General features: G+C 70.3%; 99 protein-coding genes, 2 tRNA genes and 4 pseudogenes (1 of these 105 running past the window's edge). 51 read left to right on the top strand and 54 right to left on the bottom strand.

Annotated features, from left to right (window positions below; all coding sequences use genetic code 11):
- Positions 1–686 carry the final stretch of a VWA domain-containing protein gene (locus CcI156_RS07330; protein WP_011438280.1) on the top strand. The gene continues 1,309 nt to the left of window position 1, outside the view, so 686 of the gene's 1,995 nt are visible here — the last part of the coding sequence; its start codon lies off the left edge, out of view; it ends in the stop codon at positions 684–686.
- Here the strand turns inward: CcI156_RS07330 and CcI156_RS07335 are convergent.
- Positions 606–1,229: a PadR family transcriptional regulator gene (locus CcI156_RS07335; protein WP_011438281.1), complete on the bottom strand. Its 624-nt coding sequence runs from the start codon at positions 1,227–1,229 to the stop codon at positions 606–608. The genes CcI156_RS07330 and CcI156_RS07335 overlap by 81 nt on opposite strands.
- 224 nt (positions 1,230–1,453) lie before the next feature.
- On the opposite strand from CcI156_RS07335, the gene CcI156_RS07340 reads away from it, so the two are divergent.
- Together CcI156_RS07340 and CcI156_RS07345 are read left to right on the top strand one after the other, a co-directional pair.
- On the top strand, positions 1,454–2,605 hold the full coding sequence (locus CcI156_RS07340; protein ID WP_076804953.1) for a serine protease: 1,152 nt from the start codon (positions 1,454–1,456) through the stop codon (positions 2,603–2,605).
- A 55-nt stretch (positions 2,606–2,660) separates the two neighbouring features.
- Positions 2,661–3,122 carry a membrane protein gene (locus CcI156_RS07345; RefSeq protein ID WP_011438283.1) on the top strand — a complete coding sequence of 154 codons (462 nt, stop codon included), beginning with the start codon at positions 2,661–2,663 and terminating at the stop codon, positions 3,120–3,122.
- Positions 3,123–3,165: 43 nt separating this feature from the next.
- Here the strand turns inward: CcI156_RS07345 and CcI156_RS07350 are convergent, their stop codons facing one another.
- Positions 3,166–4,068 (bottom strand): alpha/beta fold hydrolase, encoded by a 903-nt coding sequence (locus tag CcI156_RS07350; RefSeq protein WP_011438284.1) that lies wholly within the window; start codon positions 4,066–4,068, stop codon positions 3,166–3,168.
- A gap of 196 nt (positions 4,069–4,264) precedes the next feature.
- Between CcI156_RS07350 and CcI156_RS07355 the strand changes: the two genes are divergently transcribed.
- Positions 4,265–5,959: an MBOAT family protein gene (locus CcI156_RS07355; RefSeq protein WP_076804956.1), complete on the top strand. Its 1,695-nt coding sequence runs from the start codon at positions 4,265–4,267 to the stop codon at positions 5,957–5,959.
- A gap of 187 nt (positions 5,960–6,146) precedes the next feature.
- The gene (locus CcI156_RS07360; protein ID WP_076804958.1) at positions 6,147–7,196 is read left to right on the top strand and encodes a DUF459 domain-containing protein; all 1,050 of its coding nucleotides are present in this window, start codon (positions 6,147–6,149) and stop codon (positions 7,194–7,196) included.
- A gap of 50 nt (positions 7,197–7,246) precedes the next feature.
- Here CcI156_RS07360 and CcI156_RS07365 read toward each other — a convergent pair whose 3' ends face one another.
- A complete protein-coding gene (locus CcI156_RS07365) occupies positions 7,247–7,537 on the bottom strand; it encodes a hypothetical protein (RefSeq protein WP_235462825.1) in 291 nt (96 codons plus the stop codon).
- A 199-nt stretch (positions 7,538–7,736) separates the two neighbouring features.
- Here CcI156_RS07365 and CcI156_RS07370 point away from each other — a divergent pair, with 199 nt between their 5' ends.
- Positions 7,737–7,964: a DUF4287 domain-containing protein gene (locus CcI156_RS07370; RefSeq protein WP_011438288.1), complete on the top strand. Its 228-nt coding sequence runs from the start codon at positions 7,737–7,739 to the stop codon at positions 7,962–7,964.
- A gap of 173 nt (positions 7,965–8,137) precedes the next feature.
- Positions 8,138–8,548, top strand: coding sequence for a PPOX class F420-dependent oxidoreductase (locus CcI156_RS07375; protein ID WP_076804960.1), 411 nt, complete (start codon positions 8,138–8,140; stop codon positions 8,546–8,548).
- Positions 8,549–8,659: 111 nt separating this feature from the next.
- Here CcI156_RS07375 and CcI156_RS07380 read toward each other — a convergent pair whose 3' ends face one another.
- From CcI156_RS07380 to CcI156_RS07425, 10 genes are all read right to left on the bottom strand, one after another.
- Positions 8,660–9,418, bottom strand: a complete 759-nt coding sequence (locus tag CcI156_RS07380; RefSeq protein ID WP_076804962.1) for a Bax inhibitor-1/YccA family protein — start codon at positions 9,416–9,418, stop codon at positions 8,660–8,662.
- Positions 9,419–9,660: 242 nt separating this feature from the next.
- Positions 9,661–9,735 (bottom strand) — tRNA-Leu (locus CcI156_RS07385).
- A 351-nt stretch (positions 9,736–10,086) separates the two neighbouring features.
- Positions 10,087–11,634, bottom strand: a complete 1,548-nt coding sequence (locus CcI156_RS07390) for an NAD(P)/FAD-dependent oxidoreductase (RefSeq protein WP_076804965.1) — start codon at positions 11,632–11,634, stop codon at positions 10,087–10,089.
- A gap of 168 nt (positions 11,635–11,802) precedes the next feature.
- Positions 11,803–12,600, bottom strand: coding sequence for a uracil-DNA glycosylase (locus tag CcI156_RS07395; RefSeq protein WP_023840076.1), 798 nt, complete (start codon positions 12,598–12,600; stop codon positions 11,803–11,805).
- 91 nt (positions 12,601–12,691) lie between these two features.
- Positions 12,692–13,753: a Ppx/GppA phosphatase family protein gene (locus CcI156_RS07400; RefSeq protein ID WP_076804967.1), complete on the bottom strand. Its 1,062-nt coding sequence runs from the start codon at positions 13,751–13,753 to the stop codon at positions 12,692–12,694.
- A gap of 25 nt (positions 13,754–13,778) precedes the next feature.
- Positions 13,779–14,405 carry a DUF501 domain-containing protein gene (locus tag CcI156_RS07405; protein ID WP_076804970.1) on the bottom strand — a complete coding sequence of 209 codons (627 nt, stop codon included), beginning with the start codon at positions 14,403–14,405 and terminating at the stop codon, positions 13,779–13,781.
- 89 nt (positions 14,406–14,494) lie between these two features.
- Positions 14,495–14,869: a septum formation initiator family protein gene (locus tag CcI156_RS07410; RefSeq protein ID WP_011438296.1), complete on the bottom strand. Its 375-nt coding sequence runs from the start codon at positions 14,867–14,869 to the stop codon at positions 14,495–14,497.
- A 4-nt stretch (positions 14,870–14,873) separates the two neighbouring features.
- Positions 14,874–16,157: a phosphopyruvate hydratase gene (eno, locus tag CcI156_RS07415; protein WP_076805069.1), complete on the bottom strand. Its 1,284-nt coding sequence runs from the start codon at positions 16,155–16,157 to the stop codon at positions 14,874–14,876.
- Between the two features lie 391 nt (positions 16,158–16,548).
- Positions 16,549–18,573, bottom strand: a complete 2,025-nt coding sequence (gene sppA, locus CcI156_RS07420; RefSeq protein ID WP_076804972.1) for a signal peptide peptidase SppA — start codon at positions 18,571–18,573, stop codon at positions 16,549–16,551.
- Positions 18,574–18,984: 411 nt separating this feature from the next.
- Positions 18,985–19,428 carry a MerR family transcriptional regulator gene (locus CcI156_RS07425; protein WP_011438299.1) on the bottom strand — a complete coding sequence of 148 codons (444 nt, stop codon included), beginning with the start codon at positions 19,426–19,428 and terminating at the stop codon, positions 18,985–18,987.
- A 658-nt stretch (positions 19,429–20,086) separates the two neighbouring features.
- Between CcI156_RS07425 and mfd the strand changes: the two genes are divergently transcribed.
- Genes mfd through mazG form a run of 3 tightly spaced genes read left to right on the top strand, consistent with a single transcriptional unit; the run spans position 20,087 to position 25,725 of the window.
- Complete coding sequence (mfd, locus tag CcI156_RS07430; protein ID WP_076804975.1) at positions 20,087–23,713, top strand: transcription-repair coupling factor; 3,627 nt, start codon at positions 20,087–20,089, stop codon at positions 23,711–23,713.
- Positions 23,714–23,769: 56 nt separating this feature from the next.
- The gene (locus tag CcI156_RS07435; protein ID WP_076804977.1) at positions 23,770–24,528 is read left to right on the top strand and encodes a SurA N-terminal domain-containing protein; all 759 of its coding nucleotides are present in this window, start codon (positions 23,770–23,772) and stop codon (positions 24,526–24,528) included.
- 12 nt (positions 24,529–24,540) lie between these two features.
- A complete protein-coding gene (mazG, locus tag CcI156_RS07440) occupies positions 24,541–25,725 on the top strand; it encodes a nucleoside triphosphate pyrophosphohydrolase (protein ID WP_076804978.1) in 1,185 nt (394 codons plus the stop codon).
- Positions 25,726–26,020: 295 nt separating this feature from the next.
- Here mazG and CcI156_RS07445 read toward each other — a convergent pair whose 3' ends face one another.
- Positions 26,021–27,604, bottom strand: a complete 1,584-nt coding sequence (locus tag CcI156_RS07445) for a glycoside hydrolase family 26 protein (RefSeq protein WP_254847306.1) — start codon at positions 27,602–27,604, stop codon at positions 26,021–26,023.
- Positions 27,605–28,413: 809 nt separating this feature from the next.
- Here CcI156_RS07445 and CcI156_RS07450 point away from each other — a divergent pair.
- The 6 genes from CcI156_RS07450 to CcI156_RS07475 all read left to right on the top strand — a co-directional run bounded on the left by CcI156_RS07450 (position 28,414) and on the right by CcI156_RS07475 (position 35,110).
- A complete protein-coding gene (locus tag CcI156_RS07450; protein WP_076805071.1) occupies positions 28,414–29,268 on the top strand; it encodes a sugar phosphate nucleotidyltransferase in 855 nt (284 codons plus the stop codon).
- A gap of 20 nt (positions 29,269–29,288) precedes the next feature.
- Complete coding sequence (locus CcI156_RS07455) at positions 29,289–30,737, top strand: DUF4910 domain-containing protein (protein WP_139341440.1); 1,449 nt, start codon at positions 29,289–29,291, stop codon at positions 30,735–30,737.
- Entirely contained in the window at positions 30,734–31,516 is a 783-nt protein-coding gene (locus CcI156_RS07460; protein WP_076804982.1) for an IspD/TarI family cytidylyltransferase, read from the top strand. Before CcI156_RS07455 ends, CcI156_RS07460 begins: the two co-directional genes overlap by 4 nt.
- On the top strand, positions 31,479–32,402 hold the full coding sequence (locus tag CcI156_RS07465) for a hypothetical protein (protein WP_023840069.1): 924 nt from the start codon (positions 31,479–31,481) through the stop codon (positions 32,400–32,402). Before CcI156_RS07460 ends, CcI156_RS07465 begins: the two co-directional genes overlap by 38 nt.
- Positions 32,399–33,184 (top strand): SDR family oxidoreductase, encoded by a 786-nt coding sequence (locus CcI156_RS07470; RefSeq protein WP_011438308.1) that lies wholly within the window; start codon positions 32,399–32,401, stop codon positions 33,182–33,184. The genes CcI156_RS07465 and CcI156_RS07470 overlap by 4 nt, the downstream gene beginning before the upstream one ends.
- A 369-nt stretch (positions 33,185–33,553) precedes the next feature.
- Positions 33,554–35,110, top strand: a complete 1,557-nt coding sequence (locus CcI156_RS07475) for a hypothetical protein (protein ID WP_139341441.1) — start codon at positions 33,554–33,556, stop codon at positions 35,108–35,110.
- Between the two features lie 335 nt (positions 35,111–35,445).
- Here CcI156_RS07475 and CcI156_RS07480 read toward each other — a convergent pair whose 3' ends face one another.
- The 9 genes from CcI156_RS07480 to CcI156_RS27380 form a co-directional block, all read right to left on the bottom strand.
- Complete coding sequence (locus CcI156_RS07480; protein WP_011438310.1) at positions 35,446–37,020, bottom strand: Wzz/FepE/Etk N-terminal domain-containing protein; 1,575 nt, start codon at positions 37,018–37,020, stop codon at positions 35,446–35,448.
- Between the two features lie 236 nt (positions 37,021–37,256).
- Entirely contained in the window at positions 37,257–39,668 is a 2,412-nt protein-coding gene (locus CcI156_RS27470) for a hypothetical protein (RefSeq protein ID WP_076804987.1), read from the bottom strand.
- 102 nt (positions 39,669–39,770) lie between these two features.
- Complete coding sequence (locus CcI156_RS07490; protein WP_011438312.1) at positions 39,771–41,105, bottom strand: class I SAM-dependent methyltransferase; 1,335 nt, start codon at positions 41,103–41,105, stop codon at positions 39,771–39,773.
- Between the two features lie 771 nt (positions 41,106–41,876).
- Positions 41,877–42,506, bottom strand: coding sequence for a dTDP-4-dehydrorhamnose 3,5-epimerase family protein (locus CcI156_RS07495; RefSeq protein WP_011438314.1), 630 nt, complete (start codon positions 42,504–42,506; stop codon positions 41,877–41,879).
- Positions 42,503–43,531: an NAD(P)-dependent oxidoreductase gene (locus tag CcI156_RS07500; RefSeq protein WP_011438315.1), complete on the bottom strand. Its 1,029-nt coding sequence runs from the start codon at positions 43,529–43,531 to the stop codon at positions 42,503–42,505. The genes CcI156_RS07495 and CcI156_RS07500 overlap by 4 nt, the downstream gene beginning before the upstream one ends.
- A gap of 164 nt (positions 43,532–43,695) precedes the next feature.
- Positions 43,696–44,409: a serine O-acetyltransferase gene (locus CcI156_RS07505; protein ID WP_254847307.1), complete on the bottom strand. Its 714-nt coding sequence runs from the start codon at positions 44,407–44,409 to the stop codon at positions 43,696–43,698.
- The gene (locus CcI156_RS07510) at positions 44,399–44,635 is read right to left on the bottom strand and encodes an acyl carrier protein (RefSeq protein ID WP_011438317.1); all 237 of its coding nucleotides are present in this window, start codon (positions 44,633–44,635) and stop codon (positions 44,399–44,401) included. Before CcI156_RS07510 ends, CcI156_RS07505 begins: the two co-directional genes overlap by 11 nt.
- A complete protein-coding gene (locus CcI156_RS07515) occupies positions 44,635–46,698 on the bottom strand; it encodes an HAD family hydrolase (RefSeq protein WP_023840066.1) in 2,064 nt (687 codons plus the stop codon). The genes CcI156_RS07510 and CcI156_RS07515 overlap by 1 nt, the downstream gene beginning before the upstream one ends.
- Positions 46,699–46,795: 97 nt before the next feature.
- Positions 46,796–46,921, bottom strand: coding sequence for a hypothetical protein (locus CcI156_RS27380; RefSeq protein WP_023840065.1), 126 nt, complete (start codon positions 46,919–46,921; stop codon positions 46,796–46,798).
- Positions 46,922–47,112: 191 nt separating this feature from the next.
- On the opposite strand from CcI156_RS27380, the gene CcI156_RS07520 reads away from it, so the two are divergent.
- Positions 47,113–48,456, top strand: a complete 1,344-nt coding sequence (locus CcI156_RS07520; protein WP_023840064.1) for a S8 family serine peptidase — start codon at positions 47,113–47,115, stop codon at positions 48,454–48,456.
- Positions 48,457–48,503: 47 nt separating this feature from the next.
- On the top strand, positions 48,504–49,790 hold the full coding sequence (tyrS, locus tag CcI156_RS07525; protein WP_076804993.1) for a tyrosine--tRNA ligase: 1,287 nt from the start codon (positions 48,504–48,506) through the stop codon (positions 49,788–49,790).
- 143 nt (positions 49,791–49,933) lie between these two features.
- On the opposite strand, the gene CcI156_RS07530 is transcribed toward tyrS, so the two are convergent.
- Together CcI156_RS07530 and CcI156_RS07535 are read right to left on the bottom strand one after the other, a co-directional pair.
- Positions 49,934–50,845 (bottom strand): glycosyltransferase, encoded by a 912-nt coding sequence (locus CcI156_RS07530; protein WP_076805075.1) that lies wholly within the window; start codon positions 50,843–50,845, stop codon positions 49,934–49,936.
- A 220-nt stretch (positions 50,846–51,065) separates the two neighbouring features.
- Positions 51,066–52,298 carry a glycosyltransferase family 2 protein gene (locus CcI156_RS07535; protein WP_076804994.1) on the bottom strand — a complete coding sequence of 411 codons (1,233 nt, stop codon included), beginning with the start codon at positions 52,296–52,298 and terminating at the stop codon, positions 51,066–51,068.
- 294 nt (positions 52,299–52,592) lie between these two features.
- Between CcI156_RS07535 and CcI156_RS07540 the strand changes: the two genes are divergently transcribed.
- Positions 52,593–53,825, top strand: a complete 1,233-nt coding sequence (locus tag CcI156_RS07540; RefSeq protein WP_023840062.1) for a glycosyltransferase — start codon at positions 52,593–52,595, stop codon at positions 53,823–53,825.
- A 73-nt stretch (positions 53,826–53,898) separates the two neighbouring features.
- On the opposite strand, the gene CcI156_RS07545 is transcribed toward CcI156_RS07540, so the two are convergent.
- The 10 genes from CcI156_RS07545 to CcI156_RS07590 all read right to left on the bottom strand — a co-directional run bounded on the left by CcI156_RS07545 (position 53,899) and on the right by CcI156_RS07590 (position 59,593).
- Positions 53,899–54,552 (bottom strand): PIG-L deacetylase family protein, encoded by a 654-nt coding sequence (locus tag CcI156_RS07545; protein ID WP_076804995.1) that lies wholly within the window; start codon positions 54,550–54,552, stop codon positions 53,899–53,901.
- A gap of 186 nt (positions 54,553–54,738) precedes the next feature.
- Positions 54,739–55,332: an aminoacyl-tRNA hydrolase gene (pth, locus tag CcI156_RS07550; protein WP_011438325.1), complete on the bottom strand. Its 594-nt coding sequence runs from the start codon at positions 55,330–55,332 to the stop codon at positions 54,739–54,741.
- 33 nt (positions 55,333–55,365) lie between these two features.
- A complete protein-coding gene (locus tag CcI156_RS07555; protein WP_076805077.1) occupies positions 55,366–55,986 on the bottom strand; it encodes a 50S ribosomal protein L25/general stress protein Ctc in 621 nt (206 codons plus the stop codon).
- Positions 55,987–56,163: 177 nt separating this feature from the next.
- Positions 56,164–56,832: a hypothetical protein gene (locus CcI156_RS07560; RefSeq protein WP_083718361.1), complete on the bottom strand. Its 669-nt coding sequence runs from the start codon at positions 56,830–56,832 to the stop codon at positions 56,164–56,166.
- Positions 56,829–57,398 carry a DUF6286 domain-containing protein gene (locus CcI156_RS07565; RefSeq protein ID WP_051623744.1) on the bottom strand — a complete coding sequence of 190 codons (570 nt, stop codon included), beginning with the start codon at positions 57,396–57,398 and terminating at the stop codon, positions 56,829–56,831. The genes CcI156_RS07560 and CcI156_RS07565 overlap by 4 nt, the downstream gene beginning before the upstream one ends.
- 140 nt (positions 57,399–57,538) lie before the next feature.
- Positions 57,539–57,922 carry an Asp23/Gls24 family envelope stress response protein gene (locus CcI156_RS07570; RefSeq protein WP_076804998.1) on the bottom strand — a complete coding sequence of 128 codons (384 nt, stop codon included), beginning with the start codon at positions 57,920–57,922 and terminating at the stop codon, positions 57,539–57,541.
- A complete protein-coding gene (locus tag CcI156_RS07575; protein ID WP_035732549.1) occupies positions 57,919–58,107 on the bottom strand; it encodes a DUF2273 domain-containing protein in 189 nt (62 codons plus the stop codon). Before CcI156_RS07575 ends, CcI156_RS07570 begins: the two co-directional genes overlap by 4 nt.
- 171 nt (positions 58,108–58,278) lie before the next feature.
- On the bottom strand, positions 58,279–58,617 hold the full coding sequence (locus CcI156_RS26680; protein WP_049760994.1) for a hypothetical protein: 339 nt from the start codon (positions 58,615–58,617) through the stop codon (positions 58,279–58,281).
- The gene (locus tag CcI156_RS07585) at positions 58,614–59,111 is read right to left on the bottom strand and encodes a hypothetical protein (RefSeq protein ID WP_076805000.1); all 498 of its coding nucleotides are present in this window, start codon (positions 59,109–59,111) and stop codon (positions 58,614–58,616) included. The genes CcI156_RS26680 and CcI156_RS07585 overlap by 4 nt, the downstream gene beginning before the upstream one ends.
- Positions 59,108–59,593, bottom strand: coding sequence for an Asp23/Gls24 family envelope stress response protein (locus tag CcI156_RS07590; protein WP_076805001.1), 486 nt, complete (start codon positions 59,591–59,593; stop codon positions 59,108–59,110). Before CcI156_RS07590 ends, CcI156_RS07585 begins: the two co-directional genes overlap by 4 nt.
- Positions 59,594–60,018: 425 nt before the next feature.
- Between CcI156_RS07590 and CcI156_RS07595 the strand changes: the two genes are divergently transcribed.
- Both CcI156_RS07595 and CcI156_RS07600 read left to right on the top strand, forming a co-directional pair.
- Complete coding sequence (locus CcI156_RS07595) at positions 60,019–61,068, top strand: 4-(cytidine 5'-diphospho)-2-C-methyl-D-erythritol kinase (protein WP_023840058.1); 1,050 nt, start codon at positions 60,019–60,021, stop codon at positions 61,066–61,068.
- Positions 61,065–62,903 carry an ABC-F family ATP-binding cassette domain-containing protein gene (locus tag CcI156_RS07600; protein ID WP_076805003.1) on the top strand — a complete coding sequence of 613 codons (1,839 nt, stop codon included), beginning with the start codon at positions 61,065–61,067 and terminating at the stop codon, positions 62,901–62,903. The genes CcI156_RS07595 and CcI156_RS07600 overlap by 4 nt, the downstream gene beginning before the upstream one ends.
- Before the next feature lie 25 nt (positions 62,904–62,928).
- On the opposite strand, the gene CcI156_RS07605 is transcribed toward CcI156_RS07600, so the two are convergent.
- The gene (locus tag CcI156_RS07605) at positions 62,929–63,948 is read right to left on the bottom strand and encodes an acyl-CoA desaturase (protein ID WP_023840057.1); all 1,020 of its coding nucleotides are present in this window, start codon (positions 63,946–63,948) and stop codon (positions 62,929–62,931) included.
- A gap of 702 nt (positions 63,949–64,650) precedes the next feature.
- Here CcI156_RS07605 and glmU point away from each other — a divergent pair.
- From glmU to CcI156_RS07625, 3 genes are all read left to right on the top strand, one after another.
- Complete coding sequence (glmU, locus tag CcI156_RS07615; RefSeq protein WP_023840056.1) at positions 64,651–66,261, top strand: bifunctional UDP-N-acetylglucosamine diphosphorylase/glucosamine-1-phosphate N-acetyltransferase GlmU; 1,611 nt, start codon at positions 64,651–64,653, stop codon at positions 66,259–66,261.
- A 269-nt stretch (positions 66,262–66,530) separates the two neighbouring features.
- Positions 66,531–67,505 (top strand): ribose-phosphate diphosphokinase, encoded by a 975-nt coding sequence (locus CcI156_RS07620; RefSeq protein WP_076805005.1) that lies wholly within the window; start codon positions 66,531–66,533, stop codon positions 67,503–67,505.
- A gap of 111 nt (positions 67,506–67,616) precedes the next feature.
- Positions 67,617–68,642: a tryptophan--tRNA ligase gene (locus CcI156_RS07625; RefSeq protein WP_076805007.1), complete on the top strand. Its 1,026-nt coding sequence runs from the start codon at positions 67,617–67,619 to the stop codon at positions 68,640–68,642.
- Between the two features lie 62 nt (positions 68,643–68,704).
- Here the strand turns inward: CcI156_RS07625 and rsmA are convergent, their stop codons facing one another.
- Both rsmA and CcI156_RS07635 read right to left on the bottom strand, forming a co-directional pair.
- Positions 68,705–69,460, bottom strand: a complete 756-nt coding sequence (gene rsmA, locus CcI156_RS07630) for a 16S rRNA (adenine(1518)-N(6)/adenine(1519)-N(6))-dimethyltransferase RsmA (protein ID WP_305775222.1) — start codon at positions 69,458–69,460, stop codon at positions 68,705–68,707.
- A gap of 116 nt (positions 69,461–69,576) precedes the next feature.
- Complete coding sequence (locus CcI156_RS07635) at positions 69,577–70,401, bottom strand: TatD family hydrolase (protein ID WP_076805009.1); 825 nt, start codon at positions 70,399–70,401, stop codon at positions 69,577–69,579.
- Positions 70,402–70,525: 124 nt separating this feature from the next.
- On the opposite strand from CcI156_RS07635, the gene CcI156_RS07640 reads away from it, so the two are divergent.
- Complete coding sequence (locus CcI156_RS07640) at positions 70,526–71,686, top strand: ABC transporter substrate-binding protein (protein ID WP_011438340.1); 1,161 nt, start codon at positions 70,526–70,528, stop codon at positions 71,684–71,686.
- Between the two features lie 169 nt (positions 71,687–71,855).
- Positions 71,856–72,407, top strand: coding sequence for a YdcF family protein (locus CcI156_RS07645; protein ID WP_023840053.1), 552 nt, complete (start codon positions 71,856–71,858; stop codon positions 72,405–72,407).
- Positions 72,408–72,420: 13 nt separating this feature from the next.
- Here CcI156_RS07645 and rsmI read toward each other — a convergent pair whose 3' ends face one another.
- On the bottom strand, positions 72,421–73,335 hold the full coding sequence (gene rsmI / locus CcI156_RS07650; protein WP_076805012.1) for a 16S rRNA (cytidine(1402)-2'-O)-methyltransferase: 915 nt from the start codon (positions 73,333–73,335) through the stop codon (positions 72,421–72,423).
- Between the two features lie 40 nt (positions 73,336–73,375).
- Here rsmI and CcI156_RS07655 point away from each other — a divergent pair, with 40 nt between their 5' ends.
- Together CcI156_RS07655 and CcI156_RS07660 are read left to right on the top strand one after the other, a co-directional pair.
- Positions 73,376–75,085: a dolichyl-phosphate-mannose--protein mannosyltransferase gene (locus CcI156_RS07655; protein WP_076805014.1), complete on the top strand. Its 1,710-nt coding sequence runs from the start codon at positions 73,376–73,378 to the stop codon at positions 75,083–75,085.
- Between the two features lie 401 nt (positions 75,086–75,486).
- Positions 75,487–75,684: a hypothetical protein gene (locus CcI156_RS07660; protein WP_006541195.1), complete on the top strand. Its 198-nt coding sequence runs from the start codon at positions 75,487–75,489 to the stop codon at positions 75,682–75,684.
- Positions 75,685–75,725: 41 nt separating this feature from the next.
- Here the strand turns inward: CcI156_RS07660 and CcI156_RS07665 are convergent, their stop codons facing one another.
- A complete protein-coding gene (locus CcI156_RS07665; RefSeq protein ID WP_035909299.1) occupies positions 75,726–76,274 on the bottom strand; it encodes a hypothetical protein in 549 nt (182 codons plus the stop codon).
- A 390-nt stretch (positions 76,275–76,664) separates the two neighbouring features.
- Between CcI156_RS07665 and CcI156_RS07670 the strand changes: the two genes are divergently transcribed.
- From CcI156_RS07670 to CcI156_RS07700, 7 genes are all read left to right on the top strand, one after another.
- Complete coding sequence (locus CcI156_RS07670) at positions 76,665–78,449, top strand: glycoside hydrolase family 15 protein (protein ID WP_011438346.1); 1,785 nt, start codon at positions 76,665–76,667, stop codon at positions 78,447–78,449.
- 230 nt (positions 78,450–78,679) lie between these two features.
- Positions 78,680–80,170 carry an FHA domain-containing protein gene (locus CcI156_RS07675; protein ID WP_076805016.1) on the top strand — a complete coding sequence of 497 codons (1,491 nt, stop codon included), beginning with the start codon at positions 78,680–78,682 and terminating at the stop codon, positions 80,168–80,170.
- A gap of 40 nt (positions 80,171–80,210) precedes the next feature.
- The gene (locus tag CcI156_RS07680; protein WP_076805018.1) at positions 80,211–81,026 is read left to right on the top strand and encodes a DUF305 domain-containing protein; all 816 of its coding nucleotides are present in this window, start codon (positions 80,211–80,213) and stop codon (positions 81,024–81,026) included.
- Between the two features lie 110 nt (positions 81,027–81,136).
- Positions 81,137–82,717, top strand: a complete 1,581-nt coding sequence (locus CcI156_RS07685) for a SulP family inorganic anion transporter (RefSeq protein WP_076805020.1) — start codon at positions 81,137–81,139, stop codon at positions 82,715–82,717.
- A gap of 72 nt (positions 82,718–82,789) precedes the next feature.
- Positions 82,790–83,920: a family 43 glycosylhydrolase gene (locus tag CcI156_RS07690; RefSeq protein WP_076805023.1), complete on the top strand. Its 1,131-nt coding sequence runs from the start codon at positions 82,790–82,792 to the stop codon at positions 83,918–83,920.
- Positions 83,921–84,082: 162 nt separating this feature from the next.
- Positions 84,083–84,487 (top strand): VOC family protein, encoded by a 405-nt coding sequence (locus tag CcI156_RS07695; RefSeq protein ID WP_076805025.1) that lies wholly within the window; start codon positions 84,083–84,085, stop codon positions 84,485–84,487.
- Between the two features lie 447 nt (positions 84,488–84,934).
- A complete protein-coding gene (locus tag CcI156_RS07700) occupies positions 84,935–85,654 on the top strand; it encodes an acyl-CoA thioesterase domain-containing protein (RefSeq protein ID WP_254847309.1) in 720 nt (239 codons plus the stop codon).
- Positions 85,655–85,679: 25 nt separating this feature from the next.
- Here CcI156_RS07700 and CcI156_RS07705 read toward each other — a convergent pair whose 3' ends face one another.
- The gene (locus tag CcI156_RS07705) at positions 85,680–87,263 is read right to left on the bottom strand and encodes an MFS transporter (protein WP_011438353.1); all 1,584 of its coding nucleotides are present in this window, start codon (positions 87,261–87,263) and stop codon (positions 85,680–85,682) included.
- 198 nt (positions 87,264–87,461) lie between these two features.
- On the opposite strand from CcI156_RS07705, the gene CcI156_RS07710 reads away from it, so the two are divergent.
- Positions 87,462–88,220, top strand: a complete 759-nt coding sequence (locus tag CcI156_RS07710; RefSeq protein ID WP_254847310.1) for a TetR/AcrR family transcriptional regulator — start codon at positions 87,462–87,464, stop codon at positions 88,218–88,220.
- A gap of 236 nt (positions 88,221–88,456) precedes the next feature.
- Positions 88,457–90,691, top strand: a complete 2,235-nt coding sequence (locus CcI156_RS07715) for a hypothetical protein (RefSeq protein ID WP_076805032.1) — start codon at positions 88,457–88,459, stop codon at positions 90,689–90,691.
- A gap of 27 nt (positions 90,692–90,718) precedes the next feature.
- On the opposite strand, the gene CcI156_RS07720 is transcribed toward CcI156_RS07715, so the two are convergent.
- Complete coding sequence (locus CcI156_RS07720; protein WP_011438356.1) at positions 90,719–91,237, bottom strand: hypothetical protein; 519 nt, start codon at positions 91,235–91,237, stop codon at positions 90,719–90,721.
- Positions 91,238–91,553: 316 nt separating this feature from the next.
- A complete protein-coding gene (locus tag CcI156_RS07725; RefSeq protein WP_011438357.1) occupies positions 91,554–92,039 on the bottom strand; it encodes an NUDIX hydrolase in 486 nt (161 codons plus the stop codon).
- 254 nt (positions 92,040–92,293) lie between these two features.
- On the opposite strand from CcI156_RS07725, the gene CcI156_RS07730 reads away from it, so the two are divergent.
- Genes CcI156_RS07730 through CcI156_RS07740 form a run of 3 tightly spaced genes read left to right on the top strand, consistent with a single transcriptional unit; the run spans position 92,294 to position 94,487 of the window.
- Positions 92,294–92,701, top strand: a complete 408-nt coding sequence (locus tag CcI156_RS07730) for a molybdopterin-binding protein (protein ID WP_011438358.1) — start codon at positions 92,294–92,296, stop codon at positions 92,699–92,701.
- A gap of 29 nt (positions 92,702–92,730) precedes the next feature.
- Complete coding sequence (locus tag CcI156_RS07735) at positions 92,731–93,747, top strand: ABC transporter permease (protein WP_035941006.1); 1,017 nt, start codon at positions 92,731–92,733, stop codon at positions 93,745–93,747.
- A complete protein-coding gene (locus tag CcI156_RS07740) occupies positions 93,744–94,487 on the top strand; it encodes an ABC transporter ATP-binding protein (RefSeq protein ID WP_023840045.1) in 744 nt (247 codons plus the stop codon). Before CcI156_RS07735 ends, CcI156_RS07740 begins: the two co-directional genes overlap by 4 nt.
- A gap of 10 nt (positions 94,488–94,497) precedes the next feature.
- Here CcI156_RS07740 and CcI156_RS07745 read toward each other — a convergent pair whose 3' ends face one another.
- Both CcI156_RS07745 and CcI156_RS07750 read right to left on the bottom strand, forming a co-directional pair.
- The gene (locus CcI156_RS07745) at positions 94,498–94,710 is read right to left on the bottom strand and encodes a DUF1918 domain-containing protein (RefSeq protein WP_023840044.1); all 213 of its coding nucleotides are present in this window, start codon (positions 94,708–94,710) and stop codon (positions 94,498–94,500) included.
- Between the two features lie 36 nt (positions 94,711–94,746).
- Positions 94,747–96,075 carry a phosphoribosyltransferase family protein gene (locus CcI156_RS07750; RefSeq protein WP_023840043.1) on the bottom strand — a complete coding sequence of 443 codons (1,329 nt, stop codon included), beginning with the start codon at positions 96,073–96,075 and terminating at the stop codon, positions 94,747–94,749.
- Positions 96,076–97,008: 933 nt separating this feature from the next.
- Between CcI156_RS07750 and CcI156_RS25520 the strand changes: the two genes are divergently transcribed.
- The 6 genes and pseudogenes from CcI156_RS25520 to CcI156_RS07780 all read left to right on the top strand — a co-directional run bounded on the left by CcI156_RS25520 (position 97,009) and on the right by CcI156_RS07780 (position 99,724).
- Positions 97,009–97,554: a hypothetical protein gene (locus tag CcI156_RS25520; protein ID WP_051623746.1), complete on the top strand. Its 546-nt coding sequence runs from the start codon at positions 97,009–97,011 to the stop codon at positions 97,552–97,554.
- A gap of 82 nt (positions 97,555–97,636) precedes the next feature.
- Positions 97,637–97,713: transfer RNA gene (locus CcI156_RS07760), tRNA-Ala, on the top strand.
- A 136-nt stretch (positions 97,714–97,849) separates the two neighbouring features.
- Positions 97,850–98,305, top strand: a complete 456-nt coding sequence (locus tag CcI156_RS07765) for a hypothetical protein (protein ID WP_139341443.1) — start codon at positions 97,850–97,852, stop codon at positions 98,303–98,305.
- 224 nt (positions 98,306–98,529) lie between these two features.
- Positions 98,530–98,655 (top strand): annotated as a pseudogene (locus CcI156_RS27630) (hypothetical protein); the annotation flags it as partial.
- A gap of 107 nt (positions 98,656–98,762) precedes the next feature.
- Positions 98,763–98,963 (top strand): annotated as a pseudogene (locus CcI156_RS27635) (IS66 family transposase); the annotation flags it as partial.
- 134 nt (positions 98,964–99,097) lie between these two features.
- The gene (locus CcI156_RS07780; protein WP_023840039.1) at positions 99,098–99,724 is read left to right on the top strand and encodes a transposase; all 627 of its coding nucleotides are present in this window, start codon (positions 99,098–99,100) and stop codon (positions 99,722–99,724) included.
- Between the two features lie 248 nt (positions 99,725–99,972).
- Here the strand turns inward: CcI156_RS07780 and CcI156_RS07785 are convergent, their stop codons facing one another.
- On the bottom strand, positions 99,973–100,836 hold the full coding sequence (locus CcI156_RS07785) for a LuxR C-terminal-related transcriptional regulator (protein ID WP_023840038.1): 864 nt from the start codon (positions 100,834–100,836) through the stop codon (positions 99,973–99,975).
- 217 nt (positions 100,837–101,053) lie between these two features.
- On the opposite strand from CcI156_RS07785, the gene CcI156_RS07790 reads away from it, so the two are divergent.
- Entirely contained in the window at positions 101,054–102,763 is a 1,710-nt protein-coding gene (locus CcI156_RS07790) for an AMP-binding protein (RefSeq protein ID WP_076805041.1), read from the top strand.
- 171 nt (positions 102,764–102,934) lie between these two features.
- On the opposite strand, the gene CcI156_RS07795 is transcribed toward CcI156_RS07790, so the two are convergent.
- The gene (locus tag CcI156_RS07795; RefSeq protein WP_139341444.1) at positions 102,935–103,810 is read right to left on the bottom strand and encodes a helix-turn-helix transcriptional regulator; all 876 of its coding nucleotides are present in this window, start codon (positions 103,808–103,810) and stop codon (positions 102,935–102,937) included.
- Between the two features lie 76 nt (positions 103,811–103,886).
- Here CcI156_RS07795 and CcI156_RS07800 point away from each other — a divergent pair, with 76 nt between their 5' ends.
- Complete coding sequence (locus CcI156_RS07800) at positions 103,887–104,729, top strand: alpha/beta fold hydrolase (RefSeq protein WP_076805044.1); 843 nt, start codon at positions 103,887–103,889, stop codon at positions 104,727–104,729.
- A gap of 280 nt (positions 104,730–105,009) precedes the next feature.
- Complete coding sequence (locus CcI156_RS07805) at positions 105,010–105,519, top strand: ester cyclase (protein WP_083718363.1); 510 nt, start codon at positions 105,010–105,012, stop codon at positions 105,517–105,519.
- A gap of 177 nt (positions 105,520–105,696) precedes the next feature.
- Here the strand turns inward: CcI156_RS07805 and CcI156_RS07810 are convergent, their stop codons facing one another.
- From CcI156_RS07810 to CcI156_RS24620, 5 genes and pseudogenes are all read right to left on the bottom strand, one after another.
- Positions 105,697–106,218, bottom strand: a complete 522-nt coding sequence (locus tag CcI156_RS07810) for an SAM-dependent methyltransferase (protein WP_076805046.1) — start codon at positions 106,216–106,218, stop codon at positions 105,697–105,699.
- 58 nt (positions 106,219–106,276) lie between these two features.
- Positions 106,277–106,705, bottom strand: a complete 429-nt coding sequence (locus CcI156_RS07815) for a type II toxin-antitoxin system VapC family toxin (protein WP_011438401.1) — start codon at positions 106,703–106,705, stop codon at positions 106,277–106,279.
- On the bottom strand, positions 106,702–106,959 hold the full coding sequence (locus CcI156_RS07820) for a hypothetical protein (protein WP_131728916.1): 258 nt from the start codon (positions 106,957–106,959) through the stop codon (positions 106,702–106,704). Before CcI156_RS07820 ends, CcI156_RS07815 begins: the two co-directional genes overlap by 4 nt.
- Positions 106,960–108,145: 1,186 nt before the next feature.
- Positions 108,146–108,994: a hypothetical protein gene (locus tag CcI156_RS07825; protein WP_023840030.1), complete on the bottom strand. Its 849-nt coding sequence runs from the start codon at positions 108,992–108,994 to the stop codon at positions 108,146–108,148.
- 178 nt (positions 108,995–109,172) lie between these two features.
- A pseudogene (locus CcI156_RS24620) lies at positions 109,173–109,274 on the bottom strand (IS6 family transposase); the annotation flags it as partial.
- A 750-nt stretch (positions 109,275–110,024) separates the two neighbouring features.
- On the opposite strand from CcI156_RS24620, the gene CcI156_RS07835 reads away from it, so the two are divergent.
- The gene (locus CcI156_RS07835; protein WP_371681778.1) at positions 110,025–111,761 is read left to right on the top strand and encodes a reverse transcriptase domain-containing protein; all 1,737 of its coding nucleotides are present in this window, start codon (positions 110,025–110,027) and stop codon (positions 111,759–111,761) included.
- A 117-nt stretch (positions 111,762–111,878) separates the two neighbouring features.
- On the opposite strand, the pseudogene CcI156_RS07840 reads toward CcI156_RS07835, so the two are convergent.
- Positions 111,879–112,487 (bottom strand): annotated as a pseudogene (locus CcI156_RS07840) (IS6 family transposase); the annotation flags it as partial.
- Between the two features lie 542 nt (positions 112,488–113,029).
- Here CcI156_RS07840 and CcI156_RS07845 point away from each other — a divergent pair.
- Positions 113,030–113,515 (top strand): polyprenyl synthetase family protein, encoded by a 486-nt coding sequence (locus CcI156_RS07845; protein ID WP_023840027.1) that lies wholly within the window; start codon positions 113,030–113,032, stop codon positions 113,513–113,515.
- Positions 113,516–113,572: 57 nt separating this feature from the next.
- Here the strand turns inward: CcI156_RS07845 and CcI156_RS07850 are convergent.
- Positions 113,573–113,899: transposase (locus tag CcI156_RS07850; protein ID WP_139341446.1), on the bottom strand; the 327-nt coding region annotated here is incomplete at its 5' end.

Genomic DNA, 113,899 nt, shown 5'->3' on the forward strand with positions numbered 1-113,899 from the left:
GCACGGTCCGCAACGCGGTGCTGCGCGGCGGTCCGCCCGGCCGGGGCCACCCGATCCGCCTGGCGGTGGCCGACTTCGAGGTCGCCGAGACGGAGCGCCGCGCCACGGCGGCGGTGTGCCTGCTCGTCGACCTGTCCTACTCGATGGCGCTGCGGGGCACCTGGGGCATCGCGAAGTCGACGGCACTCGCGCTGCACACGCTCGTCAGCACGTCGTTCCCGCAAGACAAGATCCACATTGTCGGCTTCTCGGACTACGCCCGGGAGCTGCGGCCGGTCGAGCTCGCCGGGCTCGACTCCGAGATGGTGCAGGGCACGAACCTGCAGCACGCCCTGCTCATCGCTGGCCGGTTGCTGAGCCGCTACCCGCAGTCGGAGCCGGTCATCATGGTGGTCACCGACGGTGAGCCCACCGCGCACCTGCTGCGCGACGGTACTCCCTCGTTCTCCTGGCCGCCGATGCCCGAGACCCTGGAGCTGACCCTGGCCGAGGTCGACCGGCTCACCCGGCGCGGYGTGACCGTCAACGTGTTCATGCTCGACGACGAGCCACGGCTGGTGCAGTTCGTCGAGGAGATAGCCAGACGCAACGGCGGGCGGGTTCTCTCACCCGATCCCGCCGCCCTCGGCAACTACGTCATCCGGGACTACCTGCGGGCCCGGGGCAGGCACCGCACCGCCCGCTGACCGCCGCGCCACCCCGCCCGGCTCGGCGGCGAGGCGTTCCCAGAACTCGACCGCGAGCTCCTCGTAGCCGAGCCCGAGATCGAGGGTCCGGCGCAGCGACCAGGCCAGGGCGCCCGCGGGCAGCGCGATCAGGGAGCGGTACACCTCCAGGTGAGCGCGATGCGCCGCCGCCTGGGCCCGCGCGAGCCGGCTGACATCACCCGGCCGGCCCAGATCGGCGAATGCCAGCTTGAGCAGGCCGGGATCGCGCAGCTCGGTGCGCCCGGCCTCCGGGACGGTGAGCCACGCGGCCAACCTGCTCCGGCCGGCGTCGGTCAGGCGAAAGATCCGCCGCCTGCGGCCGGACTCCTCCCGTTCCTCCGAGAGGAGTCCGGCCGCGGCAAGGCGGGGCGGCTCCTTGTAGAGCTGGGCGTGCGGAAACGACCAGAAGTTACCGATCGAGCCGGCAACCGCGACCTTGAGCTCGTACGGAGTGGCGCTGCCACGCCGCGCCACCTCCCCCAGGACCAGATACGACACCGGCGTCAGCGCGATTCCAGCCATGGTCTCGATGATATGGCTTGAATGATACGGGTTGAATGATACGGGTTTATAGGTACCGTCTCTTCCGGACTATCTAGCACCTAGCCGTCTTACCCCTACAGCCCTCYCCAACCGGCCCATGGAGAGGGGTCGACAAGGGCGGGAGGCGCGGCCCGCCGACCCACCCGTCCCACAACGCCCGCGAGCCGCCACAGAAGGCGACAGTACTGCTACTCTGCGCTGTCGTGACGTCACGGAGTGCAGACCAGGAGTCCGAGCGACGGGCGGACGCGGCACGCCTCCGCCCACTCCCGCCGGCGGATGTACCCGGCGCCACCCGGGCCCGCCCACRCCCGCCGGCGCGATCGAGGCTCACCGTCGCGATCCTGCTGACGGCGGGCGTCGCGCTGGCACCCGCGGCCCTTCCGGCCAGCCCCGCCCAGGCGGCGTCGGACACCGGGCGAGGGGGCGCGCCGATCGCCGCCACGTACCCGGGATCCACCGCGGGACAGCTCCTCTCGGCGCCGGGGGCGGTGACCCTCGCCGAGCAGCGCGAGGTCGAACGGTACTGGAGCGCGCAGCGGCGGGCCCGAGCCTTCGGGGCCCGCACGAACGACCATGCCGATGCCGCCCCCCTCAGTCCCGGGCCGGCCCCGCCTGCCGCCGGCGACTCCGAAACGGCCGCGAGCGACGCTCCCCCGCCCCCGAGCGCCGGAACGCCCTACACCCGGGGCGGGCTGGTGACCACGACCACCGGCCGGTTGTTCGCCACCATCGGCGGCAGTGACTACGCCTRCTCCGCGAGCGTCGTGTCCAGCCCCAGCCGTGACCTCGTGGTCACCGCGGGGCACTGCGTGCACGGCGGTAGCGGGGAACAGTTCGCGCGGAACGTCATCTTCATCCCCGGGTTCGACAACGGCGCGATGCCCTACGGCATCTGGACCGCCCGCCGGCTTACCGTGACGTCCGGGTGGGCCCGCCAGGACGACTTCGACGTCGACACCGGCTTCGCCCTGTTCAACCCGTCCCCGTCCCGCGGCCGTCATCTCGAGGACACGGTCGGATCCCAGGGCATAGCCTTCGATCTTCCGGGGACGTATCCGCAGTACACCTTCGGCTACCCGCGGCTGCCCCCCTACGACGGCAGCCAACTCGTCTACTGCGCCGGCCCCGGCTTCGGCGACCCCTACGGCAGCCCGTCGATCGGCGTCGCCTGCCGCATGACGGCCGGCGCCAGCGGCGGGCCACTACTCACCGGCCTCGGCCGGCTCGGTTCCGGGCACGGCTGGGTCGACGGGGTGGTCAGCTACGCCTATGCCGGAGTCAACGACAAGCTGTACGGAACTCACTTCGGCGACGTGGTGAAGTCGCTCTACTACCAGTCCTACCGGCTCTAGCGGATCGCCGTCCCCCGGGATACGGCCGACGGACGACGATCGATACCTTCTGCGCATGCCGCATTCGGGCAGCTTCGGGCTCCTCCTGACCGTGCACGTCGTTCTCGGGGTCTTCGTCATCGGTCCGCTGACGCTGATCACCGTGGTCACCCCGCGCCTGCTGCGGTTGGGGGCCGGTGCCCTGCCGATCCTGCGCCTGTGCGTGCGGATGATCCGGGCTCTCGCGCTCGCCTCACTGCTCATCGTCGTGACGGGCCTCGGGCTGGTGCATCAGGGATCATTCGGCAGCGTGCGGTCGCTGGGCGACCCCTGGCTGTCGGGTGCCCTCGTGCTGTGGGTGGTGGCCACCGGGATCTCGCTGGGCATGATCGCGCCCGGGCTCGCCCACGCCGTCAAGGAGATCGACGCGGGCGGTGACACGCGTCGGCGTACCCTTCCAATCATGGGGGGTGTCGCCGTGAGCACCGCCTGCTGGATACTGATCATCGCTTTCATGGTCATCAAGCCCGGGACCTGACGCGGCCGGGCCACCGCGACGATCCGGGCAGGCGGGTCGTCGCTCAGCTCGCCTGCGCGAGCGTCCCGCGACGATCGACTTCCCCGCGATGCACGACATCGTCAAGCTTGTCCAGGATGCGACCCCAGACCTGGCGGGGGAGCTCATGCCCCATCCCGTCGATCTCCAGCAGCTCCGCGAGCGGGATCGCCGCGGCCGTCAACCGACCACCGAGGACCGGGACGAGCGGGTCCGCGTCACCGTGGACGACGAGGGTGGGGACCGGGAGCCGCGCGAGCCCGGGGGTGCGGTCGGGCGCCGCGAGCACGGCGGCGATCTGGCGCATGACCCCGACCGGGTTCGGGCGACGGCCCCATTGGATCTCGGCCCGCCGCCGCAGCCACGCCACGTCCGGCGCGAACAACGGCGAGCCCAGGACCTCCTGCGCCTCGTGCCCGGCGAGGACGAACTCCTCCAGGTCGGCCGGCGCCGGCCGCAGGAACAGCGCGATCGCCTCGGCGGTCGGCTGCACCCGGTGGTCACCCGGATGGGACATCATCGAGGTGAGGCTGCGCACCCGCTCGGGGTTCCCGAGGGCCACGATCTGGGCGATCATGCCACCCATCGAGCTGCCCATCAGGTGYGCCGACTCGATCCCGAGGGCGGTCAGCAGGCCGACCGCGTCCGCGGCCAGGTCCTCGAGCCGGTAGGGAGCGAGGTCGAAGCGACCGCTCAGGATCGCCGCCAGGTCGGGCCGACCGAGCTGGTCGAGATGAGTGGACAGTCCCACGTCCCGGTTGTCGAAGATGATCGTTCGATAACCGCGACGACCGAGCGCGGCCAGCAGGTCCGGGTGCCAGCCGACGAGCTGCTGCCCGAGGCCGCCGATCAGGAGCAGCGGCAACCCGTCCTCGTCGCCGTGGATCTCGTAGGCGAGGTCGATGCCGTTGACTGAGACGATGCCCATGGTCGGAAGGTAGCCATCCCATGGCGCCGGCGCACGAGTTCCACCGGCAATCGGCCGGAGGCTACCCGAAAGGGCCAGGCGGATGCCGGCAGCGCGGCCGTCGAGCGGCGAACACCCCACCCATCAACTACTTTAGGTAGTCGCTCGACTTCCTAAAGCGATTATCCTGCTGGGCGACCCCACCGGACGGGCACACATGATCTTTCCGACGATCGAGTTTGCGGCGTTCCTTGTCGTGGTGCTGGCGATCTCCTGGCTGCTGATGCCCCGGCCGAGGCTGTGGAAGCCGTTCATCCTCGGGGCGTCGTATTTCTTCTACGGCTTCGCGGACGCACGCTTCGTGCTGCTGATCGTGGCCTCCACCTTGATCAACCAGGGTGCCGCCGTCGCGATCCACYGCTGGCGCGACCRCCGCGTCCTCATCGCCGCGATCGTCTGCGACCTCGGCCTGCTCGGCTGGTTCAAGTACTACAGCTTCTTCGCCCTGTCGGTGGACCGCGCGCTGGCCGAGATCGGTCTCCCCACGGCGCTGCCCCTGCTCCAGGTGGCGCTGCCGATCGGGATCTCGTTCTTCACCTTCCAGGCGCTGTCCTACGTCATCGACGTCCATCGCGGCACCAGCACACCCGCGTCGCTGCTGGACTTCGCCGTGTACGAGGCGTTCTTCCCGCATCTGGTCGCCGGTCCCATCGTGCGTGCGCGCGAGTTCATCCCCCAGCTCGCCACGCCACGGGACCCGAACCAGGTCCAGGCCACCCGGGCCGTGTTCCTGATCGTGGGCGGCCTGGTCAAGAAGGTGGTGCTCGCCGATCTGATCGCCTCACGCCTCGTCGACCCCGTCTTCGACGCACCCGGCCAGCACTCGTCGCTGGAGATCGCCACGGCCGGCTACGGCTACGCCGTGCAGATCTACTGTGACTTCTCGGCGTACTCCGACATCGCGATCGGGATCGCCCTCCTGCTCGGCTTCCGCTTCCCGGACAACTTCGACCGTCCCTACGCGGCCGTCACCCTGCAGGACTTCTGGCGCCGCTGGCACATGACCCTGTCCCGATGGCTACGGGACTACGTCTACCTACCGCTCGGAGGGAACCGGAAGGGGCAGCGGCGCACCTACCTCAACATCATGATCACCATGACTCTGGGTGGTCTCTGGCACGGCGCCGCCTGGACGTTCGTCCTGTGGGGAGCGCTGCACGGCGGTGGGCTGGTGACCGAACGCCGGATCCGGGCCCGACGGGCGGACCGGATCCGGGCGACGGAACGGGCCCGAGCCACGGGACAGGAGCAGATCCCGGGACGGGCCCGAGCCACGGGACAGGAACAGATCCCGGGACAGGCCGAATCGGCGGGGCTCTCCGCGATGCCGCTACCCCGGCCGGGATCGGAGAGCCCCGCACCGCTCCTTTCCGCTGGCGGATCCGGCGCCGTTATTGGTCCCGGTCCCGCTGCCGGCTTCGGCATCGCCGGCAGTTCCGCGGGGACGCCAACCACGGCGAGCCGCCGGACGATCATCGCCGCACAGGCCGCGCTTCCCGAAGCGGTCCCCAACCCGGTCCGCGCCTGGGCCGGCCGGCTGGCCGTCTTCCACTTCGTGTGTGCCACCTGGGTCCTGTTCCGAGCGCCCGACCTGGCAACGGCACGCGAGCTCGTCGTCCGRCTGTTCACCGCGAGCGGACCGGCGCCGCTGGTCACTCCGACGGTCCTCGCCGCCATMGGGGTGGGACTGGCCACCGCAGCCGTCCCGCGCGTCTGGTGGATCCACGCGCAGGCCGCCTTCACCCGACTGCGCCTTGGCGCCCAGATCGCGCTGCTCACCCCGAGCATCATGATCATTTATGCGATCGTCGGCCCACAGGACGTCGCGCCGTTCATCTACTTCCGCTTCTGAGTCACGCTCGCCTGCTCTCCCCAGCCCAACCCCGGTCCCGGAGCCTGAGTGTTACCCCGGCCGGGGTAACACTCAGGCCGGACGATACGAGCAACGGCGAGAGGGACTTTAACTTAGAGTAATCTAATAGCAACGCCCGATCACATTCCGGGACATCTGTGACCTGCGTCAACGAAGCCGAGGGGCGATGACTGAGCGTGAAGATTCGGCGCCACCGGGACCCCCGGCGACCGCACCCGCGGCGACCACCGGCGTCGTCCGGGTTCGGCAGGCCTTCCTGCTGGTAGCCGTCACCCTGGGTCTGCTGGCGGTGCTCCGCGCCTCGGCGATGGTGCACGCGGGCGAGGGCATGCGCCCAGGACTCACCCGCACGCTCGTGCTGGGCGTGGCCCGGCCGACCGAACGGATCACCCGGACCGTCCATCTCGACGAACCGGACCGGTGGTTGTCGCGCGCGTTTGGTCACGACGCCAAGTCCGGCGGCACCTTCTCCGAGCTGGCATCGGCGGCCAGCCGAGCTGAAGCCGAGCCCGATCGCCCCGGCGCCCTCGGGCCGGGCGCCGCCGGYTCCCACCGCTCCCCGCTGCCACCGCGCCACCCGACCGCGGCCGATCCGCTGCGCGTCCTGGTCACCGGGGACTCGCTGACGGAATCACTCGGTCCGAGCATCATGAACAGTGCGCCCGCCACGATCCGGGCACAGACCGAGACGCGGTTCGGCACGGGCCTGGTGCGGCCCGACTTCTTCGACTGGGCCACCCATGCCCGGGCGCAGATCACGCAGCGCAACCCAGAGCTGGTGATCGTCGCAATGGGCGGGAACGACGGCCAGGGCATCACGCTTGCGGACGGAACCGTCCTGCCGGCCGGATCGGACGCGTGGACCGCCGAGTACCAAYGGCGTGCCATCGTCGTGATGCGGATCTGGAGCGGCGACGGAGCCCGCCGAGTGCTGTGGCTCAGCCTCCCGCCGGCCCGGTCGGACCAGCTTAACGGCTACTTCCGCCGGCTGAACGAGGCGACCCTCGACGCCACGACCAGGGTGGTCGGAGCCCGATATCTCGATCTCACCCCGTGGTTGTCGAAGAACGGCGCATACAGCGACTACCTCACCGGCACGGACGGTAACACCGTCCTGGCCCGAGCCCGTGACGGCGTGCACCTGAGTCTCGACGGCGCGCGGATCGCCGCGGGACACGTTCTGGAAACCGTGCGCAGCACGTGGAACCTGCGGTGAACGACGATCGGACCGACCGACCGAACTGGACGATCAGACCGACCGAACGCTCAACGGGGGCGGAACCCGAAGCCCGCGCCGTCCAGATCCCGGCGGGCCTCCAGGACGGCGGCCCGGGCGGCGGCCAGGACGTCGCGACCGGACGGCGCCGCCGCACCGGACACCGAGATCGCGGCGACGAGCTCGTCGGCGAGGACCGCGAGCTGGTCGGTCAGGGCATGCGGCGCCAGCCGCGGCGGACGAGCGCCGGCCGGCGCTCCCGTGCCGGCCCGCTCGCCGAGCGACGCCAGTTCGTCGAGCAGCCGAACGGCCCGCTCCGCCCTGGTACCACCGGATTCCACCGGAACATCCCATGATGACCCGGACCAACACTGAAGGCGGTGAATCAGCAGGCCGACCTCACGGGTGAGATCACGGACCTCGTCGGACATCCGAGCAGGTTACCTGACGATGACGGGAACGGGTCTTGCTCTCTACTGTGGTATAGGGCACCCTCCAGACATGGTCCGTTGACGTCGGGTTTCACCTCAGGAGGCGCGCATGTCGCTGAACCGCTCCGCCCAGACCCACCAGATCCTCATCGAGCGGATACCGAAGGCAACCGGCCACGACGTGAACCACTGGCTCGATCGRCTCGACGACGGACCCGGCCTGCTCCGCTTCGCAGAGCGCGTCAACTGGCTGCGGGCCGAGCACGACCTGCCGCACTGCTATGCGGCGGCCCTGGTCCATGAGGCCGATCTGCGGCGGCGGGCGATCCGCGCGTAGACACTCGGCGGCCCGGCCGCGCAGGCCCGGCCGCTCGGTGGGGCGTCGAGGTACGGCCCGGCTTCCCGCAGCTGTCCCCCGCCCCATGGCGCCGGGTACCCGGCGCCATGGGGCGGATATGGTCCGCATCGTTGACGCGCCCGGTCGGCCACCGGACACATCACAATGACTGCATGAACCTCGACGCAGCCACTGAGTTCGTACGCGATCACCACCGGGCGGTGCTCAGCACCACCCGCCGGGATGGCACGCCCCAGATGTCACCGGTCACCGTCGGGGTGGACACCGACGGCCGTCTGCAGATCAGCAGCCGGCTCACCGCCTACAAGGTCCGCCACATCGAGCGGGATCCGACCGTACGGATCTGTGTGTTCCCCGATGAGTTCTTCGGGCCCTKGGTGCAGATCAACGGAACCGCCGAGATCGTCCGGCTACCGGCGGCGATGGACCTCCTGATCTCCTATTACCGAGACATCGCGGGTGAGCATCCCGACTGGGACGACTACCGGGCGGCGATGATCCGCGATCAGCGATGCATCATCCAGATCACTGCGCGGTCGGCGGGGCCGGACGTCTCGGGCTGAGGACCAGGCTTGAGGACACCCGCTATGCGCGCGCCCTGACCACGCGCGCCCTGACCCTGCCCRCCCTGACATGATCATCGGCAGGACCCGGCCCCACGACGGACCCGCGCGCTACTGCCGCAGCTTGGAGAGCAGGCGCAGYGTCTCCAGGTAGACCCAGACGAAGCCGATCAGCAGGCCGAATCCCGCCCGCCACGCCTCGGAACGCGGCGCATGGGACGCGATCGCCCGCTCGATGTAGTCGAAGTMGAGGATGAACTGCAGGCTCGCGACGCCGAGCACAAGCAGGCTGAACAGGATGCCGAGCGGCGTCGCATCGTTGATCACCGGCAGGTGGCTTCCGCTGGTGGCCCTGATCACGAGGTCGGTCAGGCCGAGGAGCACGACCCCGAGGAGCACGCCGAACACGATACGGGCCATCCGGGGGGTGGCCCGTAGCCGACCACTACGGTAGGCGACCAGCATCGCGACGAAGATCAGACCGGTCCCGAGCAGGGCCTGCGGGATGATGCCGTTGAAGGCGTTCTCGTAGTAGCGCGAGACCGCCCCGACCGCCACCCCTTCGATCAGGGCGAAGGCGATGATGAGCGGCGGACTGATCAGGTTGCGAAACGAGACGAACAGGCTGATCGCCAGGGCGACGAGGCCGGCCCCCAGCGCGATGCCGGGCGAGTCCGGCGCGAGGGCCCAGCCGACCGCGCCACCGACCGCCAGCAGCGCGAACAGCCCCAGCGTGTGCACGACGACGTCGTCGATCGTGAGGGTGGTGGGCTGGCGGTAGTGGCTCGCCAGCTCCTCGGGGGTCGGCGTGGGAGGAGACGCGAACMCACCGCGACGGAACGCGGGGTTCGAGGAACGAAGGTCGGCCATGGAGCCGGCTCCTCTCGGTCGCCTCCGGGGAGGCATCACCCTCGGTGACTACAGCCTACGTCACCGTCTGGAACGTTCCTTGGGATACGGGAGTTCCCGGCGCACCGGGACACGGTGGATGGCGACAAGGCATCGCGGCGCACGTCCACGCGCGCATCCTCACAGCATCCCACAGCGACGAAGCCTTCCCCTCCTCGGCCGCGGTTCATCGGTCAGATGCCCGGATGACCGAGAAAGGATTGTGCCGGTGGTCGGAGTCGAACCGRCACTCGAGCTGTTTTTAGGACAGCCTCCTCTACCAGTTGGGATACACCGGCTCGTCTACATCGCTGATGTTTCTACCACGCTACGTAGGGTCTGGGAATAACACATGCGGAAAAAGTGGTCCGGAGATGGCGGCACGACCGAAAGCGTGACTCATCGTGACGAGGATGCCAACTGTTCGCCATCCCCTTCGATCGGTGGACAGCTCAGATCGCTAAAAGGCGGGTCCACCGTCGGGTTTGGTCCTGACGGCCAGAGCGGAGACGCGGGAAAACACCCCCACCTAAGTGCCGTGAAGCCACGAGGGCCGGTGAACCATCGCAACCGGGCGACGATTCACCGGCCCGCAGGCTCCCGGCGTCCCTACCGTCACACGCCGGCCATGGTGCCGCCGGGCGCTCAGTTCACGTGCCGCGCGGACCGGGCGTCCGGCTCCGGCCGCGGGAGATCCTGCCGGTCGGTGCGGCCCGGACGACATCCTCACCCGGGGACGCGGCCTCACCACCCTCGGCCTCACCGCCCTCGGCATCGCCGGGCGAGTCGGCTGCGACGGCGGACGCGGGGGCGCGAGTGGTCCCGTTCCGCCCGGTCGTCGTGACCGGAGTGCCGGGCGTGCCTGGGGAGATGGCCGCGGCGAACGCGGACGGCATCGCCGCCCGGCGGAACTCGGCCCGGGGATCGGCGAAGGATCCGAGCGAGACGATCTCGCGGCGGAAGAACAGTGCCAACGACCAGTCCGCGACCACCCTGGTCTTGCGGTTGAGGGTGGGAACCCTGCTCAGGTGGTACGTCCGGTGCATGAACCAGGCGGGCCAGCCGCGCAGCTTGACCCCGTAGACCTCGGCGACACCCTTGTGCAGGCCCAGGGACGCCACGCTGCCGGCATAGCTGTGCTCGTATGGTTCGAGGGGCTCGCCGCGCAGCTCGGCGAGGATGTTGAGGGCCAGCCGGCGAGCCTGGCGGACGGCGTGCTGGGCCGAGGGACCGGTCGTGACATCCTCGCCCCTGGTCAGGTCGGGCACGGCCRCGCAGTCACCCGCGGCCCACGCGTCACCCACCCCGTCGATCTGCAGGAAGACGGTCGCGCGCACCCGGCCTTGATCGTCCAAGGGCAGATCCGTGTCGGCCAGCATCGGGTTCGCCCGCACCCCGGCCGTCCACACGATGGTGCCCGCGTCGAACTCCTCACCGTTATTCAGCACAACCCGCCCACCGACCAGGCTCTCCACCCGCGTGTTCAACCTGACGTCGATGCCCCGGTGCTCGAGCTGCCGGAGGGTATAAAGCCCCATTCCGGGTGAAACCTCGGGAAGAATACGGCCGGCGGCTTCAACGAGGACCCAACGCATATCCGTCGGTTCCAGATCAGGATAGAAAGAACACGCATCGCGGGCCATGTCCTCCAACTCGGCAAGAGCCTCTATTCCGGCATACCCTCCGCCGATGAAGAGAAAGGTCAGCGCCCGGCGCCGGACCGCGGGATCGGTCACCGAGGCGGCCGCGTCCAACCGGCTGATGACCTGATTACGGAGATAAATGGCCTCGGCCGCGCTCTTGAAGCCGATGCCCTGCTCCGCGAGCCCTGGGATTGGCAGGGTTCGCGCCACCGATCCCGGACACATCACCAAGATGTCGTACTTAAGATCAAATTTCTCGCCAAGGGATGGTTTGATCACGGCGGTCCGTGTCCCATGCGACACCTGAAGCGCGCTTCCGCTGACAACCCGACAGCCCTTCAGCACCTTACGTAGCGGCACCACCACGTGCCGTGGCTCAAGGTTGCCGGCCRCCGCTTCCGGGAGGAAAGGCTGATAGGTCATGTACGAGTTGGGCTCGACGACTGTGACCAATGCCTCGTCCTGGCGCAGCTTCCGCCGCAGCCGCAGGGCCGTGTACATGCCGACGTATCCTCCGCCGACGATGAGGATGTGCGGTGGTTGCCCGTAGCCCATGGCAAAAACGTACCCACGAGGGCCGTGTTACACCCTGGTCCCGGGCTGGCCGCCCAGCTTTTTTCGTGACGCAGGACACGAATACCGGCGGTCTTCGGCCCGTGGTGCCGATGCGTGGGGACCGTGTTCCGGCTCACCTTCTGTGTCGACGGCCACAAGGACAAAGACTTACCCGGCCCGCTCAACCACTTCCGCGAGCTCCGCCGCCGTGCCAAAAATCGTGTCAAGCATCACTTCGGTGACCCGACCGGTGAAGGTGTTCTGCTGGCTTGGGTGATAGCAACCAACGACCGACACCCCGGATACGGGAAGTTCGACCCGCACGCCGTGCCCGAACGACACCCGGCGCGGAGGAACCGGGAATCCGGCCTGGACCAGGGCGGGCCACAGGGCGGACCAGGCGAATCCACCGAGGACGACGATGACCCGCAGGGTGGACCGGACAAGCTCCAGGTCACGCACCAACCAGGGCCGACAGGTGTCACGCTCCGTAGTGGTCGGCTTGTTCGCGGGCGGAGCGCAACGGACGACGGCGACGATGCGCGTGGCCGTCAGACGCTGACCGTCCCCGGCGGACACCGAGGTCGGCAGCGCCGCCAGCCCGACGCGGTGCAACGAGGCAAACAGCCAGTCGCCGCTGCGGTCCCCGGTGAAGATGCGTCCGGTGCGGTTCCCTCCGTGGGCCGCGGGCGCCAGACCGATGACGAGGATCCGGGCGTCGCCCGGGCCGAACGAGGGCACCGGACGCCCCCAGTAGGCCTGCTCGGCGAAGGCCGCCCGCCGCACCGCCGCGACTTCTTCCCGCCAGGTGACCAGGCGCGGGCAGGCCCGGCAGACGGACATCCGGGCATCGAGCTCCCGGGTGCCCGTCGCGTCGGCGGCCAACGCGCGGACCTCGCCCGGCGTGGCTGCGACCGGTGTGTCGGCGGCGGCGAGGTCCCCCGGCCAACCGCTTCCCGGTCGCACCGGACCCCCTGACCGCACCGGGCCCCCTGACCGCACCGGGTCACCCGTCCCGTCCGTCACCCCGCCCCACCGGTCCTCCTACAGCTGGTCCTCATACCGACGGGCCGGCGGTGACGGGCGGCGCCGCCCGCCCGGGCCCGGTGGCCGGGGCGCCCGGCGCGGCGGCCAGGGCCAGCGCTATCCCATCGAGGATGTCGCGTTCGCTTGCCACCACCGCCGCGGCGCCCGTTCGCTCGACCAGGGTGCGCAGCACGAGCGCGCCGGCGGCGATGACGTCCACCCGACCCGGGTGCATCACCGGCAGGGCCGCGCGCTGGTCGTGCGTCATCCTCAGCAGCCGGTCCGTGACCTGCGCGACCTGCTCCGCCGTCGTCACGGACAGGTGGATGCGGGTCGGGTCGTACTCGGGGAGATCAGCCGCGAGGGCGGCGACCGTGGTGACGGTCCCCGCGACGCCGACCAGCGTCGCCGCCTCGGTCAGGGGCACGGTACGGGCGGCGAGGTCGAGTGCCGCGTGCACGTCGGCGACGATCGCCGCGGCCTGCGCGCCGGTCGGCGGATCATCGTGCAGGTGCCGCTCCGCCAGCCGCACGCATCCGACGTTCACCGAACGGGCGGCCCGCACCCCGCTCACGTCCCCGAGGACGAGTTCGGTCGAGCCGCCGCCGATGTCGGCGAGCAGGATCGGCGTGGCGACCGGCCCCGTCGGCGCGCCCTCGACCGAACCGGCAGACGAACTGGCGTCGAACGAACCGGCGTCAAACGAACCGGCTCGGCCGACGAGGTCACCGATGGCGCCGCCGAAGGACAGGGCCGCCTCCTCGTTCCCGCTGATCACCTCGGGGTCCACACCGAGGATCGCGCGGACCCCGGCGACGAGCTCATGGCGGTTGCGCGCGTCGCGGGTCGCGCTCGTGGCGACCATCCGCACCCGTGAGGCTCCCAGCCGCTCGATCTGCTCGGCATAGTCCCGCAGCGCGGTGAAGGTGCGGRCGAGCGCCTCCGGCGCGAGCTCACCGGTCCGGTCGACCCCGGCCCCCAGCCGGACGATCTCCATCTGGCGGGTCAGCTCGTGCAGGGTCGATCCCTCGACGTCCGCCACCAGCAGACGGATCGAGTTGGTTCCACAGTCGATCGCGGCGACCCGACTCACGGTCTCTCCTCCCCGGTCAAATCCCCTATCGGATCTCTTTCGGATCCCCCGTCGGGTCCCCTGCCGGATCCCCTGTCGAACGACTGCCGGTCGGTCCGTCGCCCGCCGCCCCGCCGCCCGGGGCGGGTCCGGGCGCCTCGGCCTCGTCAACGCCCGGACATCGGCCACCGGCCACGCACGGCCCCCGCCGACCCCAGTCGGGAACAGCCGCAAGGGCCTCGTCACCGAACGGATTGACTCCCGGACCCACGGCGAGACTGTGCGCTACGAGGACGTGCAGGCACTTGACCCGATCGGGCATGCCACCCGCGCTCGGAGCGGCGGGCAGCACCTCGTGCGCGTCGCGCCGGGCGAGGTAGTCCCGGTGGGCGACGGCGTAGGCGGCGGCGAGCCGCGGATCCTCCGCCAGCCGGGCTGTCATCTCGCGCATCACCCCGACCCCCTCCAGCCGCGAGATCGCCGACGCAGCCCGGGGGCAGGTGARGTAGTACAGGGTCGGGAAGGGGGTGCCGCCGGCAAGCCGCGGTGCGGTCTCGACCACGTCGGGAAGACCGCACGAGCAGCGATGGGCCACCGCGAGGACGGCTCGCGGCTCGCGGGAGAGCTGACGGCGCACGATCTCGAGATCCTCGGCCGTCACCGCCGGTGCCATACTCACCCCCTCGCCGTCATCGCCGTCATCACCGTCCGCCAAGCCCGTTCCTTCGCCRCACCGGGGTCGGGGCTCCCGCCCCGTGACCGCTACGGCGTCGAGATCTCCGACCAGAGTCGGGCGTACCAGGCCGAGCCCCCGGACGACCCGCCGCGGGTCTCGTCGCCGTCCTTGGTGGGTGCCGGTTTGATCGGCATCAGGTACGCCCGCTCACCGGGCTTGACGTAATGCAGCCGACGGCGCGCCTCGTCCTCGACCCAGGCCTGGTCGTCGTAGCGCTCGACCGTCGCCCGCAGCTCGTTGACCCTCGCCTGGGCCTGCGCGTTGGTCCGGCTCAGCTCGGAGAGCTTGGCCTGCTGCTGCAGGTACAGCCGCAGCGGATAGGCGAGGGTCAGGACCAGCACGCAGATCACGACGGCGAGCAGGGTCGCCCTCGTGGTCAGCGCGGTGTTCCGCGGCGGCATGGGATCAGCCGGCTTGCCTGCGGCGGGGGAACGCGGCGGCGCCCGCGTACCGGGCCGCGTCGTCGAGTTCCTCCTCGATGCGCAGCAGCTGATTGTACTTCGCGACCCGCTCCGAGCGCGCCGGGGCGCCGGTCTTGATCTGACCGCAGTCGACCGCGACGGCGAGGTCGGCGATGGTGGTGTCCTCGGTCTCGCCGGACCGGTGGGACATCATTGCCYGGTAGCCGCTACGGTGGGCCAGGTTCACCGCGTCGAGCGTCTCGGTCAGCGTGCCGATCTGGTTCACCTTCACCAGCAGGGCGTTTGCGGCCTTCAAGGCGATCCCGCGAGCCAGCCGCTCCGGGTTGGTCACGAACAGGTCGTCCCCGACGAGCTGCACCTTGCCACCGAGCCGCTCGGTGAGCGCCACCCAGCCATCCCAGTCATCCTCGGCCAGCRGGTCCTCGATGGAGACGATCGGGTAGGCGGAGACGAGCTCGGCATAGTAGTCGCTCAGGTACTCGGCGCTACGCGAGTTGCCCTCGAAGGTGTACGACCCGTCCGCGTAGAACTCGGTGGAGGCAACGTCCAACGCCAGGGCGATGTCCGTCCCCAGGGCGAAGCCGGCCTTGTCGATCCCCTCGGCGATGAGGTCGAGAGCCTCCCGGTTGGTGGGCAGGCTCGGCGCGAAGCCGCCCTCGTCGCCCACGCCGGTCGCCAGGCCCCGCGCCTTCAGCACGCTCTTGAGCGCGTGATAGACTTCCGCACCCCAGCGCAGCGACTCGGCGAAGGTGCTCGCGCCGATCGGAGCAATCATGAACTCCTGAATGTCGACGTTGGTGTCGGMGTGCGCACCACCGTTGAGGATGTTCATCATCGGCACCGGGAGCAGGTGCGCGGTCGGACCTCCCAGGTACCGGAACAGCGGCAGGCCGCTCGACGCCGCCGCCGYCTTGGCCACCGCCAGGCTGACCCCGAGCAGGGCGTTGGCGCCGAGGGCCGACTTGCCCGGGGTGCCGTCGAGGTCGATGAGCGTCGCGTCGAGAAGACGCTGCTCGGTGGCCTCCAACTCCATGATCGCCGGACCGATCCGGTCGATCACCKCGGCCACGGCCTTGGTCACGCCCTTGCCGCCATAGCGGTTGTCCCCGTCGCGCAGCTCGACGGCMTCGAAGGCACCGGTGCTCGCCCCGCTGGGCACCGCGGCGCGGCCCAGCGTGCCGTCCTCCAGGACGACCTCGACCTCGACGGTGGGGTTACCGCGCGAGTCAAGGATCTCGCGGGCTCCGACGGCCTCGATAGACGGCACGGCTTCGACCTCCGGTATGCGCTCTGACACGGAACGATGACGCGGTGGCAGCAGCGGACCGCCACAGGCCGGTGACCGGAAGCCACCACCCCGCGGCAGGCCACCGGGGCAGACCCTGATGGCCTGCCGCGGATCGTGGCGCGGGACGAGCGGTGCCGTCCGGACGAAACCGGTCGCTGCGAGACTACCGTCGCCCCACGGCGACGCGACGCCGGTCCCGGCCCGGCGCGGCGCGTCCATTCACCCGCGGCGGGTCCGTTCACCGGCCACCCGACGGTCATTTCACCGCCTGCCTGGCCGTCGGGCACCCGGGCGTCGATCCTCCCGCGGACGGCGGTGTCACGCATCCCACAGGCCGGCGAGTTCGTTGTGGGCCACCGGTGCGGACCGGCTAACCGATCCGCCCGATCGGCGGCATGACCAGCGGACCGGCCGAGGGCAGACCAAGCCGCGCCGCCAGCGGTGCCAGCGCCCCCCAACCCGGGACGAAGCCGGCACCGGGACCAGCGCCGAGCAGGCCCAGGGCGGACCCGGCCACCGACCCGGCCACCGACCCGGCCACCGACGCGGCGGCCCCGCGGTCCTCGCTGGACTTCGGCGACCGGACCCGTTCCAGCACCGACGGCTTGGGCGTCAGCCGCACCCGCGGAGTCTCACCGGCCGGCAGACCGGCGCGCGACCAGGCGAGTTCGATCGCCTGCGCCAACCCGCCGAGGACGTCCACCAAGCCGTGCGCATGGGCGTCCGCGCCGGTCCACACCCGGCCGCGGGCCAGCTGGTGCGCCTGGTCCCGGGACAGCCCGCGAGCGACCGCCACCTTGTCAACGAAGTCGGCGTAGACCCGGTCCAGGAACTCCTCCAGTTTCTCCCGCTCCCCCGGGGTGAAGGRCCGCCGCGGCGACATCATCAGCGCATGCTCGCCCTCCGCGACGGCACCGAAGCCCACTCCCACCTTGTCGAGCAGCCCGCTGATCACCTGCTTGCCGGCGAACACCCCGATCGAGCCGGTCAGCGTGCCGGGGTTCGCCACGATCGCATCGGATGCCAGGGCGACGAAGTAGCCACCAGAGGCCGCCACGTCACCCATCGAGACGATCAGCGGCCGGCCGCTGGCCCGGAACCGCTCGGCCTCCCGGCGGACCAGGTCGGAGGCGACGTAGGAACCCCCAGGGCTGCTCACCCGGAACACCGCCGCCGCCACCGCGGGATCACGCGCGGCGGAACGGAAGGCCGCCGCGGTGGCCTCCGCTGCGAGCACCGGCCCGGAGAACGGACCCGGGGCAYCGTGTCCGAGGACGACCGGCCCGGTCCCATGGATGAGCGCGATGACCGACTTCTTCGGGTCTCGATGTGGCGCCGTCACGGAGGGGGCCAGCGCACTCGTCCCGCTGCCCGCGGCCTCGTCCGGGTGGAGGTGGGCCTCCCCGGCGCCGTCGGGACGGGAGCCGTCCCGATCATCGGGAACCTCGCGGAAGAAGAAAGCCGCCGGACCGCCGGCCGCCAGCGCCGCCACGCGAAGCGCCGGGAACTTCTCCCGCCGCTCGGCGGACCGCCGGTAGGCGGAGGCGTACATCAAAACCGGCTCCGCGCCGGACCCGCGGCGCGCATCCTCCCGGCCCGCGCCCTCCCCGTCACCCCCGAATCCGGCCGACGGCCCCCGCGTCACCCGTTCCCGTGCCGCCGCGTACACCTCGTCGCGGTAGCCGAGACGGTCGACGAGACCGGTGTCGAGCGCGACGGACCCGGCCAGCGGTCCGAGATCGATCAGACGCCGAACCCGGTCGGTGGACAGCCCGCGTCCCTCGGCGATGCCGGCCACGATCTGGTCAGAGCTGGACTCGATGATCCGGCTGACCGCCTCCAGGTGCGCCGGGGTGAAGTCCCGCTCCACCAGCGTGTTGACGGCGTTCTTGTACTCGTACCGCTGGCCGATCTCGACGGAGATACCGAGCCGGTCGAGCGCTCCCCGCAGGAACGGCGCCTCCATCCCGAGACCGGTCAGGCCGCAGTCACCGGGCGGGGCGAGCCAGATCTCGTCGAACGCGCAGGCCAGATAGTAGGGCGCCGTGCCGCCCCCGAACTCYCCGAAGGTGTCCGCGTAGGCGATGGCGGTGCCACCGGCCGCACGAAACGCGGCGATCGCGGCGCGAATCTCCTGGATACGTGCCAGCGGCATCCCGCAGGCGGCGATATGCGCGACCACGATGGACACCMGGGGATCCTCGGTCGCGTACCGTAGGCCTTCGACGACATCCCGCAGGGTCGTCCGACGCCGGGCGAGCGCCAGGGTGATCGGGTCGGTGGGGACGCCTTCGATCGGGTCGACCGTCAGATCGAGTTCAAGGACGATCGGAGCCGTCCGCCGCGCCGCGATCTGGCGGACGTCGGCCAGCGCCTTACGTGGGATGGCAGCCATGCCCTCAGAGGCTAGCCTTCCCCCGCACGGCGCCTCCGGCGCAGTGCGGGGACCCCTGGCATCGGGCGCCGTACGGGGTCTCCGTCGCCTCGCCTTCGGCGAACCTCCTGGGACAACCCTCAAAGAACCCACGGCGCCTCCGGCGCAAAGAACCCACAGCGCCTCCGGCGCAGTGCGGGGACCCCTGGCATCGGGCGCCGTACGGGGTCTCCGTCGCCTCGCCTTCGGCGAACCTCCTGGGACAACCCTCAAAGAACCCACGGCGCCTCCGGCGCAAAGAACCCACAGCGCCTCCGGCGCAGTGCGGGGACCCCTGGCGCCGCCGGAAAATAACTTCAAGTTTTGATCTTGGTCTTGCCGGTGCGATGCGCGAGGCCCGCCGCGGTGGGTACGGTGATCGGTATCCGCGGATCAGACGGTTCCTCCCGACCGTTTCGCGTCGTCGTGCAGCCCGCCGACGAACGACTCCGCGACGCTGACCTGCTCCCGAAGCGTGGAGAGTTTTTCCTCCGCGAGTACCACCCAGGTGCCAAGCCGCTCCTGGAGCTCGGCCCGGACGCCCGCGGCGAGGTCGGGCTCGGCGAGCTCATCACGAAGGGCCAGCAGCGACCGTATCTCCTCCAGGGTGAACCCCAACGGTTTCATCTTCTTGATGAGGAGCAGCCGCTCGATGGCGTCGTCGTCGTAGAGACGAAATCCCCCTACGGTCCGACCTACCGGCGCGAGGAGCCCTGACTCCTCATAGTAGCGGACTGTTCGCAGGGAGAGGCTGACCCGCTCCGCAACGTCCCCGATCTGGTAAACGTCGCCACGGGTCGTGTTCGATCCCGAAACACCACGGCGCTTGGTGGACAACTCGGCCCTTACGTTAGGGTAGATATTGGACGACCGGACCGGACGATTTTGGGCAACCGGACCGGACGTCAGGCAGTCGACTGTACGTCGCTCGGCGATGTGGCGCCCCCTTCGCCGAAGCGGGCGGGACGGGGGAGTGCGGGGCGCCCGAGCGTGCCGTCCGTCGTCCGGTACCGACCGGACCGCGTTGCCGGAAACGTGAGATGCGTCACGTCGGAGCCGTCGCGCTCGCCGATGCGGCCCCGCGGCCGTGTCCACGGCGTCCACCCGGCCGGCCCCGCGTTCGTATGGACGCGCACGTTACCGCGGCCCCGACGAACATGGCGCCGGTCCGAACGGGAGGAGGGTGGGTTGCCGGGGCGGGTGGGAAGGTTGTCGTAGGCTGGACATATCGTCTGTGCCGACAGGGCTGAGCCGATCGAGGTCGATCCGGTATCAAGGTTGACCCGTATTAAGGTCGGCTCGGCATCAAGATCGATTGGGTATCGAGGTTGACCCGCTGCCGGCGCCTGCGGACCGGGGCATCGCCGGGCGGAAGCGTCGTGTGGAGCGGGGCCGGGCCGGACGGTAGATCAGGGCCGGATCGGCCTCGCCGTGTCACGTCGTCGGATCCCAACCATCGGATCCCAACCAACCGAGAGGCACAGGGACGCACCCCATGACCCTCGCGCCGTTGCTCGACGCGCTGATCGCCCGTCCCGGCGGGGACCCTGCCCTGGGCCGGGCGATCGGCGCGGTCGGTGAACCGGTCCTCGACCTCGCTGGTCCCGCGGCGTTGCGGCCCTTCGCCGCCGCGGCCCTGGCGGTCGGGGCCGACCGGCCGGTCCTCGCTGTCGTGGCTACCGGCCGGGAGGCCGAGGATCTGGCGTCGGCGCTCGGCAGCCTGCTCGGTCCCGATGTGGTCACGGTCTTCCCGAGCTGGGAGACCCTGCCCCACGAGCGGCTGTCCCCCCGGGCTGACACGGTCGGGCAGCGCCTCGCCGTGCTGCGCCGGCTCGCGCATCCGGCGAGCACCGGTCGGCCGCCACTGCGGATCGTGGTCGCGTCGATCCGTGCGGTGTTGCAACCCCAGGTGGCCGGGCTCGGCGAGCTCGCACCGGTCACCCTCGCCGAGGGCGATACGGCCGACCTCGACGGCGTGGTGACGCGGCTGGTGGACATCGCTTATCACCGGGTGGACCTGGTCGAGCGGCGCGGCGAGATCGCCGTGCGCGGCGGCATCCTCGACGTCTTCCCGCCCACCGAGGAACATCCGCTGCGGGTCGAGTTCTTCGGCGATGAAGTCGAGGACATCCGCCGGTTCTCCGTGGCGGACCAGCGGGCGCTACCGGAGGATGATGGCGCGACCGGTGGTGGCCGTGTCCTGTTCGCGCCGCCGTGCAGCGAACTGCTACTGACCGCGCAGGTGCGGGCGCGGGCCGCGGACCTCGCGACGCGCCACCCGGAGCTGCTGGACCTGCTCGACAAGATCGCCGACGGCATCCCCGTGGAGGGGATGGAGGCGCTCGCCCCGGTACTCGTCGACGCCATGTCACTACTCCTGGACGATCTGCCGGCCGGCACCCACGTGCTGGTCTGCGATCCCGAACGGGTCCGTTCGCGGGCGAGCGAACTGGTGCGCACGAGCCAGGAGTTCCTCGACGCGTCGTGGAGCGTCGCGGCGCTGGGTGGCGGCGCGCCGATCGATCTCGGCGCGGCCGCCTACCGATCGATCATCGAGGTCCGCGAGCGTGCGGAGGATCTCGGCCTGCCGTGGTGGTCGGTCACTCCCTTCATGTCGACCCCGGCAGGCAGCGACCGGGAACCGGCGGGCACCGGGCTGACGGGCGCCGCCTACGACGGGACCGAGTACGGCGACAACTACGGCGACAACTACGGCGACAACACGGTGGTCGCCAGCCTCCGGCCCGCGCCGATCTACCACGGGGACACCGCGGCGGTCATCGCCGACGTCAAGGGCTGGCTCGCCGAGTCCTGGCGAGTGCTGCTGGTCACCGAGGGGCACGGTCCGGCGCAGCGCCTGGTGGAGATGCTGCGCGACGCCGACCTGGGCGCCGGCCTCGCCGAGGAGGCCACGCTCACTCCGGGCGTCGCCATAGTCACCTGCGGTCGGCTCGCCACCGGCTTCACCAGCGATACTTTGCGCCTCGCCGTTCTTACTGAARGCGACATCGCGGGTGCCCGCGGGGTGAGCACGAAGGACATGCGGCGCATGCCGAGCCGGCGGCGCAAGGGCATCGATCCGCTCGCCCTGCTCCCCGGGGACATGGTGGTCCACGACGCGCACGGCGTCGGCCGCTACGTCGAGATGGTCACCAGGACCGTCGCGGGYGCCAAGCGGGAGTACCTTCTGCTGGAGTACGCCCGGGGCGACCGACTGTATGTGCCGACCGACCAGCTTGAACAGATCACCCGGTATGTCGGGGGTGACGCGCCGAGCCTGGACCGCATCGGCGGCRCCGACTGGGCCAAGCGCAAGAGTCGGGCCCGCAGAGCCGTCAAGGAGATCGCCGGTGAGCTGATCCGGCTCTACAGCGCCCGGATGGCTGCTCCCGGGCATGCCTTCGCTCCCGACAGTCCCTGGCAGCGTGAGCTGGAGGACGCCTTCCCGTTCCGAGAGACACCCGATCAGCTCGCCGCCATCGACGAGGTCAAGGCCGACATGGAGAAGCCGGTCCCGATGGACCGGGTAATCTGCGGCGACGTCGGCTACGGCAAGACCGAGATCGCGGTGCGGGCCGCGTTCAAGGCGGTGCAGGACGGCAAGCAGGTCGCGGTGCTGGTGCCCACGACGCTGCTGGTCCAGCAGCACTTCCAGACCTTCTCCGAGCGTTACGCCGCATTCCCGGTGGTGGTGAAGGCGATGAGCCGGTTCAACTCGCCCGCCGAACACAAGGCGGTGCAGGAGGGGCTCGCTACCGGCAGTGTCGACGTGGTCATCGGCACCCACCGGCTGCTGTCCGGGGAGAACCGCTTCAAGGATCTCGGCCTGGTGATCGTCGACGAGGAGCAGCGCTTCGGTGTCGAGCACAAGGAGCAGCTCAAGAAGATGCGCACGGCGGTGGACGTGCTCACGATGAGCGCCACACCGATCCCCCGCACGCTGGAGATGTCGATCACCGGCATCCGGGAGCTGTCGACCATCGACACTCCGCCCGAGGAGCGGCACCCGGTGCTGACCTCGGTCGCCGCCTACGACGCCCGTCAGGTGGCCGCGGCGATCCGCCGGGAGCTGCTGCGCGAGGGGCAGGTCTTCTTCATCCACAACCGGGTGKAGACGATCGACCGGGCCGCCGCCCGGCTGCGCGATCTGGTTCCCGAGGCGCGGATCGCCACCGCCCACGGCCAGCTGCACGAGGACGCGCTTGAGCAGGTCATGGTCTCCTTCTGGGAGAAGAAGTTCGACGTGCTGGTCTGCACGACGATCGTGGAGTCGGGCCTGGACATCTCCAACGCCAACACCCTCATCGTCGAGCGGGCCGACGTGTTCGGCCTGTCCCAGCTGCACCAGCTGCGCGGCCGGGTCGGGCGGGGCCGGGACCGGGCGTACGCCTACTTCCTCTACCCGCCGGACAAGCCGCTGACCGAGACCGCCCACGACCGGCTCGCCACGATCGCCCAGCACAACGACCTTGGTGCCGGAATGGCCGTGGCCATGAAGGACCTGGAGATCCGGGGAGCGGGCAACCTGCTCGGCGGCGAGCAGTCCGGGCACATCGCCTCGGTCGGGTTCGACATGTACGTGCGGATGGTCGGCGAAGYGGTGGCCGAGTACCGCAGGGAGGGGGTCGAGGAGCCCCCGGAGGTCAAGGTCGAGCTGCCGGTCGACGCGAGCCTGCCGCATGACTACGTGCCGAGCGAGCGGCTGCGGCTGGATGCCTACCGGCGGCTGGCCGGCGCCGCCACGGACGCCGACATCGACGAGGTGCGTGGCGAGCTCGTGGACCGGTTCGGTCCGGTGCCCGAACCGGTCGAGAACCTGCTGGCCGTCGCGGGCCTGCGGGTGCTTGCCCGGCGCTTCGGCGTCACGGAGATCATCACCGCCGGTCGCCAGATCCGGTTCGCTCCGCTGGAGCTGCGGGAGAGTCAGACACTCCGGCTGACCCGGCTCTACCGGGGCGCCGTGGTCAAACCGGCGGTGCGGACCGTACTCGTTCCCGCGCCGACCGAGACGGGGCGCATCGGTTCCCGGCCATTGCGGGACCGGGCCCTGCTCGTCTGGGTCGGCCAGCTCCTGCATGCGGTCGCGGGCGACTCGGTCGCCGCCGCGGCGGCCTCGATCTGACTCCTGGCGTAGGGCGCCGTACCGTACGCCACGCTGAGCGGATACCGTCTCGGCTCGTGAAGCTTTCCCGTCTCCTCGCCGGTGTCGGGCTCCTCATGCTCGTCGGTACCGGGTGCACGACCCATGCCGGGGCCGCCGCCCAGGTCGGTTCGCAGACCATCGGGACCTCCCAGCTGCGCGGCATCGTCGACCGTGGGCTCAAGGCCGCGCAGACGGTACCGATCCCGCAGACCTCGCAGTCGGCGTCGCAGAGTCTCAACCGGGGTGAACTCCAGCGACGAACCCTGACCACGCTCGTGCAGCTCGAATTGATCTCCGGTGAGGCGAAGCGGCTGGGGATCTCGCTGACCGGCCAGGACATCGCGTCCTACTACCAGGCGTACGCGATCCTGCAGTTCGGCAGCGTGAAGGCGTTCGAGCAGCGAGCCGCCGCGGCAGGCTTCGCCCAGCAGGACGTGGCGACGATCGTCCGCTCGGGAGCGTTCGAGTCGGCGCTCGGGGACAAGATCAGCCCGGGTGTCCTCGCCTCCGACGCGGACACCCGCGCCCAGTACGACAGCATCGTCGATCAGATCGGGAAGATCCCTCTCAGCTACCGGCAGGCCAAGCCCTACCTGGCTCGGTTCCTGGTGGCGGAMAAACGGGCGACGAAGGTGCGTCCGCTACTCGCGCAGGCCGAGTCCCGGGATCCCATCTCGATAAACCCACGATTTGGTACCTGGGACACGAAGCAGTTCGCCGTGGTCGCCGCTGAGGGCTCGATCGCCAGCAAGCCCGCGCCCACGCCGATCCTGGACCTGACCACCCGATCCTGAGCGGACGGCGACATGTTGATGCGGATCACCGTGGTCGTCACCAGCCCCCGGGTGGCACCGGGAATTCTCACGGCCCGGGCGTGGGATGTCGTGCGCACGGTGCCCGTCCTGACCGCGAGCCCCACGCATCCTCAGCTCGCCGCGCTGCGGGCGGCCGGTGCGACCGTCCTGATCGTCGATCCCGGCGATCCCGGCGATCCCGGCGGTCTGGCCGGCGCGGTGACCCTCATCCGGGCCGCCCTGCCTGATCCCGCGGCGGCCGAGGTCGCCTGGCTACCCGATCCGCTTGCGCCGAACATCCTCGACTGCCTCCTCGACGAGGCGAGTGGATCCGGGGAACGCAACGATGCCGGCGTCGACGGGGTGACCGGGGTCGAAGTGACGAGCCTCGTGGCCACCAGGGAGCTGCCCGGCTCGAGCCTGTTGGACGCCGTCGCGGTCATGGACCGCCTGCGGTCGCCGGGCGRCTGCCCCTGGGACGCCGAGCAGACGCACACCTCGCTCGCACCGTACCTGGTCGAGGAGACGTACGAGGCGTATCAGGCGATCGAGGACGGCGATCTCACCGAGYTGCGCGAGGAACTCGGCGACGTGCTGATGCAGGTGCTCTTCCACRCTCGGATCGCCGCCGAGCGCGCCGACGACGGCTGGGACGTCGATGACATCGCGGCCGGTCTGGTGGCCAAGTTGATCCGCCGTCATCCGCACGTGTTCGGTGACGTGGTCGTGGACGGTCCGGCGAACGTCGTCGCCAACTGGGACGCGATCAAGGCGGTCGAGAAGGGGCGCGTCTCGGTGACCGAGGGTGTCCCACTCTCCCAACCGGCGTTGTCCCTCGCGGCCAAGCTGCTGAAGCGGGCGGCCGGCATCGGCGTCCCGGCGGATCTCGCGCTGACCGGGACGGCCGCGTGGGGTGTGACCGACGCGGGCGATCGGGTCACCGAGATCGCCGCCACGGCCGCCGTACTGGCCCGGTCGGGCACGGCGGGGGACGACCTGATCGGTGATCTGCTCTTTGCCGCCGTCGCGCTCGCCCGGACGGCCTCCGTCGATCMGGAGCGGGCCCTTCGGGCGACCGCCCGTCGCTTCCGGGACCGGCTGGCCGCCGTCGAGGGCACAGTCCGTGCCGAGGGCGCCGATCCGGCTTCCCTGTCCGACACCCGCTGGCGCGCAATCTGGCGGCAGCTACCCGGGTAAGCACCGATCACCGGCGCCCGATGCCAGGGAGTACCGGGTTGGCGAGCCTRATCGTGGGCGGGGCGTCGTGGCGGGTGCCGCGCTGGCCGGGCTTCTTGACCGGGTACTGGTTGTGGCGGGCGCGGCGGACGCGGCGGACGACGCGGGGTCTAAGATGCCCGTCTTCACCGCCGTGCCCATCGTGCTGAGGACTGCTGTCCGCCCCACGCAAGACCGTGTCCTGCGATACCCCCGCAGCCCGGGCCACCAGGCGAACAGGGACGAGCCAGCCCCGGCAGGGATCAGCCCCCAGGGATCAGCCCCAGAGCCGCTGGTACATCGCCGCCGCCGCGGGATTGATGGTGGGGTCGACCAACGAGGAACGGACGTTGTTCGGCACGGCATCGGGGAAGTACGCCTCGTAGGCGAGAATGTCCGCGTTACGCACAAACGTCTCGTGCATCTTCTCTATATAGACGGGGTTGTCCCCACCCGCGGCCCCGACCCGACCCGCCTTGGTGCCCTGCTGRCTGACCACGCCCCACTCCGGCACCGAGAACAGCTTGTGATGGATCCGCGCAAAGATGATCACCTGACAGAGACCGCCGGTCTCGTTGCACTGGTTGTCGAAGTCAGCGTAGGTCGGGCTCGGCGGGTACTGGTCGTAGCTGTCGACCCCGATGACGTCGACGTACTGGTCACCCGGGTAGAGATCGAAGGCGCCGACCGACGTGGTCGAGCCGTGGGCGTTGAGGTTCCAGTCGATGCGGACCCGCGGACTGGTAGCCTTGATCGCCGATGAGGCGTTACGGAAGCACTGCACCCACTGCTGCGGGTCCGTGGCCRCCCACGCGAACCACAGCCCGTTGAACTCCCAGCCCAGCCGGACGAACGAGTCGCCCCGCTCCATGCTCACCAGCCAGCGGCCGAACTGCCGCCACTCGGCGTCGTAGCGGCCGGCCGCGCAGTCGGCGAGGTTGCCCTTCTCCGGCCCCTCGTCCGGAAAGAGCGGCTGGCTGATGACCCATGTGCCGGAGAACCCGGCGAAGGTCGAGGCGCCGCGACCGATCCAGGGCTCGACGATCGCCCGCCAGCTGGACCGCTCGGTGTACATGACGACGACGTCGTTGGGCCGGCCACGGAATTCCGCCCAGCGGTTCGCCTGCGCCAACGTGTGCGCGGCGACCCCCGTGGGAAACTCACCGGTCGTGGCGGCCCGCTGCACCCGGGGCACGGTGACCGGCGGCTGGACCCCCGGTGCGGGCGAGGGGCCGGAGCTCGGCGACCGCGCGGGCGGCGACTGCGGCGGGGGCTGCGACTGCGGGGCGGACGTCGGGCCGCCGGCCACCGTGTCCGTGGGGTGTCCTCCGGAGGACACCAGAACCCAGGCGGTCAGGGCGGTCACGACCGCGATCGAGACCGCGACAAGCGGGAGACGCGGGATTCGRCCGGCTCGGCCCCCCGGGCGCGCAGCGATCCAACCGGCGACGCGAGACAGACGACCCGGGCCAGGTTCACCGCCGCCGTCCGCCCGAACACGCGCGTCCGGCACCGGCCCGTCCCAGACCGGCACGTCCCGGGCCAGAACGTCCCGGGCCAGAACGTTCGTGTCCGGCGTGTCCAGCCTCTTCCCGGCCGGGGCCTGCCGCCCGTGCCAATGGAACACGGTCGTGGTGGCGCCGTCCGGACGTGCCCGCACCGGGTCCGGCCGGTCCCCGCCGGGGGCTGTGACCGGGCCGCCATCCGCGTCGCGAGGAGCGCCGTCGCGGCGGATGTGGACCAGCTCGGTGGGGGAACCCTCGCTAGGGGAACGGAGGATCCGCGGCGTCGTGTCGCTTCGGCGACGGCGCAGCGGGAGCAGCCGGGCGTCCGGCCACTCGCCCCGGGACGGGGTCGGCATGCCGGCGCTCCCACCGGCGGGCCGCCGATCGGCCGAACGGGGCGGGTCCGTCTCGGAGTGATGCACCGTGCCGTCCTGGTCCGAGGATGGCGATCCGGCCACCGGCCAGCGACCAGCGACCGGAGGGTCATCCGACCAGGAGCGCCCGCGCACCCGCATCACCCCAGTCGTACATTTCTATCTATAAAGTCATTTTTACTCATGTAGTGCAAAAGTGCGGCCAAGCGCGACACTCTCCCCGATCCGGTGGCTCGCAACGAGGTCCGCCATCACCGTCGACACCTGAGCCGAGGCTCGTTCGGTAATCCGAGAGTGATCGCTAAACAGTAACAACCACCGACGAAGTGCACCTTCGGCGGCCTCGGCTTATCACGCAGTGCAACGATCAGCCATCCGTAGACCAACCCTCCCGCTCCGAGAGAATTGTTCGACACGCGCACCCGACCCACCGAAACCGTCATCCGGTCCCGGAGCCAGGGAAGTCAGGGAAGTCAGACGCGTGGGAGGCCCGCGGGGCTGTGGGGTCTATGCCGCATACGCGGGTTCGTAGGGACACCGCCAGCCGGCAAAGGACCATACGGTACCGTTGCCACGGGTCACGCCCGCACGCACGTTCGCGGGCGAGCAGCGACGTCCTCACCCGCGTGGGAACGCGCCGCCCGCGCAGCCGGACCGCCCGGTGGCTGCCCCCACCGGTCACGACCAGCCGGCCCGCGGGACGGYTGCCCCGGATCACCCGGAGCGCGTCGCGGTCCCGCAACGACCAGGCCATTGACGCCCATCCGCCCCGAGTGCGTCCGGACCGGGGCATGAGCACGGGAGACGCAACAGCCTTGAGCATCGAGATCGCCCAGACCAGCGAGATTCCCGACGTGGCGGACATCCMCGTCGTGATCCTGTGCGGCGGGATGGGAACCCGGCTGYGGGAAGCCAGCGAGAAACTACCCAAGCCGCTGGTGGACATCGGCGGCAAGCCGGTGCTGTGGCACATCATGAAGACCTACGAGCACTATGGCTTCCGTAAGTTCGTGCTCTGCCTCGGCTACAAGAGCGATCTGATCAAGAACTACTTCCTCGCCTACCGTGCGCAGGTCGCCGACTTCACCCTCACGCTCTCCGACGACCACACCCCCCAGTTCCACAACACCGTGGGCGACGAGGCGTGGGAGGTGACCTTCGCCGAGACGGGCCTACTCACCGGAACCGGAGCCCGGCTGCGCCGGGTCRCCCAGTACCTGACCGGCCCGMGGTTCATGCTGACCTACGGCGACGGCGTGGGTGCCGTCGATGTCGGCGCGGTGCTCGCCGACCACCTGGCGTCGGGGCGGATCGGGACGGTCACCGGCGTCCGGCCGTCGAGTCGCTACGGCGAGCTGACCACGGACGGCAACGCCGTCACCCTCTTCGCCGAGAAGCCGCCGCAGACCGGCTGGGTGAGCGGGGGATACTTCGTCTTCGAGCGCGAGTTCATCGACAAGTACCTCGACGACGACCCGGCGCTGCTGCTGGAGCGTCACCCGCTGCAGCAGCTGGCCCGGGACAGCGAGCTGACCCTGCACACTCACGACGGGTTCTGGATGGGTATGGACACGTTCCGCGACTGGACCGAGCTGAACCAGCTCTGGGATTCCGGTGCCGCGCCCTGGCGTGTCTGGGCCGGCTGAGGTTCCGGACGGGTCCAGCGATGAGCGATTCCTCCCGCGGCTCCGGCGGTCCCGAGCCGAACGCTTCCCCCCTGAACGCTTCCCCCCCGAACGGTTCCGAGCCCGCCGACGCCGGCGAGTACGCGGCGACGGCAGGCGCCGACCCGGGAACGTGGCTGCACGACCTGGTCGCCACCCTGCTGCCCCCCATGCGCAGCATCACCGGGGACGGTGTCCGCACGACGCTCGCCACCGTCGCGCGGGCGCTCGGCCCGGAGCCCGCGCTCACGGTGCACGAGGTCCCCAGCGGGACACCGGTCCTGGACTGGACCGTGCCCCGGGAATGGAACGTCGCCTCGGCCCGGTTGACCGGCCCGGACGGCAAGACCGTCGTCGACGCCGCTGACAACCCGCTGCACCTGCTGGGGTACAGCAMACCGGTCCGCGCCCGGCTGTCCCTCGACGAGCTGCGCCCGCACCTGTTCTCGATGCCGGACCGCCCGGACTGGGTGCCCTACCGGACCTCCTACTACACCGAGAACTGGGGCTTCTGCCTGACCGACCGGCAGCTCGCCGCGCTGCCCGACGGCGAGTACGACGTGGAGATCGACACCACCCTCACCGCGGGGTCGCTGACCTACGGCGAGATCGTGCTGCCCGGGACCACGGACGACGAGTTCCTCATCACGACCCACACCTGCCACCCGGCGATGGCGAACGACAACTGCTCGGGCATCGCCACGGCCACCCTGCTGGCCCGCACCCTGGCCGGGCTGCCCCGCCGGCACACCTTCCGGCTGCTGTTCATCCCCGGCACGATCGGATCGATCACCTGGCTCGCGCGCAACCGCGACACCGTCGGGCGCATTCGGCACGGGCTGGTGCTGACCGGCCTGGGCGACCGGTCGGACCCGACCTACAAGCGCAGCCGGCGGGGTAACRCCGCCGTCGACCGGGCCGCGGCGGCGGCGCTCGCCGAGACCGGGCGGCCGCACCGGGTCGTCGACTTCTCCCCCTACGGCTACGACGAACGGCAGTTCTGCTCCCCTGGCTTCGACCTGCCCGTCGGCCGGTTCGGGCGCGGCCAGCACGGCGACTATCCGCAGTACCACACGTCCGCGGACGACCTCGACTTCGTGACCCCGCAGTCACTGGCCGACTCGTTCGCGATCCTGCTGCGGACGATCGACATYTGCGAGCGCGACCRCATCTGGCGCAACACCACCCCGTACGGGGAGCCGCAGCTCGGCCGGCGGGGCCTGTACCGCGCCATCGGGGCCACCATGAACCGCCAGGCGATCGAGATGGGCCTGCTGTGGGTGCTGAACCTGGCCGACGGCACGCGCAGCCTGCTCGACATCGCCGACCGCGCGGACCTGCCGTTCGACACCGTCGCGGCGGCGGCCGATGCCCTGGCGGGCGTCGATCTACTCAGCGACGTCACCAGCAGCGACGTCACCAGCGCCGCGCCCGCGGGAGCCCGGCGGTGACCGACACCGCTGTCGCCGTCGCCAACGGTGCGGGGAGCACCGGGAACAGCGGCCCGGTCTGGACGATCGTGCTGGCCGGCGGCGGCGGCACGCGTTTCGGCGGGCCGAAACAGTTCTTCGACCTCGGGGGTGAGCCCCTGCTCGCCCATCCGGTCGCGGCGGCGCGGCCCRCCAGTGACGGCATCGTCGTGGTCGTCCCCGCCGCCCTGATCGGCCACTGGTCACCGCCGGACGGAGTGCGGATGGTCGCTGGCGGCGCCACCCGGGCCGAGTCCGTCCGGGCGGGGCTGGCTGCCGTGCCCGCGGACGCCGGGGTCATCGTGGTCACCGACGCCGCCCATCCACTCGCGACTCCCGCCCTGTACCAGCGGGTCATCGACGAGGTCCGCGCCGGCGCCGACGCGGCCGTACCCGGGCTCCCGCTCACCGAGGTCGTCAAGGAGATCCGCTCGACGGTGCTCGGCAGCCCCCCCGACGACACCCCCCGGTTGGTCACCGGGGCCTCGCTGCCGCGGGAGACTCACCGGCTCGTGCAGACCCCGCACGCCTTCCGGGCGGACCTGCTGCGCTCCGTGCACGCGGAGGCCCGCGAGGCCGTCGAGGACTCGGCGATGGTTGCCGCGGCCGGCGGCCTGGTCGTGGTCGTCCCCGGCGAGCCGGCGAACATCCATGTCACCACGCCGGACGAACTCGCCATGGCCCGGCTGCTTCTCACCCATGTTCGTTCCGAGGGGGAACCTAATGAGTTCGGTACTGGTCGAATCCACGCTGTCCGATGACGAGCGGCGGGCGAGGCTCTACGCCGGCGAGCTGTTCGTCTACGCGCCCAGGCCCGCGACGCGGGAGTTCGTCGAGTTCAGCCGCACCCTGATCCGCGAGGCCTTCGGCGATCTCGACCCCGAGACGGCGCAGTACCACATGCCGGTCGAGGACTACGCGGCCCTGCTCGCCGAGCTGAAGCCACGGTTCATCCACCACCCCACCTGCAAGGAACTGCTGCCGGCGATTCTCGCCGAGCACGGCTGCGACCTGTCGAAGACCTACTTCGACGTGCCCCGGCTGCGGACCTCGACGTCGGACGACTACCTCACCTCGGGCATCGCCTATGCCTTCCACCCGCACCGCGACACCTGGTACTCGGCACCGTTCTGCCAGCTCAACTGGTGGATGCCGATCTTCGACATCGTGCCGGAGAACGCCATGGCCTTCCACCCGCGCTACTTCTCCCAGGGCGTGAAGAACGGTTCCCGCGACTACGACTACTACGAGTGGAACGCGAAGAACCGGGCCGACGCCGCGAAGCACATCAAGTCCGACACCCGCAAGCAGCCCAAGCCCGAGGAGGAGGTGGAGATCTTTCCGCAGACCCGGGTGGTCGCCCCCTCCGGCGGCATAATGATCTTCTCGGCGGCCCAGCTGCACTCCTCGGTGCCGAACAACTCCGGCCGCACCCGGTTCAGCATGGACTTCCGCACCGTCCACTTCGACGACGTGGTCAACCACGTCGGAGCGCCGAACGTCGACGCGGAGTGCACCGGCACGACCATGCGGGACTACCTGCGTGGCACCGACCTGAGCCGGATTCCCGAGGACATCTGCCTGACCTACGACACCGCGCCGCCGCGGGAGGACGCGATGCTGGTGTTCTCCCACCAGAACGCATGACGGCGGCCCCGAACGGATCCGGCGCGGGCGACCCGGCGGCGGACGAGGTTCCGCTCGCCGGGCGGGTCGCCGTGGTGACCGGTGCGTCGAGCGGCATCGGCCGGGCCACCGCGCTGCGGCTGGCCTCGGGCGGAGCCACCGTCCTCGCGCTCGGGCGCGACCAGACCCGGCTCGACGCCCTCGGCAAGGAGGCGAGCGGTCCGGGCACCCTGACGCCGGTGCGCCTCGACCTGACCGATGACGCGGCCGTCGTCGCGTTCACCGCCGAGGTCACGGACCGCTACAGCCGCGTCGATCATCTGGTGCACAGCGCCGGCGCCTACGGAAGCGCCCGGGTGGACGCCGTGTCGCTGGCCGATCTCGACGCCCAGTACCTCGCGAACGTCCGAGCACCATACGCGCTCACCCAGCGGCTGCTGCCGGCGCTGCGGGTCGCCGGGGCCGACCGCGGCGCCGACATCGTCATCGTCAACTCCACCCAGGGCATCCGGGCCGGCGCGGGCACCAGCGTGTTCGCCGCCACCCAGCACGCCATGCGGGGGTTCGCCGACAGCCTGCGCCAGGAGATCAACGCCGACGGCATCCGGGTGACCACCATCCATCTCGGCCGTACGGCGACCCCAAGGCAGGAGGCGATCTACGCCCGGGAAGGCCGTGAGTACGCACCCGAGCTGCTCGTCCAAGCGGCCGACGTGGCCGATCTCGTCAATTATCTGATCCGGCTCCCACCCACCGCGGAGATCACCGAGCTGCACCTGCGGCCGGCGAAGAAGAGCTACTGACGCACTCACGCTGCGCAACGACTCGGGGCCCGTGGGCGCGCCAGAGCCCACGGGCCCCGAGGCCCAGAAGTCCGCCGACGGCGCGGTCCCGGACTCGGGACCGGAACCCCGGGACCGGAACCAAGATCCGGAAGCAAGATCCAGGACCAGGACGAACCGGCCTCCGCGGCCGCGGCGGAGCAGGTCAGCGGTGTAGCGTCCGGGTCCCGGGTGGCCGAGGGCATGTGTCCGCCCCGCCCCGCCGGAATCCAGATCTGCACGGATACGAACCGATGGCGGTCAAGCCTGACGACCGCTATTATTCATCGCCCGTGCCGGGTTCGAAGAGCCCCCCAGCAGCTGGCTGCAAGGCGTGACGGAGACGCAACCATGCGCTCCGGAAACGGCACGGAGACCACCTTGCGAGACGGCACGAGGGCCCCGGATAGACTGAATCGCCCACGCCGTCCGCCCGTAGCGCCAGCTAGCCGACCTGCCGACGTGCGGATGGGCTTCCATCGCCGGACCCCCGTCGCCGGACGCGGCGCCCGGGAGCCCACTGACCAGGAACGGGGGGGACGGGAACCAGTGGTCACCACCACGCTCACGACCAGGATTCCACGGTCGTGGGTGATCCCGACCCAGGAGGCCGGCAGCGGGAAGTCGGTCAACGACGCCACCTTCCGGATGCTGACGATCCTGCTCTTCTGCGAGATCTTCCTGCAACGGATCGCTTTCCCGGTGGGCGGTTCACAGGTCCAGGTAATCCTGCCGATCACCTATGTCTGCGCGGCCTTGATGCTGCGCCGCGGAGGTCTGACGTACAACTCCAGCCGGGTGACCACCTACCTCGTCGCGATGACGGCATGTTCGGCCTCGGCACTCGTCTGCTTCCTCCGCGAGAAGGACGACACGTCCTTCACCTCATTGCTGCTGCTGCTGGCGACGTACGTGCCGTTCGTCCTCGGCCTGCGCGGCGCGGACGCCCGCGCTCTCCTGCCCCGGCTGCTGGACCGTTTTCTGATCATGATCACGGTACTCGCCGGTCTCGCGCTGTTCCAGTTCGCCATTCAGCTCGTCGGCGTTCCGTACACCGACGTCGTCAAGGACATCGTGYCGTCGCAGTTCCTGATGCATGGGTTCAACACGTCCTACCCCGTGCAGTACGGCTCGTCGTTGTACAAGTCGAACGCCTTCATCTGCCTCGAGGCGTCATTCTGCTCACAGTTCCTCGGCTTCGGTATCGTGGTCTGCACACTGCGCAACGGCGGCTGGTGGCGCATGATCATGTTTGTGCTGGCCATCCTGAGCACCGTTTCCGGCACAGGTCTGCTCCTGCTGGCCTGCGCAGGCGTCCTGCTGGCCGTTCACAAGGGCGCCCGATTCGCGCTCACCGCCCTGCTCGGAGTGAGCCTCGTGGCGCTGATCATCAGCTTCACCCCGGCATCGAGCATCTTCGCCGCGCGTGCTACGGAGACATCCTCATCGACGTCCAGCGGCAGCCTGCGCTTCGTCCAGCCGTACCAGCGGACCTGGGACGCGCTCGGCAGCGACCCGATGACGGTGGCGTTCGGCTCGGGGCCCGGGTTCGCCGACCGGGACGCGGCCGCGTTCTTCTACCGCACCGGACTGCCGCTGAACTACGCCCTCCTGCCCAAGCTGATCCTCGAGTACGGCGTCGTCGGGACCACCGCGTTCATCGGTCTGGTGGTGGCGATGTTCGTACGCGGCTCGCAGTCGTTCGTGCTCTCCGGGTCGGTGTTGATCTTCTATAGCGTGCTGTCCGGAGGCCTGCTGGCCCCGGTTGTCACCGGGCTCGGCCTCCTGCTCGTCACCTGGTTCACGGTTACCCCCGAGGAGACCGTCAGGCTCCAGAGGGATCCGGGAGCGCCGTCACCGCGGATCCCACCGGCTCCCGCACCGGGCCGGTCCTTCGCCTCGATCTGACCCAGCGCGCAGCAGGCGCGCGACCGCACGCACCACAGCGCACGGATGGCGCCATCCGCCCATACCGCCATCCCTGCCCGTGCTCGTCTCGCCTCTCGCCTCTCGCCTCTCGCCTCATCTTGGCAGGTAGGGCCATCGCGATGGCCGGAACTGGGACCGGGCGCCGGGACCAGACCCAGGGACCGGAGATACGACAAGAAGCCGCGACAAGAAGCCGGTACAACGAAGGAGCCGGGCGGTCAGATTACGCTGACCGCCCGGCTCGTCATACCGGCGTTGCGACGCCTGGAATCCAGGGAACCTCGGGGTCCCGGACCCTCGCGGCTACGGGCTCTCTAACGCTTGCCGGGGCGAGCGTAGCGGTCGGTGGCCTCCGAGTCCACGCCGCCGCCCCGCTTGCTCACCGCGGCCGAGTCCCCCACCGGGGAATTGGAGGTGATGGTGTCGACCGACGAACGACGCTCCGGGGCCGCCGCGACGGCCCGGCGGATGCCGGTCCGGCCGTCGTGCACGACGCCCACGACTCGCTCGGCGAGCGCCGGCCAGTCCCGCGGCACCTGCTCAAGCTCCTTGAGGCTGGTTTCGGTGGAGGTGATGACCACGACGGCGTCGGCCTGGATGGCGGAGGCCGCGGTCATCGGCAGCTCGGCCAGCGCCGAGGTGACGAGGATGACGAGGTCGACGACCGGCGCCCGGTCGGCGAGGATCGGGGCGAGGCCACCGGGCCGGGCGGCCCGGGCCGGCGACACGCGGTTGTAGAGGATGTGCCCCCGTCCGGTGCCGGACGAGCGTGCCAGGCAGGTCGGCTCGTGCGCCCAGCGAGGCAGCTCCCCGGAGGTCGCCCGGGGCAGTCCCTCAAGAACTCCCCGCACCTCGGACGACGGCGAGGTGTCCAGGATCAGGACGACGCCCTGATCATCGGACCATGCGGCGGCCACGGAGGCGACGAGATCGGCGGTCAGGTCCCCTCGCGACGCCGGGGTGAACGCGATCACCTTGCTCGTCGGGGACATCACCGCGGACATCGCCGAGACCAGGGTCTCGGCCGCGCTGGCGGTGGTCCGTCCCGGCTCCAGGACGGCGATCAGCGGCACGCCCAGGGTGTCGGATGGGTTGTGCGGGTCGAGGATGGTGGGCCGGCGCTGATACATGATCCAAATCGCCGCGATCGAACCGAGCAACCCGACGATCGCAGCGACCAGCGTGTTACGGAACAGGTTCGGCCCGCTCTGGCCTTCGGCGACGGGTGGCTCGGCCAGTTTGATCGACGCGCTCGCCAGCGCGGAGGCGGTACGGGCGGTGGCGATCTGCGTGTTGAGGTTCGCGATCTGCGTGTTGCGGACGGTGTTGTCGACGCTCCCGGCAATACCGGCTCCCTGGCCCGCAGCGGCCTGCTCCGCCACCAGCCCGTCACGAAGTTTGATCATGGCGCTGATATTCGCCTGGCTGTTGGGGCCATAGGTCGTCAAAAGCTTGCTGTAGGCATCCTCGGCCGACTTGACCAGCGCGTCCGCCGCCTGCTGGCTCGGGCCCGTCCCCTTGATGACGAAGAAGTAGCCCTCGTCGGACGGCGAGGTACTGAGCCGGGCGGCGACGTCCAGCTCGGGCAGCTTGAGTTCCTTCGCGATCTCCGCGACGGCCGCCGAGGACTGGGCGAACTGCGCCTGGGTCTGCACGAAGCGGGTCGCGTCGACCGAGTTGGCGCCGAGCGTACCCGAGTCCGTCGAGAGGAAGACCCGGGCACTCGACCGATAGGTCGCCGTCTGCGTCTTGGAGTAGGCGGCCGCCAGAGCCGCGAAGACGACCACGACGATGGCGACAACCAGCAGCCGTGGCTGGAGGATACGAAGCAGGGACGGGGCGGAGGGAGCCCGGCTGGTCTCGTTGCCCGCCTGCACGTTGCGACTCATGACGCACCCGCCACGGACTCGGAACGAGCGGACCGGGCCCGTACCCGGATCGGAGTGCCGGTGAGACGACGCAACGACTCCTCCAGCGGGACATGAAGCGAACTCAATGTGGCCCCCCACAGGAGCATCCGGCCCGTTTGCCGGACCACGGTCTAGATCTGACGGAACCGATTTGTGAGCATAGCCGATAGCGGATAGTAAACGGTCTATAGCTATGACTGACGCCGCGCGGATGCTCAGGTGCCCMGCCCACCACGCCGCGATCCGGTTCCGCGACCAGGCCGGCGAGGGCCGTGCTCCGGAGCGACATCCATACCCTCGACATCATCCACGGGATCCATTCGATGGTCAGATTCGCCAGCGTTCGACCGTCTCGACCGACGTGCGTCGCTCATCCCGGCCCGGCGCKGGCGCGGCAGCTCTCGTCCTCCCGGCCCCGCCGGGGCGGGGTCAGGCCCGGAGCCGCCCCGCGCCGCCCGCAGCGCGGCCTGCTCCGCGTCGTGCTCCCGAGCGAGTCGACGGAGCAGCACAAACCACACCGGCGCAATGGACCAGAAAGCAATGTTATAGCCGACGACCGCACCCCGCGCCTCCCCGACAAGCAACCCAATGATAGGAAAACCAAACAACATCGGCGCAAAGACCGCATTGACCCGAAATGTGATCTTGGCTTTTCCGAGTGCGTAGACCATGCAGGCCGGTCCGACCGGGACCGACGCGGCCAGATAGTGCAGAATCGACAGCCCCAGGATGTTCCTGACGCCGTCCCACGAGTCGCCCAACAACGCCTGGCCGTAACGTTCCGGAAGGAGGTAGAAGATCAGGCTCCACGCCGTGCCGATGGCGAGGACGAGGGCCGAGAGAGCGTAGGCGGCGCGCTCCCGGGCGTGGCGGGTCATGGAGGTCCGCTTGGAGAACTCCGGCAACGCGAAGCTCACGACCCCCACCCCGACCACCGTGGTCGGGCCGAGCAGCGTGCGCGCACCTTGCAGGGCGCCCACCGTCGCCAGCGAACCCACCGCTCCGATCACCAGCAGCGAGGTCTGCATCGCGCCCTGGACGGTGATGAACTCCGCCGCCAGATAGGCGGAGTTCGACTTGTTCCTGCGGAGCCATCGAAGGGTCTCGCCGGGCGACGGCCAGAAGCCGGCCTGGGCTATCCCCAGCAGGGCCGCGACGAGAGCCGAGGCCCCCCAGGCGAGCAGCAGCGGCGGGGATGCGGTCACACCGCGGTGGATGAGCAGGAAGATCCCGAAAATCTGGACGACCGCCCAGACGGTGTCGTTGACGAAGGCGCCGAAGGGCTTCCCCATCGCGAAGAAGACATAGCGCCACGCATCCTGCAGCAGCAGGCCGGGCAGCACGAGGCCCATCGCCGACAACGACGACCCGACCGGGCCGCCGAGGAGCAGACCCGGACCGACGAACGCGATTCCCACGGCCACACCGAAGACGAACGACGAGCCGGTGGTGGCGGTGGCCGCCGCCCGGAAGTCGCTCCGAGTGGCACCCGAGTAGAACATGCTCAGCGGCATGCAGCTTCCGGCGCGGACCAGGCCGATGACGATGGAGAACAACGTGTACGCAATACCGAACGCGCCGTACTCGACGTCGCTGACCTGATGGGCGATCAGGAACGAGACCGCGGCGTTCGTCGCACTGGAGACGGCCTGGTCCGCCAGCGTCCAGATCGCCTTCGACCTGGCTCCGCCACGGCCGCCGGAACCCTCGCGGCCCGGACCCTCGCGGCCCGGACCCTCGTCGCCGGTCAGATCGTCCACCAGGCCGTCGGCCCCGTTACCGGGCCCCGGCCCGAAGGACGCGGCCGCGGCGGCCCGCTCGCCGCCGCCCGTCGCGGCGGGCCTTCGTCGACCGCGGGACCGCGCGGTGCCCGCCCCGGGAAATCGGCCGCCACGCCCGGCGGGGGGCGGCCGCGGAAAGATCTGTGTGCTCTCCGGATCGGTCTCGTCGGTTCGACGCGCCCGCCGGTCCGAGCGGCGATGCCGGGGAGTCTGCCCCTCGACCCGCCGGAGGAGCTCGGTCTTCTCCGCCCGCAGCCGGCGTTGCAGCGCGCTCAGGTCCATCGTGGCGGTGACGACGTCGGGCGGCTGGATCGCGGGCCCGGACCGCCCGGACACCGGCCCCGCGGGGCGGACCGGGTCGACTGGCGGTCTTCCCCCGGCCTCGCCCGACGGTTCTCCCGCCTTCCCGTCTCCCGCCTTCCCGGCCGTTGGCACCCGGCTCACGGAGATCTCGCCCGGGGAAGCGGTGGGCCGTTGCTCCGACGGATCGCCGTGGGGCCGCACCGGGCCGGTCCGCACGGTACCCGGGGGCGGGCGGCGGATCAACGGCAGTCCAGAGACCTTGATGGTCTGCTCGCCCGCCCCGGATTCCGGCCGCGGCGCCGGCGCCGGAGCGGGCTGCGGGCGGATCGGCCCCGTGGACACCTCGAAAACCTCGCCGGGTCGGCGGCCGCCACGGCGTTCGAACCCTTCGCCGAGACGTTCGGTCCGCTCTCCGGGACGCTGCCCGGTCGCCCGCGCGGGACGCTGGGATCGTGGCACGTACCGGGTCTCGTCAGGGGAACCCTCGGGTGGGGAGTCGTCCTCCCCACCCGTGGCTCTCAGGTCCACGTCGATGTCCGTCATACCCGCTCTCTCGACCAGCCCGACCGGCTCAGCCGGCCCAGCGAGYAGGGTCCGCACAACCGCGGACGGAAATAACGACGGCCTGAGACCACGATGGGTTGCCTACAGCACTACGGGCCGGGGAACCGGCACGATGAAGGAGCCACCGCGCGCGGCGTACTCGGCCTGCTGGGCGATGATCTCCTTCTTCACGTTCCACGCCAGCAGCAGCAGGTAGTCGGGCTGCCGCTCCAGCAGGACGGCAGGATCGAGGATCGGCAACCGGGCGCCGGGCAGGTACCGGCCCTGCTTGTGGATGTTGCGGTCGACGACGAAATCGAGCAGGTCGGTACCGATGCCGCTGGAGTTCAGCAGGGTCGCTCCCTTAGCCGCCGCGCCGTAGGCGGCGATGGTCCTACCGTCGGCGCGCAGCGAGCGCAGCAACGCCACCAGCTCGTCCTGCACGGCGCGGACGTCGTCGCCGAAGCTGGCGTACCGGTCGAACGTGTCGAGCCCGGCGGCCCGCTCGGCGTCGAGCACCGCCGCCACCGACTCGGCCGGGTCCGCGGTGGCGGTGTGCTGCATGCTCCACCGCAGGGTGCCGCCGTGCAGCTCGGGGAACTCCTGGACGCCGACGAGCGCGAGGCCGTGCCGGCGCATCAGGGCGTCGACCGCGATCGTGGAGAAGTAGCAGAAGTGCTCGTGGTAGACCGTGTCGAACTCGGTGTGGGCCAGCAACGCGCCGACCCCGGGGTTCTCGACGTCGACGAGGCCGCCGTCGGCGAGCAGGATCGAGAAGCCCTCGACGAAGCTGTTGAGGTCCGGGACGTGGGCCATCACGTTGTTCGCTATGATCACATCGGCCTTGCGACCCTCCGCGACGAGCTGACGGGCGAGCTCCGCGCCGAAGAACTCCTCGCGGGTCGGCACGCCCGCCTCCCGGGCGGCCGCGGCCGGGCCCGGGGTCGGCTCGATCCCGAGGACCGGGATGCCCCGCTCGACGAACGCCTTCAGCAGGTAGCCGTCGTTGCTGGCGACCTCGACCACCAGGCTGTCCGGCCCGAGGTTGCGGCTCGCGATCAGGTCGATCACGTGCTTCTCCGCGTGGCGGACGAGCATGTCGGAGAACGAGGAGAAGTAGGGATAGTCCTCGTCGAAGATCTCGGACGCCGGCAGCTCGTGGGTGAGCTGGACGAGTGCGCAGGCCTCGCAGAAGCCGACCTCAAGCGGGAACGACGGATCGGTCGCGTCGAGGGCGTCGGCGCGCACCAGGCGGTTGGCGATGGGGGTGGACCCCAGGGAGAGGAACAGGCGCGGGGCCGGTCCGCCGCAGGACCGGCAGGCGATTACCGCCGTGGCGATGCCGCCGGGAGCATCCTGCTTCTGGGTCGCCTGCTTCTGGGTCGCGTCGGCCTCGGCGGTGCCACTACCGCGCTGGGCCGGGGTTGCGGATGACATGCGTTCCCCTAGGTGAGGTGTCGACATCGATCTTCACGATCTGGTGGACGGGAATGGCTGTGCCAGTCGGCCGCGAGGCCGAACGAGAGGCCGAACGACATGATGACCGCACATCCGACCAGAAGGATGTGACGGTCCCGCGAACGACATGATCTTCGTGAAGCCGGGACGGGCCCGCCACGCCGCCGGGCGATCGCCGGCGAAGGCAGGAAGGAGAGCGCGGGCACCGGGCATGCGGGCACCGGTCATCGGCCGGACACCCGCCACCCACCGCCGCAGCGGCGACCGCCGGACGAGCGCTCGTTTCCGTCGGCGAGATGCCACCGCCGGCACCGCTGACGGCAGCCCGATGATTTTCCGGCGAAGATCGGCGGTCATGGGTTCTGCGCACGCCGGGTCATGCTAGCCGGTGGGCACCACCCCCCACGTGACCCACAGTCGCCGAGAGGAAGCCGTGGCACCACCCCCCGACGCCGCCGAGCCGGCCCCGCCAGCCGTCCCGCCCGGCGGGTATCCGCGGCGTTGCAGGCATTGTCGGCCGTCGGTCGACCGACTGTCGACCGACGGCCTCGTTCAGCCGGTCGGGGGAAACCCCGGTAATCCAACCCTCACGTCCGCGCCTGGTTGTCCAGCTGGCAAGACGTGGGATGCCCTCCAGCACCCGCCCCCGTTCGTGGGCAACACCCCACACCCGCCCACTTTTCCCTGCCAGCATTGATTTTCACTGGTGGAGCGGAGGCCCGGCGGTCGACCGAACCGGGGACGACGGATTCAGGCCGTCGCGCCGACCCCGCCGGATGCGTGAGCTACATCACGTTGGATGCCGGGAGGGCCGGGTGGCGCGGCGTCGCCGGATGGTCCGGCCGGGCCATCGCCGGCCAGCAGCGGCCACGCACGGTCCTTGTCGGAGATCACCGAGACGGGCAGCGGCCAGACGATGCCCAGTCGCGGGTCGTCGAAGCGCAGCCCACGGTCGTGTCCCGGCGTGAACGGGACGTTCATCTGATAGGTCGCCTCGGTGGAGTCGACGAGCGTCTGGTACCCGTGCGCCAGGCCCGCGTCGATGAACAGCGCCCGATGGTTGTCGGCCGAGAGCTCCACCGCCACGTGCCGCAGATAGGTCGGCGAGTCCGGGCGGGGATCGACGACGACGTCGAGCAGGGCGCCGCGGGTGCAGCGCACCAGCTTGGTCTCCCGCACCGGCTCCCCCGCCCAGTGCATCCCGCGGACGGTGCCCGCGGAGGCGTTGTAGGCCACGCTGCACTGGGCGACGTCGACCGTGAGCCCCGCGGCGGCGAACTCGTCGGCACAGAACGTGCGCGCGAACATGCCGCGGGCATCGGGGAACGGCTCGACATCGACGATCATCACCCCGGCGATCGGCGTCGGCGTAATGATCACGAGTGGGCCCAGAACAGGTCGGCGTCGAGCTGGCCGGTGCGGATCAGGTACTGAAGCTGCTTGAGCCGGGTGTGCCCGCGGCCGGTGAACGTCTCGTTGTCGAGCTGGATACGGGTGAAGACGTCGTGCAGCTGCTGGGCGCCCCTGAGCGCGTTCCAGTCACAGGAGAAGCCGGGCAGGGTGGAGGCGATCTTGTCGAACGACACCCGGTAGCTGCGATTGTCACCGCCGTTGTCACCGAAGCTCAGCGTGCAGCCGGTGAACACCGTGGCGACCGCGTCCGCGATCTCCTTCACCTGGTAATTCTGCTCGCTGTCGCCGACGTTGAAGATCTGGTTGTGCACGATGTCGCGCGGTGCGGTCAGCACCAGGCGGATCGCCTTCGCGATATCGAGCCCGTGGACCAGCGGGCGCCACGGGGTGCCATCCGAGGTCATCGCGATCTCGCCGGTAGTCCAGGCCACCCCGGCCAGGTTGTTGAGCACGATGTCRAAACGCTGCCGCGGGGAGGCACCGTAGGCGGTGGCGTTGCGCAGGAAGGTCGGCGAGAAGGTGTCGTCCGCCAGCGGGGCGACGTCACGCTCCACGTAGACCTTGCACTCGGCGTAGGGGGTCTGCGGGTTCACCGGCGAGGCCTCGGTGACGTCCACACCRGTCGCGACGCCGTAGACGCTGCAGGAGGACATGTAGACGAACCGTTCGACGCCGGCCTGCTTGGCCAGCTTCGCCAGCCGGACCGAGCCGACGTGGTTCACCTTGTACGTCACGTCCGGGGCGAGCGCGCCGAGCGGGTCGTTGGACAGCTCCGCCATGTGCACGACGGCGTCGACCCCCGCGAAGTCCTCGACCGTGAGATGGCGAAGGTCCTTGTCAAGGGTCAACGGGGTCCGGTCGACGCCGCGGTACAGCCAGCCGTACTTGTAGTAGCCGGTGTCCACGCCGATGACCTCATGGCCATCACGCAGCAGCTCGGGCGCGAGCAGGCACCCCAGATACCCCTCCGTGCCCGTCACGAGCACCTTCATCCGCGAGTCCTCCCCATCTCGGCAACGGCACAGGTCGGGTCCAATCGGACACCAGTGTTCCGGCCTCAAACCGTACCGAGTCGATCCCACGAGCCGGTCGCCGACATCCCGCAGTGGCGCGTCGGCAGTCTCAGCGCGCCGGCGGGCGCGTCACCCGGACGGTCTCAACGCCCCGGTGGGCGCATCACCCGCGCGGGAGCGGCGAAGACGGTCGAGCCCGCCGGCACGTCCGTCATCACGATCGAGCCCGGACCGATCCTGGCGTCGTCGCCGATGCTGATCGCCCCGATGAGGTGGACCCCGGGGGCGAGCTCGACCCGCTTGCCGACCTTCGGCACGTCCCGCGGGCCCGCCGTACCGCTCGCGTAGCCGATGGTCAAGTTGTGCCGCAGGGTGCAGTCGTCCCCGATCACGCAGTGCGGCGGGATGAGGATCGTCTGGTGATGGCCGATGTGGACCCGGCGGCCGATCCGCGCCTGCTCGTCGAGCTCGGCCCCGTACAGGTTACGGATGACCAATTTGTTGACCACCTTGTAGAAGACGGTCACGATCCCGCGGACGGGCTGGCTGCGGGTGCGCCGCCACTGCCCGATGCGATAGACGGCGAGCACGTGCAGCCCCGGGTGGGCGAACKATTTGTAGTGCCGGCGCCAGTCCTCCCGCAGGATCTCCCACAGCCCGAGGTCGGAGGCATCCCGGGTGTCCTGGTCGCCGTCCGTCTCGGCTACCCGGGGGGACGGGGCGGCTGCGGGCTGATCGGCTCGGACGGCGCCGCTCCCTGCGGAGTCGCTCCCTGCGGAGTCGGGTCCGGCGGACCCGCCGGACCCGAGAGGGGCACCGGGGCCGGGGCCGTTGACACGCTCGATCTCAGTGGACACCACTCAGCTCCTCGATGTGCTCGCGCAGGTCACCGACGGTGGCGAAACTCGCGAGCCGTTCATCGGCGATCTGGATCGAGAACTCGCGTTCGACCGCGTAGATGAGGTTGATATGCGCGAGCGAGTCCCACCCCGGTACATCGGCGGCGGTCATTCCGTCGCTGATGACGAGGTCGTCGTCACTGAAGATCTCCCGGAAGATCTGCTGTAGTCGCTCCTGCACCATCAGCGAGGCACCTCTTCCATCTTGCGGTCCTGTGGCCGCGGCTGGGGGAACACCTGGGGAGACAGCCCGGCCACGACGCCGGACGGCTCGGCCACGACGACCCGGATGAGCCCAGGCGGCAGGTACGGCGACCGCGCATCACGGCTCCAGCACGTCGTCTCCGCCGCCGGGGTCGTGGCCGGCGCCGGGTCGACCCGCTCGAAACCGAGCCGTTCGTAGAGGCCGGCCACCAGAACGTTCTTCGCCGACGGCCGGTAGTGCCCGGTCACGCGGGCGAGGCCGCGGCGGCGGGCCTCGGCGAGAACAAGCGCGGCCACCTCGTCCTCGAGGGTCCGGCCGATCACCCGGCAGCTCATCAGCCAGGTGTCGATGTCCAGCGCGTCCGCCGACTCCACCGCGATGACCACGGCGACCAGCCCGTGGTCGGCGAACCGGTCGGCGAGCCGGACGCAGAACACCGCCGTGCCGGGATCGGCGGCCAGCCGCTCGATCTCGGCGGCGCCCCGGCGGCGACCGGTCAGGTTGAACTGGTTGGTCTTGCCGACCAACTGGGCGACCCGCGGCAGGGTCATGTCGTCGAGCGGGACCACGGTAGCGGTCATGTCCAGCCCGCGGTGGAAATCCTCCAGCGAGGTCGCCGCCGCGGCGGCGGCAGCCGTCTCGGCCCGGGCCCGGTACGCGGCGGTGCGCGCGGCGTCCTCGGCCGTGAGGGCGCTGGCCTCGAAGAAGGGATAGTCCGCCAGCGCCCGGACGTAGCCGTGCGGATCGGCGGGCAGCGCCACGACGTCCACCTCGGGAACGAGTTGGCGGACGACCTCGCGTTCGGCCGGGTTGTCGTCAACGAAGACCAGCGCGTCGAGGCCGAGGCCGAGCGCGGCGGCGATCCGGCGGATCTGCGTCGGCTTGTCGTCCCAGCAGGCGCTGAACACCGCGATGTCATCGAGGCCGAGCCGCATCCCCGGATGACGCTCGAACGCCTCCCGGGCGTCGGCGTCGTTGTTCTTGGAACAGACGGCGAGCACGACCCCGCGGGCCTTCAACTCGGCGACGTACGTCTGGAACGCGGCGAACGCCTCCCCGACAGCGCCATCGCCGAGCGCGATGCCGGCCAGGCCCTCCTCCCCGAGCACGCCGCCCCACAGAGTGTTGTCGAGGTCGAGGACCAGGCACTTCCGRCTCGTTCCCAGCTGAGCCCCGATCACCGCGGCGGTGTGCCGGGCCAGCAGCGGCACCTGCGCGAGCGACACCGCCTGCTTGGACCGGTGCCAGTACCGCGCGTCGAACCAGGCACGCTTGCCCACGTCGGCGGCGAGCCGCTCGCAGTCGACGAAGGCGACCCCGTCGCCCCGCTCGCCGGACACCCGGCCGAGTTCGGCGTTGACCCGCGCGAGCATCGCCGGCCGGGAGCCGGGAACCCGCAACGCCAGATGGCCGAGCGCGACCTCGCCGGGGATGGCGAAGGTGTGCTGGACGATCCGGGCCCCGCACCGATTTATGATCATGTCCCACAGCGACGTCCAACGCTCGACCTCGGTGGCCACCGCGGCGGCCGGGTCGTCGGCGACCGCCGGCAGGGCGGTCTCCCCGGCGTGCACCGCGAGCACGACGACGTCGGGCCGGAACCGGTAGAGCTCACTCGCGGGGTCCAGGACCTCCTGGCGGTACTGCCCATAGCCGCATTCGTAGACCTCGACGGCGACCCCGGCTCGCGCCGCGGCCAGCGGCAACAGCGCGGCGAACTGCGACGTCGTGTAACTGCCGAGCACGGCCACCCGCGCGGACCTCGGCAGCGGCGCGACCCGCGGCAGGACGCGGCGCAGCACGCCGGCAGCGGCCGACCAGGCACCGAGGTCGCTGCCGGCGTCGGTGAGCGCCAGGGCCCACCGCACGGCCCCGGCGTCGTCGCCGGCCCGCTCGTGCGCGACGGCGAGATCACGGCACAGCGCCGCGGTCGGGATCTCACTCGTGGCGGCACGCGCGGTCAACTCGGCGATCCGCGGATGTTCCGGCGGTGACGCGACGCCCTCGCCGACGTCCGTGCCGACGTCCCTTCTGTCGGTCATTGCTGCGGCCCCTCTCGGTGCGACTCTTCGCGGCGCCCATACGCGGTTCCTCGGCACTCTACCGTCACGTAAGTGTTGGTAGGCGACGGAGCGACCATCAGGCCAGGGCGGCAACCAGGGACGCGAGGAGCGCGCCCCGGTCCGGTGGAGGTTGCGCGTCGACCGGGACCGGGACCGGGACCGGGGAGGCGGTCACCCGGCAGAGCCACGCCCCACTGGGCATCGATCGTCTCCTGCGCCGTCGAAGGCACTGAAGCCGGGAAAACCACCTCGGGCTATCCGGACGAGCTATCTGCTTTGTAACAGTGGTCTGCATAGACCATGCAATGTGGAAAACTTCCTCAGACAGGGCGCGTAACCGGACACGATCAGCCACGCCCGCCGAGCGGCAGCCCCCGGAGGCAGGACCCCCTCATGCACCACCGCGCCATGCTCGGCCTGCTGGTCGGCCTCGCGCTGCTGGTCGGCCTCGTGATGACGACCGCTCCGGCCGGCGCYGCCGTCCCGCCGCACGCGGCCGGGCCCGGCCCGGCTTCGATCGCGCCCGCCCGAGGCTCGCAGTGGTACCACGCTGTCCTGGGACTCGCCCAGGCGCACCGGATCAGCCAGGGCGCGGGCACGGTGGTGGCCGTCATCGACGGCGGGGTCGACGCCAGCCAACCCAAGTTGTGGGGTCAGCTGCTTCCCGGTACCGGCATCGGCCCCGGGGCGGCGCGGGACGGTTGGCGCGACGATGATCCGAACGGCCACGGCACCGCCATGGCGGGCATCATCGCCGGTCGCAACGACAACGGCCGGCCCGAGGTCCGCGGCATCGCCCCGGCCGCCAAGATCCTGCCCGTCTCGACCGGCGCCGAGGCGAACTCGGAGGAGGTCGCGATCGGCATCCGCCGGGCAGTCGACCTGGGTGCCGACGTCATCAACCTCTCCCTGGGCTCGACGGGGACGGCGACCCCGGACGAGGAGAAAGCGGTCGGCTACGCCCTCGCGCACGACGTGGTGGTGGTCGCCTCGGCGGGGAACGTCGAGTCCGGCGACACCGCGATCAACTCCCCCGCCAGTATCCCGGGGGTGGTCGCGGTGACCGGATCGACGGCCGCTGGTGGTTTCTGGCGGGAATCGGCCCACGGGCCGCGGGCCGTCATCGCCGCGCCGGCCCCCGGTATCCGGGCCCCCGTCCCGACCCGGGTCTCCCCGGACGGCCTGGACACCGGGGGCGGCACCTCGAACTCCGCGGCGATCGTCGCGGGCGTTGTCGCCCTCATCCGGGCCGCCCAGCCGGACCTGGACGCACCCAACGTCATCGAGCGGCTCGTCTACACCGCGCGGGATGCGGGCTCTCCTGGCCGCGACGACGAGTTCGGCTTTGGCATCGTCGACCCCGTCGCGGCGCTGACCCGGGCCGTGCCGGTGGTCAGGAGCAATCCGCTGCTGTCGGCACCGACACGCTGGGGGGTGGGGGGGCCCGCGCCGGCCGCCGGCCGCATCATGCCCGGCGGGCAGGCCCGGGGGTCCGCCGGCGACGCGACGACCCACGGGGCCGGCGCCACACTCACGAACACCGGTCCGATCGGCGCAGCCGGCCCAGACTCATCGAAACCCTCGCCACTGGTCTGGACCGCCGGGCTCGGGATCGCGGCCTCGTTGGGCGTCCTGCTCGGGATCGTGACACATCTGCTGTACGCCTGGCAGCGCGCGACGCGGGCGGGACCGGGCCGCGCGGGCAGCCGCGTCCGCCCGCGCTCCCCTACCGGGTGATCTCGCGGTGTCACTGCGGACCGGCGCGCCACTTCTACCATGGGCCCATGACACACGCGCTCCTGGACGAGCTGTCCTGGCGTGGACTCCTCCACGACAGCACCGATCCCGCCGAGCHGCGGGAGCACCTCGACAGCGGACGGCGGCGCTGCTACATCGGCTTCGACCCGACGGCCCCCTCGCTGACGATCGGCAACCTGCTGCCGATGACCCTGCTGATCCGGGCCGCACGGGCGGGGATCGGCGCGGTMACCCTGTTCGGCGGTGGCACGGGTCTGATCGGCGACCCGTCGGGCAAGTCGGTGGAACGTAGCCTGCTCACCGCCCAGGAGGTACGGACGAACATGCTCGGACAACAGGAGATCATGGAGTCCGTCTTCGCCCGRGCCCTGGACTCCGGCCAGCTACCACAGTTCGTCGACAACGCCGACTGGCTCGACGGACTCGGAATGATCGAGTTTTTGCGGGACGTCGGCAAGCACTTCCCCGTCACCGAGATGGTCCGCCGTGACTCGGTGCGCCGGYGGCTGGACGATCCCGACGTCGGCCTGACCTACACCGAGTTCAGCTACTCCCTGCTCCAGGCGTACGACTTCCGCCGCCTGTGCGAGGACCACGGGGTCACCCTTCAGATGGGCGCCTCCGACCAGTGGGGCAACATCGTCGCCGGGATCGACTACGTGCGACGGGTGCTGCGCACCCAGGTACACGGGCTGACCTGCCCGCTGCTGCTGCGTTCGGACGGCACGAAGTTCGGCAAGTCGGAGAAGGGTGCGGTCTGGCTCTCGGCCGACCGTACCTCGCCCTACACCCTGTACCAGTTCGTGATCAATCTGTCCGACGACGAGGCACGCCGGTTCGCCCTGTTCTTCTCGCTCATCGACCGTGAGCCGCTGGAGCGGCTGTTCGCCGAGCACGCCGAGGCTCCGGGTAAGCGGGCGTTGCAGCGTCACCTGGCGCGGGAGATCACCGCACTGGTGCACGGTCAGGCCGCGGTGGACGCGGCCGAGGYGGCGTCGGCGGCGTTGTTCAGCGGGGACGTGAAGGCGATCGGCGCGGATCTGCTCTCCGACGTCTTCGCCGACGTGCCCACGGTCGAGGAGCCGGCCGCCCGGCTCGAGGATGACGGCTGGCCGGTTGTCGATCTGCTGATCGCCACCGGCCTCGCCAGCAGCAAGCGGGATGCGCGCGAGCACCTGGGCAACCATGCGGTCCTGGTGAACGGGGAACGGGTCGGCGTGGAAGCCACCGTCGGGACCAAGGATCTGCTGCACGGCTCGGTCATCCTGGTCCGCCGCGGTCGCCGGGAATGGCGGGTGGCCCGCTTCACCTGAGCCCGGGACCAGCGAGCCCGGGACCAGCGAGCCCGGGACCAGCGAGCCCGGGACCAGCGAGTTCACTTCCCTGCCTGGCCAGAGGGACGAATCGGACAAACAGCCCACTGAACAGGCAGGGAACGAACGAGGAACGGGCGCGGCTACTGGGCCGGCGGTCCGACCAGCAGGCCCTTGATATATGCGGCGTGCTCGTCGGCCACTGCCTTCCTGCCCCGGRCCCGAGAGAGCACCGTACGCCCGGCGTAGCCGGCGACGAGCATCGAGCGCATCACGTTCACCCGAGCCGGCGCATTGTGCTTACGCAGATAACGCACCATGGACGCACCGCGCATCTGCAGCATCCATGTCTTACCGGCCCCGGAACCTCCCGCCCCGTGGGGTACCAGCAGATCGGTGCGCAGCTTCTGCCGCAGCCCCGCCTCACGGATCGCCCGGCCGAGCGCCATGTCCTCGTTGTAGACGTAGAACGTCTCATCAAAGGCGCCCAGTTCGAGGAAGGTGGACCGACGGACGGCCATGCAGGCGCCGGTCAGCCACTCGGGGTTCATCGGGCGGCCCGGTGTCGGCCGGGCGAACAGCGCCGAGCTCGGCGCCACCTTGTGCGCTCCCAGCACGTGCAGCAGCACCCGGCGAGGCGTCGGCTCCCAGCCGCCGTTACCGAGCTCGGGCTTGTCGTCGTGCCCCTTCATGGTGGCCGCGCTGGTCACCAGTTCGGGATCGGCGATGAGGTCGTCGACCAGCGTGTCGATGACCTCCACGGTGGGCCGGCTGTCCGGGTTGCCGAGCACCACGTACTCGTAGCGCGACGAACGGATGCCCATGTTGGCGGCCTTCGCGAATCCCTTGCCGCCACCGGAGTCGAGGTAACGGCTGTTGGGCCGGTCCGCGATCAGCTCGTCAACGCGGTCGAYGCCCTCCGCGTTATCGATGATCACAACCGGCATGTCCAACGGAAGGGTCGCGAAGAGCTGCTCGAGCTGGCCACGGCTGTGAAAACTGACCAGTACCAGCTCGTACTGCCACCTGGACCGGTTGGACTTCTCGACGGACATGGCGGCACGCTCCTCACTGCGTGTGCTGACGCGCACTCAGGTGGATATCCACGCCTCGTGCGGTGTTGCGGTGTCGCGCCACACGGTATTCCCACCCCACGGCGGGTGGTATTTCGATAGGCGTAGCCGGTGACGGGCCGCGGTGGGTTCTCCGGTCGAGGCCGGTCCCGGCCGGCGTCAGCGGCGTCAGTTGCCGGAGCAGGTCAGTTGCCGGAGCAGGTCAGTTGCCGGCCGGGGCCAACTCGGTCGGCGGGCCAGGCGGCGTCGTCTGCCCCGGTGGCAGGACCGACCCCGGGGGCGCCGGTGACGTCGCGGAGGCCACGGCCGGCCGCTCCGGCTTGGGCCAGACGGCGGGCCGGTCCCGGGCCACAAAGCGCCGCACCCCGCCGAGCGCGACGGCCTGCAGGAAGAAGACCTGCGCGACCAGGCGGGTCGGACCGGGCGGCGTGCGCCCGGTCAGCAGCGCCGCGGTACTCACAGCGCCGACGGCGTTGCCGGCCAGGAACAGCCGGGCAATCCAGCTCCGGCGGGCGGCCGGGAGGGCGAGCCCCACCAGGACGACCTGCGCCAACGGGCCGAATGACGAGCGGACCAGCCGGTGGCCCCACAGTTGCGGGGTGACCGGCAGCGCGCCGGGCACCAGCGCCGCCCGGCGCCGCCAGAGCATGTCGAGGTTGCCAGCGACGATCCGGGTCCGCCGCTCCCACTCCGCCGAGTAGTCCGGGCTCGACGACTCGATCGAGTACGCCTCGGGTTCGTAGACGACCCGCAGCCCCCCTTCGAGGATGTCGAGAGCCAGCCAGGCATCGTCGACGGCCACGTCCGCGGGCAGGGGCCGAAACGCCTGGCGGCGGAAGGCCAGCATCTCGCCGACCACGCCGATGGTCGCCCCGGTCGCCGACTCGCGGCGCTTCAGCCAGGACTCGAACTTCCAGTAGAAGCCCTGGGCGCCGTCGGGATCGTCAACCTGCTTCTCCCCCGCCACCGCGCCGACCGTCTCGTCGGTGAAATGACGGGCGGCTGCCCGCAGGGCACCGGGCGCGAGCACAGCGTTCGCATCGGTGAGCACCACGAGCTCGTGGGTGGCGGCGGCGACTCCCCGGTTGACCGCCCGCGCCTTGCCGAGGCGTTYCCCSGACGACAGCACCCGCACGCCGGGCCGGCGCGAGGCCTCGGCCGTCTCCGGATCGTCGGCCACGACGATGATCTCCATCGGCCCGGGATAGTCCGCGCGGGTGAGTTCATCCAGTTTCGCCCCGATCACCGCCGACTCCCGATAGGCGGAGACGACCACGCTCAGTCCCGGCCAGATCTCAGGGTCCGGCGGTGCCGTCGACTCCAGACCACGGCTGCGCAATCCGATATAGATCGGATACAAGACGTGACCGTAAACGGTTGTGGCTCCCAGCGCCGCCACGGCGGCACCTCGACCGATGGTCCGGACACCTGTCATGGCGKTTACCGTAGCGTTCCGCCGGTCAGCCACAACCAACGGCTCCGTCCTTTGCGGTACGGCGCCATTGACGCCATGACRCCATGACGCCGCRCAGCCRTGACACCCGCACCGCGCCAAAGTCGTCCCGCGGAATCGGATGGACCCCCGGCGGGCCTGCGCGCACCTCGACCCCACCCTCACCTCACCTCACCTCACGACACTCTTGTCATCTACCTGGGACTGTCCGCGACACCCCGCGCGAGTACCGAGCCCGCAGTCGTTACCCGACCCCACGGTCGTTACAGTTGTCCGGTGAGCGACTCCACACGCTGGATCGTCGTTGTCGAGGAACCGTTTCTCCCGGCGGACGCGGGCGGCCGGGTGGAGACCTTCAGCTTCCTCACCGCGGCTTCCGCGGCCGGCGTTCGGATGCAGGTCCTGGTGCCTTCCCGGGAGAACCTGGATATCGCCGTGTACGAGGAGGCCGTGCCGGGTTCGGCCGTCATCCGGCTGCCTCGTGACGACAGCCCACGGGCACACCTGACGGCCCGGCCATTCATGCACGCATCCCGGCCGGTCGGTCCGTTGCGCCGCGCGCTGGAGTCGACACCGCCACGGGCCGACGCCGTGATCAGTTACAGCTGCCGGACGTCGCATCTCGGCGAGGAGGTCGCCCGGATCTGGAAGCTGCCGCATCTGGTGCGCGCGCACAACGTCGACTCGGAGTTCTTCCGGGTGCTGGCCCGCAACAGCTCGGGGCCGCGCGCCGTCGCCTACGAGCTGGAGTATCACAAACTGCGGCTGGCGGAGCTTTCGATGCACCACTCTCCGCTCATCACCTGCATCGCGGACATCTCGCTGGAAGACCACAACTGGCGGCGTACGCGGGCGAGCATCCCAACGTTCCACCTGCCGCCGTTCCTGCCCGTCGGCGCCCTCACCGCACCGACGGGCACCCGGTCGGCCGGTACCGAGCCGGCCCCGCCGGGCCGGAAGCCGGCGCCTCGGGACAGCGCCGGCAAAAAGCTGATCTTTGTCGGCTCGCTGGACACCCCGACCAACATCGAAGCCCTGCGCTGGTTCCTCGGCGGCTGCTGGCCGACGATCCGGGTCCGCCATCCCGACGCGACCTTCCAGGTGGTGGGGCGGCGTCCGGAGGAGGGCCTGGCGGCATGGCTCGGTGGCTTCGAGGGCGTGGAGTTGCACACCGACGTGCCGAGCGTCGCCGGTTACCTCGCCACCGCCACCCTGTCGGTGAACCCGATGCGTTCGGGATCCGGCGTGAACATCAAGGCGATCGAGGCAATGGCGGCGGGAACGCCGGTCGTGAGCACACCCACCGGCAGCCGCGGCCTCGGCTGGACGCCCGGTACCCACCTCCTCGTCGCCGAGGACGCGGGCGCCTTCGCCGACGCCGCCTGCAGCCTGCTGGAACAGCCCTGGAAGGCGGCCGAGATCGGAACAGCCGGCCAGGCCTACGTGCTACAGGAACTCGACCACACGGCGCTCATCGGTCGCATCCAGGAACATCTGACGCCAGCCTGAGTCCCTGCCCGCCGGGCCTCACCGAGCCGACGGAGCAGACCGGTGGGCGGAAGACCGGTGGGCGGGAGACATATCAGAAGGTGAGCATCACCTTGCGGGCGTCGAACGCCTCCGCGTAGCGCGTCCCGCACTCTACGCCGCGCAGCCGCAGGGTCGCGCGGAAGGTCTCGTCGTCGAACCAGGCGCGGTCCTGCTGGCTGCGGAAATGACGTTTGAGATGATCGAGTTTTGCCCCGACCGTCTCCTCGAGGATCGGGACGTACAGGCTGGGGGACAGCCGGTCAGCCTCMCATTTCGGGATCTCGTAGCCGAGGATGAGCGCCCCGCGAAAGGCCTGCCACGCCAGCTCGCCGAGCACCCGGTGATCCTGGTGGGCATCCGCGAGCGCCGGGGCGAACACGATGTCCGGGGTGACCTGGCGGGCGATCTGCAGCAGGACCTCCTTGACCCCGCTCCACTCCCGCGGGAGGAAACCGTCCCGGACCTCGTGCAGGTGCAGCGAACCGAGCGAGGAGCCGAGCAGTTCACGCGCGCTCTCCTCCGCCTCCGAGCCGCGCTCGCCCTCGCCCGAGAAGACCACCCAGTGCACGGTGGCCTCCGGATGGGCGGCCAGCAACTGCATGATCGTGGCAGCGGCGCCGATCTCCACGTCGTCCGCATGTGCCCCGAGGGCCACGACGCTGTACGCCCGACCATCGGCCGGCGGGCCCGCCGTCAACGCCAGCATCCGGCACTCCTCCGCGCTCGCCCGCCCTTTCTCTCCCCCTCATGCCAGTGCACGAAGCCTCCGCTCCCCGGTTCCCCGGCAACCGGCCATGCCGTTGACCTTTCGCATCCATGCCAACACTTGAAGTAGCCAAGCACCCGGAGTGCCCGCCGGACCGGCAGAAACACGCGGCGTCCGTCGAGCGGTTCAGAGCAACGCGTGATAGCGGTTCTGCGCGGGCTCCAGACCGTCGGCGATGAGCATCTCGACCGAGTCGGCCGCGTGTTCGAGCAGGAGGGGCAGCTCACGGCGTTCGGTCGAGGTGAAGTCCCGCAGCACGAAGTCGGCCGGATCCATCCGGCCGGGCGGACGGCCGATGCCGACCCGGACCCGCAGATAGTCCCGCGTCCCGAGCGCTGAGGAGATGGACCGCAGACCGTTGTGGCCGTTGTCCCCACCGCCGCGTTTGAGCCGCACTGCCCCGAAGGGGATGTCAAGCTCATCGTGCACCACGATGAGCCGGGAGACCTCGACCTTGTAGAAGCTCCGGGCCGCCGCGACAGGACCGCCGGAGAGATTCATGAAGGAGAGYGGACGGGCAAGGACCGCCCGCGCCCCGGCCAGGCGGGTCTCTGCGACATCGGCCCGGGAACGGTGCGACTTCAGCCGTGACCCGGTCCGCTCGGCGAGCAGGTCCACGACCATGAAGCCGGCGTTGTGCCGATTCCCGGCATAGGTCGGTCCGGGATTGCCGAGACCGGCGACGAGCCAGGGCCCATCGCCGGTCGGGGTGATCATCATCGGCAGGCGACATCGGCGATGGAGCGGATCCGCCTAGACGGACGCGCTCGCGACGCCGGCCTCCTCCGCCACCGGAGTCTCGCCGAGCGAGGCCTCCTGCTGGGCGTTCGTCCGCTTGGCCAGGCACTGCACGACGACCAGGTCGGGATCGGCGTCGAGCTCGGAGCCGGCCGGCAGGACCAGCTGGCGGGCGAGAATGCTCGTACCTGGCTCGAGCCCGGTGATATCGACCTCGATCGGGCCGGGCAGCCGGGTGGCGTCGGCCTTCACCGCGATCGTGGTGACCTGCTGGTCGACCAGGGTGTCCGGGTGTGGTTCCCCGATCACCTGCACGGGGATGTCGGCCACGACCTTCTCGCCCCGGGCCACGAGCACGAGGTCGATGTGCTCGAAGCTGCCCTTGATCGGGTGGCGCTGGACGTCCTTCGCGAGCGCGAGTTCGGTCCCCTCGGCCAGTTCGAGCGTCAACAGGACGTTCGTGCCGGCGTCGGTCTTGAAGGCGTGGAGGAGGWCGTGTGCGGGCAGCGCGATGTGACGCGGCGGCTTACCGTGACCATAGAGAACAGCCGGGACCTTGCCGGCCCGACGGGTGCGACGAGCCCCGCCCTTACCGAACTCGGTGCGCGGCTCCGCGGCGATGCGGACCTCGGACATGGCGGCGCTCATCCTTTCCTAAACTGGGGATCCGGCGCCGGAGGGCGGTGGAACCACCGCGGCGCGGTCCTTCACAGTACCGGACGCGCCATGGCATGGGGGAAACGACCCCGTTCTGTCAAGCCCCTGGGTGCGTCGCGGCCTTGGTCACCCTGCCCGGTCACGCCGGGCCGCACCTCAGCGCACCTGCGGCCGGATGGTGGCAGCGGGGCGGACCTCCACCTTGGCGGGTAGCCGCGGACGACCGACCGCGGTCCGGGCTCGATGGAGCACCGGGCCACGGATGTCGTCGAGCACGCCGGCGACCCCCGGCCCCGGGACAACGGTGACCGCGATCTCCAGCACGGGTTCCCGCCGGCCGCGCAGCACCGCCCGCACCGCCTCGACGCCCACGATCCCGAGCACGTCGTCCTCGACGGCGTCGGTCAGTGCCGCGGCGGACAAATGGACACCRCCGAGCGCATCATCCGTCACGTAGAGTCCACGACGCCGCGCCGCCAGCGCCGTCTGCGCCCGAAGCCACCCGAGGGCGAGCAGGACGACCAGCCCGGAACCGATCCCCACGACGAGCCAGAACCAGGCGTGGGAGGTCGGGTAGGAACGGGTGTCGGCGTCGAGCACCGCCTCGTCGGCGACGTCGTTTCCGAACGCACCGGCCCCCACCAGCAACGCGAGAACACCGGCCGCGAGGCAGAGCAACCCGATTCCGACCAGGGCGACCMGGTTGAGGCGGTCGGGCGGCGGCTCGGACAGCCCGGCCGGCCTCCCGCCGGGCTCCGCGGGTACCCCGCCACCCGCCGAGCGGCCCTCGGCGGCCTGCCCGCCCGCTGCCCGCGTCTCGGTCATGCCGCACCGCCAGCGGCCCGGTCCGCCCCGTTGACGGTCCGGTCCGCGGCCGGCGGGGTCGCCTGGATGCGCAGCTCGAGCGGCTCAGCCAGCTCGAAGGAGACAAGCGTAGAGGCCAGGACGGCACCCGCGCGCTCCCGCGCGCCACCGGCGACACGCTGCCGAAGGCGCAGGCGGACGTCGGCGGTCCGGTCACGGACCCGAACCCGGGCGGCCCGCACCCCGTCGACGGTCAGGGCTGCGGAGCGCAGCGCCCGCGCAACCCCTCGCCGCTCGACGAAGACAATGGTCTGCGCGCAGCCGCGCCGCACGGCGAGTCGGGACGGCGTTCCGCGCCGCGCTCCGAGCCAGATCAGCAGCAGGCCAACTAGAACGCAGACCCCCGCGGCCAGTCGGACCGGCCCGGAGGACCAGGCCGTGTCCGCCAGGTCGTCCGCCCACGCCGGCCAGTCGACCACGACGTAGCCCCTGCCACCGCCGGCCGCGGCCACGATCTCGATGACGGTGATGACCCCGGCGGCCACGATCAGCGCGGCGAGCAGTCCGGCGACGATCCTGCGCCCCACCCGCACGGCACCCTCCCCTCACCGAGCCCAACCTTGTCTGTTACCCGTGGTCTGTTACCCGTGGTCTGTTACCCGTGGTCTGTTACCCGTGGTCTGTTACCCGTGGTCTGAACGCGAACCGGAGGGACAGAAGAGGGCCGCTACCCATCGGAGGGCAGCGACGGGATATCGATGTCCAGATGTGCCACGCGCACACCCGTGAGCGCCGCGACCCGGTCCCGCACCTCGCAACGGACCAGCTCGRCCGTCTCCGTGACCGGGATCGGGTAACGCACGGAGAACGACATCGTCAGTCGGGCGGTGGCTCCCTCCATCTTCGCCGAGACCCGTGGCCGCCCGGCACGCCCACGRCGCCGCGCGCCGCCATGGYGCGGGAATCCGCGTSGCGGTCCGGTAACGCCGACGACATCCGCCGCCGCCATGGCCGCGATCTTCTCGACAACCCGGTCCGCCACCCGCAGGGAACCGGCCCCCKCCCGCCTACCCGCGGGACGGCCCGGTCGCGCACGCTCCCTCTCGTTCACCGCCGCCCCCGACGCCGGTCACCGCCCACATAACGGGTGATATCGAGATCACCATCCACCACCTTGCCGATGACCAGCCCTATCGCACCGAAGACCAGCACGATCAGAAACTCGCTGAAGCCCCCGAAGGCGAGGGCGAGTCCGGCGATCAGACCGATGATCAGGCCAAGCGCGCTCGATCGCATGYGGCTCTTCCCCTTTCCTGGCCCATCCAGCCCGGCCCCGTCCAGCCCGGCCCCGTCCAGCCCGGCCGCAGTACCCGGTCCGCCCCTCTGGACCGGCAGATCGAGGGGCATCCCGCGTGATCGTCACATGGAACCGAGCCCGGGGTGYGGTCCCGCGGACCCGGTGTCGCCTCAGCGCACCCGAGGACCACGGCCGGGGCCGAACCGCGCCCGGCGGTGCGACCACCACCGACGCGTGGAGTCGGAACAGCGGCGCCCGCGACCGCGAACCCAGGCGAACAGGATGTCCGCGGCGTTGGGCCGGTGATGGGTGGTGAGGCGGACACCCGGAACACCCGGCCCGTCCGGCCCATCCGGCGTGGATCGCAGGGCCCGCAGGCCGGCGGCGAACGCCTGTGGATCACCTCCCCGATCCGGATGGTGCGTGCGGATGAACGCGCGGATCTCGGCCCTGCGTCGGGCGGCGTCGAGCTGGCGTCGGGATGACTCCTGCCGCCGATCGGAGGTCACGGCACCCCCATCTCCGGCACCCCCATCTCCGGCACCCCCGCACCCGGCACCCCCGCACCCGGCACCCCCGAACGGGGCGTCCCCGGACCGACTACCGCCGCGTCCGGCCCCTGCGGACACGACAGGTCCGGATCCGGAATTGCCAGATCACGGATGACGACGTCGDCCCGGGGACAGCCGGGTTCGACCACCAGCACCGCGGCGCGCACCCGGGCGGCGAGCTCACCGAGCCGTTCCCCGTACCGGCACACGATCTGCACCAGGATCCCGTCCGGCCGTACCCGTACCCCCTCCACCCGGCGGCCCGGAAGGTAGGTCGCGACCTCGGCCGCGGCACCCGCCCCGCCGTCCGGAACACGGTGACGATCCTTGTGCCGGACCGGCGCGCCGATGAGCCGGACGACACCGGGACAGGACAGCACGGTCCGGGCCACGGCATCCGGGTTCCAGGCGAACCCGCTCACCGGCCCGGCCGCTGTCGGGTTCGTGCTCATTCGACCCGCCGCGACTCTTCCGACTCCTCCTCGCCGATGTAGACGTCATCGATCGCGATGTTCACCTCGGTGACCTCCAGGCCCGTCATTCCCTCCACAGAGGTGACGACGTTGTGCCGGATCGAGTGGGACAGATCCACGATGGAGACCCCGTAGTCGCAGACGACGTCGAGGTCGATCGCGGCCTGCCGTTCCCCGACCTCCACCGCGACCCCCTGGGAGACGCTGGCCGACGCGCCGGGGATGYGGGCCCGGAACGAACCCATCGCGCGGGCCCCGCTCGAGCCCAGGTTGTGTACCCCGGAGACCTCGCGTGCCGCGACACCGGCGATCTTGCTGACGACGGCGTCCGCGATCGACGTCCGGCCCCGGCCGGTCACCAGCTCGGTGGATGTCTTGCGCTCCGGCACGGTGGTGCGACGCGCACCACCTGCGTCCGAGGCCTTCGCCTCGGGCCCGGCCGCGCTGGTTGTGGTGGTCATGGTGCTCCTTCCTGGCCGGCATCGTCGGAGCGCCCGAAGCGGTGGAAGGGGTCAGGTCCGACCAGGAGCGGGACGTCGAGGGACGATCCGTCCGGGCGCTCTCCGGTGCGGCCGTTCACGATCAGGGATACCCGAATTCTCCGGTCGGACAACAACCCGTTCCCGTCGGCACAGCTACGATCACTGAACGGAAGCGCRCATCGTCCCCGCCGCGTCGCCGGGGGCCGATTCGCTGCGTCCCTCGCGATCCTTCGCGGGCGGACGCTCATCCGCTCCCGGCGTGGGCGGATAGGTTTGGGTGCCGGCCGCCACCGAACGCCACGCCGCCCAGCGGGCGCGCGTGCGTCCGAGCGAAGGAGCATCCGCTGCCTCGATCCCACCCGGGTCCGCGCCGAAGCGTCGGAGCCGGCCCCGCCACCGTCACCGTGCGAGCCCCCGCCAAGGTCAACCTGCATCTCGGCGTCGGACCGCTCCGACCGGACGGCTACCACGACGTCATCACAGTGCTGCAGGCCGTCTCGCTGTTCGACGACGTCTCGGCGACGTCCGTCGATCCCCCGCGGTTCCACGACCCGGGGCCATCGACCACCGACGGGAACGGCGGGTCCGACGGGAACGGCGGGTTCGACGGGAACGGCCGGTCCAGCGGGGACATCGTCGTGACCGTCGAGGTGTCCGGGGAGGGCGCCGACCCGGCGTCGCTGGGTCCGGCGACGTCCACGCCGGAGGTCTCCATCGTCCCCACCGGCCGGGACAACATCGCCGTCCGGGCCGCTCACCTGGTTGCCGAGGCCGCGGGCATCACCTCGGAACGGGTTCATCTCACCCTGACGAAGGGCATCCCCGTCGCCGCGGGGATGGCCGGGGGCAGCGCCGACGCGGCGGCGGCGCTCGTCGCCTGCGACGCGCTCTGGCAGACCGGCCTGGACCGGGCGACCCTGACCCGACTCGCCGCCCAGCTCGGCAGCGACGTCCCGTTCCCCCTGGCCGGCGGCACCGCACTCGGCACCGGGCGCGGCGAGCAGCTCACCGACGTCCTGGCGACGGGCGAGTACTACTGGGTGTTCGCGCTCGCCGACGGCGGCCTGTCCACCCCCGCGGTCTACAAGGAGTTCGACCGGCTGACCGAGGGCAAACTGCGGACCGGCCCGACCCCCGCCGACGACGTGCTCGCCGCGCTGCGCACCGGCGACCCCGGCCAGCTCGGAGCCGCCCTGGTCAACGACCTGCAGCCGGCAGCGCTGCGGCTTCGGCCGTCCCTGCGCCGCGTCCTGGAGGCGGGCCGGGAGCTGGGAGCCGTCGGGGCGATCGTGAGCGGCTCCGGCCCGACCTGCGCCTTCCTCGCGGCCGGAGCGCAGGAGAGCATCGCGCTCGCGGCGAGCCTCGCCGGGATGGGGGTCGCCCGCGCGGTACGCCGGGCCTCCGGGCCGGCGAGCGGCGCCAGGATGGTGGAGGGAGCAGGCGAAGCGCCGTGAGCGCCGTCCTGGTCAGCCTCGAGAACGTCAACGCCGCGTTCGGCACCCGGACGTTGCTCGACCGGGTGAGCCTGGGGATCGGCGCCGGGGAACGGATCGGGGTCGTKGGGCGCAACGGGGCCGGGAAGTCCACCCTGCTGCGGATCATCGCCGGCGAGGTGGCCCCGGACGCCGGCCGGGTCGTGCCCGCCGGTTCCACCCGGGTCGCCACCCTGGCGCAGGCCGACGTGCTCCCCGCCGAGCGCACCGTGCGCGAGATTGTCGTGGGCACCGTCGCTGAGCACGAGTGGGCGGCGGATCCCCGGCAGCGGGGCATCCTCGCCGGGCTCGGGCTGCTCGAACGGCTCGACGACCCGGTCGGACCGATGTYGGGCGGGGAACGCCGCCGGGTGGCGCTGGCCCGGCTCCTCGTCCAGGACACCGACCTGCTGATCCTGGACGAGCCGACGAACCACCTGGACGTCGAGGGGGTCGCCTGGCTCGCCCGGCATCTAGCCGGCTTCCGCGGTGGACTGCTCGTCGCGACCCACGACCGCTGGTTCCTCGACGAGGTGTGCGGACGGGTCTGGGAAGTCGTGGACGGGCGTGTCGACGCGTACGAGGGCGGCTACTCAGCGTACGTGCTCGCGCGGGCCGAACGCACCCGGCGGGCCGACGCCACCGAAGCCAGGCGCCAGAACCTGCTGCGTAAGGAACTCGCCTGGCTACGCCGCGGCCCGCCCGCCCGGACCAGTAAGCCGCGCTTCCGCATCGACGCCGCCAATGCGCTGATCGCCGACGAGCCGCCGCCCCGGGACACCATGGCGCTGCGCAGCTTCGCGGCATCCCGGCTGGGCAAGGACGTCTACGACGCCGAGCACATCACGGTCCGGATCGGGGACCGGACGTTGTTCGACGACGTCACCTGGCTGGTCGGACCGGGGGACCGGATCGGGCTGGTCGGTGTCAACGGAGCCGGCAAGACCACCCTGCTGCGCGTGCTGCTGGGTGCGGTGACGCCGGAGGCCGGCCGGGTCCGGGTGGGGGCCAGCGTGCGACCGGCCCTGCTGTCCCAGGAGATTGCCGAACTACCGGCGTCGCTGCGGGCGCTGGAGGCCGTCGAACAGGTCGGGCAGGTCCTGGAGGTCGAGAAGGGCCGGGAACGGACCGCCGGCCAGTTACTCGAGCAGTTCGGCCTCCCGTCGTCACGGCAGTGGACGCGGGTCGGGGACCTCTCCGGCGGCGAACGCCGCCGGCTGCAGCTGCTGCGCCTGCTGATGGCCAGACCGAACGTGCTGCTCCTCGACGAGCCGACCAACGACCTCGACACCGACACCCTCACCGCGCTCGAGGACCTCCTCGACTCGTGGCCGGGCAGCCTGATCGTGGTCAGCCACGACCGCTATTTCCTCGAACGCACCTGCGACGTGACACTGGCGCTACTTGGCGACGGGCACCTRCGCATGCTGCCCGGCGGCATCGAGGAGTACCTCGCCCGGCGCGCGGCCGCCCGGCAGGACGCCGCGGCTCGGGCACCGTCATCCCGGGGTTCGTCGGCCGCCGGCTGCGGAGCGGGCGGACAGACCACCACCGTCGCCGAAGCCGGGCGGACAGGTGGGCCGCCCGTCCTGTCCGGGGGCGAGCTGCGCGCCGCCCGCAAGGAGCTGACCCGGCTCGAGCGCGCCCTGGATCGCCTGAGCCGACGCGAGCAGGAGCTGCATCACGAGCTGGCCGAGGCCGCGACGGATCACGAGCGTCTGCTGACGCTGGACGCCGAGCTGCGCGCCGTCGTCGCGGACAAGGACAGCACCGAGGAGGCCTGGCTCACCCTCGCCGCCGAGATCGAGGGTGGCTGACAAGCCACCGCCACCCGCCGTCCGGTCAGGCGGTGGCGCGTTTCGCCGCGAGACGCGCCGGGTCCGGCCAGCGGACGTCCCACACCAGGTGAACGGTCTCCATCATCTTGATCAGGTAGAAGCTGGTGTCGATCTGCCAGGGCCGCACCCCGTGCCGGGCCGAGGTCGGCTCGGCGTGATGCAGGTTGTGCCAGGATTCGCCCATCGACAGCAGGGCCAGCGGCCACACGTTGGTCGACCGGTCCCGCGACCGGTAGGGACGCGAGCCGAGGACGTGGCAGATGCTGTTCACCGACCACGTGACGTGGTGCAGCAGCGCGATACGGACCAGCCCGGCCCAGAAGAACGCCTCCAGCGCCGCGGCGAACGAACCCCCCCACAGGCCGCCGATCACGGCGGGCAGCGCGAGGCTGGCGAACGCGCACAGCGCGAACGAGCGGCTGACCTTCATGATGTCGGGATCGTCGAGCAGGTCCGGGGCGAACCGACGCTGGTCGGTCTGCTCGACGTCGAACAGCCAACCCACGTGGGCGTGCCAGAGACCCTTGATCAGCGACCACGTCCCCGGACCGTAACGCCACGGCGAGTGCGGGTCGCCCTCGGTGTCGCTGAAGGCGTGATGACGCCGGTGGTCGGCCACCCAGCGGATGACCGGACCCTCGATCGCCATGTTGCCGGCGACCGCCAACGCGATCCGCACCGGCCTGGACGTCCGGAAGCCGCGGTGGGTGAAGTAACGGTGAAAGCCGATCGTCACGCCGTGGCCGGTGATGCCGTAGAACACCACGGCGAGGACGACGTCCCGCCAGGAGATCCACTGCCCCCACATCGCCGGGATCGCGACCGCCAGGGCGACCAGCGGCACCACGATCGTCACCACCATCACGATCTGCTCGGCGTGGGCCTTCGCCATCGAGCGGGGCCGCGTGGCGTTACCGCGGCTGTTCGCGGGATCAGCCCGGCGGGGAACCGGACCCGTGGTGGGTTCGCGGTTGTCCCGCGGTGCCCGATTATCGCTCGGCGTCACCGTGTCGGTAGCGGTCATTGCCTCGTTCCATCCGTCGCGGCTGGCCCACTGTGCCGGCGCTCCATCCGCCACGGTAGCCCGCCGACATGACAACGTCCCCCCTCCTCCACGTCCGCCACGCAAACAAACCATCCGTCGCCGACCCGACCCGGATCGATCGGCACCGCCGCGCACCACGATCACCGACAGGTCGATGACAAGCCGATGACAAATAATGACATCCAATGACATTTAACGCCATCAGCCGACAGTCGGTGACAGTCAGTGACAGTCAGGCGACGAAGAGATGAACGACAGCCGGCCAAACCCGGTCCGGGACGCCCGCCCGCGCCGGCCGCCCGCGCCGGCCGGCGGGCCGGGTAGCCGGTGGCGGCCCGGCTTTTACCATCCGAGCCACCCCACGATGGTAGAGTTGGCGTGTTTTCTCGCGGTCCGCCGTAGTGTAATCGGCAGCACAGGAGATTTTGGTTCTCTTAGTCCACGTTCGAGTCGTGGCGGCGGAGCACTACCAGGCACCACCAGTAATACCATCGAAAAGAATATTCCGGAAGCACCGCCGCCGCACCATCACCACGGCGGTGGCCAGGCCCACATCATTTCCCGGTCCGGGGCCGGCGTGTTCCCGGGATGGCCGTGGCATCTGCCGGCGCCTTCCGGTCGACGAGTAGTGTGGGCGCCGTCGCCCCACCGCTGTCCAGGTCCGAAGACTCGGGAGATCGCGTGACATCATCACGTCCGGTGGCCGTCATCATCCTGGCAGCGGGCGAAGGCAAGCGCATGCGCTCGACGAGACCGAAGGTGCTGCACCACATCGCTGGGCGCTCCCTTCTCCACCACGTGCTGAGCGCGGCCGGAGCCCTCGCGGCGGCGCGTACCGCGGTCGTCGTGGGCCACGGCCGCGAACAGGTCGCGGCGATGCTGGCGGAGCAGGCTCCCGAGGTCGTCCCGGTCGTCCAGGACCGCCAACACGGCACGGGCCACGCCGTCCGGGTGGCCCTGGCGGCGCTCGGCGAGCTGGCGCCCGGCGACACGGTGGTCGTGCTGCCCGGCGACACCCCGCTGTTGACCAGCGCGACACTCACTGCCCTGGTGGCCCAGCACCATGCCCGGGCGGCCGCGGCGACGGTCCTGTCGGCCGTCATCGACGACGCCACCGGTTACGGCCGGGTGGTGCGCGACGGCGACGGCGCGGTCCGGGCCATCGTCGAGCATCGCGACGCCGACGCCGCCACCGCGACGATCCGAGAGATCAACACCGGCGTGTACGCGTTCGCAGCGGGCCCGCTCCAGACCGCGCTCGCGCGGCTGACCAGGGATAATGCTCAAGGCGAGGAGTACCTCACCGACGTCGTCGGGCTGCTGGTCGCCGCCGGGCAGCCGGTGGCCGCGCGGGTCGTGGACGATCCCGGCGAGGCCGGTGGGGTGAACGACCGCGTCCAGCTCGCCGCCGCCGGACGGGTGCTGCGGGACCGGATCGTCGAGGCGGCGATGCGCGCCGGCACCACCGTCGTCGACCCGCGGACCACCTGGATCGACGCCGACGTCACTCTCGAACCGGACACGACTATCGCCCCCAACACCTTCCTGCACGGCCGGACGCACGTCGCTCGCGGCGCCGTCATCGGCCCCGAATGCACCTTGACGGACACGACGGTAGGCGCGGGCGCGACCGTCCTGCGGACCACGGCCGAGCGGGCCGAGATCGGCGCCGGGGCCGTGGTCGGGCCTTACAGCCATCTCCGACCGGGCACCCGACTGGGCCGCGAAGGCAAGATCGGCTCCTTCGTCGAGACGAAGTCGGCCGATCTCGGGAACCAGACGAAGGTCCCGCATCTGGCGTATGTCGGCGACGCGGTGGTCGGCGAGCGCAGCAACATCGGATGCACGACGGTCTTCGTGAACTACGACGGGGTGGCCAAGCACCGCACGGTGATCGGCTCGGACGTCCGGATCGGCAGCGATACCATGCTCGTTGCTCCGGTCACGGTCGGGGACGGGGCCTACACCGGCGCCGGATCCGTGATCCGGGAGGACGTTCCGCCGGGCGCGCTGGCGGTCCGGGAGGGGCGGCAACGGATCATCGAAGGCTGGGTCTCCCGCCGCCGTCCCGGCAGCCCGGCGGCACGAGCGGCCGCCGCTGCCGGCGTCCAGGCCCCCGGCAGCGTCGGGGATCCCGAGCATCCCGATGAAATGCCGCAACCGTCCGCGGCCGAGGCCGCCGTGCCGATCCCAGCTCATCAGGGTGACGTGGCGCACCGGAGTGAGTTGCCGCATACCGGCGAGGGCGAGGCCGGCATCGCTGGCATTCCCGGCGCGGGGAGCAGAACGTAAAGAGACGTCCGTCCAAACCTTCTGGCCAGCGAGGGGATGCACACCGCCCGACCTGCCCCGCCCGGGTCGGCCGCCCGGGGTCCGCAGRCGGCGATCCGGGCACGTGGGTACCATCCCGCCTGCGCAAACAGGGGCGGGGCCGGGTATGCCCGAGTGTTGAACCGTGCAGCCTCACGGCCGTTCCCCCGGACGGGTCACCCGCCCGGGGGCTGCCCCCGCCAGYCCGATCACGCCAGCCCGATCATCCCGTCACGCCCGAGGAGTACGCGGTGGCCTACCAGACCGAGAACCGGCGCAATCTGATGCTCTTCGCGGGACGTTCGCACCCGGGCCTCACGGCGGAGGTCGCGGCCGCGCTCGACGTCGAGCCYGTCCCCACCCATGCCTACGAATTCGCCAGCGGCGAGATCTTCGTCCGCTTCTCCGAATCGGTTCGGGGCTGCGACGCCTTCGTGCTCCAGTGCCATTCGGCTCCGGTGAACACCTGGCTGATGGAACAGCTGATCATGGTGGACGCGCTGAAGCGGGCCAGCGCCAAACGGATCACCGTCGTCGCGCCCTTCTACCCCTATGCGCGCCAGGACAAGAAGCACCGTGGCCGGGAGCCGATCTCGGCCCGCCTCGTCGCCGATTTGTTCAAGACCGCCGGCGCGCACCGGCTCATGTCGGTCGACCTGCACACCGCCCAGATTCAGGGCTTCTTCGACGGGCCGGTGGACCATCTCTTCGCGTTGCCGCTGCTCACCKACTACATCGAGTCCAAGCTGGACACGTCCGAGGTGACCGTCGTCGCCCCCGACTCGGGCCGGGTCCGCGTGGCCGAGCGGTGGACCGACCGGCTCGGCTGCCCGCTGGCCATCATCCACAAGCGGCGTGACCCGGACGTTCCCAACCAGGTGAAGATGTTCGACGTGGTCGGCGAGGTGCACGGACGGACCTGCGTCATCGTCGACGACATGATCGACACTGCCGGCACGATCACGAAGGCCGCGGAGTCACTCAAGGAGCACGGCGCGGCGGGCGTCATCGCGGCGGCAACCCACGGCGTGCTCTCCGGCCCCGCCGCCGACCGGCTGAAGAACTCGGAGATCAGCGAGGTCGTCCTCACGAACACGCTGCCCCTGCCCAGCGAGGCTCGCATCGACAAGATCACCGAACTGTCCATCGCCCCGCTGCTGGCCGCGGCCATCAAGGCCGTGTTCGAGGACGGGTCGGTGACCGGCCTGTTCGGCGGAGACGCCTGACCGAGGCTCGCATCCCCACCCCGCCGCGAGACAGGCGCGGGCAGGCGAACGGCCGCGGCGAACGACCTGGGGCGTCCCGGCGGCCGCCCCGCGTCCGTAGACTGCCCTGCCATRGCAGCGCAACAGCCGAAGGTGTCTCTCACCGGGATCAAGCCGACGGGCGAGCCGCACCTCGGCAACTACATCGGAGCGATCCGGCCGTCGCTGGAGCTCACCTCGGCCTACGAGTCGATCTACTTCGTCGCCGACTATCACGCCCTGACATCCGTGCGTAGTCGCGAGGAGTTGGCGAGCTATACCCGCTCGGTGGCGGCCACGTGGCTCGTGCTCGGGCTCGACCCGACGAGCACGATCTTCTACCGCCAGTCCGACGTCCCCGAGATCTTCGAGCTGACCTGGGTGCTGTCCTGCGTCACCGGCAAGGGTCTGATGAACCGGGCCCACGCCTACAAGGCGGCCCGTGACCGCAACGCCGAGGCCGGCGTCCCCGATCTGGACGCCGGCATCAACATGGGCCTGTTCAACTATCCGATTCTGATGGCCGTCGACATTCTCATCATGAATGCCGACGTGGTCCCCGTTGGCCAGGACCAGTCGCAGCATGTGGAATACGCCGCCGACATCGCCGGCTCCTTCAACCATCTGTTCGGCGACGTGTTCAGCCTGAAGATCCCGGAGGTGGTCCTCCCGGCCGGGAGCTCGGCGAAGGTACTGCCCGGCATCGACGGCCGCAAGATGAGCAAGTCATACCGGAACACAATCCCCCTCTTCGCGCCGGAGAAGCAGCTACGGAAACTCGTCCGTGGGATCGTGAGCGACAGCACACCGCTGGCGGACCCGAAGGACCCGGACAGTTCCGCGGCCTTCGTTCTGCTCGAGAACTTCGCGACTCCAGAAACGATCAAGGAGATGCGCGGCCGTCTGGAGCAGGGCGGCACCGGGTGGGGCGAGGTGAAGAACGCCCTGTTCGAGACGCTCAACGACTGGCTGTCACCGCTGCGGGAGCGCTACACCGAGCTCATCGCCCCGGACAGCGAGCTGGACGGCATCCTCGCGGCGGGTGCCGAGCGGGYCCGCGACCGGGCCCGGCCGGTGCTCGCCGGCGTCCGGCGCGCGATCGGGATCTCGCACCTCTGACCTCCCCCGCCGTTGCGCCCTTCCCCGCCGTTGYGCCGGGTGGCTCAGTTGCGCCGGGTGGCTCAGTCGGAGCGGGCGGCGCGGGCAGCGGCCAGCCGGCAGAAGGCCGCGATGTCGAGGGTCTCGCCCCGGGCACCGGGATCGACCTCGGCGGCACGCGCCAAGTCCCCGGCGGCGGCGGGCGATCCGGCCCAGGGCGCCAGGGCCGTACGCAGGGTCTTGCGGCGCTGCGCGAACGCGGCATYGATCGCGGCGAACACGTCCGCCCGCAGCCGCGCCGGACCGGGCAGGGGCCTGCGGGCGAAGGCCACCAGCCCTGAATCAACGTTCGGCTGCGGCCAGAAGACCGGTCTGGGCACCGCGCCGGCCGGCCGGGCGTGCGCGTACCAGGCCAGCTTGACGCTGGGCGCCCCATACACCCGGCTGCCCGGCGGCGCGGTGAGCCGGTCGGCAACCTCCGCCTGGACCATCACCAGCCCACGGCGCAGCGAGGGCAGCCGTTCCAGCAGCCCGAGCAGCAGCGGCACCGCGATGTTGTAGGGCAGGTTCGCGGCGAGCACCCCGGGCGCGGCCACGTCGGCGGGCAGGTCGGCCAGGGTGACCCGCAGACCGTCGGCGGCCACCACGCGCAACCGCTCGGCGACGTCGGCCGGCAGCCGGGCGGCCACGGTCACCGGCAGGGCCGCGGCGAGGGGGCGATCCACCTCGACGGCGACGACGGCCTTCGCCGCCTCGACGAGCCCCAGGGTCATCGACCCGAGTCCTGGCCCGATCTCCAGCACCGTGTCGTCCGGGCCGACGCCGGCGAGCCGCACCAACCGGCGGACGGTGTTCGCGTCAACGAGGAAGTTCTGTCCGCGCCGTTTCGTCGGCCGCAGGCCCAGCTCGTGCGCGAGGGCCCGAAGTTCAGCCGGCGAGAACAGCGCGTCGGTGTCTACCAGGGCCCGAACACCCGCTCCGCGTTCGCGGCGATGTGCGTGCCGAGCTCGGCGACGCCGACGCCGCGGGTCTCGGCCAGCACCCGCAGCGTCAGCGGAATGAGGTACGGGCCGCCGGGCCGGCCCCGCCAGGGGGTCGGGGTGAGGAACGGCGCGTCGGTCTCCACCAGGATGAGATCCGCCGGAGCGACGGCCGCCGCCTCCCGCAGATTGGCGGCATTGGAGAAGGTGACGTTGCCGGCGAACGACATCACGTACCCGGCGTCCGCGCAGATCTTCGCCATCGCCGTGTCCCCGGAGAAGGCGTGGAAGACGACCTTCTCCGGGGCGCCCTCCTCGGCGAGGATACGCAGCGTGTCGTCGTGGGCGTCCCGGTCGTGGATCATCAGCGCCCGGCCGGTCTCCTTGGCGATCGCGATGTGGCGCCGGAAGCTCTCCTGCTGCACGGCATGCGCCTCGGGTGGGGTGCGAAAGTAGTCCAGGCCCGTCTCGCCGACCGCGCGCACGCGATCGGCGCGGGCCAACTCGGCGATGGCGGCGAACGTCTCCTCGGTGACCCCCCGGGCCGCCTCGTTGGGATGAATCGCGACGGCGGCGTAGATCTCCGGATGCGCCGCGGCAACCTCGGCCTGCCATCTGCTGGTGGGCAGGTCGATGCCGACGGTGACGGCCCGCGTGACACCGACCGCCMGGGCCGCCGCGATCGCCGCCGGAACTTCGGTGCCCATCAGGTCGAGATGACAGTGGCTGTCGACCACGGCCACGGGAAGAGGGTCCGGCGGTGGCGGCGGATCACCCGACCGGCCAGAGTTTCGCGCCACCTCACCCGCCCTCTCGTGCCCGCCCTTCGTTTCCTGAGGTCTGAAGTCTACGACCGCCGCCGGGTGTGCCAGACAACCCGGCATGGGACGCTAATCGGGTGAGCAAGCGCAAGGACCCCACGCGATGACGACACCGTTGACCGTTGCCCTGGTCACCCCGCTGACCGGTCCCGATGCCGCCCAAGGCCTCGCCGGGCTACGAGGGGTCACCCTGTGGGCGCGTGACGAACGCCTCCCACTGCCCTGGGACGAGGTGAGTCTCACCGCCTACGACGCGTATCCCGATTCGGCCGCCGCCATGCGCGCCGCGGTGGCCGCGGGGCCGGACGCCCTGCTCGGACCCTACGGCCACCGGGCGGCACTCGCGGCCTGCGCCTCGACGGACCGGGTGGTCTTCAACACCGGCGCCCCGTCCACGCGCTTCGTCCGGCAGGCGTTCCCGAACGTCGTGAACATCGCCGCGGCCACCTCGACCTGGCCGCGCGGGGTCCTCGCCGCCGTACGGGCGGCCGATCGACGGGCCCGCAAGGTCGTCCTGCTCGCCTCCGGGGACACCGCCGTCGAGATCACATCGGTGACGAAGGCCGCCGCGGTGGCGCAGTCGTTCGAGGTGGCCTCGCACGTCTTCCCCCCGGGCAAGGCCGCCCTCGCCGCGACCCGGCTGCCCCCGGGCGACATCCTCATCGTCCACGCCGGCCCGGACGACGAGCTGGCGGCGGCGAACATCCTGCTGCGCCGGCCGTGGCGGGCGGCCGCTTTCTCCACGGCCGTCAGCGCGCAGGCCACCGCGAGCCTGGGCGACCTGCGCGAGCAGCTGCTGGCGCCGGGCAGCTGGATGCCCGAGAGCACCCAGCCGACCGCGACCGGCCCGACCGCGCGGGAGTTCACCGCCGACTTCACCGCCCTGCACGGCGTCGCGCCGACCGAAACGGCGGCCTGGGCCTACGTCACCGGGTTGATCCTGGGACGGGCCATTCGCTACTGCGGAGGCGTGCAGGATGCCTCCGTGCTCGCCGCCGCCCGGGGCATCGACACGACCACGTTGCTCGGTCGCTTCCGGCTGGACGAGGCGACGGGGCTCCAGGTCGGCCACCAGATCCCGATCGTGCAGTGGCAGGCCGGTGCCTCCCGGACGGTCTGGCCCCGTGAGTCGGCGCGGGCACCGTTCGCCCATCCCCGGCTGTTCACCAGCCGACCGGGGATGGCGTCTCGGACTTCGCCGGGGACGCCCACGCCCACGCAGCCTCGGACGCCTCCGGCCTCACGCACACTCCCCACCACGTGAGTGGCTCTCCGCCGCCAGCGGACCGTCCGGGGCGGGTGAACCGTCCGGAGCGGGTGAACCGTCCGGAGCGGTGGACCACCCGGAGCGGGTGAACGGTGGTTGGTTCGGGTGCCGCCGTGGTACTGAGAAGCTCTACGGCGGCACCTGCGCGGGCCGCGGAGGGGGAAACATGACGGCGGGTCCACTCGGTCGTGTTCCCACGAGGCCGTGGCGCCGCCGGGCCGCGGTGGGCATCCTCGGCGGCCTGACGGTGGCCTTCGCGGTGGCGACGGCCCGGCTGTTCGTCTTTCCGCACCAGGATGCTCCCGCCCCGGTGGACGCGATCGTCATGTTCGCCGGGAGCCCGGGACGGCTCGAACGCGCCGTCGCACTCGCGCGGGCCGGCTAYGCACCCGTGCTCGCGGTCTCGGCGCCGACGGAGAAGGACCCGTGCCCCGGGCCCATTCCCGGGGTGGAGGTGATCTGTTTCTCGCCCGATCCGCGGACGACCCAGGGCGAGTCGCGGTGGACCTCCGCGGCGGCGGCACGCCGCGGGTGGCATTCACTCATAGTCGTCGCCTCGACCTCGCAGAGCACGCGCGCCCGGCTGCGCCTCGCCCGTTGCTATGACGGCGAGACGCGGATGCAGGGGGTCCCGCCCCCCCGCCGGGCCTGGCCGTACGTGATCGCCTACGAGTGGGCGGCGCTGGGCAAGGCCCTCGTTCTCCAACGCCACTGCTGACCGCCGACCGTGCTCAGCGCCCRCCAGCCCGGTCCCCGGCCCGGACGGCGAGCTCCGCGGCATAGACCTCGTTGCGGGAGACGCCGTACTCGGCGGCCACGGYCTTGCGCGCGTCCTTCGGGGACATCCCCACCGAGGTTCGTCGGGCTACCTCGGCGACGAGGATCCTGCCGTCGATGATCGGTTCGGCCCCGCTCAGCCCGGCCCCGCCTGGTTCGGCCCCGCTCGGCTCGGCCCGGCCCCGGGCACCGCCGGCGACCACCAGCGTGAACTCCCCCCGGATGACCCGGCCGTCGGTGGCCCAGCCGAGCAGATCGGCGAGGTCGCCGCGGACGATCTCCTCGAAGGTCTTCGTCAGCTCGCGGCAGAGCACCGCCGGCCGGTCGGCGCCGAAGGCCGCGACGAGGTCGCGCAGGCCGGCCACGAGCCGGTGCGGGGACTCCAGGAACACCATCGTCCGCGGCTCGCCGGCCAGGTCGCGAAGGCGTCCACGCCGATCGCCGCCCTTGCGCGGCAGGAAGCCCTCGAAGGTCCAGCGGTCCGTCGGCAGCCCGCTGACGGCCAGGGCCGCGGTGACGGCGGACGGACCGGGAACGACGGTCACGGCCATCCCCGCGGCGGCGGCCGCGGCCACGACCCGGAACCCGGGGTCGGAGACGGCGGGCATCCCGGCGTCGGTGACGAGCGCGACGGTGGCGCCCTGGCGCAGGTAGTCGGTGAGCTGGGCGGCCCGGGCGCCTTCCACCGCGTCGTAGCACGACACGATCCGCCCGGACACCGTCACGCCGAGCGCGTGCGCCAGCCGTAGGACCCGGCGGGTGTCCTCGGCGGCGATCACATCCGCGGTGGCGAGGATCTCGCCGAGCCGAGGGCTGGCGTCCCGGACGTCGCCGATGGGGGCACCGCACAGCACCAGGGTCCCGGACACCCGACCAGTCTGTCAGGAGCCAGGACCTACCCTGATCGGTGTGACGGCGACGACGGCTCACCTGCCCTGGACGGCGACCGGTCGCGGGGACGCGGCGCGGGTGACCGGCCCGGGTTCCGCCGGCCCGGCCGGCGGTCGGGCGCTCTCGGTGCGTGAGCGGCTGTGTCCACCGATGCCGCGGTCGCCGCTCATGGGGTGGCTGGCGACCCTGTCCGTCGCGATCGTCGCCGGGCTGCTGCGTTTTTGGCACCTCACGGAGCCCCGCGGGATCTACTTCGACGAGGTCTACTACACCAAGGACGCCTGGGGCCTGCTGACGGCCGGGTATGAGATCAACTCGACGACCTGTTCCGGTCCGGCCTACGTCGTCCATCCGCCGTTCGGCAAATGGCTGATGGCCGCCTCCGAGGGCCTGTTCGGCTATACCGACTGTGCCGGGGTCCCGCACGGCAGTCCGGAGCTCGGCTGGCGGTTCTCGTCCGCGCTGTTCGGGACGCTCGCCGTCCTGGTCCTCGCCCGCGCCGCCCGACGGATGTTCCGCTCCACGCTCCTGGGCTGCTTCGCCGGTCTGCTCCTCGCCCTCGACGGGCTGGAGTTCGTGCAGAGCCGCATCGGGATCCTCGACATCTTCCTGATGACCGGCGTCGTCGTAGCGCTGGCCTGTCTGCTGCTCGACCGGGACGACGGCCGCCGCCGGCTCGCCGACCGGCTGGAACCGGTTGGTTCCAGCCCCGGCTCAGCACCCCTGGGGGACGAGGCCGCCGGCCCGGACGGCGGTACGGACGCCGGCCCGGACGGCGGCCCGACCACGACGGCTCCGCCCACCCGGGCCGACCGCCTCCTCGACATGTACGGGCCGCGGCTGGGGTTCCGCCCCTGGCGGCTGGCCTGCGGAGCGGCCCTGGGACTGTCCATGGGGGTGAAGTGGAGCGCCCTCTACACGATCATCGGCTTCGCGGCGCTCGCCCTCGCGTGGGACATCGGAGCACGGCGCACCGGCGGAGCCCGCCGACCCGTGCTGGGAGCACTGCGCCGGGACAGCCCGGCCTGGTTCGCCGCGTTCGTACTCGTCCCCATCGTGACCTTCCTCGCCACCTGGACCGGCTGGTTCGTCACCGACGGCGGCTACTACCGCCACTACTACGGCAACGGTTTCGGCGCCGCGTGGCACGGCTGGTGGAAGTACCAGATGGCGGTGCTGAAGTTCCACGAGGGACTCCACGAGGGGCACGCCTTCGCGTCGCATCCGATGAGCTGGCTGGTGATGGCGCGGCCGGTCGCGTACTACTACTCCTCGCCGGCGTACGGGACCTCGGGCTGCCACGATCCGGCCGGCTGCTCCCGGGAGGTCATCGCCCTGGGCAACCCGGCGATCTGGTGGGTCGGCACGGCGGCACTGGTCGCGATGCTCGCCTGGTGGGTCTCCCGGCGGGACTGGCGGGCGGCCCTGGTGCTGGTCGGGTTCGGCTCGGCCTTCGTGCCGTGGCTGCTGTTCCCGARCCGCACGATGTTCTTCTTCTACGCGCTGCCGTCGCTGCCGTTCCTGGTCCTCGCCATCACGGCGCTGGCCGGGCTCGTCCTCGGCCCGCGCGAGGCGTCGGAGACCCGCCGCCTGGTCGGGGCGCTGTCGGTCGGGGTCTACACGATCATCGTCGTGCTGCTCTTCGCGTACTTCTACCCGATCCTGGCCGCCGAGGTGATCCCCTACTCCTCGTGGCGCGCCCGGATGTGGTTCCCGGGCTGGATCTGACAGGACACCACACCAGGCCCAMAGCGCCGACCCGTGGACCCCCGACGAGGCCCCACGGCGTCGCCTCAACGTGATCCGACTCACGGCTCCGCACCCCATTCGTGGCATCACCACCGTAGGCGATGCAACCATTACGAATCGGCAAGCTGGAACGGCGACAGCCGCGGCGACAGGGGTTATCGAAGTTGGACGGTCACGAAGAGTCGGACCAGGATGCCACTAGCAGCACCGCCCTGGCCCTTGAACGGGGGGGTCGCGTACAGCTCGAGAAGTCGATCCGAGAGGGTGGGGTGGTCACCATGCCCCGAGGCCGTGCGGCAGTGAGCGCCCAAACGGGCCTCCCTCCGACCTCCAACCACCGGAGACGGGTGTCKGGCGGGCCGAGACTGGGAGGAACCACCATGGCGGATGTGTCGGTACGCTTCGCGATGACCGATGACAGCGAGATCGTGCTGAACCTGTCGCTGACCCAGGCGATCCGGCTCACGGAGGCGATCGCGTCGAAGGTCAGCCAGGCGATGACCGAGCAGCCGCGAGCCGGCATGAACGGCAACGCCTACGGCCCCGGGGTGCGCCCCGGTCCCTACTCGACGTCCTGAGCCATCCGGCACCGAGCCGGGCTTGTCCCCCCGGTGTCGGGCTATCCCCCGGTCAGCTGGGCGATCAGAGCCCGCAGCAGGTCGAGATCCCGGCGGCGCAGCTCGGCGACGGACGACGGATCCGGCCGCGTGGAGGCCAGCGCCGCACGCACCGAGCGCAGCTTGCCGCGCAGGATCTCCACGTCGGCGGGTGTCAGTAGACCGTCGCGCAGGACCAGCACGACGTGGCCACCGTGCTGCACCACGTCCACCGGCTCGACCATCGGCAGCGTGACGACCCGGATACCGACGGGTGCCTCCTGGTCGTAGACGAGGCACAGCTGGTCCTCCGCCATCACCTCCGCGGTGCCGTCGTCCCACAGCACAGTCGCTCGGGCCGTGACGGGGGTCACGCCGCGGGCCGACTCGACCCGCACGGGGTCGGCGTTCCCGGCCGGTTCGCGACGGCCGGCCGGGTGGACGGCGAGTACCGTGCCGCGCCGCGACCAGACCCCGCCACCGAGGTCGTCAACGGGGAAGACCCGGTCACCCCGGGCGAACATCACCAACGCGGCACGACCGTCCTCGGCGATCGGCGGGTGGGCGGCCATGGCGTGATCGTAGGTGGCCACTGTGAGGGCCCGAGCGCCGAGACCCCACCAGGGCGCATCCGCAACACCCGCACACCCGCGCCGGGAACCACCGTTTCGCACCGGTGAACCGGTGCCAACGATCCTGGTAGCCACCGATGTGGCCGCGAACCACCGCCGGCATCGCACGTTCACCGGCTCGCCGCGGCCACTGTGGCTTATGCCMGGTGATGGTCCCGTGGACTCCGCCACGGGTTACCTTCGCCTGGTTGCCACCGAATCGCGTGGCGACCGGCGGCGGTCGGAGGACGCGGGCGGCTCCTAGCGGGCCGCGGCGACACGGTCCATCCTCCCCCCTGTCCGCAACCCCCACGGCCGACCTCGGCCGGTCACGCTTCGCGGAGCCCACGAATGCCCGACACCGACTATCCGCCCATCGAAGAGCACGCGGTCATCGGCGACCTGCGTACCGTGGCCCTGGTCGCCACGGACGGCACGATCGACTGGTACTGCCCGCAGCGCTTCGACGCGCCGTCGGTTTTCGCGAGTCTGCTGGACGCCGACCGTGGCGGATCGTTCCGTATCCACTGTCCGGACTCCCGGGCCAGGCAGCTCTACCTCCCCGACTCGAACATCCTGATGACCCGTTTCCTCGCCCCCCGCGCGGTCGGTGAGGTCATCGACTTCATGGTCCCGGTGGACAGCGACGTCACCGAGACACCGCACGTCGTGGTCCGCCAGGCCCGAGCGGTGCGTGGAACCGCCACGTTCCGGCTGCGCTGCGACCCCCGGTTCGACTACGGCCGGGCCCCGCACACCGTCACCCTGGTGCCTGGTTCGGGCGCGGTGTTCGAGTCGACCGCCGGCACCCTTGTGCTGCGCACGGCCCTGCCGCTGCGCGTCGAGGCCACGGCCGTGGTCGCCGAGTTCGAGCTGGCGATGGGCGAGTGTGCCGACATCGTGCTCGAATGGAACTCGACCATCCGCCCATTGATCATCGGCGAGGCGGAGACGTTGTTCACCCGGACGCTGAACTACTGGCAGGCCTGGATCCGGCGCGGGCGCTATCACGGCCGGTGGCGGGAGATGGTGCTACGCAGCGCTCTCGTCCTCAAACTGCTCGTCTACCGGCCCACCGGGGCGCTGGTGGCCGCGCCGACCACCTCGCTACCCGAGGAGCTCGGCGGCGTGCGCAACTGGGACTACCGCTACACCTGGATCCGCGACGCGGCCTTCACGGTGTACGCGCTGATGGCGCTCGGATTCACCGACGAGACCGCGGCGTTCATGGACTGGCTCGAACAGCGATGTCACGAGGCACCCAAGCACTGCGGGCTCTACGTGCTCTACAGCGTGGACGGCAACGCCGACCTGGACGAGCTGGTCCTCGACCAGCTGTCCGGCTATCGCGGCTCGAAGCCGGTGCGCATCGGCAACGCCGCCGCCACGCAGCTCCAGCTCGACATCTACGGCGAGCTGATGGACTCGGTGTACCTGTACAACAAGCAGGTCCCGATCTCCTTCCAGCTCTGGGAGGCGCTGGGCCGCCAGCTCGACTGGCTGGCCAGGCACTGGGACGAACCGGACGAGGGCATCTGGGAGACCCGGGGTGGGCGCCAGCGCTTCACCTACTCGGCCGTGATGACCTGGGTCGCCTTCGAACGGGCCTGCCGGATCTCGCGCCAGCGCGGCCTGCCCGGGCCGACGAACGAATGGAAGGACTACGCSGGGCGGGCCTACCGGTTCGTCCAGAACGAGGCGTGGAACCCCGCCCGCGGCGCCTACATGGAGTTCCCCGGCTCACCACGGATGGACGCATCCCTGCTGTGCATGCCGCTGGTGAAGTTCTCCGGCCCCACCGACCCCCGGTTCCTGTCGACCCTGGAACGGTTCAGCGGGGACCTGGTCAGCGACAGTCTGGTGCGCCGGTACGCCGCGGACGGCAGCGACGGCCTCACGGGTGACGAGGGCACCTTCAACCTGTGCTCGTTCTGGTACGTGGAGGCACTGACCCGGGCCGGTCGGGTCGCCGAGGCCCGGATGGTCTTCGAGAAGATGCTCACCTACGCCAACCATGTGGGGCTCTACGCCGAGGAGATCGGTTCCTCCGGGGAAGCGCTCGGCAACTTCCCGCAGGCGTTCACCCACCTCGCCCTGATCAGTGCCGCGATCCATCTCGACCGCGCGCTGGGGTGACCGACCCGAGGACAGGTGCGCGGTGACCACAGGTACGCGGTGACCACAGGTACGCGGTGACCACAGGTGCGCGGTGACCACAGGCKGTTTCCGGTGCCGGCGCGGCACGGCAGGATAGGCGGCGAGGACACGCACCGGAGCCGATAGCCTGAAGATCRGCACCGATGTTCGGAATGCGGGATCCTTCAAGGTCGGGATCCTCCGGGGTGCGGGATACGAGGGGCGAGGTCATGGCGGGACTGGACCGTTTCCGGGTGGTCGTGGAATCCGGGCGCGGAGATCGGACGGGAGTGGTCGTCCGGCTGCCCGGCGCACTCATCGTCGCCTGTGCCGGCCGGGCGGAGACGGCCGAGACGACCACCAGGCTGCTGGCGCTGTGCGCCGAGGTCGCTGCCGAGGTGGGCGCCACCGCGTCGACCATGGGTCGCCGGCTGGTGCGTCGGGTCGCGGGGCTGCTGGCCGATGCCGATCCGGATCGGGTGCCCGACTTCAGCCTGCTGACCACGGTCAATGACCGGGTCGCCGCGCTGGTCCACGGGGCGATGGACGTCGTCGCGACGGGCAGCTGCGGAGTGACGCTCTCCGGCGTCGACTCGGCCACGTGGGTCGACCGGCTACTGCCCACCGAGATCAGCCGGATCGACGTCGGCCCCACCGGCCTGGTCGGGCCGACGGGTTTCCCCGGCGGGCTCGGCGATCTCGGTTTCCCGCTTGACCTGCGCATCGGGGCCGTGCCCGGGATCGGGGTGAGTCTGCTGCTCAGCGACACGCCGTCGCTGCCCGCGCCGAAGGCCTCCGCCGAGCAGCTGCTCGCCGGATTCGATCCGGTCCGGGAGCCGATGACCGGCGCCGCGCCCATCCCCACGCCGGGAACCCGCGCCCCCGATCCGATGCCGACCACCCCGCCGGCGCTCGCCCCCCTGCTCAGCAAGGAGGAGGAGGCCCATCGACGCCGCGCCGCCGCCGAACCGACGCAGGCGGCCGACCTCGACGAGCTCGACGAGCTCGACGAAGATCCGCCCACCGAGCTGGCCCAGCGTGACTCGGTCCCGCGTGCCGGGAGCGATCTGGGTGGCAGGCACGGCCACGCCGGGCCCGTCGGCCACCGCGAGGGCCTCTCCGACGGTCTGGGCGACGACCTCACCGACGACGAGCACGACGCCCTGACCCAGCTCCCGGGCCAGAGCTTCACCGTCTCCGACCTCATCGAGGACGACGAGGCACCGACGATGCTGCCGAGCAGCGGCGAGCCTCAGGTCGAGGGTGTGCTGTGCGCCAACGGCCACTTCAACCACCCGCAGGCGCCGTACTGCTCCGAGTGCGGCCTGTCGCTCGCCCAGCAGAACACCCGCACGGTCTGGGGTCCCCGGCCGCCCGTCGGCGTCCTCGTCTTCGACGACGGCCAGACCATGAACGTCGACATGGACCTGGTGATCGGCCGCCAGCCGGACCGCGACGATGCGGTCCGGGCCGGGAAGGCACGGGCGCTGCCGGTCGAGGACGGTGAGAGCGCCGTCTCCCGGGTGCATGCCGTCATCACCCTCAAMGGTTGGGACGCGGTCATCACCGACCAGGGTTCGGCGAACGGCACCTACATCGCCCCGCCGGAGGCGACCGTGTGGACGCCGCTGAGCCCGCACCAGCCGGCTCCCCTGATCCCCGGCACCCGCGTGCAGGTGGGCAAGCGGACGTTCGTCTTCAACTCCCACCTGCACGTTTGACCACCTGCCCGGGCAACCCACCCGCCCAGCCGAGGGGATCATGACGACGACGGACGACAACCGGCCAGCCGGCAACGACCCGCCGGCCAGCGATGGCGATGCGGCGCGCGGGAGTGACGCGCGGCCGCGGCGCCGCTGGGCCCGAAGCCGGCTGTGGTGGACGCCGATGGTGCTCGCCGTGCTGGCCGGCCTGCTGGCGGYCGGCGCGGCGCTGGGCAACCTCGCCAGCCGGTCACCGGACGAGGGGTCGGTCGATGTCGGCTTCGCCCGGGACATGTCCGAGCATCACGCCCAGGCCGTGCAGATGGCCATGATCGAGTTCAGTCACGGCGGTGACCAGGACACCCGCAGCGTGGCCCAGGACATCGCGCTGACCCAGCAACGCGAGATCGGCATCATGTCCTCATGGCTGTCCGGATGGGGGCGGCCCCAGTCCACCTCCGGGACACCGATGCGGTGGATGCGGGACTCCCGCACYGTCAACGGCGCCTCGGGCGGGCATGACGGTCATGCCGGGCCTGGCGCCGCCATGCCCGGCATGGACCTGCCGGGCCTGGCCGGGGGTGYGGCGCAGGACGCGTCCAGCGACCCGCGGGACACCGCGCGCATGCCGGGCATGGCGACCCCCGCCGAACTRCAACGGCTGGCCTCGATCCGGGGCCATGACCTCGACGTCCTCTTCCTTACCCTGATGGTGCACCACCATCAGGGGGGGCTGGCCATGGCCCAGTACGCGGCGATRCACGCCGGTGAGGACCGGGTACGGGCGATGGCCAGGGCGATGGTGCTCGCCCAGTCAATGGAGATCGACCAGATGCAGCGCGATCTGGTACGCCTCGGCGCGCCTCGGGCCTGACCGGCGAACCCACCTACTGTCACGACGAAACCGGCTTTGTATAGTCGGGTGGGACTAACCGGACTCGGGGAAGRCAGCCCCCTCGTCGCAGGGCAGGGGAGGCCGCCGCCGTGCCTGATGTAACCGCCCGAGAGGCCGCCGACGCCGGGGGCTCCGTTCGCCGGACGGCCCCCAGCGGCCCCTGGTACTCCCGCCGCCRCACCGGCCGCTGGCCGGGAGTTCGTCACATCCGGGTGGAACTRCTCGCCGGCCTGGTGACCGCGCTCGCGCTGATCCCGGAGACGATCTCCTTCTCCGTGGTGGCGGGGGTCGATCCGAAGGTCGGTCTGTTCGCGTCGTTCACCATCTCGGTGGTCATCGCGTTCACCGGCGGACGCCCGGCGATGATCTCGGCGGCGGCAGGCTCCATGGCCCTCGTCGCCGCCCCCCTGGTCCGCGATCACGGCCTGAACTACCTGCTGGCGACGACCATCGGGGTGGGCCTGCTGATGTTTGTGCTCGGCCGGCTCGGGGTGGCACGGTTGATGCGGTTCGTCCCGCAGAGCGCGATGATCGGCTTCGTCAACGCGCTGGCCATCCTCATCTTCACCGCGCAGATGCCGCACGTGATCGGCAAGTCGTGGCAGGTCTACGCCCTCGTCGCCGCGGGCCTCGCTATCCTGCTGGCTCTCCCCCGCCTGACCAGAGCGGTCCCGCCGCCGCTCGTGGCGGTGGCGGTCCTCACCCTCGTCACCGCCGGTTTCGACATCTCCGTCCCTACCGTCGGCGACGAGGGCCGGCTGCCGAGCTCACTGCCCGTCCCCGGTGTGCCCGACGTGCCGCTGACCTGGGAGACACTGCGGATCATCGCCCCGTACGTGGTGGCGCTCACCGCCGTCGGCTTGGTGGAGACGCTGCTGACCGCGCAGATCGTGGACCGGTTGACCGACACCACGCATGACCCGAACCGCGAATCCTGGGGCCTGGGTGTCGCCAACATCGTCAACGGGTTCTTCGGCGGGATGGGCGGCTGCGCCATGATCGGCCAGACGATGGTGAACGTCAACTCGGGCGGGCGGGGCCGGCTGTCGACCTTCGCCGCCGGCGGTTTCCTGCTCATGCTGGTCGTCCCGCTGCGCGACCTCGTGCGGGTCATCCCGATGTCGGCGCTGGTCGCGGTGATGATCCTGGTGTCGGTCATGACCTTCGAGTGGCGCAGCATCCAGCCCTCGACGCTGCGCCGGAYGCCCCGCGGCGAGACCGCGGTCATGGTGGCGACCGTCGCCGTCGTGGTGCCCACCCACAACCTCGCCTACGGCGTCGGGGTGGGCGTCATGCTGGCCGCGTTGCTGTTCACCCGCCGGGCCGCGAACCTGGCGCTGGTGACCAGCGTGCTCGACCCGGAGGGCCGGGAGAGGATCTACGTCGTCCAGGRCACGCTGTTCTTCGCATCGACCAGTGATCTGGTGAACGCCTTCGACTACGCGTGCGACCCCGAACGGGTGGTYATCGACCTCTCGGAGGCCCACCTTCTCGACTCGGCGGCGGTCACCGCCCTCGACGACGTGCGCGCGAAGTACCGCGAACGCGGCACGCAGGTGAACCTGGTCGGGGTGAACGCCCGCAGTGCCGCTCTGCTGCACAAGCTGTCCGCCGAGCCGGCGCAGGTGGAACCGGCACCGACCGAACCGGCACCGACCCGCGTCCGGTGAGGTCGAGCTGACCGCGAATACACTCTGCCATTAGATGCTTACTCAGATACTTGCCCTGAGGATGGTGGCGGGATGGCCGGAGAGAAGGGCGCCGGGCTCGCTCAGGGTCTGATCGACTTCGTCCGGCGCCAGCCCGCCGTGGTCGTCATCATCATCGTCCTAGGCGGGTTGTACCTTGCCAGGTCCGGTCCGGGCCCGGGTTCCCGGGCCGTCCTCGTCCCCGGGATCGAGTTCTYAGCCCCGTCCCTGATCACCCGCAACCGGACAACCTATGCCTTCGGTGTGGACCCGGACTCCCCCGGCACCGTTGACGTGCTCTCCAGCCGGGACCGCCGGAGCTGGACGATCGAGCCGGCCGCGCTGCGCGCCCTGCCGCCCTGGGCCGACCCCGCGGGCGGCCTCGGCCCGGCTGCCGTCGGCGCCTTCGGCCACGGGTTCGTCATGTACTACGCGACGGCCGTGCGTGGCCTCGGCGTCCGCTGTATCTCCGCGGCGACCGCCGACTCCGCCGACGGTCCGTTCGTCGACACCTCCCTCGCGCCCTTCATCTGCCAGACCGCGGACGGCGGCAGCTCGGATCCGAGTCCCTTCGTTGACGAAGCCGGACGCGCCTACCTGGCCTGGGCAAGCCCCGGTGCGGGCGGCGGCTCGGACCGGAACCACGGCGCGCCGCCCACCCTGTGGGCGGCGCGGCTGCGGTCCGACGGACTCGTGCTCACCGGCGAACCCGCCGTCATGCTCCGCCCGAGCCTGTCCTGGCAGCAGGGGCGGATCTCGGCACCATCGATGATCTCAGCCCGCGGGCGTCACCATCTGCTCTATTCGGCCGCGTCGTCGCTCGGTGGACGGCAGGTGGTGGCGACCGCGTCGTGCAAAGGGCCGCTCGGGCCCTGCCTGCCGGCGGGCGAACCGATGCTGACCGGGGGAAAGGTCGGCTTCGGACCGAGCGGGGCCCATGCCTTCACCGACGCGCGGGACCGCTGGTGGGTGGGGCTGCACAGCTGGGACTCCCGACCCGACGGCGTCTACCTGCCGATCGGTCGGTTCGTCGTCGCTCCGCTCGACGTCACCCGGGACGCGGTGACGCTGCACGTCGATTCCCTCGTCCGGGGACGGGTGCTTGATCCGGATGAGCGTGACCCGCCCCACGAGCGCCGCCGGCAGCACGAGGATCGGGTAGACGGCGAGGACCGGATGGGATAACCAGGTGGTGGGCCGGCTCCCCGTCGTCTTCGCGGACTACGACATTCCGAATCCGGGCATTCCCGGCATCTCCACCGAGGACCACGAGGCCATGGAGATGCCGACAGAGCGACTCGCGAACAAAGCGCCTTACAGACCAAGCGACTTACGGAGAAGTTCCATATGCCAGTCGAACTGAATCATACTATTGTGCATGCCCGGAATAACCGGGAATCGGCCGAGTTTCTGGCGGATATCCTGGATCTCGAGGTCGGCGCCGCGTGGGGGCCGTTCATCCCAGTCGTCACCGCAAACKGTGTCACCTTGGACTTCGCCACCGCCCCGGTTGGGTCGATCACTGCGCAGCACTACGCGTTCCTGATCTCCGAGGAGGAGTTCGACGCGGCGTTCGAGCGGATCCAACGGGCCGGGATCACCTACTATGCGGATCCGCAGCGCAAGCACCCGGGCGAGATCAATCATAATGACGGCGGACGCGGGTTGTACTTCCTGGACCCGGCCGGTCACGGCATGGAGATCATCACCCGTCCCTACGGGGGATTCGAAGCAGATTCCAGAGCAGTCTGAGATCGGGAACAGTCCGAAATCGGCGAGCAGACCGATAAGGAGCACCTTTTATCGGTCATATGGGCTCGATGGAACGTGGCGTGCGCCACTGCGGCCAGCGGTCAGCGGCGAACAGGTCGATATTTGCCGCGAGGCTCCGCGCCGGGCGGAGTCATGATCCACGTGTGGCAGTTCGCCAGAGAGTGCAGCGACCGGTCGCGGTCCCCCGACCTGGACGTCCAGCGCGGGCGTCCAGCGCGGGCGTCCGCGGCATCCGCACCTGGCGAGCGTCCACGGGAAGGGTGCGCTGTGGGTACACAATCCGCGAAGACAACGGACGCACGAGCCGGYGAGGCCCCCAAGCAACGGGCAAGCACGCAGGATCAGGTCGATGCGGTGCCGGCGCCCGGCCAGTGYACTCTGAGTGAACTACTGGCAGTTCTCGACCTCGGCGGGGATGTTCCGCCGGTGCCGGCCCGATGCCTGCCCAGCACACACGGCGGCGTCCTCGGGGCGCAGCTGCTCGGCCAGCAGATCGTTCTCGCCGAGCGCATGACCCCCAACAAGATCACGCACAGCCTGCAAACGGTGTTCATGCGCCCCGGCGACTGCCGCCAACCGGTCTGGATCGACGTCGAGCGGCTGGCCCACGGGCGGTCGATCGACTCCCTGGCCCTGACCTTCCGGCAGGACTCGTTGCAGATCTGCCGGGCGGACGTGATGCTCCGTTCCCCGGAGCCGGACTTCCTGCGCCTGCGCTCCACCGAGTCCGACTTCCTCGGCCCGCAGYACGCCAGCCCCCTTGACCGTCCGATGATGCCCTGGGAAGTTCGGGTGCTTCCCCGAGCGGACACCCATCAGCTGGACCAATGGCAGCGCATCCCCGAGGCGCCGGAGGACCGGTCCCTGTGGAGGGCGTTCATCGCGCACAGCTGCGAGTTGCTGCCGCTGTCCGACCTGCTGGCCGTCACCGGCCTGACCCCCACCAAGCGCCTGGCAGTCGCTGTCCTATCGCAGAATGTGACCTTCTACGACGACCTGGACGTCCGGGACTGGCATMTGTTCCGGGTGCGTACCCTGCACGCGGGCCACGGCCGGGCGATCGGTCGCGTCGAGGTCTTCGGCCCGGACGGGGAGCTACGCGCGGGCAGTGAGCTCGTCGGGCTGCTGCGCGGATCCGCGATCTGATGTCCGCACGGCTGATAGAAATGGATCAGATCTCCGCGAGTGCCTGGTCCTCGTCATCCGAGGCCCCGGACGCGGTCTTCTCCGTCGCGCCGAGGGGCGGCTCCGGCTCGGGCCGCCGGACACGGGGCAGCAGCAGCGCGGCCAGGATCCCGACCGCGAGGACGCAGCCGCCGATGAACAGCCCGAGGGAGTAGCCGGAGGCCAGCGCGTCAAGCCGCGCGGCCCCGTGCCTGAGGCGGCCGTCGGTATGCCTGGTCGCGATCGTCGACACCGCGGCGAGGCCGATCGCCGCGCCGATCTGGCGGCTGGTGTTGATCAGACCCGACGCGAGGCCCGCCAGGCGCATCGGCACGCCCGCCGTGGCCGCAGCGACCATCGCGACCATGATAGACCCCACCCCCAGCCCGACGATCAGGACCGGGCCGAACACGTGCACCCAGTACGAGCCGTCCCGGGTGATCGTCGACATCCAGAGCAGACCCGCCGTTCCGCTCACGAGACCGAACACGATGATCGGCCGCGGACCGAGCCGCCCGATCATCCGGGTGACAATCCGCGAGGCAACGATGATCATGAGCGGCATCGGGAGCATGGCCACCCCGGCGCGCAGCGGGCTGTAACCCTGAACCTGCTGGAGGAAGAGGGTAAGGAAAAAGAAGATCGTGAACATAGCGGCGCCGAGGAAGGCTGCGACCGAGTTCGCCGCGGCGAGCCCGGGGTAGCGGAAGACGCTCAGCGGCACCAGCGGGGCGGGGGTCGTGACCTCGACGGCCACGAACGCGGCAAGAAGCACTACCGCCCCGGCCAGCATCCCGAGTGTGACCGGGGACGTCCAGGAGGAACTCTCGGTGCGGACGATGACGTAGACCGACAGCACCAGACCCCCGGTAACGGTCACCGTGCCGGGAATGTCGAGATCACGCAGCCGGCTCAGTTGGCCCCGCGACTCGACGAGCACGAGCCGGGCGGCCACGAGGAGCGCCACGCCGATCGGCACGTTGACGAACAGCACCCACCGCCAGTTCGCGACCTCGGTCAGCGCACCGCCGACGATCGCGCCAAGCGCCCCGCCGCTGGCCGCGGTGGCGCCCCACGCGCCCAACGCCCGGGTCCGCTCCCGCCCCTCGGCGAAGGAGGTCATCAACAGGGTCAGCGTCGCCGGGGCGAGCACGGCCCCGCCCAGCCCCTGCACGGCCCGGGCGACGATGAGCTGCGCCTCGGTCCGCGCAAAACCACCGCCGAGGCTCGCCAGGGTGAACAGCGCCAGCCCGGCCACGAACACCCGGCGGCGACCGAACAGATCCGCCGCCCGGCCGCCGAAGAGCAGCAGACCCGCGAACGCGATCGTATAGGCGTTGACCACCCACTGCAGGCCGCTCGCCGTCATCCCGAGATCGGTCTGCATCGACGGCAGCGCGACGTTCACGATCGAAATGTCCAGAACGACCATGAACTGGGCCAGGCAGCAGACGGCCAGCACGGCCCAGCCCGGAATCCGCCGGCCCGGYGGTGCGCCACCTTCCGGCGAGGCGCCCGCCCCGGTACCGGCGGTCCTGCCGACCACGGCACCACCCTCACCCGAACCACCCTCGTCCGAATCTGCCCTCACCCGAATACCTCCAAGCTCCAGCCTTCGTACAGCTCCAGCCTTCGTACACCGTACGAACGCTGGGCCAACCCTACGCCGTACGATGTACCAACGCCAAAATGGCAGCCCGTGCCTCCTGCCAGGAGGCGTCCTGCCAGGAGGTGAGTGGCGATGGCGGCGCCGCCGAGTGCGGCCCCGGGGCGGCCCCCGGGGAAGCCGATGGCACGGGTGTCCACCCCACCGGGATGCCGGACGCCCCTGAGCGGTGAACGGCTGGCCCTGGCCGCGATGGAGATCGCCGACGCGGAGGGGCTCGCGGCGGTGTCGATGCGGCGGATCGCCGCAMATCTGGGCGTCGGGACGATGACGCTTTACCACCACGTCCGGGACAAGGACGAACTGACCGGCCTGATGTGGGACGCGTTCCTGGCCGGGCATCTGCTGGACGAGATTCCCGAGGACTGGCGGGACGGCCTCACCCAGATCGCCCGGCGCGCGAGGCGGTCCTTCCAGGAACATCCCTGGGCCCTTCGGATCGGCATCCGCCGGGGTTTCGGTCCCAACAAGCTGCGGCACATCGAGCAGTGCCTGACCGTCGCCTCGAAGATCACCGATGATCCGCAGGACCAGCTGCGCATCATCCACTCGCTTAATGATCTGGTGGTCGGCTGCACGCTGCGCGAACTCGGCGACCGAGAGGATTTCGACCGCCGACGGCCTCCGGCGGCCGACGCCCAGAATCGCCCCGGTGTCCCGACGGCGCAACCGGTTTTCTCCGTCCAGGTCCTTGACGCCCAGGTCCTCAACCGCGCGCAGAGCGCCGAGGACGCACAGACCGCCGAGAAGGAGTACCCACGGCTGCGCGCCATCGCCGCCCTCGGCTGCGGATACACGGCGCCGCGCTTCGAGCAGGCGCTGAAATGGCTTCTCGACGGGATCGCCGTCGCGTACGCGCCGGAGCCGCCAACCGACCAATGATCGGTCGGCCGGGACGTAGCCGACCGGGGAACAGCCGGGCGATGTTCCGCCGACGATGATCACTGCGCTCGTGCCCCGTGCCCGCCGACGTCACGGCGGATGCCGAATTCGCTGCGGATGCGAAGAAGGGCGAAGAAGGAGGCGTAGCGGTCTTCACGGACACGACTGGAGTAGCTACCGTCGGAGAGAATAAACGCCGCTGACCGTCCACGAGCCGCATTCGGGGCATTATCACCATGACCGCTCGGCTACCTCGTCACGTCGCGCCGCTCGCCGTTGGCGAGCCCACCTCACTCGGGCCCTACCAGCTGCTCGGTCGRCTGGACGCCGGCATCACCGGCATCGTCTATCTGAGCCGTGCGGTCGGAGGCGCGCAGGTCGCGGTCCGCGCGCTGCACCCGGGCGACGCCCTGCGCGCGGACATGCGGGCCCGGTTCGCGGCGGCGATCGACCGCGCTCGCGTGCTGGCCGGGGCACACACCTGCGGCGTGCTCGACGCCGCGCCCGCCGCCGAGCGGCCCTACATGGTCACGGAGTTCGTCGGGGGCCCGACCCTGGCCCGCGAGCTCACCGAACGCGGACCGCTGTCCTCGGACGAGATCGACCGCCTTGCCCGGACCCTGTTGGAGACCATCGATGCGRCGCACCGCACGGTCGGCGCACTCGGCGACCTGACGGCAACGGATGTCGTGCTCTCCGTTACCGGGCCGCGGCTGGTAGACCTGGGTGTCGCGGCGGCCCTGCGGCCACTGCTGCTGTCCCCCGCGGCCGGCTCGGCCGGCGGGACGGCGCCCGGGACGCCGCACATCGTCGCCGGGCGCTCCGGCCACCTGTGGCCTCCCCCCAGCAGCCCCGGCTATGTGCCCGGCTATGGCTACGGTCCCGCGGCGGGTGGCTGGGAGGGCCCCGCCGCTGACATCGTCGCGTGGGCCGGGATCGTCGATCTGGCCGCGACGGGAAAGCCCAGCGGGTCTGTCGAACCCGCGGCCCGGGCCGGACGACGCCGCGCCGACCGGTCGGAGCACACGGCTCCCATCGGCGAGGGGGTGCGGCGAGCGCTCGCCCGTGTGCGACAGGCCGATGGGGCCTCTCTGCCCGATACCACCGAACTGCTGGCGCTGCTCGCCGGATCGAAGCCGCGGTCGACCCGAGCGGCGTGGGGCCGTGGCCGACAGGCCGCCACGGCTCACGGCGGGCGGGCGGGCGCCGCGACGACAGGCGCGGATCCGCGGCCTGAGCCTACCGATCCTCGACCACCGACCCGGACGGCTCCCCCCGGAAAGGCTCCCCTCAGGACGGCCACGGGCGGGCGGCACAGCACCGGTCGGCGGGCACCGAGCCCCACCGGGAGTGTCCCGGACCCGATGGCCGCCCGGGCGCTGCCGCCGCTCCCGACACTGCCGCCGCTCCCGACACTGCCGCCGCCCCCGACACTGCCGCCGCCCCCGACACTGCCGCCGCCCCCGACACTGCCGCCGCCCCCGACACTGCCGCCGACCCCGACCCCGACACTGCCACCGCCCCCGACACTGCCACCGCCGGAGCGCCGGGAGGCCTCCCCGCGTCCGGATTCCGGGCGAGCGGACTCCGGGCGAGCGGCATCGGTGAGATCCACATCAGCGAGGCGGGCGGCCGAGCCACGGGTGGAACGCCTGCCGGCGGACCCGCTCGTTCGTGCTCGCCGGTCCCGGATGCGCCCGGTCGCCGCATTCGCGGTGGCCGCGGTGGCCGCTGTGGCCGCCGCAGCCACCGCTGCGGGGCTCAACTCCTCGCCCGACGACGTGACCACGGGTGCGCGTGCTCCGTTGCACGAGTCACAGCCGGACGACGGCGGCACCGTGGACACTCCGAGCAGCGGCCGGTCCGGATCCCGCGAGGGCCGCCCGCCCGTGCGGACACCAGCCGCCCCCCGGCCCGCCGCGTCAGGCAGCCCCGCCACGGAGGAGCTCGCCGTGGACGAACCCGGCTCAGGTGGGCCCAGCGCCCCCGGCGGCGGATCCGTCCTCGGCCCGACCGAAGAGGAACAGCAGAACGACCTGGCGGCGGAGGACTTCGCTCTGAACACCCTGCGCCTCGCGGCGGGTGGCAGGTCCGCGCCGCCCGGGCGCTCCTCCGGCGGCCCGGCGTCGGCGGCCTCCCCGCCTGCGCACCAGGCACCGCCCGTTCTCGCCGCCGCCCCGCCGGTGCCGACCAGGCCGTCCGCAGCGGCGGCAGGAGTGGCCGCCGGGCCGATCGAGGCCAGGACCCCGACCACCCGCACCCCGACCACCGGCACCCCGGCCACCGGTGGCCGGACCACCCGCGCGGCAACGACCGCCAGCGCAGCTTCCGTGACGTCCACGGCGACCAAGCCCCCGACCCGGCCGGCAACGACCCGGCCGGCAACGACCCGGCCACCGGCCACGACGGCTCCGGCCAGGAGGAGTCTCGCCCCGGTGCAGGTGGACGTCGTGACGTTGGCCCCGCGGTAGCCCAGGCCCCGCGGCGACCTCCGCCGGTTACCGCTGTCGTTCGCCCGAGCCGGCGACGGAGGTCGCCCCCGCCCGTACGGCACCGTCGGGCCAGATGATCTGGAGGGGTTTGCGTCGCCAGCGCGCGTAGGAGACGACGTCCGCCGTCCCCCCGAAGCCACGCGCCGGCAGACCGTCCCACACCGCGAGAACCCGGTCGGATGCGTCGACCAGAAGGCGGCTCGCCGACATCAGGCTGGGCAGATCGGGCTTCGCCCGGTCCTGGCTGCGTATCTCGGTGGCGCGGCCGAGCAGCCGGTCGTAGTTGCGCCGATGCGTAGCGGGTTGAAAGTCCCGGTAACCGGCCGCGGGTATCATGACGATGAGCCGGCCCCCAAGTTCGAGGACCACGTCGGCGAAGATGGTGTCTGCTCCCTCGGCCAGGCAGCTGATCCCGGTCAACCCGGCCGCGGCGAGAGGCGCCAGCACCCGGCGCATCTCGCCGGCCGTGTATTCGGCTTGCCCGCCGGAGAGCCCGCGGTGACCCGTCACCCCGATGACGACCATGCCGTTGTCACCCCGTCCGGCGGTGACGACGGAAACAGCGGTGACCATCGCGCGATGCAGCGCCCGATGCGGACCGCGACGGCCAGGGTCGGCGTCGAGAGAACACCGGGCGAATGTACCCAAGGGGATCCGGGGCCAGGGCGGTTCGTCACCGGATCGGGCCTGTCACGGGGCTGTGGCGGGGGTCGCCTGGCTCCTGCATCCGACCGCATTCCGACCCGCAGGCGTGCGGGCGTGCGGGCGTGCGGGCGTGGAACGCTAGAACCTGAAGTCGAGATGAGGTCAACCGTGCGAAGGTGAGGATGCGCGCCTACGGTCAGCGGCTGGCCGACCCGTACCAGGCCGGACGGGTGTTAGTGAGCCAGGCGGGGACCAGTCGGCGCAGGTCGGCGGGCCTTAGTTCCAGGTCGAGCAGGCTCCCAAGGGACACCGAGACGATGTCGAGATCATTCAGCCTGCTCCCGAAGTCGGCGCCCCACGACCGGTCAGCGGCGAAGACGACGTCGAGCACCCCCGTCCGCCCACCGCGTTCGATCGAGATGCTCTCGATGCCGCCCACGAACGTCAGGTAGTCCAGTTCGATACCGGCCTGCTCRTTCAGCAGCCGGCGCAGCGCCGCCTGCACGGTCTCCCCCGGCTCAACCCGGCCTCCCGGCAAGTGGAACGACTTCTGGCCACGCTCGTTGGCGAGCAGCACCCGATCACCCGCCACGAGCAGCGCGCGCGCGTTGATCCGCACGGGGCCGGCGACCGGGTCACCGTAGGACGTGGTGGCGGTCGGTTTGGAAGCGAGCGGTGTCACGGGTGCTCCAGGAGTGGCGAGTCGGGCAGGGGGCGAGTCGGGCCGAGAAGGGCAACCTCCGCATCGTGCCCCGCCGGACCGGATCGTGATGCGCCAACCGGTCATCCGGYCGACATCGGGTCGGTCGAGGACACGGTCCCGTCAATCCGACCACCTCGCCGCCCGACCCGCAGGAGCGGATATTTCTCTGTGATTTCTCCGTAATTTCGGATCATGCGTCGCAGCTCCCCCGAAGATGCGGGTACGATCACCCCATGCCGAGATTCCGGATCAGCGAGGCCGCCGCGCTGCTCGGTGTCAGCGACGACACCATCCGCCGGTGGGCGGACAGCGGCCGACTGCCAACCGTCCTGGACGACGCCGGCCGCCGGGCGATCGAAGGCGGCACCCTGGCCGGATTCGCCAAGGATCTGGCGACCGAGCAGACCGCCGCCCAGACGCCGGTCGTCGCCGAATCCGCGCGTAACCGCTTCCCCGGGATTATCACCCGCGTGGTGCGCGACACGGTGATGGCCCAGGTCGAGATCCAGGCCGGCCCGCATCGCCTGGTCTCGCTCATGAGCCGGGAGGCCGCCGACGAACTCGGGCTGGAAGCCGGCGTCCTCGCGGTCGGCGCGGTGAAGTCGACCAACGTCGTCATCGAGCTTCCCGAGCGTCGTTGACCCCGATCAGCGAGAAGGGCCTGCCCGCCGTGTCGACCCGCGGCGGTTCGCTCCTTCGAGGGGGTCAGCCGGAGCAACGGGCCGTCGGCCCGCGCGGCCGGTTCGGCCCGCGCGGCCGGTTCGGCCCGCGCGATCGGGCACCCCGGCCGGGTGACCCGCGGACCGGCGGACATCCACGCCGCACGGTTCGCCGGGAAACGCGCCGCCGGATGTCCTGGGCGCTGCTGGTGCCGGCCGGGATCGCTGGCCTGTTCCTGCTCCTGCCGCTCGTCGGCCTGCTCGTCCGCGCTCCCTGGTCCGCCCTGCCCGATCTGCTCACCGAGATCGCGGTCCGGCAGGCCCTCCTCCTGTCGGTGGAGACGGCCACCGCCACGACCGTGCTGTCGCTGCTGTTCGGTGTCCCCCTGGCCTGGCTGCTGGCCCGCACGCGTTTTCCCGGCCGGTCTCTGCTGCGTGCCCTGGTCACCCTCCCGCTCGTGCTGCCGCCAGTGGTCGGCGGCGTGGCCCTACTTCTGGTACTGGGTCGGCGCGGCATCGTCGGCCAGTACCTCGATGGCTGGTTCGGCATCACCATCCCGTTCACCAGCGTCGGCGTGGTGATCGCGCAGACCTTCGTGGCCATGCCGTTCCTCGTCGTGTCCGTCGAGGGCGCGCTGAACAGCGCCGATCGGCGGTTCGAGGACGCCGCCGCCACCCTCGGCGCCGGGCCGTGGATGACGTTTCGCCGAGTCACCATGCCGATGACGGCGCCGGCGGTGGCCGCCGGCGCGGCGCTGTGCTGGGCCCGCGCCCTCGGCGAGTTCGGGGCCACGATCACGTTCGCCGGCAACTTCCCCGGGACCACCCGGACCACGCCGCTCGCGGTCTACCTGGCGCTGGAGACGGACTCGGACACCGCCATCGCGCTGTCACTCGTACTGCTCGCGGTCTGCGTCGGGGTTCTGGTGGCGCTGCGGGGCCGGTGGTTYCCCGGCACCCGGCGAATTTTACGCAACCGGGGAACGCGTGACGGCGCCCCCGATGCGCTCGAGCGGAGCATCCCGTGAACACAGGGCGTCCCGTGAACACCGTCACCGGAGATTCGGCGCGGGCGGCGCCCTCCGCCCCCGGCCTGGATCCGGCGTCAGGCGGGCTCAGCGCGCTGATGACGGTGCGACGGGGCCAGTTCGTGCTCGACGTCGAGGTCAGCGTGGCACGGGGGGAGACGGTCGCCGTCCTCGGCCGCAGCGGGGCGGGCAAGAGCACGCTGCTGCGGGCCCTGGCCGGTCTCCTCCCGCTCGACGAGGGTCGGATCACCCTCGCCGGCGAGGTTCTCGACGACCCGGCCGAGCACCGCTTCGTCCCGTCCGAACAGCGGCCGGTCGGCATGGTCTTCCAGGACTACCTGCTGTTCCCACACCTGCGGGCCCGCGACAACATCGCCTTCGGCCTGCGGGCCCGCCTCGGTCAGGGCCGGCGGCACGCCCGGGCGTCCGCGGACACCTGGCTGGAACGGTTCGGGATCGGCCATCTCGGCGACCGGCGACCGGATGCCCTGTCCGGCGGCCAGGGGCAACGGGTGGCGCTCGCGCGGGCGCTGGCATCAGGGCCCGGACTGCTGCTGCTCGACGAACCGCTCGCCGCGCTCGACACCGCGACCCGCCGCGAGGTCAGGTCCTTCCTGCATAATGTGCTACCGACGCTGGCGGCTCCGGTGCTCATCGTCACGCACGATCCCACGGACGCCGAGGTTCTCGCCGACCGCATCCTCGCCCTCGATGCGGGGCGGGTCGTCGACCAGGCCTGATCCGGTCCGCTCAGCCGGCCCCGCCGCATGCCTCCTCGTCGCGGTGACGGATCTCGGCATCCGGACCCGGGTAGACGAAGCTGACGTGCCCCGTGCCGGACCAGCGGACCGCAAACGGCGGATCCCCCGCCACCGAGCGCACCTCGAAGATCTCGCCGAGTCGATCCGGCTGCCGGGTGGTGTGACGGTGGACCACCAGAGTGTCGCCCGGGTGGGCACGCATCGCCCGGCGTCGCGCGGAGGGCAGGTCAGTACCCGGTCAGGCGCGACCGGGATGGCCGGCCAACGCCAGGTGATCGACGAACCAGTCACGCGCGAGCGCGGCCGCCTGCTCCAGGGCACCCGGCTCGGCGAACAGGTGCGTGGCGCCCGGGACGATCGCCAGCCGGTTCTCGCAGCCCAGCAGTCGGGCCTGGGCCTGCCGGTTCAGCTCGAGGACCAGATCGTCCCGCGCACCGACGATGAGCAACGTCGGGGCGCGTACCGCGGTCAGCTGCGCCGCGGCCAGGTCCGGTCGGCCGCCCCGCGACACGACGGCCGCGACGGGGAACCCCCCTTCCGCGGCGGCCCGCAGCGCCGCGGCGGCGCCGGTGCTGGCGCCGAAGTAACCAATGGGGAGGGTAGCCGTGACCGGTTGGCCGCGCAGCCAACCGGTCACATCGATCAGCCGCCGGGCAAGCAGCCTGATGTCGAACACGTTCGCCCGGTCACGCTCCTCGTCCGGGGTGAGCAGGTCGAACAGCAGGGTCGCGAGCCCCGCGGCACTGAGGTCGCGGGCCACGAACTGGTTACGTGGGCTGTGCCGACTGCTGCCGCTGCCGTGGGCGAAGACGACCACTCCCCGGGACGGGTCGGGCACGGTGATCCGACCAGCGAGCCGCACTCGACCGACGGGGATGTCGACCTCGACGTCGCCGCCGGACGGGTCGGCTACCGCGCCGCCGACCGGCATCGTCAGCGCGGCCCGGCGCAGCAGGTCGACGACCTCCTCGTCCGGTGTCTGGGAGAAGTCCGCGTAGAACTCGCCGATACCGAAGAAGGCGTCGGGCGTCTGGACGCAGACCACCTCGTCTGCCTGCCGGCGCAGCCAGCCGATCCGGTCACGGGGGGCAACGGGGGTCGCCAGCACCACGTGGGTGGCTCCCTGGGCCCGCACGACCTGGCACGCGGCAGAGGCCGTCGATCCGGTCGCGATCCCGTCGTCCACCACGACCACCGTCCGCCCGGCGAGCGGGATCCTTGGCCGGCCGTTCCGGAACCGCCGGGCCCGACGATCAAGCTCCACCAACTCGCGCGCCTGAACCGCGGCGAACTCGTCCGGCCCCACGTTGGCCAGCCGCCGGGCCTCCTCGTTGACGACCCGCACCCCACCCTCGGCGATGGCCCCCATCGCGAGCTCAGGCTGGAAGGGGACACCGAGCTTGCGGACGAGGATGACGTCCAGCGGGGCCTCCAGCGCCCGCGCCACCTCGAACGCGACGGGAATGCCCCCGCGGGGCAGCCCGGCGACAACGACATCACGGCCGCGTAGATGCGCCAGCCGCTGCCCGAGCTGCCGGCCGGCCTCCTCCCGATTATCGAAGATCACGACAACCTCCTCGTGCCGGCCGGGCGGACTCCTCGTGCTCGCCGTCCGGACCGGACATCGTCCTGTGGTTGTCGTTCCCCGGTAGTCGCCGGGATACCGACCCACACCGTCTCGGGGCACCTGCCCCGAGACGAGCGATACACGGCGTGCGGCGTGCGGCGCGTGGCRCGTGGCGCGTGGCGCGTGGCGCGTGGTTCGCGGCGTGCGGTTCGCGGCGTGCGGCGTGCGGCGTGAAGATCGTCAAGGCACTCCGGACAGCCGGAATCACCGTGTCCGCATGGGCCTGAGCCGATCTCCGGCGGCCACTTGCGCTCCGACGCCCGGCCGGGCTGCCGTGCATAATAAAGATGTGACGCTCCGTTGGCAGCCCGACTCCACCCCTCACTGGGCGTGGCGAGAGGTCTGTTGTCCAGGGCGCTGTCGGTGTTGTCCCAGCCCTCGCGTCCACTGAGCCTCGCCGCACGCGCGACGAGCACATCGGTCCTGTAATTCTGGGACCGTTCTGGGCGCGAGGGGCCTCGGAGCTCGGCGCCAGACCTGAACGGATGATCTTTTTGCTCCCGGTGGGAGCAGCTATCGATCATCCGTATTCCCGGACTCCCGTCCTGCCCCGGCCGGTTCGTTCACCGGAGTGCTCCGTGTGCGCTCCCCGGATAACCGGCTGAGCTGTGCGCTCCGCCGGATGAGCCAGGTCGCGCCGTCTCCGTCTTCTCCCGTCACACGCCAGCCCGCTGCCCGCCCCGGTCACCTGTGGCCGCGCCGCCAGGGCCAGCCGGGCTGATCCGGCCCTGGCGGCTGGTCCGGTCCTGGCGGCTGGTCCGGTCCCGACCGGCCGATCCCCCGATGGGGCTTCCCAGACCAGCGCAACTACTGCGTAATCATCACGTAATCACTGTGTAGCTATCGAGAACTATCAGGAAGGCAGCGTTCGCTGTGACCTTCGAGTCGTGGATGGCCCGGTTGCGGAGCGAGGGATACCTCGTCTGCTCGGGGAGCTCCCCGGTGCCCGTCGAGGTACGAGGTGTTCGTCCCGACGGGGTCGGTCTGCTGTTCCGTTGCCGGGGAACGGCGATCCGGCTCGCCCTGTACCGGCCCGGACGGGCGGTATGGCAGATAGCCGTCCGCGACAAGGCGTGGTGCCCGGAGGAGTCCCTGCAGCTGTGGACGCACCACCCGCTCGGCACGCCGGATGTTCCGACCGACGCCCGGCTGGCCTTCCCCCGAGGCACCGAGCCGGACCAGGAGCTCGTCATCGACGGCGCTCGGGTGTGGGGATGGTGCGGCCATGAGGCGGGGCTGCTCCGGCCAGCCGCCGCGGCCCCCCTGTTCGACCGGTTGATGGCCACCGTCGCGAGGTCCGGCCTCGCCCTGTCGGACCTCGCCCTGTCGGAGCGCATCCAGCCAGATCTCACCCGGGAGGTCGCCGTGCCGGCCGCCCGATCGAGGGCTCGGGGCAAGGAGGGCATCAGCATCAGCTGACGGCCGGCCGGAGGTGGCGGTCCATCCGAACCGGGTGGTCGTCACATGGGCTACGCGGTCCTGTAAGCTTCAGATGCTTCCAGGGGGTGTAGCTCAGCCTGGTAGAGCGCCTCCCTCGCACGGAGGAGGCCAGKGGTTCGAGTCCCCTCACCTCCACCAAAGGATTCATACTCGAACCCCGGTCATGATCTTCATGGCCGGGGTCCGTCGTTTCTGGGCCCTCGGATGGGCCCAGTCCCGACCCTTCTGTGATACATGTCACGTCGGCCATATCCGCGAGCCGCAACTCCCGTGTGTGACGTACCACACGTTCCATGGATGCCCAGGGCTGGGCCAGCATCGTGCCGGTCTCTTTTACATCAAGTTCAATGCGCACCAAAAAGGCCCGGTTCAACATCCGCCGGATCTCCGGGGTGGCCTGCTGGTAGATCGCAGGGCCCAGGCGCATCAGGGTGACGGCCTGACGGAAGGTCTCGGAGATGTCTTCGTGCTCGGTTTCGGCTTGGGCAAGAGCCCGCTGGGCGGCCAGCTGCTCCCGGCCGATGCGGTCTTGCTCCGTCTTCAGGAGGTCGAGTGGGATGGCGTCGGCATAGGCCATCTGGACAAGCTTGCGCCGTTGGTCATCCAAGACCTTCATCTGGCGGGCAGCCCGTTGCCGGGTYTCCGCGCGGTCCGCGCTCCCAAGGTTCAACTTGTCTTGGAGGGCGACCTCTGCCGCTTCGGCGTCAACCTCGTGCATCCGCACCCATAGGGGCCAGCCACGGACAACGTTGTCTTCCACGTGATGGGCGGGCAGATACGGCAAGCTGCACTTTCTGCCCTGATGACGGCCACCGCAGACGTAGTAAGYGAACTCGTCGCCATGCTTGCCTTTGACCCCGCCAGTCGTAGAACTCCGGCCGGAAGCGACACAGCCTCCCCACCCTACCTGCCAAGATGATGTGAGACAGAGGTCATCGTCAGCCTAGGCTAGGTATGGCGGGTAGGGAGGGGTTGATCGCCCTCGTCCGCGCGCAGGCGGAGTTGATCGCCGAGTTGCGGGCGACGGTGGCGACACAGGCCAGGGAGATCGCGAAGCTGACGGCGAAGGTCRCTGACCTGGAGCGGAAGGTGTCGCGGAACTCGCGGAACTCGTCGTTGTCGCCGTCCACGGACGACGCGATCCCGGGGCGGAAGCCGCCCGGCCCGGCGGGGTGTCCGGGGCGCCGGTGTCTTACGGGCCGGAGTTGCGTGCGCTCGCGCTGTACTTCCTGGTCCGCCAGCACCTGCCGGTCGAGCGGGCCAGGGAGGCGATCGCCGAGCTGTGTGTGTGGGGGGGGGAGGTCTCGGCGGGCTGGCTGCGCTCGCTGCTGGCCCTGGGCGCGGACGTGGTCGCCGAGCCGGTCGACGCGATCGAACAGCGGATCGCTGCGGAGAAGGTCGTCGGGTTCGACGAGACCCCGCTGAAGGTCGGGCCGAAGGGCGAGAAGCGCTACGTGCTGTCCGCGTCGACGCTGCTGTTCACGCTGTTCATGCTGGGCGGCGCGACAAGGCGAGTTTCTKGGTGTTCCTGCTCGGCCGGATGCTCGGGGTCGTCGTCCACGACCGTTACGCCCTCTACGACGCCGAGGAGTTCGTCGGTTTCCTGCACCAACTCTGTGTCAGCCATCTGCTGCGTGACCTCCAGGACGCCGTCGAGACCTACCCGGAGGCGGTGTGGCCGGTCCAGCTCCAGCAGGCGTTGCGGGGCCTGCTCCACCAGGCCAACCTCGCCCGCGCGGCCGTGCTGGCCGAGGTCCCCGCCGCGCTGCGCGACCCGCTGGTCGCCGAGTACCGCGGCGCGGTCCGCGTCGGGCTCAGGGATGTCCCCGCGGCCGAGAAGGGCGCGAAGCAGCCGGTCGGCCGCTGCCTACTCGAGTGCCTGCGCGACCGCCAAGACGACATGCTCCGGTTCGTCTTCGACCTCGACGTGTGGCCGACGAACAACCAGTCCGAAGGCGACCTACGGCCGTTCAAGACCCAGCAGAAGATCTCCGGACGGCTCACCTCCGCGGCCGTGGCCGCCTGCCGCCTCCAGATCGCCAGCTACCTGTCCACCACCCGCAAACACAGCGTCTCCGCCCTGCACGCCCTACGGCTCGCGTTCCGCGGCACCCCCTGGATGCCACCACCCGCCGTCGCCCCCACCTGACGGGCACCCCACCGATCCCACCGATCCCGCCGCGCYGGCCCCGCCTGCACGGCCCACAGCCACGCCCACGAACCGCCACCTACAGCAAGATCCCTAAACCAGGTGAATGCTTACGACTTGGCGGCCCGACCCTCGACGCGGTTCTCGGCGCATCACGACGCCCACGAGAGCCCCGAACAGCTCAGCGACGAAGACCGGGCACGGCTCTCCGTGGGCGGAAGTCCCCGCCGGGCGAAGTCAGGGTAATTTCAGGGGATCAGCATCGCCTTGCGGGCGCGGACGACGGCTTCGTAGCGTGTGCCCGCGTCCAGTTTCCGCATGGCGGATTGCAGGTATGCCTTGACCGTTTCGCGGGAGAGCGAAAGCCGGTTTGCGACCTCGGCATTGGTGCAGCCAAGCGCGACCTGGGCGAGGACGTCGGTCTCACGGGTGGACAGGCGTACCTTGGAATTCTTTCCCGGCCCGCTCTCGCCGACGGCGACGAGACGTTGTGCGGCCGCGTAGATCCTGCGCTGGAGCGCCGAATCGGACATGGCTCCCGCGATGGCCCTCAGTTCGGAGTGCACCGAACGAAGTTCCTCGAGCGTGGCGGCGTGCGCGGGCTCGAGCTGTCTGACGGCCGCGAGCGACTCGGCCATCGCCAACCGATGATCGACTTCGTCGCGGATGGTGAGCTCGTGGACGAGCCGCCGGCCCGCGGCAACGATCTCGTCCCGTATCCGGTCGCCCAACGCGGCGGGCTGGCGCACCGCGCCGTAGAGGACGGCACGGCAACGGCCACCAGCGTGAACGGGAACCGCGAGTAACGAGGCGAGACCTTCGCGGAGGACGGGCCGGTCGTAGTCATGCGTGATGCTCCGCGCGCTGGCGTAGTCGGTCACCCCGACCGGGCGGCCCTGCAGGATCACCCGGCCGCCCAGTCCCGTGCCGGGACAGACCTCCAGATTGTGCAGGCCGGTGGTGCGAGTGCCCAGGAACTCCGTCAGGCGCAAGCGGTTGCCACCCACCTCACCGGCGAATGCCACCGGGACTCCGCCCTGCCGGATGATGGTGCGCAGCTCGGCCCGCAAGGCCGCGCGGTCGTCTGGACGAAGTAATCGGGTGTCACTCATCGCGTCCGTCCTCATTGCGCACACCGCCATGTTGTGCACGTCACAGTAACCCGGCCGAGGCAAGCCGTCGACCGRCCATCCCCGTGACCATCACGCGACCATCACGCGGCTACCTCYGCTACCACCCCGTGGCCATCCCCGCCTGCTACCAACTTTCGGGGGTGGCCGGCGGGGGCGGCTCGGCACGACTCTGTGCGGTGTTGGAAGGAGTTTGCCGATGACGTCGACTGCCGCGACCGAGACCTACCGCACTGCCCGCGATCTTCTGATCAACTTGCGCACGGACTACGGCAAGGCGCTGGAGGAGTTCCGCTGGCCACGGTTCGAAGGCCAGTTCAACTGGGYCATCGACTGGTTTGACCCAATCGCCCGGAACAACGACCGGGTGGCGCTGTGGATCGTGGAAGAGGATGGTTCGGAACGTCGGTGCACCTATGACGAGATGGCCCGTCGCTCGGACCGGGTAGCGACCTGGCTTRCCGGGTTAGGCATCGGCAAGGGCGATCCGGTGATCCTCATGCTCGGCAACCAGGTGGAGCTCTGGGAGTCGATGCTGGCGCTCATGAAGCTGGGCGCGGTAATCATACCCACCACTACCGCGATCGGTCCGACGGACCTCGCCGACCGGATCGAACGCGGCGGCGCCACCTGCGTGATCGCCAATGCCGCCGACGCGGTGAAGGTCAAGCTGAAAAACCTGAACGGTGTCATTGTAGGTGGCGAGGCCGCCGGCTGGCGCCCCTACACCGAGGCCGACGGCGTCACCGAGGTGCACCGGTTCGAATCCCGTACCGCCCCCACCGATCCGCTGCTGTTCTACTTCACCTCCGGAACCACCAGCCGGCCCAAACTCGTCGAGCACAGCCAGGTGTCCTATCCGGTCGGGCACCTGTCCACCCTGTACTGGACCGGGGTGCAACCCGGTGACGTGCATCTCAACATCAGTTCCCCTGGCTGGGCAAAGCACGCGTGGAGCTCGTTTTTCGTGCCGTGGATCGCCGAAGCAACGATCTTCGTCTACAACTACGGCACGTTCGACCCCGCCAAGCTGCTGGCGCAGCTCCGCCGGGCTGGCGTAACCACGATGTGCGCGCCGCCGACCGTGTGGCGCATGCTCATCAAGGTCGATCTTTCCGGCGGGCCCGGCGCGCTGCGCGAGGTGCTGTCGGCCGGTGAACCCCTCAATCCGGAGGTCATCGACCAGGTCCGCGCCCACTGGGGCCTGACCCTGCGCGACGGGTTCGGCCAAACCGAGACGACCGCCCAGGTCGGCAACTCACCTGGCGCCGCTGTCAAGCCGGGGTCGATGGRCCGTCCGCTGCCGGGCGTGCCCACGGTCCTGGTCGACCCGGTGAGCGGCCAGCGCTCCAGCACTGAGGGAGAGCTGTGCCTCGATCTGGCCGCGCACCCGCTCGCGCTAATGACCAGTTACCGTGGCGGCCCCGAACGCAACGCGGAAGTACTGGCCGGCGGCTACTACCACACCGGTGACGTCGCATCCCTCGACGAGGACGGCTACCTCACCTACATCGGCCGTACCGACGACGTGTTCAAGGCCTCGGACTACAAGGTGTCCCCCTTCGAACTGGAAAGCGTCCTCGTCGAACACCCGGCTGTGCTTGAGGCAGCCGTCGTGCCCGCACCCGACGAGGTACGCCTGGCCGTGCCGAAGGCCTACATCGCACTTGCTCCGGGATGGGAGCCGAACCGCRAGACAGCGGAGGCGATCCTCCGTCACGCCCGCGAAAACCTTGCCCCCTACCTGCGCGTCCGGCGGCTGGAGTTCTACGACCTACCCAAAACGATCTCCGGCAAGATCCGGCGCGTCGAGCTGCGCAGCAGGGAGAGCGAAGCCGCGGGCACCCGCCTCAGCATGGAGTACCGCGACACCGACTTTCCCAGGCTGACCAGCCGTAAGGCCGACTGATCGACCAGACACCACGGGCCGTGGATGGGGCGCGCTGGAGTGCGTGCCCCGTTCCGGGGGTCGTCCAGTTCGGCAGCGGTGARCCCGGTGGCGCTCAGGCGACTCGGTTATGAGGGGCGAATGAGGGCGCCCGCAAGCATGACCTGGGCTTCCGATATCTGGTCAGATCGGTCAGAGGAGCTCCGCGGTGTCGGTTCCGCGTCTGCCGGACTGCCACATGATGGCCAGCTCGGTGCGTGACCGCACGCCGCACTTGGCGAGCACATGGGTGATGTGACGTTTGACGGTCCACTCCGAGATCCCGAGCTCCCGAGCGATCAATCTGTTGGGCCATCCATCGGCAACGTAGCGGGCGATTTCGTGCTCGCGGATCGACAAGACTATTCCCGCCGGCGCGACCTGATGTTCGAGATGGCTGCGCAGCAGGTACGACAACGTCGGCCGAAGTCCCCGCAGGAGTTCGTGATCTCTGCGATCGAAGGTGCGCCCGCCCGTCGCAACGACTCCGATGTAACCGTGAACGGGCAGCGAGGTATCCAGCCAGAMGAGGATCTTGTCGCTGATGTCGTTTTGCGGCAAGAAATCCTCGAGGAATTCTCCGCATCTGTCGTTGCCGAGGGCCATCTCTGCCAGTTGCGGGAGCACGGCCTGGCCGTATTCCTGCATCAGTTGACGAGCGAACTTGTGCGCGAAGACATCTCGACCGGCATACCTGTCCAGGTAGCGTGCCATGAGCTCGGGAAGGATGCCACGAGTGCGGGGCTCGCTCAATTCCAGCTGCAATGACGGGTGGCGGCCGAGGGAGAAGGTGAGGTGCTCGTAGCCAAGGTGCGCCGAGAACGCGTCGAGGACGACGCTACGGAAGGACGGYGACTCGGTCGCACCGACACAGTCGTTGATCACCGCGAGAGTGCGGCGGTAGTCCGCAGCTTCCAGCTCCACGACGGCCTCCAGCAAACATGCGTCCAGCGCGACGTTACCCGCCCGGAGAGACGCCACTTCCGAACGAATCACCATATCACTCGCCGCCAAGATTTTCAATGCCACCTAAGTGGCATTGAGGCGGACCTTCACGACAATCATTGTAGTGGTGTCGGTCACATTCTAGTCCAAGGTGAAATCCATGAAAGAGCATATCGTTACCGGGGCTGCGGGGGCACGACTACGAGTCCTCGAGCACAGCCCGGAAAAGGCGCCCACCGTCGTGCTGGTCCACGGCCTGTCGCTGAACGCGGGCGTGTGGGACCCGCTCGTTGCGCGGATCCAGAATTCGTTCCGCATCCTGGCGCCCGACCTTCGTGGGCACGGCCGCTCGGATGTACCCGAGGACGACACCTACGCGCTCAGCCGCACGTGGGCCGAGKACCTCGCGGCGGTTATCTCGCTCGCCGGACCGGGGCCGGTGGTTCTGGTGGCGTGGTCCTACGGCGGTCTGGTGGCTACCGACTTTCTACGCACCTACGGACAGTCCGGTCTGTCCGGACTGGTGTTGGTGTCCCCGTTGCGCAAGATCGGTAGCGCGGACGCCCTGGCGCTGTTGGGACCGGACTTTCTCGCGACAGCCGGTGGACTGACCTCGACCGACCTCGGCGAGGCGGTTYCCGCGGCGGGCGCGTTCGTCGATYTACTGCGCGCCGGGGACTGGGATCAGGCCACCCGCGAACGACTGCTCGGCGYCGTCCTCGCGGTACCGCCGCGGGTACGGGCCACGATCCTCGGGCGCGTCGACGACGGCGATGAGGCGCTCGCCGAACTGACCATCCCCACCCGGATCATCTACGGCAGCGACGACACMGTCATCATCCCGGCCGCCTTCGCCGAGTTGGACACCATCATTGCCGCGGCGACCGTGACCGCGTACCMCGGCGTGGGGCACATACCGTTCGTGGAGAACCCCACACGCTTCGACACCGAACTCACCGAGTTCGTCGGCACCCTTTCATCTGCCACTGCTGCCGTGCGCTGACCGCAGCATCCACCCGATTATTCGGCATGGTGACGGACGCCGTGCCGTACCGAAGCTGGGCGAAGATAAGGGCCCACCGGTGAACGCGGGTCCGCATTCTGAAGAACGGCATTTATTCGACCGGTTCCGCACCTGCCCGCACCCGGTCGACGCTTTCACTCAGGACGTCTTCGTGGMCGTCTTCATGGTCTTCTTCGTGGGTCTTCTTCGCACTGGAGACGGACGGCCGTTAGAAACCAAGATGGAAAAGTAAACACCAATCAGAAAGGAAATCAATACCATGATCACTATTACCGTCGAGGAGCGGATTGCTCTGCAACGWGCGACCATCGAGGAGCACATTCGCCAGGAGAACGCCAAGGAGTGGGAGAAGGTCTACGACACCTTCGTGCGTGACGAGCGTTCCTTCTACGATGTCGTCCCCATGAGCACCCATTACGAAGGCATCCGGGGCGTGCAAGACTTCTACGAGGCGCTCACTGTCGCCTTACCAGACTTCGTCATCACCGTCACCGGAGAATACGACMTCCCCGGCTATTCCTGGCGAGAGGTGACTGTCACCGGAACGCATCGGAGCGAGTTCGCCGGTATCACTCCACAGAACCATGTGGTTCGCTTCGAAATCGCCGCACTCTACCTCTTCAGCGACGACAACCCCGGCAAGCTCATCGCCGAACGCGCGTACTGGGACAACGACTCGATCTTCCGCCAGATGAAGGGGGAGGCCGACGCCCCCCGCGGCGGAGTTGGCCTKACCGACCGCGAACCCATCCGCGCAACCATCGCATAACCCACATCCATGGACAGGGCGCGCCGTCGTAACGGGCGGCGGCGTTGCCCTGTCCTGCACAGGCAGGGAAGGCCGCCGAGGACAACAAAACGCGCAGGCGCGCCCTGGCGGCTGACCACCTACCGGCCGGGCGAGATCTCGCATATCCACAGTGTCATGGACGGCGAGGCGCGCGGGCTACGGTTTCCGGGCGATTCCGCCATACATGTACACGTGGGCATCGTCCAGCGCAGCCGCCTCYTCGTCGGGATGCCAGTGGTGGACGAGCACTACTCCGGGGTCAAGCAGTTCCAGCCCGTCAAAGAAACGCTCGACCGTGCTTTTATCGCGCGCGATCAGCGGAATGCCGTCGGCGTTGTATGCGGCCTCCCCGGCGCGAGCTTCCTCGGGCGCGCTGTCGGCCGTGGCGGTCGACAGCGCCAGGATGCTCCCCGCCGGCAGCGGGCGCATGAGCCGGTCGATGATATCCTGAACGATCGCGTCATCAGTGATGAACTGCACGATCGCGATCAGACTGACCGCCATAGGCCGGCCCAGGTCGAGAGTTTCCCGCAGTTGCTCGGGCTCCAGGATCCCCTCCGGGTTGCGGAAGTCGGCGTCGAGATAGGCGGCCCGGCCCTCGGGGGTACTGGCGAGCAGTGCTCGGGCGTKCACCAACACGATGGGTACCACCCCTGGGCTGCACATGGCGTCCGGCATCCGGTCCTAGCGCTCTTATGCGTGCCAGTGGAGATCGCTTCGTCCTGGTGCGTGGAAGTCAGCCGAGGGTCGTAGGCAGAAGCTCAAAGGCGCCGCAGTGGCTGGGAACGACGATCTGGAAGTCCTTGCGGTCGACCGTCGCGACCTTGGGTGTGCCCAGGCGTTCCGCTGTAGCGACTACCGCGGCGTCGACTGCGTCGAGCGGAAGATCGGCATAGCGCCGCACCAGTTGGGCAGCGCGGTCGAGGTCCGCGGCTGTCGGCGCCTCCACGTCAAGCTCTCCGGCCGCCAGTGACTCCAAGAACGTGGCGGCCAGTTGCGGCGTTCCGTGCCCCCGGCGCGCAAGCAGGTAACAAACCTCGGTGATGACCATCGCKGGAACTACCAGGGGCTCGGCGGCCGCCACGAGGAGGTGGGCACACGATTCATGGAACTTGTCCCGCTTGTTGATGGCAGCGACGAGTACACCGGTGTCGATAACTATCACCGGTCTGGCTCGCCTAGCTCCTCGTGAAGGATTCGAGATGAACGTTCAGCCAGATCGCGTTCACCATCCATGATCCCGATGAACGACAAGCGGCGCCCCGGTGTGGCTGCGCTGTCGTCAACCTGCCGTGCTGACTCCGTGGCCGGACGCGGGCCGAGCATGCCACCCAAGATCACATAGAGCGCCTCCACCTGGGTAGGCGCAAGCCGATCCACCATCCGGTGCACATCGGCCACATGCGGCGCGGTTGTCATGGTGCCAGCGTAGCCCGCTCGGACGGGGCGGTAGCGCGTCGTCGGGACGGATGCGCCGTCCCTGCCGACGCGTMGGGACGTTCCTGCGGGCGTTGCTGTGGGGTCATGCCCGTCCGCTCGAGAAGGTCGCCCGAGCGGTGACCGCCGCGCTGCCGCGCCACGCGCCGGTGCTGTTCCGCCTCGTCGACGAGGCTCTGGCAGTGCGGTGGCCGGCGCACTGCGTCCGAGCCGCGCGACGTGTGCAACTCGGGTACGGACCAAAGGCCGGGCCCGGCTACCTAAAGATGCTGGTGAGACGCCCGAATCTACGCCGATACGATCGGTACCACCCCCGGATTGCACATGCAACCCGGGGGTGKCCGTCTTGCTATCTATGCGCTGGTACGTGGACGGCGGCGCTTCCTACCTGGGAGGCGGGGTGGGGGTGGCCGTCGGACAAGTACGCCCGCGATGAGAGTGGTGGCCGCTTTCGGGACGGGTGGGGCCTCGGCGAGGGTCTCGGTCAGCCAGCGTGCCACCGCATCGGCGTCCGATTCGGCATTGTGGGCGTTCTGCACCGTGGCCGGAAGGCGGGCTGTCGGTMCGTCGCTGTCCGGCACCGCTGTGGCGCCGTTCCCGCCCGTATCCTCTGTGTCGGCCCGCGCCGTCCCGTCCCCTGTTTGCGGTGGATCGTCGCACGAATCGGCGGGTGCAGGACGGTGGACGCGGGACGGGCGGACGCGGGACGGATCGACCACGGCACCTCACAGAACCGGCGGCGGAAATGCGGCAAATAAAAGCTAACCGGACTATCCGATACCGCCAACAGGGCGCGTTCCGTCGATCGCTTCCGCCAGCTCCCACGATTAGATATGATGCCAATTGCGGCATGATTCCTGGCTCGCTTGGGCGGGTGTCAGATACCGGCCGACCTGCATCGATGCGCCACCTCGRACCTACCCGCTAGACAGGTAGGCGGATGGGCGGTCCGGTAGGTAAACGGACGGGCGGCCCGTAAAAGAACAGGCGTTTCGGTCATTTCCCCGCAAAATAGGCAATGATATGTGACGTAGATCACGCAAAACCCAGGGTGTCGGTGGTAGCCCGATCCTTCCATCGGACGAGGTTGCAGCGCGGAAAGGCGGGGGGCCGTACCCCTGGGCGGGGCCGGACGACCCGAGGGAGCCTTGCGTGGGTGGTCTTGTGGTCAGCCCCCGCCGGTGCTCAGGGCGGGGATGGAGATGACGGTGACCTGGGTGGTGGAGACGGTGGTGAGGCCGTTGAATGCGCCGGTCTGGCCGGCGCCGGTCCAGGTGACGTTCCAGGTGACGGTGGCGGTCACGGGGAACACGCCGCCGGGCTGGTCGTCGGAGACGGTCTGGTAGGTGTGGCCGCAGTCCGGTGAGGACGCTTTCGGGTCGATGTCGGGCCGGTAGGGGGTACCGGGGCCGGTGCAGCGGACCTGGGCGCCGTCACCCATCGCCCAGACGACCTCGGCGGGGGTGGCGACGGCGGTCACCGACACGCCGCCGGCGGCAGCCGTGGCGGAGACGGGATGCCAGCCTGCGGGGTCGAGCCACATCCAGGTGGGGAGACGAATGAGCTGCCGGCCGGTCGGGCTGAGTGCGATCGTCGGGCCTTGGAGACGGAGCTGGTTGCGGGCCTGTTCGGCGAGGGCCGCCGGGTCGGGGGCGGCAGCCGCCGGACCGGCCTGTCCGTCCGGTATCCAGACCGGGGGCCGGTAGAGCGCGTCGCGCCACCCGTCGTTCTGGCACTGGTAGACGTACCAGGCCCCGGACTGCCCGTCCGGGCCGGTCGCGGCGGGCAGCACGCCCAGCGACCCCGGCCGGTGAACCGCGGCCACGACGTGCGGTCCGCCGTCGCGCGGGATGGAGCGGAACGCAACTGGCCGGCCGTTCTGCCCGGCAGCGAGTTCACATCCCGGGTAGGGGTGCTGGTCGCAGTCCGCGGAGGTGAAGATGTCGGCGTAGGCGGGCGTTGCGACCGCGAGGACGCCCAGCAGGCAGACGGCGGCAGGGACGACGCGCTTCAGCATGACCCGAGTCCCTGCACGGCGAACCGGGTGACCTTCCACGACCCGTCCTCGTGCAGGCGGACTTCGGAGGTGATCGCCCGCCGGCCGCCGGGTTCGTCGGTGAACGCCGGCCCCGCCGTGCGGGGCGCAGTTGCATTGCGGGGAAGCTGGGCATGCCGGCGGCCGGGGCGGTTGCCGGTCAGAGGGCGGCGGCGAGTTCGGTGAACGCGGCTGCCAGCCGTAGGTGCRGGTTGCTGTCGATCCCGAGTTCGTAGTGGCCGCGGCGGATGTTCTGCACCAAGGGTGYGACGACGAGGTCGCACAGAGTGAGTGAGACCAGTGATGGAGGGCCGGTGGTCGGTACTGAGTCTCCGGGCTAGTGCTCGGGAGCCCGTCCCCGCCCTGGCACGCGCGCCGCATGCAGTCCATGCGCTGGGTGTGAAGCCCGGGGAAAAGCCCAAGAACCGATGTCCATCCGTCGGGAACAGGCGAGGGGAAGGCCGGAAGGGTGAATAAGGTGAACCCTTGATGGAAGCCTCGTAATCAGAAGCGCCGGAGATGGAATGCAAGACYGGCGTCCAGGGCCTGCCGCTGGGAGGCGGCGATGGCGGCTGGGGTTCTTTCCTCTGGCCGTATGAGCACCATGGCCCCGGGGTAGAGAGGGCACCCCGTCCCGGCTGTATCTCACATGTGCGGAACGCGGAAACCCCGTCGAGGTCCGGAGAGCTGACCGGCTTCGGTAAGCCGACCGTAAGGGGGGCTTAATGCCACGGCGGGAAAGGATGGCTCAGGAAGCGAACGGCGGCAGCCGAAAGGCGACAGGAAGGCGGGTGCAGATGGCGGGACCTTCAACCGGCCGCGCCCGTATAACTGGCCGTATACCAGGCCTGACCCGTGCCTGGGCCCGAAAGGGAGCTGACGTGAGCCAGGTGGCCCTTTGGACACACCGATGACAAGGAACCGCCCGAGTCCGAGGGGCACGTTGGGCGCTTCGGTGAAGGACACGACCAGCACCGCCGTGGTGGCGGTATCGACCGTGCCCGAAGCTGGGGTGAACGGACCHGAGGACCTGCCGGACTGGGACGCCATCGACTGGTCGTCGCAGGACAGGCAGGTAGCGCGGCTACGGCAGAGGATCTTCAAGGCAACGCAGGCGGGCGACATCAAGCGCGCCCGAAATCTACAGAAACTGATGTTGCGCAGCCGTGCCAACACGTTGGTCAGCGTGCGGCAGGTAAGCMAGCGCAACTCCGGCCGAAAGACGCCGGGAGTGGACGGCGAGGTCGCTATGACCTCTCGGCAGCGGGTCTCGTTGGCCCAGTGGCTGCAACGACGTGGATCGGGCACGGTCCCACTCCCCGTCCGACGGGTGCACGTCCCCAAGAAAAACGGAAAAAGCAGACCACTCGGTATACCCGTCATCGTGGACCGCGCCCAGCAGAACCGGGTCAAGAACGCGTTGGAACCCGAGTGGGAAGCCCGGCTGGATGCCAGCCAGTATGGCTTCCGGCCCGGACGAGGCTGCCATGACGCGATCGAGAAGATCTTCTCCCTGCTGGGAAAGAAAGGAGCGAAACGCGGGTGGATCCTCGACGCGGACATCCAGACCGCGTTCGACAGAATCGACCATAACCATTTACTCGGCCGCCTTGCTGGCTTCCCTGYGCGGGAACAGATAGCGGGGTGGTTGCGGGCGGGGGTGGTCGACAACAACCGGTACGCCCCGACCTCGGAGGGAACTCCCCAGGGCGGGGTCATTTCACCGCTGCTCCTCAATATAACGTTGCAGGGCATAGAGGAAGCCGCCGGGGTCAGATACCGGAAGAACGGAGAACTTGCCCGGGACTGCCCCGCCGCCGTCGTCTACGCCGATGACCTGGTCGTGCTGTGCCACAGCCAGGAACAGGCCGAAACGGCACGGGAGCGCCTTGCTGTCTGGCTGGCTCCGAAGGGTCTGTGTCTCAACGACGCAAAGACCCGGATCGCCACCGACACCGAGGGGTTCGACTTTCTCTCATTCAACGTCCGCCGTTACCCGACGAAGGACGGCCCGAAACTGCTCATAAAACCCAGCGGGGAGGCGCTGATCAGGATACGGCGGCGGATGAAGGCCGAACTGCGGGCGCTACGGGGACAGCCCGCCTCGGCCGTGATAGGCAAGCTTAACCCCATCATCAGAGGGCAGGCGGCCTACTACCGGACAGGGGTGGCGAAGAAAGCGTTCAGCGATCTGGACCGGGTTCTCTGGGTGCAACTCGACCAGTGGGCGCGGGGTGCCCACCCCAACAAAGGCCGACAGTGGATCATAAAGCGCTACTGGGGCCCGTTCAACAAGTTCAGGAACGACCAGTGGGTATTCGGAGATCACAAGACCGGCGCCTACCTGCACAAATACGCCTGGACTCCGATCACCCGGCACGTCATGGTCGCGGGCCGGTCGTCTCCGGACGACCCGGCCCTTGCCGATTACTGGGCCGACCGACGTCGACGGCAGACCCGTCACGGCCCACCTTTGGCATCGTCCGTCCAACACGCCTTACGCGCACAGGGCGGCAGGTGCCYGGGCTGCGGCCACAGTCTGCTGTTCACCGACCGCACACCCGACCTCCCCGGACAATGGGAGAACTGGTTCCGCACGCTCCGCACGGCGATCAAACGAAAGCACATCGTCACAGGAAACGCGGACGGCCGGGCTGGACACCACACAAGCACGACCCGAACCATGCACGTGGGGATATATATGCACGCTGACTGCGCCCGCCGCCACCCCGGCAGTGGACACGGTTGACACGGACAGCAACTGCAGAGACTGCAAACCAAAGCGGGCTGCTTGAGCCGTGTGCGTCGGAAGGCGCACGCACGGTTCTGAGGGGACGGGGACGCAGCAATGCGCCCCCGTTACCCGGCCGTGTCCGGCACCGACGGTTTGGACCGAACGCAGCCGTTTCAGTCCGCGCATCGGCCGGAGCCGTGCTTTCAACCGGCCGTGATCGGCTTCGATCCGGTTGTTCTCCCGGGCCGCGTCGACGTGGCAGGCTTCGGGGAGCAGCTCGTCGAGAATCCGCGGGTAGACCGCGGCCTTGTCGGTGGTGACCTCGACCGGCCGGCGACCTTGAGTAAGCGCCCGGACGAAGAATCGCCGGGCAGCGGCCTGGCCACGGCGGGTGCTGGCCAGGACGTCGATGACCTGCCCGTGCTGGTCAACCGCCCGGTACAGATAGGTCCACCGGCCGGCGACCTTGACGTAGGTCTCGTCGACGAACCATCTGTCCCCGGGTCGGTGCCGACACGGCCGGGCCGCTTCGGCCAGCAAGGGCGTAAAGCGCTGCACCCACCGGTAGACAGTCACGTGATCAACCAGGAGGCCGCGCTCGGCGAGCAGCTCCTCGACATCCCGGTAGGACAGGGCGTACCGCAGGTACCAGCGGACAGCGAGGACGATCACCTCCGGTGGGAACCGGAACCCCGCGAACTCCGACGTCGGAACCGGCGGACAGACACGACGTCGACGCATCACTCGATCATGGCCGATCAGAGGCCGCGATGTCGGACTCTGCGGATGCAACAGAGCCATCGTGAGCCCACACGACTTCACGCATTAAAGATCAGTAAGACCCCAGCGGTGGACCCACCCGAACATCGCGACACGAAAAGAAACCAGCCGGAAACAATGTGATCTACATCACGAACACTGGCCGCGATCAGTATCGCGACCACGAACAACCCCAACAGATGGCAGCATCGCCCCGATCGAAGGGTGCCGAACCATGTGCCAGAGGCGCGCGACCTGCACGAATCTCCTATGGAGGGAACGAGGGCCGGGCGCGGGAGACCTCCCGGCGGCGGATCGCCGCCGCCAGGAGCACGTGATGACCTAGCTAACCAGCAAACAACGACGCGGCTCCATTCTCGCTGGTCAACCACGATTTCTAGCCACATACTTGCTTCGCGTGCGCCGCGATGCTAAGAGCGGGTGGGCTGCCGTTCAGCTCATTGACATCGAACGTTCAGGACTGCTACAGTTCCTTTATTAATCCCTGGGCGGTGGGAACAAGCATGCCGAGTTGCGAAAGCCAATTTGACCTACCCTCCTATCTGCGCTCGAAGCAAGTCCTGGTCGACAGCGAAGTTGATCGGGCGGTGACCCGCTTCTATCCAGAGCGCCTCTTCGACTCCATGCGTTATTCGCTGATGATCGCCGGAAAAAGATTACGACCAGCGCTATGCCTTGCTGGTTGCGAGATTACGGGCGGAAAAGTTCAAACGGCATTACCGACAGCGTGCGCCTTGGAAATGCTACACACCGCGACCCTCATTCACGACGACCTGCCTGTGATCGACAACGACGATCTGCGGCGTGGAAGGACGGCAAATCACAAGATCTTCGGGGCGGACATCGCCCTACTCACCGGAGACGCGCTCCTGGTGCATTCTCTGGAATACATCCTGATCAACACGCCGGACGTTCCGGTGGAACGTCTGCTGCGCGTCAGCAAACATTCAGCCCGGGCCGCGTGGGTGTCGTTTGATGGCATGACGTGATGMCGGTCGGCGCGGGTGCGCCTCCGGTCGGTGGTGTTGTCGGGTGGGGGTTGTGTTTCAGGCCGGGGTGGCGGGCGGCCAGTCGGGGATCCAGGCCCGGCCGGTGACGACCTCGCGCAGGGTCGTCATGACGTCGCGGCCGTGCTTCGCGGCGGTGCGCAGGTAGCCGAGGATCGTGTACCGGTCCTGGGTGACCGTGTCGCTGGTCAGCCGCCCGGAGATGTTCTGCTGCAGCTTCGCGGGGCGTAGTTCGCGTTCGGCGTCGTTCGAGGTCGCCGGGATGGCCGGGTCGGTGAGGAACCGCAGCACGTCGGCCTGCCGGGTGCTGAGGAACTCCACGAGCAGGCGGGCGGGGCGCTCGCCGGGGCGGGTGCCGTGCGAGGT

This window comes from Frankia sp. CcI156, assembly GCF_001983015.1.
Classification (GTDB): domain Bacteria; phylum Actinomycetota; class Actinomycetes; order Frankiales; family Frankiaceae; genus Frankia; species Frankia casuarinae.

Excerpts from the sequence above, each read along its gene's own strand:
- CcI156_RS07470 (WP_011438308.1), top strand. The coding sequence starts at position 32,399 with ATGACGGCGGCCCCGAACGGATCCGGCGCGGGCGACCCGGCGGCGGAC.
- CcI156_RS07510 (WP_011438317.1), bottom strand. The coding sequence starts at position 44,635 with ATGGTGCAGGAGCGACTACAGCAGATCTTCCGGGAGATCTTCAGTGAC.
- CcI156_RS07745 (WP_023840044.1), bottom strand. The coding sequence starts at position 94,710 with ATGCGTGCCCACCCGGGCGACACTCTGGTGGTCCACCGTCACACCACC.
- CcI156_RS27380 (WP_023840065.1), bottom strand. The coding sequence starts at position 46,921 with ATGCCCAGTGGGGCGTGGCTCTGCCGGGTGACCGCCTCCCCGGTCCCG.
- CcI156_RS07345 (WP_011438283.1), top strand. The coding sequence starts at position 2,661 with ATGCCGCATTCGGGCAGCTTCGGGCTCCTCCTGACCGTGCACGTCGTT.
- CcI156_RS07820 (WP_131728916.1), bottom strand. The coding sequence starts at position 106,959 with ATGACAACCGCGCCGCATGTGGCCGATGTGCACCGGATGGTGGATCGG.
- CcI156_RS07410 (WP_011438296.1), bottom strand. The coding sequence starts at position 14,869 with ATGCCGCCGCGGAACACCGCGCTGACCACGAGGGCGACCCTGCTCGCC.
- CcI156_RS07720 (WP_011438356.1), bottom strand. The coding sequence starts at position 91,237 with ATGGTCGTCATCGGGGTGACGGGTCACCGCGGGCTCTCCGGCGGGCAA.
- CcI156_RS07640 (WP_011438340.1), top strand. The coding sequence starts at position 70,526 with ATGACGACACCGTTGACCGTTGCCCTGGTCACCCCGCTGACCGGTCCC.
- CcI156_RS07480 (WP_011438310.1), bottom strand. The coding sequence starts at position 37,020 with ATGAGTCGCAACGTGCAGGCGGGCAACGAGACCAGCCGGGCTCCCTCC.
- CcI156_RS07730 (WP_011438358.1), top strand. The coding sequence starts at position 92,294 with ATGCCGAGATTCCGGATCAGCGAGGCCGCCGCGCTGCTCGGTGTCAGC.
- CcI156_RS07465 (WP_023840069.1), top strand. The coding sequence starts at position 31,479 with ATGAGTTCGGTACTGGTCGAATCCACGCTGTCCGATGACGAGCGGCGG.
- CcI156_RS07825 (WP_023840030.1), bottom strand. The coding sequence starts at position 108,994 with ATGCTGAAGCGCGTCGTCCCTGCCGCCGTCTGCCTGCTGGGCGTCCTC.
- CcI156_RS07665 (WP_035909299.1), bottom strand. The coding sequence starts at position 76,274 with ATGGCCGCCCACCCGCCGATCGCCGAGGACGGTCGTGCCGCGTTGGTG.
- CcI156_RS07605 (WP_023840057.1), bottom strand. The coding sequence starts at position 63,948 with ATGACCGCTACCGACACGGTGACGCCGAGCGATAATCGGGCACCGCGG.
- CcI156_RS07335 (WP_011438281.1), bottom strand. The coding sequence starts at position 1,229 with ATGGCTGGAATCGCGCTGACGCCGGTGTCGTATCTGGTCCTGGGGGAG.
- CcI156_RS07660 (WP_006541195.1), top strand. The coding sequence starts at position 75,487 with ATGGCGGATGTGTCGGTACGCTTCGCGATGACCGATGACAGCGAGATC.
- CcI156_RS07785 (WP_023840038.1), bottom strand. The coding sequence starts at position 100,836 with ATGAGTGACACCCGATTACTTCGTCCAGACGACCGCGCGGCCTTGCGG.
- CcI156_RS07845 (WP_023840027.1), top strand. The coding sequence starts at position 113,030 with ATGCCGAGTTGCGAAAGCCAATTTGACCTACCCTCCTATCTGCGCTCG.
- CcI156_RS07490 (WP_011438312.1), bottom strand. The coding sequence starts at position 41,105 with ATGTCATCCGCAACCCCGGCCCAGCGCGGTAGTGGCACCGCCGAGGCC.
- CcI156_RS07575 (WP_035732549.1), bottom strand. The coding sequence starts at position 58,107 with ATGCGATCGAGCGCGCTTGGCCTGATCATCGGTCTGATCGCCGGACTC.